This window comes from Emticicia aquatilis (assembly GCF_014644295.1).
Classification (GTDB): domain Bacteria; phylum Bacteroidota; class Bacteroidia; order Cytophagales; family Spirosomataceae; genus Emticicia; species Emticicia aquatilis.
In genome coordinates, this window is the sequence record NZ_BMKK01000003.1 from 173014 (window position 1) to 288356 (window position 115343).

118 protein-coding genes (2 of these 118 only partly in view) are annotated in these 115343 nt (G+C 37.5%); 58 read left to right on the forward strand and 60 right to left on the reverse strand.

The window, feature by feature from the left end; translation table 11 throughout:
* The 12 genes from IEX65_RS08045 to IEX65_RS08100 form a co-directional block, all read left to right on the forward strand.
* Nucleotides 1-915, forward strand: partial view of a RagB/SusD family nutrient uptake outer membrane protein gene (locus IEX65_RS08045; RefSeq protein WP_188765530.1) — the 3' portion only. Its footprint begins 633 nt before the window's first position; 915 of the gene's 1548 nt are visible here — the last part of the coding sequence; its start codon lies beyond the left edge, outside the window; its stop codon occupies nt 913-915.
* Nucleotides 916-1137: 222 nt separating this feature from the next.
* Nucleotides 1138-1974, forward strand: a complete 837-nt coding sequence (locus IEX65_RS08050) for a sialate O-acetylesterase (protein WP_188765531.1) — start codon at nt 1138-1140, stop codon at nt 1972-1974.
* Between the two features lie 74 nt (nt 1975-2048).
* Nucleotides 2049-2930, forward strand: a complete 882-nt coding sequence (locus IEX65_RS08055; RefSeq protein ID WP_188765532.1) for an alpha/beta hydrolase — start codon at nt 2049-2051, stop codon at nt 2928-2930.
* An 11-nt stretch (nt 2931-2941) separates the two neighbouring features.
* The gene (locus IEX65_RS08060) at nt 2942-4504 is read left to right on the forward strand and encodes a carboxylesterase/lipase family protein (protein ID WP_188765533.1); all 1563 of its coding nucleotides are present in this window, start codon (nt 2942-2944) and stop codon (nt 4502-4504) included.
* A 12-nt stretch (nt 4505-4516) separates the two neighbouring features.
* On the forward strand, nt 4517-6598 hold the full coding sequence (locus IEX65_RS08065) for an alpha-L-fucosidase (RefSeq protein WP_374757855.1): 2082 nt from the start codon (nt 4517-4519) through the stop codon (nt 6596-6598).
* Between the two features lie 13 nt (nt 6599-6611).
* Nucleotides 6612-7730 (forward strand): esterase, encoded by a 1119-nt coding sequence (locus IEX65_RS08070; protein WP_188765534.1) that lies wholly within the window; start codon nt 6612-6614, stop codon nt 7728-7730.
* Nucleotides 7731-7757: 27 nt separating this feature from the next.
* Complete coding sequence (locus tag IEX65_RS08075; protein WP_188765535.1) at nt 7758-8921, forward strand: esterase; 1164 nt, start codon at nt 7758-7760, stop codon at nt 8919-8921.
* 6 nt (nt 8922-8927) lie between these two features.
* Nucleotides 8928-10004 (forward strand): esterase, encoded by a 1077-nt coding sequence (locus IEX65_RS08080; protein ID WP_188765536.1) that lies wholly within the window; start codon nt 8928-8930, stop codon nt 10002-10004.
* A 22-nt stretch (nt 10005-10026) separates the two neighbouring features.
* Nucleotides 10027-11151, forward strand: a complete 1125-nt coding sequence (locus IEX65_RS08085) for an alpha/beta hydrolase-fold protein (RefSeq protein ID WP_188765537.1) — start codon at nt 10027-10029, stop codon at nt 11149-11151.
* 146 nt (nt 11152-11297) lie between these two features.
* Nucleotides 11298-12458 carry an aldose epimerase family protein gene (locus IEX65_RS08090; RefSeq protein WP_188765538.1) on the forward strand — a complete coding sequence of 387 codons (1161 nt, stop codon included), beginning with the start codon at nt 11298-11300 and terminating at the stop codon, nt 12456-12458.
* A gap of 58 nt (nt 12459-12516) precedes the next feature.
* On the forward strand, nt 12517-13251 hold the full coding sequence (locus tag IEX65_RS08095) for an acetylxylan esterase (RefSeq protein WP_188765539.1): 735 nt from the start codon (nt 12517-12519) through the stop codon (nt 13249-13251).
* A gap of 51 nt (nt 13252-13302) precedes the next feature.
* Nucleotides 13303-14754: a family 43 glycosylhydrolase gene (locus IEX65_RS08100; RefSeq protein ID WP_188765540.1), complete on the forward strand. Its 1452-nt coding sequence runs from the start codon at nt 13303-13305 to the stop codon at nt 14752-14754.
* 204 nt (nt 14755-14958) lie between these two features.
* Here the strand turns inward: IEX65_RS08100 and IEX65_RS08105 are convergent, their stop codons facing one another.
* From IEX65_RS08105 to IEX65_RS08145, 9 genes are all read right to left on the reverse strand, one after another.
* Complete coding sequence (locus IEX65_RS08105) at nt 14959-15300, reverse strand: hypothetical protein (protein WP_188765541.1); 342 nt, start codon at nt 15298-15300, stop codon at nt 14959-14961.
* A 52-nt stretch (nt 15301-15352) separates the two neighbouring features.
* The gene (locus IEX65_RS08110; RefSeq protein ID WP_188765542.1) at nt 15353-16450 is read right to left on the reverse strand and encodes an endo-1,4-beta-xylanase; all 1098 of its coding nucleotides are present in this window, start codon (nt 16448-16450) and stop codon (nt 15353-15355) included.
* A gap of 576 nt (nt 16451-17026) precedes the next feature.
* Complete coding sequence (locus IEX65_RS08115; protein WP_188765543.1) at nt 17027-21133, reverse strand: hybrid sensor histidine kinase/response regulator transcription factor; 4107 nt, start codon at nt 21131-21133, stop codon at nt 17027-17029.
* Nucleotides 21134-21365: 232 nt separating this feature from the next.
* Nucleotides 21366-23048, reverse strand: a complete 1683-nt coding sequence (locus IEX65_RS08120) for an endo-1,4-beta-xylanase (RefSeq protein WP_188765544.1) — start codon at nt 23046-23048, stop codon at nt 21366-21368.
* Nucleotides 23049-23078: 30 nt separating this feature from the next.
* Nucleotides 23079-24041 (reverse strand): DUF5627 domain-containing protein, encoded by a 963-nt coding sequence (locus tag IEX65_RS08125; RefSeq protein WP_188765545.1) that lies wholly within the window; start codon nt 24039-24041, stop codon nt 23079-23081.
* A 30-nt stretch (nt 24042-24071) separates the two neighbouring features.
* Entirely contained in the window at nt 24072-25859 is a 1788-nt protein-coding gene (locus tag IEX65_RS08130) for a RagB/SusD family nutrient uptake outer membrane protein (RefSeq protein WP_188765546.1), read from the reverse strand.
* A gap of 38 nt (nt 25860-25897) precedes the next feature.
* Nucleotides 25898-28924 carry a SusC/RagA family TonB-linked outer membrane protein gene (locus tag IEX65_RS08135; RefSeq protein WP_188765547.1) on the reverse strand — a complete coding sequence of 1009 codons (3027 nt, stop codon included), beginning with the start codon at nt 28922-28924 and terminating at the stop codon, nt 25898-25900.
* 49 nt (nt 28925-28973) lie between these two features.
* A complete protein-coding gene (locus IEX65_RS08140; RefSeq protein ID WP_188765548.1) occupies nt 28974-30857 on the reverse strand; it encodes a RagB/SusD family nutrient uptake outer membrane protein in 1884 nt (627 codons plus the stop codon).
* 11 nt (nt 30858-30868) lie between these two features.
* Nucleotides 30869-33997 carry a SusC/RagA family TonB-linked outer membrane protein gene (locus IEX65_RS08145; RefSeq protein ID WP_188765549.1) on the reverse strand — a complete coding sequence of 1043 codons (3129 nt, stop codon included), beginning with the start codon at nt 33995-33997 and terminating at the stop codon, nt 30869-30871.
* Nucleotides 33998-34644: 647 nt separating this feature from the next.
* Here IEX65_RS08145 and IEX65_RS08150 point away from each other — a divergent pair.
* Both IEX65_RS08150 and IEX65_RS08155 read left to right on the forward strand, forming a co-directional pair.
* Nucleotides 34645-35019 (forward strand): VOC family protein, encoded by a 375-nt coding sequence (locus IEX65_RS08150; protein ID WP_229250575.1) that lies wholly within the window; start codon nt 34645-34647, stop codon nt 35017-35019.
* Between the two features lie 12 nt (nt 35020-35031).
* Complete coding sequence (locus tag IEX65_RS08155) at nt 35032-35487, forward strand: DUF1569 domain-containing protein (RefSeq protein ID WP_188765550.1); 456 nt, start codon at nt 35032-35034, stop codon at nt 35485-35487.
* Nucleotides 35488-35534: 47 nt separating this feature from the next.
* Here the strand turns inward: IEX65_RS08155 and IEX65_RS08160 are convergent, their stop codons facing one another.
* The 18 genes from IEX65_RS08160 to IEX65_RS08245 form a co-directional block, all read right to left on the reverse strand.
* Nucleotides 35535-36446, reverse strand: a complete 912-nt coding sequence (locus tag IEX65_RS08160) for a helix-turn-helix domain-containing protein (protein WP_188765551.1) — start codon at nt 36444-36446, stop codon at nt 35535-35537.
* A gap of 5 nt (nt 36447-36451) precedes the next feature.
* Entirely contained in the window at nt 36452-36805 is a 354-nt protein-coding gene (locus IEX65_RS08165; RefSeq protein ID WP_188765552.1) for a hypothetical protein, read from the reverse strand.
* A gap of 61 nt (nt 36806-36866) precedes the next feature.
* On the reverse strand, nt 36867-37646 hold the full coding sequence (locus tag IEX65_RS08170; RefSeq protein ID WP_188765553.1) for an SDR family oxidoreductase: 780 nt from the start codon (nt 37644-37646) through the stop codon (nt 36867-36869).
* 187 nt (nt 37647-37833) lie between these two features.
* Nucleotides 37834-38274: a carboxymuconolactone decarboxylase family protein gene (locus tag IEX65_RS08175; RefSeq protein ID WP_188765554.1), complete on the reverse strand. Its 441-nt coding sequence runs from the start codon at nt 38272-38274 to the stop codon at nt 37834-37836.
* A gap of 65 nt (nt 38275-38339) precedes the next feature.
* Entirely contained in the window at nt 38340-38915 is a 576-nt protein-coding gene (locus tag IEX65_RS08180; RefSeq protein WP_188765555.1) for a Crp/Fnr family transcriptional regulator, read from the reverse strand.
* A 74-nt stretch (nt 38916-38989) separates the two neighbouring features.
* On the reverse strand, nt 38990-39367 hold the full coding sequence (locus IEX65_RS08185) for a DoxX family membrane protein (RefSeq protein WP_188765556.1): 378 nt from the start codon (nt 39365-39367) through the stop codon (nt 38990-38992).
* A 4-nt stretch (nt 39368-39371) separates the two neighbouring features.
* Nucleotides 39372-40337 carry an SRPBCC domain-containing protein gene (locus IEX65_RS08190; protein ID WP_188765557.1) on the reverse strand — a complete coding sequence of 322 codons (966 nt, stop codon included), beginning with the start codon at nt 40335-40337 and terminating at the stop codon, nt 39372-39374.
* 253 nt (nt 40338-40590) lie between these two features.
* On the reverse strand, nt 40591-41148 hold the full coding sequence (locus tag IEX65_RS08195) for a YdeI/OmpD-associated family protein (RefSeq protein WP_188765558.1): 558 nt from the start codon (nt 41146-41148) through the stop codon (nt 40591-40593).
* Between the two features lie 135 nt (nt 41149-41283).
* Nucleotides 41284-41586: a putative quinol monooxygenase gene (locus IEX65_RS08200; RefSeq protein ID WP_188765559.1), complete on the reverse strand. Its 303-nt coding sequence runs from the start codon at nt 41584-41586 to the stop codon at nt 41284-41286.
* Nucleotides 41587-41680: 94 nt separating this feature from the next.
* Nucleotides 41681-42352 carry a type 1 glutamine amidotransferase domain-containing protein gene (locus IEX65_RS08205; RefSeq protein WP_188765560.1) on the reverse strand — a complete coding sequence of 224 codons (672 nt, stop codon included), beginning with the start codon at nt 42350-42352 and terminating at the stop codon, nt 41681-41683.
* Between the two features lie 163 nt (nt 42353-42515).
* A complete protein-coding gene (locus IEX65_RS08210) occupies nt 42516-43310 on the reverse strand; it encodes an SDR family NAD(P)-dependent oxidoreductase (RefSeq protein WP_188765561.1) in 795 nt (264 codons plus the stop codon).
* Nucleotides 43311-43469: 159 nt separating this feature from the next.
* Nucleotides 43470-44282 (reverse strand): alpha/beta fold hydrolase, encoded by an 813-nt coding sequence (locus tag IEX65_RS08215; protein WP_188765562.1) that lies wholly within the window; start codon nt 44280-44282, stop codon nt 43470-43472.
* Nucleotides 44283-44354: 72 nt separating this feature from the next.
* Entirely contained in the window at nt 44355-44942 is a 588-nt protein-coding gene (locus tag IEX65_RS08220; protein ID WP_188765563.1) for an NAD(P)H-dependent oxidoreductase, read from the reverse strand.
* Nucleotides 44943-45022: 80 nt separating this feature from the next.
* The gene (locus IEX65_RS08225) at nt 45023-45610 is read right to left on the reverse strand and encodes a Crp/Fnr family transcriptional regulator (protein ID WP_188765564.1); all 588 of its coding nucleotides are present in this window, start codon (nt 45608-45610) and stop codon (nt 45023-45025) included.
* Between the two features lie 19 nt (nt 45611-45629).
* Nucleotides 45630-46190: a Crp/Fnr family transcriptional regulator gene (locus IEX65_RS08230; RefSeq protein ID WP_188765565.1), complete on the reverse strand. Its 561-nt coding sequence runs from the start codon at nt 46188-46190 to the stop codon at nt 45630-45632.
* Between the two features lie 70 nt (nt 46191-46260).
* A complete protein-coding gene (locus IEX65_RS08235) occupies nt 46261-46881 on the reverse strand; it encodes a pyridoxamine 5'-phosphate oxidase family protein (RefSeq protein ID WP_188765566.1) in 621 nt (206 codons plus the stop codon).
* Nucleotides 46882-46889: 8 nt separating this feature from the next.
* Nucleotides 46890-47063 carry a hypothetical protein gene (locus IEX65_RS08240; RefSeq protein ID WP_188765567.1) on the reverse strand — a complete coding sequence of 58 codons (174 nt, stop codon included), beginning with the start codon at nt 47061-47063 and terminating at the stop codon, nt 46890-46892.
* Between the two features lie 74 nt (nt 47064-47137).
* On the reverse strand, nt 47138-47668 hold the full coding sequence (locus tag IEX65_RS08245) for a TetR/AcrR family transcriptional regulator (protein WP_188765568.1): 531 nt from the start codon (nt 47666-47668) through the stop codon (nt 47138-47140).
* 200 nt (nt 47669-47868) lie between these two features.
* On the opposite strand from IEX65_RS08245, the gene IEX65_RS08250 reads away from it, so the two are divergent.
* The 7 genes from IEX65_RS08250 to IEX65_RS08280 all read left to right on the forward strand — a co-directional run bounded on the left by IEX65_RS08250 (nt 47869) and on the right by IEX65_RS08280 (nt 54376).
* Nucleotides 47869-50019, forward strand: coding sequence for a beta-N-acetylhexosaminidase family protein (locus IEX65_RS08250; RefSeq protein WP_188765569.1), 2151 nt, complete (start codon nt 47869-47871; stop codon nt 50017-50019).
* A 109-nt stretch (nt 50020-50128) separates the two neighbouring features.
* The gene (locus IEX65_RS08255; RefSeq protein WP_188765570.1) at nt 50129-50512 is read left to right on the forward strand and encodes a hypothetical protein; all 384 of its coding nucleotides are present in this window, start codon (nt 50129-50131) and stop codon (nt 50510-50512) included.
* Nucleotides 50509-50715 carry a helix-turn-helix transcriptional regulator gene (locus IEX65_RS08260; RefSeq protein ID WP_188765571.1) on the forward strand — a complete coding sequence of 69 codons (207 nt, stop codon included), beginning with the start codon at nt 50509-50511 and terminating at the stop codon, nt 50713-50715. The genes IEX65_RS08255 and IEX65_RS08260 overlap by 4 nt, the downstream gene beginning before the upstream one ends.
* A gap of 141 nt (nt 50716-50856) precedes the next feature.
* Nucleotides 50857-51930, forward strand: coding sequence for a helix-turn-helix domain-containing protein (locus IEX65_RS08265; RefSeq protein ID WP_188765572.1), 1074 nt, complete (start codon nt 50857-50859; stop codon nt 51928-51930).
* 107 nt (nt 51931-52037) lie between these two features.
* On the forward strand, nt 52038-52952 hold the full coding sequence (locus tag IEX65_RS08270) for an ABC transporter ATP-binding protein (protein ID WP_188765573.1): 915 nt from the start codon (nt 52038-52040) through the stop codon (nt 52950-52952).
* 1 nt (nt 52953) lies between these two features.
* Nucleotides 52954-53697 (forward strand): DUF2705 family protein, encoded by a 744-nt coding sequence (locus tag IEX65_RS08275; protein WP_188765574.1) that lies wholly within the window; start codon nt 52954-52956, stop codon nt 53695-53697.
* Between the two features lie 40 nt (nt 53698-53737).
* Nucleotides 53738-54376 (forward strand): rhomboid family intramembrane serine protease, encoded by a 639-nt coding sequence (locus IEX65_RS08280; RefSeq protein ID WP_188765575.1) that lies wholly within the window; start codon nt 53738-53740, stop codon nt 54374-54376.
* A gap of 161 nt (nt 54377-54537) precedes the next feature.
* Here IEX65_RS08280 and IEX65_RS08285 read toward each other — a convergent pair whose 3' ends face one another.
* Nucleotides 54538-55341: an enoyl-CoA hydratase/isomerase family protein gene (locus tag IEX65_RS08285; protein WP_188765576.1), complete on the reverse strand. Its 804-nt coding sequence runs from the start codon at nt 55339-55341 to the stop codon at nt 54538-54540.
* 122 nt (nt 55342-55463) lie between these two features.
* Between IEX65_RS08285 and IEX65_RS08290 the strand changes: the two genes are divergently transcribed.
* Nucleotides 55464-55796, forward strand: a complete 333-nt coding sequence (locus IEX65_RS08290) for a winged helix-turn-helix transcriptional regulator (protein ID WP_188765577.1) — start codon at nt 55464-55466, stop codon at nt 55794-55796.
* Between the two features lie 84 nt (nt 55797-55880).
* Here IEX65_RS08290 and IEX65_RS08295 read toward each other — a convergent pair whose 3' ends face one another.
* Together IEX65_RS08295 and IEX65_RS28025 are read right to left on the reverse strand one after the other, a co-directional pair.
* On the reverse strand, nt 55881-58040 hold the full coding sequence (locus IEX65_RS08295; protein ID WP_229250577.1) for a VPS10 domain-containing protein: 2160 nt from the start codon (nt 58038-58040) through the stop codon (nt 55881-55883).
* An 81-nt stretch (nt 58041-58121) separates the two neighbouring features.
* Complete coding sequence (locus tag IEX65_RS28025) at nt 58122-59027, reverse strand: WD40/YVTN/BNR-like repeat-containing protein (RefSeq protein WP_229250579.1); 906 nt, start codon at nt 59025-59027, stop codon at nt 58122-58124.
* Between the two features lie 174 nt (nt 59028-59201).
* Between IEX65_RS28025 and IEX65_RS08300 the strand changes: the two genes are divergently transcribed.
* Entirely contained in the window at nt 59202-59606 is a 405-nt protein-coding gene (locus IEX65_RS08300; RefSeq protein WP_188765578.1) for a hypothetical protein, read from the forward strand.
* Between the two features lie 17 nt (nt 59607-59623).
* Here the strand turns inward: IEX65_RS08300 and IEX65_RS08305 are convergent, their stop codons facing one another.
* Nucleotides 59624-60583 carry an OmpA family protein gene (locus IEX65_RS08305; protein WP_188765579.1) on the reverse strand — a complete coding sequence of 320 codons (960 nt, stop codon included), beginning with the start codon at nt 60581-60583 and terminating at the stop codon, nt 59624-59626.
* 48 nt (nt 60584-60631) lie between these two features.
* Nucleotides 60632-61951 carry an ethanolamine permease gene (gene eat, locus IEX65_RS08310; protein WP_188765580.1) on the reverse strand — a complete coding sequence of 440 codons (1320 nt, stop codon included), beginning with the start codon at nt 61949-61951 and terminating at the stop codon, nt 60632-60634.
* A gap of 179 nt (nt 61952-62130) precedes the next feature.
* Here eat and IEX65_RS08315 point away from each other — a divergent pair, with 179 nt between their 5' ends.
* A complete protein-coding gene (locus IEX65_RS08315; RefSeq protein WP_188765581.1) occupies nt 62131-63489 on the forward strand; it encodes a 3-deoxy-D-manno-octulosonic acid transferase in 1359 nt (452 codons plus the stop codon).
* Here the strand turns inward: IEX65_RS08315 and IEX65_RS08320 are convergent.
* From IEX65_RS08320 to argB, 3 genes are all read right to left on the reverse strand, one after another.
* A complete protein-coding gene (locus IEX65_RS08320; protein ID WP_188765582.1) occupies nt 63472-63915 on the reverse strand; it encodes a DMT family transporter in 444 nt (147 codons plus the stop codon). The two genes, IEX65_RS08315 and IEX65_RS08320, sit on opposite strands and share 18 nt — an antisense overlap.
* An 84-nt stretch (nt 63916-63999) precedes the next feature.
* A complete protein-coding gene (locus IEX65_RS08325; protein WP_188765583.1) occupies nt 64000-65079 on the reverse strand; it encodes a M20 family metallo-hydrolase in 1080 nt (359 codons plus the stop codon).
* 117 nt (nt 65080-65196) lie between these two features.
* Nucleotides 65197-65979, reverse strand: a complete 783-nt coding sequence (gene argB / locus IEX65_RS08330) for an acetylglutamate kinase (protein ID WP_188765584.1) — start codon at nt 65977-65979, stop codon at nt 65197-65199.
* A gap of 113 nt (nt 65980-66092) precedes the next feature.
* Between argB and IEX65_RS08335 the strand changes: the two genes are divergently transcribed.
* Both IEX65_RS08335 and IEX65_RS08340 read left to right on the forward strand, forming a co-directional pair.
* Nucleotides 66093-67226, forward strand: coding sequence for a trans-sulfuration enzyme family protein (locus tag IEX65_RS08335; RefSeq protein ID WP_188765585.1), 1134 nt, complete (start codon nt 66093-66095; stop codon nt 67224-67226).
* 116 nt (nt 67227-67342) lie between these two features.
* Nucleotides 67343-68926 (forward strand): S8 family peptidase, encoded by a 1584-nt coding sequence (locus IEX65_RS08340; protein WP_188765586.1) that lies wholly within the window; start codon nt 67343-67345, stop codon nt 68924-68926.
* Nucleotides 68927-68996: 70 nt separating this feature from the next.
* Here the strand turns inward: IEX65_RS08340 and IEX65_RS08345 are convergent, their stop codons facing one another.
* The 4 genes from IEX65_RS08345 to IEX65_RS08360 all read right to left on the reverse strand — a co-directional run bounded on the left by IEX65_RS08345 (nt 68997) and on the right by IEX65_RS08360 (nt 74168).
* Nucleotides 68997-70550 carry a serine hydrolase domain-containing protein gene (locus IEX65_RS08345; protein ID WP_188765587.1) on the reverse strand — a complete coding sequence of 518 codons (1554 nt, stop codon included), beginning with the start codon at nt 70548-70550 and terminating at the stop codon, nt 68997-68999.
* A 172-nt stretch (nt 70551-70722) separates the two neighbouring features.
* Entirely contained in the window at nt 70723-71574 is an 852-nt protein-coding gene (gene nadC, locus IEX65_RS08350) for a carboxylating nicotinate-nucleotide diphosphorylase (RefSeq protein WP_188765588.1), read from the reverse strand.
* Nucleotides 71575-71635: 61 nt separating this feature from the next.
* Nucleotides 71636-72445 carry a type III pantothenate kinase gene (locus tag IEX65_RS08355; RefSeq protein WP_188765589.1) on the reverse strand — a complete coding sequence of 270 codons (810 nt, stop codon included), beginning with the start codon at nt 72443-72445 and terminating at the stop codon, nt 71636-71638.
* 52 nt (nt 72446-72497) lie between these two features.
* Nucleotides 72498-74168: an ArnT family glycosyltransferase gene (locus IEX65_RS08360; protein WP_188765590.1), complete on the reverse strand. Its 1671-nt coding sequence runs from the start codon at nt 74166-74168 to the stop codon at nt 72498-72500.
* Nucleotides 74169-74411: 243 nt separating this feature from the next.
* Between IEX65_RS08360 and IEX65_RS08365 the strand changes: the two genes are divergently transcribed.
* Nucleotides 74412-75197, forward strand: a complete 786-nt coding sequence (locus IEX65_RS08365; RefSeq protein WP_188765591.1) for a response regulator transcription factor — start codon at nt 74412-74414, stop codon at nt 75195-75197.
* Between the two features lie 517 nt (nt 75198-75714).
* Here the strand turns inward: IEX65_RS08365 and IEX65_RS08370 are convergent.
* Complete coding sequence (locus IEX65_RS08370; RefSeq protein ID WP_188765592.1) at nt 75715-76356, reverse strand: Crp/Fnr family transcriptional regulator; 642 nt, start codon at nt 76354-76356, stop codon at nt 75715-75717.
* 68 nt (nt 76357-76424) lie between these two features.
* Nucleotides 76425-78839, reverse strand: a complete 2415-nt coding sequence (locus IEX65_RS08375; RefSeq protein WP_188765593.1) for an alpha-ketoacid dehydrogenase subunit alpha/beta — start codon at nt 78837-78839, stop codon at nt 76425-76427.
* A 355-nt stretch (nt 78840-79194) separates the two neighbouring features.
* On the opposite strand from IEX65_RS08375, the gene IEX65_RS08380 reads away from it, so the two are divergent.
* Entirely contained in the window at nt 79195-80280 is a 1086-nt protein-coding gene (locus tag IEX65_RS08380) for a phage integrase SAM-like domain-containing protein (protein WP_188765594.1), read from the forward strand.
* Between the two features lie 170 nt (nt 80281-80450).
* On the opposite strand, the gene IEX65_RS08385 is transcribed toward IEX65_RS08380, so the two are convergent.
* A complete protein-coding gene (locus IEX65_RS08385) occupies nt 80451-81473 on the reverse strand; it encodes a hypothetical protein (RefSeq protein WP_188765595.1) in 1023 nt (340 codons plus the stop codon).
* A gap of 231 nt (nt 81474-81704) precedes the next feature.
* On the opposite strand from IEX65_RS08385, the gene IEX65_RS08390 reads away from it, so the two are divergent.
* From IEX65_RS08390 to IEX65_RS08410, 5 genes are all read left to right on the forward strand, one after another.
* Complete coding sequence (locus IEX65_RS08390) at nt 81705-81908, forward strand: hypothetical protein (protein WP_188765596.1); 204 nt, start codon at nt 81705-81707, stop codon at nt 81906-81908.
* 88 nt (nt 81909-81996) lie between these two features.
* Nucleotides 81997-83016, forward strand: a complete 1020-nt coding sequence (locus IEX65_RS08395) for a nucleoid-associated protein (RefSeq protein WP_188765597.1) — start codon at nt 81997-81999, stop codon at nt 83014-83016.
* Nucleotides 83009-84211 carry a hypothetical protein gene (locus IEX65_RS08400; RefSeq protein ID WP_188765598.1) on the forward strand — a complete coding sequence of 401 codons (1203 nt, stop codon included), beginning with the start codon at nt 83009-83011 and terminating at the stop codon, nt 84209-84211. The genes IEX65_RS08395 and IEX65_RS08400 overlap by 8 nt, the downstream gene beginning before the upstream one ends.
* Nucleotides 84208-85254 carry a nucleoid-associated protein gene (locus IEX65_RS08405; protein WP_188765599.1) on the forward strand — a complete coding sequence of 349 codons (1047 nt, stop codon included), beginning with the start codon at nt 84208-84210 and terminating at the stop codon, nt 85252-85254. Before IEX65_RS08400 ends, IEX65_RS08405 begins: the two co-directional genes overlap by 4 nt.
* Nucleotides 85255-85404: 150 nt before the next feature.
* Nucleotides 85405-86349 (forward strand): competence protein CoiA family protein, encoded by a 945-nt coding sequence (locus IEX65_RS08410; RefSeq protein ID WP_188765600.1) that lies wholly within the window; start codon nt 85405-85407, stop codon nt 86347-86349.
* Between the two features lie 83 nt (nt 86350-86432).
* Here the strand turns inward: IEX65_RS08410 and IEX65_RS08415 are convergent, their stop codons facing one another.
* Genes IEX65_RS08415 through IEX65_RS08435 form a run of 5 tightly spaced genes read right to left on the reverse strand, consistent with a single transcriptional unit; the run spans nt 86433 to nt 89035 of the window.
* Nucleotides 86433-86687 (reverse strand): hypothetical protein, encoded by a 255-nt coding sequence (locus IEX65_RS08415; protein ID WP_188765601.1) that lies wholly within the window; start codon nt 86685-86687, stop codon nt 86433-86435.
* Between the two features lie 11 nt (nt 86688-86698).
* Nucleotides 86699-87346, reverse strand: coding sequence for an ATP-binding protein (locus IEX65_RS08420; RefSeq protein WP_188765602.1), 648 nt, complete (start codon nt 87344-87346; stop codon nt 86699-86701).
* A complete protein-coding gene (locus IEX65_RS08425; RefSeq protein ID WP_188765603.1) occupies nt 87321-88097 on the reverse strand; it encodes a hypothetical protein in 777 nt (258 codons plus the stop codon). Before IEX65_RS08425 ends, IEX65_RS08420 begins: the two co-directional genes overlap by 26 nt.
* Nucleotides 88098-88116: 19 nt before the next feature.
* Nucleotides 88117-88599: a hypothetical protein gene (locus tag IEX65_RS08430; RefSeq protein WP_188765604.1), complete on the reverse strand. Its 483-nt coding sequence runs from the start codon at nt 88597-88599 to the stop codon at nt 88117-88119.
* On the reverse strand, nt 88577-89035 hold the full coding sequence (locus IEX65_RS08435) for a hypothetical protein (protein ID WP_188765605.1): 459 nt from the start codon (nt 89033-89035) through the stop codon (nt 88577-88579). The genes IEX65_RS08430 and IEX65_RS08435 overlap by 23 nt, the downstream gene beginning before the upstream one ends.
* A 281-nt stretch (nt 89036-89316) precedes the next feature.
* Here IEX65_RS08435 and IEX65_RS08440 point away from each other — a divergent pair, with 281 nt between their 5' ends.
* The 21 genes from IEX65_RS08440 (at nt 89317) to IEX65_RS08540 (ending at nt 102110) form a co-directional block, all read left to right on the forward strand.
* Nucleotides 89317-89742, forward strand: a complete 426-nt coding sequence (locus tag IEX65_RS08440; RefSeq protein ID WP_188765606.1) for a hypothetical protein — start codon at nt 89317-89319, stop codon at nt 89740-89742.
* Nucleotides 89723-89914 (forward strand): hypothetical protein, encoded by a 192-nt coding sequence (locus IEX65_RS08445; protein WP_188765607.1) that lies wholly within the window; start codon nt 89723-89725, stop codon nt 89912-89914. Before IEX65_RS08440 ends, IEX65_RS08445 begins: the two co-directional genes overlap by 20 nt.
* Before the next feature lie 23 nt (nt 89915-89937).
* Nucleotides 89938-90099, forward strand: coding sequence for a hypothetical protein (locus IEX65_RS08450; RefSeq protein WP_188765608.1), 162 nt, complete (start codon nt 89938-89940; stop codon nt 90097-90099).
* Entirely contained in the window at nt 90096-90749 is a 654-nt protein-coding gene (locus IEX65_RS08455) for a hypothetical protein (RefSeq protein ID WP_188765609.1), read from the forward strand. Before IEX65_RS08450 ends, IEX65_RS08455 begins: the two co-directional genes overlap by 4 nt.
* Nucleotides 90750-90827: 78 nt before the next feature.
* A complete protein-coding gene (locus IEX65_RS08460) occupies nt 90828-91265 on the forward strand; it encodes a hypothetical protein (protein ID WP_188765610.1) in 438 nt (145 codons plus the stop codon).
* A complete protein-coding gene (locus tag IEX65_RS08465) occupies nt 91265-91705 on the forward strand; it encodes a hypothetical protein (protein WP_188765611.1) in 441 nt (146 codons plus the stop codon). Before IEX65_RS08460 ends, IEX65_RS08465 begins: the two co-directional genes overlap by 1 nt.
* 1 nt (nt 91706) lies before the next feature.
* Nucleotides 91707-91907, forward strand: a complete 201-nt coding sequence (locus IEX65_RS08470; protein ID WP_188765612.1) for a hypothetical protein — start codon at nt 91707-91709, stop codon at nt 91905-91907.
* 102 nt (nt 91908-92009) lie between these two features.
* The gene (locus IEX65_RS08475; RefSeq protein WP_188765613.1) at nt 92010-92414 is read left to right on the forward strand and encodes a hypothetical protein; all 405 of its coding nucleotides are present in this window, start codon (nt 92010-92012) and stop codon (nt 92412-92414) included.
* Between the two features lies 1 nt (nt 92415).
* Nucleotides 92416-92874 (forward strand): M23 family metallopeptidase, encoded by a 459-nt coding sequence (locus tag IEX65_RS08480; protein WP_188765614.1) that lies wholly within the window; start codon nt 92416-92418, stop codon nt 92872-92874.
* Nucleotides 92871-93029 carry a hypothetical protein gene (locus IEX65_RS08485; protein WP_188765615.1) on the forward strand — a complete coding sequence of 53 codons (159 nt, stop codon included), beginning with the start codon at nt 92871-92873 and terminating at the stop codon, nt 93027-93029. Before IEX65_RS08480 ends, IEX65_RS08485 begins: the two co-directional genes overlap by 4 nt.
* 6 nt (nt 93030-93035) lie before the next feature.
* Nucleotides 93036-93701: a lytic transglycosylase domain-containing protein gene (locus tag IEX65_RS08490; RefSeq protein WP_188765616.1), complete on the forward strand. Its 666-nt coding sequence runs from the start codon at nt 93036-93038 to the stop codon at nt 93699-93701.
* 1 nt (nt 93702) lies between these two features.
* Nucleotides 93703-94413, forward strand: a complete 711-nt coding sequence (locus tag IEX65_RS08495) for a hypothetical protein (RefSeq protein ID WP_188765617.1) — start codon at nt 93703-93705, stop codon at nt 94411-94413.
* Nucleotides 94362-94919: a CHAP domain-containing protein gene (locus tag IEX65_RS08500; RefSeq protein WP_188765618.1), complete on the forward strand. Its 558-nt coding sequence runs from the start codon at nt 94362-94364 to the stop codon at nt 94917-94919. The genes IEX65_RS08495 and IEX65_RS08500 overlap by 52 nt, the downstream gene beginning before the upstream one ends.
* The gene (locus IEX65_RS08505) at nt 94919-95287 is read left to right on the forward strand and encodes a hypothetical protein (protein ID WP_188765619.1); all 369 of its coding nucleotides are present in this window, start codon (nt 94919-94921) and stop codon (nt 95285-95287) included. Before IEX65_RS08500 ends, IEX65_RS08505 begins: the two co-directional genes overlap by 1 nt.
* A gap of 85 nt (nt 95288-95372) precedes the next feature.
* The gene (locus IEX65_RS08510) at nt 95373-95612 is read left to right on the forward strand and encodes a hypothetical protein (protein WP_188765620.1); all 240 of its coding nucleotides are present in this window, start codon (nt 95373-95375) and stop codon (nt 95610-95612) included.
* A 27-nt stretch (nt 95613-95639) separates the two neighbouring features.
* Nucleotides 95640-96008, forward strand: a complete 369-nt coding sequence (locus tag IEX65_RS08515) for a hypothetical protein (RefSeq protein WP_188765621.1) — start codon at nt 95640-95642, stop codon at nt 96006-96008.
* Nucleotide 96009: 1 nt separating this feature from the next.
* Nucleotides 96010-97038 (forward strand): hypothetical protein, encoded by a 1029-nt coding sequence (locus IEX65_RS08520; RefSeq protein ID WP_188765622.1) that lies wholly within the window; start codon nt 96010-96012, stop codon nt 97036-97038.
* Entirely contained in the window at nt 97038-97766 is a 729-nt protein-coding gene (locus IEX65_RS08525) for a M12 family metallopeptidase (RefSeq protein ID WP_188765623.1), read from the forward strand. Before IEX65_RS08520 ends, IEX65_RS08525 begins: the two co-directional genes overlap by 1 nt.
* Entirely contained in the window at nt 97763-98551 is a 789-nt protein-coding gene (locus IEX65_RS08530) for a hypothetical protein (RefSeq protein WP_188765624.1), read from the forward strand. The genes IEX65_RS08525 and IEX65_RS08530 overlap by 4 nt, the downstream gene beginning before the upstream one ends.
* Before the next feature lie 12 nt (nt 98552-98563).
* Nucleotides 98564-100069 carry a sialate O-acetylesterase gene (locus IEX65_RS08535; protein WP_188765625.1) on the forward strand — a complete coding sequence of 502 codons (1506 nt, stop codon included), beginning with the start codon at nt 98564-98566 and terminating at the stop codon, nt 100067-100069.
* Between the two features lie 22 nt (nt 100070-100091).
* On the forward strand, nt 100092-102110 hold the full coding sequence (locus tag IEX65_RS08540) for a hypothetical protein (RefSeq protein ID WP_188765626.1): 2019 nt from the start codon (nt 100092-100094) through the stop codon (nt 102108-102110).
* 192 nt (nt 102111-102302) lie between these two features.
* Here IEX65_RS08540 and IEX65_RS08545 read toward each other — a convergent pair whose 3' ends face one another.
* The 13 genes from IEX65_RS08545 to IEX65_RS08605 all read right to left on the reverse strand — a co-directional run bounded on the left by IEX65_RS08545 (nt 102303) and on the right by IEX65_RS08605 (nt 112273).
* On the reverse strand, nt 102303-106343 hold the full coding sequence (locus IEX65_RS08545; RefSeq protein ID WP_188765627.1) for a hypothetical protein: 4041 nt from the start codon (nt 106341-106343) through the stop codon (nt 102303-102305).
* A gap of 229 nt (nt 106344-106572) precedes the next feature.
* Nucleotides 106573-107481, reverse strand: coding sequence for an LPD1 domain-containing protein (locus IEX65_RS08550; protein ID WP_188765628.1), 909 nt, complete (start codon nt 107479-107481; stop codon nt 106573-106575).
* A complete protein-coding gene (locus tag IEX65_RS08555; protein ID WP_188765629.1) occupies nt 107468-107617 on the reverse strand; it encodes a hypothetical protein in 150 nt (49 codons plus the stop codon). The genes IEX65_RS08550 and IEX65_RS08555 overlap by 14 nt, the downstream gene beginning before the upstream one ends.
* Nucleotides 107618-107865: 248 nt before the next feature.
* Nucleotides 107866-108669: a DNA cytosine methyltransferase gene (locus IEX65_RS08560; RefSeq protein WP_188765630.1), complete on the reverse strand. Its 804-nt coding sequence runs from the start codon at nt 108667-108669 to the stop codon at nt 107866-107868.
* Between the two features lie 157 nt (nt 108670-108826).
* Nucleotides 108827-109090, reverse strand: a complete 264-nt coding sequence (locus tag IEX65_RS08565) for a hypothetical protein (RefSeq protein ID WP_188765631.1) — start codon at nt 109088-109090, stop codon at nt 108827-108829.
* The gene (locus IEX65_RS08570; protein WP_188765632.1) at nt 109087-109377 is read right to left on the reverse strand and encodes a hypothetical protein; all 291 of its coding nucleotides are present in this window, start codon (nt 109375-109377) and stop codon (nt 109087-109089) included. Before IEX65_RS08570 ends, IEX65_RS08565 begins: the two co-directional genes overlap by 4 nt.
* Entirely contained in the window at nt 109361-109618 is a 258-nt protein-coding gene (locus tag IEX65_RS08575) for a hypothetical protein (protein ID WP_188765633.1), read from the reverse strand. Before IEX65_RS08575 ends, IEX65_RS08570 begins: the two co-directional genes overlap by 17 nt.
* Nucleotides 109605-109820 carry a hypothetical protein gene (locus IEX65_RS08580; protein ID WP_188765634.1) on the reverse strand — a complete coding sequence of 72 codons (216 nt, stop codon included), beginning with the start codon at nt 109818-109820 and terminating at the stop codon, nt 109605-109607. The genes IEX65_RS08575 and IEX65_RS08580 overlap by 14 nt, the downstream gene beginning before the upstream one ends.
* Nucleotides 109792-110154, reverse strand: coding sequence for a hypothetical protein (locus IEX65_RS08585; protein WP_188765635.1), 363 nt, complete (start codon nt 110152-110154; stop codon nt 109792-109794). Before IEX65_RS08585 ends, IEX65_RS08580 begins: the two co-directional genes overlap by 29 nt.
* Complete coding sequence (locus tag IEX65_RS08590; RefSeq protein WP_188765636.1) at nt 110151-110396, reverse strand: hypothetical protein; 246 nt, start codon at nt 110394-110396, stop codon at nt 110151-110153. The genes IEX65_RS08585 and IEX65_RS08590 overlap by 4 nt, the downstream gene beginning before the upstream one ends.
* Nucleotide 110397: 1 nt before the next feature.
* Nucleotides 110398-111018 (reverse strand): hypothetical protein, encoded by a 621-nt coding sequence (locus IEX65_RS08595; RefSeq protein WP_188765637.1) that lies wholly within the window; start codon nt 111016-111018, stop codon nt 110398-110400.
* A gap of 659 nt (nt 111019-111677) precedes the next feature.
* The gene (locus tag IEX65_RS08600; protein ID WP_188765638.1) at nt 111678-111842 is read right to left on the reverse strand and encodes a hypothetical protein; all 165 of its coding nucleotides are present in this window, start codon (nt 111840-111842) and stop codon (nt 111678-111680) included.
* 98 nt (nt 111843-111940) lie between these two features.
* Nucleotides 111941-112273: a hypothetical protein gene (locus IEX65_RS08605; protein ID WP_188765639.1), complete on the reverse strand. Its 333-nt coding sequence runs from the start codon at nt 112271-112273 to the stop codon at nt 111941-111943.
* A 139-nt stretch (nt 112274-112412) separates the two neighbouring features.
* Between IEX65_RS08605 and IEX65_RS08610 the strand changes: the two genes are divergently transcribed.
* From IEX65_RS08610 to IEX65_RS08625, 4 genes are all read left to right on the forward strand, one after another.
* Complete coding sequence (locus tag IEX65_RS08610; protein WP_188765640.1) at nt 112413-112808, forward strand: hypothetical protein; 396 nt, start codon at nt 112413-112415, stop codon at nt 112806-112808.
* A 159-nt stretch (nt 112809-112967) separates the two neighbouring features.
* On the forward strand, nt 112968-113393 hold the full coding sequence (locus IEX65_RS08615; RefSeq protein ID WP_188765641.1) for a DUF1573 domain-containing protein: 426 nt from the start codon (nt 112968-112970) through the stop codon (nt 113391-113393).
* A 167-nt stretch (nt 113394-113560) separates the two neighbouring features.
* Nucleotides 113561-114004, forward strand: a complete 444-nt coding sequence (locus IEX65_RS08620; protein ID WP_188765642.1) for a hypothetical protein — start codon at nt 113561-113563, stop codon at nt 114002-114004.
* Between the two features lie 181 nt (nt 114005-114185).
* Nucleotides 114186-115343: the 5' portion of an ATP-grasp domain-containing protein gene (locus tag IEX65_RS08625; RefSeq protein ID WP_188765643.1), read on the forward strand. It continues 48 nt past the right edge of the window; 1158 of the gene's 1206 nt are visible here — the first part of the coding sequence; the start codon lies at nt 114186-114188; its stop codon lies off the right edge, out of view.

Sequence of the window (115343 nt, forward strand, 5' to 3'; positions counted from 1 at the left end):
GCTGCTGCTCAAATGTTAATGGCTCGCACGTACTTACAACAAGGCGACTACGCCAGTGCAAAAACTGAACTGGAAAAAATTGTAAGTTCGGGTCGATACAAAATTGTAGATAACTACCTTGATTTGACTAACGAAGAAGGCGAATTTAATGCAGAGTCAATCTTTGAAATCGTATTCTCTCCTTCAAACGGTGCATTCAACTGGAGTGGACCAGATGGTGATGGTAATAGTGCCCAAGAGGAATGTATCAGAACGCAAGAGTACTCGCCGATTGGTTGGAGAAACCTAATTCCATCTAATAAAATGTTGGATAACTACGAAAGAACTACCAAAGGAGATACAAAAAATGACCCTCGTTTTGATATGTCTTTCTGGAAAACTGGTGATACTTTCAATAACGGAAAAGATGTATTGAAAGATGATGCGGTTCAAGGAAATTTATCTAAACTTGATGGCAAAGACTTGAAAATTAGCTGGAGAAAATACTCAATTCTTTACAAATCGAATGCAGGTTTTGCATCAAGCGGAATCAATATGCGTGTGATGCGTTATGCCGATGTACTTTTATTGCTTGCTGAATGTGAAAACGAGCTGGGCAATTCGGCAAGAGCGATTACTTTGATGAATCAAGTTAGAGCCAGAAAATCGGTAGATATGCCTCCGTATCCTACCAAAAACTACCCATGTGATTCAAAAGCAAAAGTATTTGAAGCTCTCCAACATGAGCGTTTTGTAGAGTTAGCTGCCGAACAAGTGCGTAATTTTGACCTTCTCAGATGGAGAAAGAACAAAAAGCAAACTACTGAACCAATTTCGTATTTTACGGCGAATAAGCACGAATTATTGCCACTTCCTCAAGCAGAAATTGACAATAATCCGAAAATTGACCAAAAAGACCAAAACCCTGGTTATTAATCGCTATTCATAAGATAAAGTTGTCGCAAAAGTTAATTCATAAAACCTTTTGCGGCAGCTTTAATCTAATCGAAAATATTCTTGAAGAAGCTATTATCAACAACATTATGACTATATTCACCTTGCAAAACTTTTCAATAAAAGCCTTTATCCATAACGACTAAAAATATTTCTGAAAGTATTAATCAACAGTAAATTATATCAACTAAAAAAAGCTCATCAATGAAAAGAGTTCTAATGCTCATCAGCTTTATAATGATTAGGTTTAATGCACATGCCCAAGACCCTAATTTTCACATCTATCTCTGCATTGGCCAGTCAAATATGGAAGGTGCAGCACGTATCGAAGCACAAGATACTGTCAATCTCGACAGTCGTTTCAAAGTCTTGGAAGCATTAGATTGCTCAAAACTCAACCGCCAAAAAGGGCAATGGTACACCGCCAAACCACCACTCTGCCGTTGTGATACTCGCCTTTCTCCAGCCGATTATTTTGGTAGAACAATGATTCAAAGTATGCCACAAAATCAAACATTAGGCTTGGTTCATGTAGCAGTTGCAGGAAGTAAAATAGAAATTTTTGATAAAGTAAAATATAAAGCTTATCTCGATTCTTCGGCGAAAGAAAGACCGTGGATGATAAATATGGCGAATTCTTACGGTGGAAACCCTTATGAAAGATTGATTGAAATGGCAAAAGTTGCCCAAAAATCGGGTGTAATCAAAGGAATTTTGCTTCATCAAGGAGAATCGAACACAGGAGATAAAACTTGGCCAACCCAAGTGAAAAAGATATATGATGATATTTTGGCTGATTTGGGCATGGCTCCAAACTCAATTCCATTGCTGGCAGGTGAATTAGTAGCTGCCGAGCAAGGCGGTAAATGTGCCAGCCACAATGCTATTATTGCTACGCTTCCACAAGCTATTCCAAAAGCTGTGGTGGTTTCATCAGCTGGTCTGACTGCTGCCAAAGATGGTTTGCATTTCGACTCGGCAGGGGTTCGTGAGTTTGGCAAACGCTATGCTGAAGCATTGATGCAATATTCAAAAAAATAAAAATGCCGTGCTATTGTCTGTGTCTCCACAGACAATTCACACTGCAAACAAAATATATTTAATTCAACCCTACAATGAAAAGTAAATTCCTCTTAATAACCGCCCTTTTGTGTGGATTTTCCGCCTTTTCACAAGATAAAATCACATTGTATCCCAATGGTGTACCAAATTCCAAGCCAACAACCATTACTGAAACGGGGGCTGAGCGTGGCTTATATAAAGGAATCACCAATCCAACACTCGAATACATCAAGCCCGAAAAACCGAATGGAACGGCCGTAGTCGTAATTGCGGGTGGAGGCTACGGTGTAATCGTGTACAATGGAGAAGGACTGGGAACTGCCAAAAGTTTGGCTGAAAAAGGAATTTCTGCATTTGTGTTGAAATACCGCTTGCCAAGCGACGAAATCATGCCAGATAAGAAAATCGGGCCATTACAAGATGTGCAGCAATCAATTAAATATTTGAGAGAAAATGCTGAAAAATATGGTATTGATAAAAATAAAATTGGTGTAATGGGTTTTAGTGCTGGTGGACATTTAGCCAGTACGGCAGCCACGCATTTTGAAAAACCATATATCGAAAACCCACAAAATACCAATCTCCGTCCTGACTTTCAGATTCTTGTTTATCCTGTAATTTCGATGCAAGATGCACTTACACACGGCGGCTCTCGTGATGCCTTGATTGGCAAAAATCCTTCTCAAGAAGATAAAGATTTATTTTCTAATGATTTACAAGTAAAGGCCAATACACCAATCACTTGGCTTACTCACGCTGCCGATGATAAAGTAGTTGATGTTGATAACAGCATTCAATATTTTGAAAAATTGCGTAAAAACAAAGTCGAAGTTGAAATGCACGTTTTCCCGAAAGGTGACCACGGATTTATTTTCCGCCAAAAGGGTTGGATAGACCCACTTTTCGATTGGATGAAGCGAAATAACTTATTGTAAATCAGATAATTATGAAAAAGATTTTAAGCATAAAATACTTGGTGTTTTTTCTTATACCTTGCTTGAATTTTGCCCAGATAAGCGGTACAGTTAAGGTAAAAGAAGGATTGATTCAAGGGACGGTCGAAAATGGACTTGCAGTTTTCAAAGGCATTCCGTTTGTGGCTCCACCTGTTGGTGAATTACGTTGGAAGGCACCGCAGCCTGCTCAAAGCTGGTCGGGAGTGAAAGAAACTACCAAATTTGCACCTGCACCATATCAAGGTGGGAATCCACCAGCGGGCAAAAGCGAAGATTGTTTGTACTTAAATGTTTGGTCGCCAGCCAAAACAGCCAATGAAAATCTTCCAGTGTTGGTATGGATTTATGGCGGAGGATTTGCCTTTGGTTCTGCCTCTGAGCCAGTCTATAATGGCGAAAAATTAGCAAAAAAAGGTGTGATTTTAGTAAGTATCGCCTACCGAGTTGGGCAATTGGGCTTTTGGGCTCACCCCGAACTCAGTGCCGAAACCGCCCAAAAAACTTCGGGTAATTATGGACTTCTGGACATGATAGCTGGCTTGAAATGGGTAAAAGAAAACATCAAGCAATTTGGAGGAAACCCAAATAAAGTAACCATTTTTGGTGAATCAGCAGGTGGAATTGCCGTAAGTATGCTTTGTGCTTCACCTTTGGCTAAAGGACTCTTTCACGGAGCTATTTCGCAAAGTGGTGGTTCTTTCGGACCAAACAGAACTACTACTTACCCAGGTGAAAATATGAAATTATTATCTTTAGCAGAAAGCCAAGGTGTAGAATTCATGAAAAAGGCAGGAGCAAATTCTTTGGCTGAAATGAGAGCAATTCCAGCCGAAAAACTGCCAGGCGGATTCGGAATGCCAGGTGGCTGGCCGATTGTGGATGGTTATGTGATTCCTGATGACCAATACATTTTGTATGAAAAAGGGAAATACAACCATACCCCAGTTCTAATCGGGTATAATTCTGACGAAGGAGCAAGTTTTCAACCTCCTAAAACACCCAAAGATTATATCGAAGGCACTCAAAAACGCTATGGCAAATTTGCTGAAAGTTTGATAAAAGCCTATCCCGTTGGCGAAAACAGTGTGCCGAAAACTGCCCGTGACCTCGCTCGTGATGCGGCTTTTGGCTGGCAAACATGGGCTTGGGCAAATCTGCAAGCTAAAACATCGAAAGAAAAAGTATTCTATTATTATCTCGACCAACACCCAGAGCATCCAGCAGGTTCGCCAAAATATGGCTACGGCTCACCTCATGGACAAGATGTGGCCTTTGTGTTTGGCAATCTCAATCCTGCCGACCAAAATCGTACTCCGACCGACGAAGCCGTTTCTGAAACCATCATGACATATTGGACAAACTTTGCAAAATATGGTCATCCAAATGGCGGTGCTGTGCCTAAATGGGCGGCATTTACACCCAGTAAACCTGCGGTGATGTATTTCAACCAAAAAGCCTACATGGGGCCAGTTCCGAGCGAAGATGCCATGAAAGTTTTAGATAAATATTTTGAATGGCGAAGAACACCCGAAGGGAAAGAATGGGCTAAGTAATTAATAATCAATATGAAAAAAACGCTTATTATCTTATTGCTGTCATCAATCACCTGCTCATTTGCACAAAATGTAGCACCAAAACCTTTTGGCCCAGTTCCTACAGCCAACCAATTAGGGTGGCAAAAAATGGAGTATTATGCCTTTATTCATTTTTCGATAAATACCTATACAGACATGGCTTGGGGTTATGGTAATGAAGACCCTAAGCTGTTTAATCCAACTAAATTAGATTGTCGGCAATGGGCCAAAATCTGTAAAGAAGCTGGAATGAAGGGCATTATTTTCACTGCAAAACATCATAGTGGTTTTTGTCTGTGGCCATCAAAATATACTGATTATTCAGTCAAAAATGCACCTTGGAAAAATGGCAAGGGAGATGTTGTAAAAGAAATGTCTGAAGCATGTAAAGAATATGGATTAAAATTTGGAGTTTATCTTTCTCCATGGGATAGAAATCATCCTGATTATGGCAAACCAGAATACATTACTTATTTCAGAAATCAACTAACAGAATTACTTACAAACTATGGTGACATTTTTGAAGTTTGGTTCGACGGTGCTAATGGTGGAAATGGCTATTATGGCGGTGCGAATGAAACCCGAAAAATTGATGCAAAAACCTATTATGATTGGCTGAATACCTACAAATTGGTTCGTAAACTTCAACCTAATATTGTGATTTGGAATGATGGCGGCGACCGAGCCGATTTACGTTGGGTAGGGACAGAGGCTGGTTATGTGGGCGAAACCAACTGGAGCTTATTAAATGCAACTGGTGATGTGCCAGAAGATATGCTTAGACATGGCGTTGAAGACGGAAATGCTTGGGTTCCTGGAGAAGTGAATACCTCTATTCGTCCAGAATGGTTTTATCATGAACGAGAAGATAGAAAGGTAAAAACTTTACCGCAATTATTGGATGTATATTATCATTCGGTCGGAAGAAATGCTACTATGTTGCTCAACTTTCCGATTATGCCAAACGGACTAATTCATGAAAAAGATGAAAAGGCTATACAAGAATTGACCAAAACCCTAAAAGAAACATTTAAGCAAAATCTTGCAAAAAATGCCATCGCCTCCGCCAATCAAACCAGAGGAACAAAAGAGCTATTCTCTGCAAATAGAGTTTTAGACAATAGTGGTGATACTTATTGGGCCACTAACGATGATGTAAAAGCAGCATCGCTCACTTTAGACTTTGGAAAAACAACCTCATTCAACCGATTTTTAGTTCAAGAACCTATTCAACTTGGGCAGCGTGTAAAATCATTCACTTTGGAAGCATTCGTAAAAGAAAAATGGATTGAAATAGCTAAAGAAACTACCATTGGCTATAAAAGAATTTTACGTTTTCCCACTGTAGAGGCTACAAAAATACGACTCAATATTTTAGATGCTAAAAGTTGCCCACTCATCTCAAATATTGAAGTTTATAAAGCTCCGATTATTCTTACACCACCCACAATTATTCGAGATAAAGAAGGTTTAGTAAGTTTTGTTTCGGGAGATAAAGAATCTGAAATTTACTATACACTAAATGGTAGTCAACCTACTGCCAAGTCAGAAAAATACACTTCACCCTTCAAAACCAGTGATGGGAAAGTAGATGTTAAGGTTATTTCTTATAATCCATTCACAAAGCAATCAAGTATTGTAAATGAGGAATCCTTCGATGTTTCACGTAAGTCTTGGAAAGTAATAAGCACCGATGACCAAAATGCCAATAAATTATTAGATGGCAATGCTGGTACATCATGGCATCAAAAAAGAGTCCAATCAATATCTCCCGAACTTGTGATTGATTTGGGTAAAACAGAAACCCTACAAGGTTTTCGCTATTTACCAGCACAAAACTGGTGGGAAGAGGGGAGTATTATTACAAATTTTCAATTTTGGGTGTCAAAGGATGGGGCGAAGTGGAAGCTTGTAAGCGAAGGAGAATTTTCAAATATCAAGAACAATCCTTTCTGGCAAGTGAAAAGCTTTGAGCCGGTAGTTGCCAAATATATAAAATTTACTGCATTAAAAACCGCACAGGAAAGTTCTGCTCCAGGTTATGCGGAGTTAGATATAATCACCTCTAAATAAACTATTAATAACGATGAATTCACTAAAAAATATTACTATTCTGATAATAATGTCTGTGGGTGGAGGATGTATAGCCCAACCAACTCCACGCCCAAATGTGGTTTCGCCAGAAGTACATGCCGATAATAGCGTAACCTTCCGATTTTATGCCCCAAAGGCTAACGATGTAAAGTTGAACGGCCAGTTTGAGAAAGCTGCTTTGACAATGACCAAAGACCAACAAGGTGTTTGGTCGGTGAAAACTTCGCCCATCAAGCCAGATATGTACCCGTATTCATTTTCGGTAGATGGCGTTTCGGTAGCTGACCCAAATAATACAGCTATTTTCCCTAACGAGGGTTTTCAAAATAGTGTAGTTGAAGTCACGGGCAGCACGCCTCTGGTGCATACTTTACAAAATGTTCCGCACGGAACGGTTTCTTATCGCTACTATCAGTCGCCCGAACTCGGAACTCGTCCAGTAGTTATTTACACACCACAGGGCTACGAAACTAATCCAAAAGCCTCATATCCAGTGCTTTATTTGCTTCATGGCACAACCGATACGGAAGAAACTTGGACAAAAGTAGGTCGTGCGAATATCATTCTTGATAACCTCATTGCACAGGGTAAAGCCAAGCCCATGATTATCGTGATGCCTTACGGAAGAGCCTATCCAGTTATTTCAAAATCGTCGGGTAGCTTGCGAAACTGGGATAATCTTCAAGAATTCAAAAAAGACTTTTTCGGAAATCTGATGCCTTTCGTTGAGAAAAATTACCGCACTATCAATAACAAAGACAACCGAGCCATTGCTGGTTTTTCGGGTGGTGGTGGTACTACCATGTACTTTGGTTTCAATAATTCCGACAAATTCGCCTACGTATGCGGATTTGCCCCAGGAATGCTCAAAAACGAATTTGACCGCAACAACGAGGCTGCCTTCAAAGACCCCGCAAAAACTGATAAAAATCTCAAATTACTTTGGATTGGTGTAGGTAAAGAAGACCCACTTTACACTGTTAATCAAGAGTTTATGCAAGTGCTTGACCAAAAGAAAATTAAATACGAAAGCCTCTTTACCGAAGGTGGTCACACTTGGATGAATGTGAAGCATTATTTGAGTGTGGTTGCTCCCAAACTTTTTAAATAACTATCAATTTCTATTAATCTTAAAATTATGAAAACAAAATCGACTTTTTTAGTGTGCTGCATAATTGCCCTACTGGGAATTCCCAGTTTTGTACATGGGCAACCTCCACGTGGCCCATTTGTGATTTCGCCCAAAGTTAATCCCGATAAAACCGTTACTTTTTCATATTTAGCACCCAATGCAACTACTGTTTTGCTCGATGGAAATCAGTTTGGTTCGGCAAATGTACCCATGACCAAAAATGCCGAAGGCGTTTGGTCGGTAACTGTTGGGCCAGTGAAACCCGATATTTATCCCTATGGTTTCAAAGTTGATGGTACAACTGTCATGGACCCTGCCAATGTAGCGTTTTTTCCTAACGAGCGTTTTAAAGCAAGTTTAGTAGAAATTCCTTCTGATTCGCCAGCCATTTATGCTTTACAAAACGTACCTCATGGCTCAATCACTTATGATTATTACCCATCGGTAGAAAATTCTACCGGTACGATTGTGGTTTATACACCACCGGGTTATAACAAAGAAACTGCTAAAAAATACCCAGTTTATTACCTAATCAGTGGTACAACCGATACCGAAGAGACTTTCTGGAAAGTAGGAAAAGTAAACTTAATGCTCGATAATATGATTGCCCAAGGCAAAGCAAAATCAATGATTGTGGTAATGCCTTATGGAAATCCACTGGCAAAAATTGCTGAACAAACGGGTAAAGATAAACCTTCGGATGTAATGAATCGTGATGGAGATGATGCCCTCAAACGTATGAAATTGTTTGAAACAGACCTCATTACGAAAGTTATTCCTTACGTTGAGAAAAACTACCGCACTATCAACAATCGTGATAATCGTGCTATCGGTGGTTTCTCTCGTGGTGGTGGTCAAACGCTCCGTGCGGCCTTCAATAATGTCGATAAATTTGCTTACGTATGTAGCTATGCGTCATACATTTCACCTGCTGAGATGAATAAGAGTTTCACGAATATTACAGCTGACCCAGCCAAAACAAACAAAGACTTCAAACTTTTATGGTCGGGTATTGGTACAGAAGATTTCTTGTATAAAGGCACAACTGAGTGGGAGGCATATTTGAAAGATAAGAAAATTAACGTGAAGACTTACGCCATTCCAGGTGGACATACTTGGATGAATGTAAAAAGTTATCTCAATGAAACTTTACCAATTTTGTTTAAATAACGCAAGATGAAAAACTCAAAATTAATCGTTTTCATTCTTCTTTTGTTAGGAGGATTTGCGAAGGCACAGCGACCGCCTGTCATCGTTTCGCCGCAGGTACATGCCGATAAGAGTGTCACGTTTAAGTATTTCTCTAAAACGGCCAAAGAAGTGAAACTTTCGGGAGAATTTTTGAAAGACCCTGTTTCATTGAGCAAAGACACTTCGGGTGTTTGGAGTATTACCGTACCTTCAATTTCGCCAGATATTTATCCCTATAATTTTGTAGTAGATGGTACGGGGGTAGCCGACCCAAACAATACTCGAATCTTTGCCAATGAGCGTTTTAAGCGTAGTATAGTAGATATTCCGGGAGATAAACCATTGATACATTCCTTGCAGAATGTACCACATGGTAAGATTACTTATCAGCTTTACAACTCGAAATCACTGAATACGACACGTCAGCTATTGGTCTATACGCCACCAAATTTTGATGCAAGTGGCAAAACCAAATACCCTGTTTTGTATCTGATTCATGGTGGCTCTGATACCGAAGAAACATGGACAAAAGTAGGAAATGCCAATTTTATAGCCGATAACCTCATTGCTCAAGGTAAAGCCAAACCAATGATTATCGTGATGCCTTACGGCAATGTTCGCCCTGCACCAATGCCTGATTTTACAAAAGATGTGGTCAATGATGTTATACCATTTATTGAGGCCAATTATCCAGTAAAAGCTGGTTCGGAAAACCGTGCCGTGGCTGGATTTTCGGTGGGTGGTGGTCAAACGCTCAATATTGGGTTTACAAACACCGATAAATTTGGCTATATCTGCTCTTATGCACCTTTTACGGCAACCGAAGAATTCAAGAAAAACTTCGATAACTGGACTCCAAATGCTGATGTGATAAATAAGCAAGTCAAATTATTTACCATCAGCGTAGGTACAGACGATTTTCTTTATGAAAGTGTGAAGAAAAACATTGCCATGTTTGAAGAAAAGAAAATCAAGATTAAACCATTAATCGTATCGGGTGGACACACATGGATGAACTGTAAGTTGTTCTTGGCCACATCTTTACAAGAAATTTTCAAATAATTAAATTCAATCCTCAATAAAAATGAAAAATACACTCTATCGAAATTCCTTAGTTGCAGCTTTTTCTATTTGTTTCAGCTTTGCCCAAGCCCAACAACCTGCCATTATCGAAGACTTTAAGCCTTCGGAACTCAATCAACCGCAACAAGAGTATCCAATGGTAAATTCGCAAGGCTACGCACGTTTCAAAATTATCGCCCCTGCTGCCGATAGCGTTCGAGTAAGTCTGGGTCTTGGTGGCCGTGGTGGTACTAAACTCGCCAAAGCCGAAGACGGCTCATGGATGGGAACTACCGAAGGGCCAATGGACGAAGGTTTTCACTACTACAATGTAAGAATTGACGGTGGTAAATTTAATGACCCAGGTACGTTAAACTATTATGGTTCAGTACGTTGGGAAAGTGGCATCGAAATTCCAGCCAAAGACCAAGGTTTTTATGCTCTTAAAAATGTTCCACACGGAAATGTGCAACAAATCTTGTTTCCTTCGCCAAGTACAAATACTTCTCGCCGAGCGTTTGTTTACACGCCTCCAGGCTACGAAAAAGGCAAAGACAAATACCCAGTTTTATACCTACAACATGGTTGGGGCGAAGACGAAACTGCTTGGATGAACCAAGGTCATGCTAATTTGATAATGGATAATTTGATTGCCGACGGGAAAATAAAGCCATTCATTATTGTATGCACCTACGGCATGACCAATGATATTAAGCCGGGTCAAGGGGGAGGATTACGTAGTTTCAAAATAGAACCTTTCCAAACTGTCTTGGTTGATGAATTGATACCTTACGTAGATGCCAATTTCAGAACAATCGCCAAAAAAGAGCAACGTGCTATGGCTGGACTTTCGATGGGGGGATTTGAGACAAAAACTATCTCAATGAATAAAACGGATGTTTTCGATTACTATGGTTTACTGAGTGGTGGAGTATATGCCCCTGCTGATTTTAAAGATAAACCACAACCTAAATTAATTTTCATCAGCTGTGGAAGTAAAGAACGTCCAGATGGTGTAAAAAAAGCGGGTGAGGAATTAAAAGCTGCTGGCTTCAATGCCGTAAGTTATGTTTCGGAAGGTACTGCACACGAATTCCAAACTTGGAGACGTAGCTTGTATCAAATGGCTCCATTATTATTCAAGTAAATCTTCTTTTACACTGGTCGAAACTATATTTTGGCCAGTGTAAAATTCATAGACATTCACTTTACAAATTGCCCTAAAAACGATTTTTTAATACTTGCTTCTGCTGGTTTTTACAATCAGCATTGGTCGAAAACACTCCAAAAACGATGAAATTAAGAATATTTTGTGTAATCTTTCTCTGTATCGGGTATTCTCAACTTGGCTATTCACAGTCAACTAAGATGAAAAAAAATGGTACAGAGAAAGTGATAAAGATAGAAAAAAAAGAATTTGGTACTTTGCCCGATGGCACTAAGGCTGAGCTTTTTACGCTTCGGAATACCAATGGAATGGAAGCTCAGATTACTAATTACGGTGGCATTATTACAAGCTTGACCGCACCTGATAAAAATGGGAAATACGAAAATGTAACACTTGGCTGCGAAACCCTTGATGGTTACCTAAAAGGTGTTCCGTTTTTTGGGGCATTGATTGGAAGATACGGCAACCGAATTGGCAAAGGTAAATTTACACTCGATGGTCAAGAATATACTTTGGCCAAAAACAATGGCCCGAATGCCCTACATGGAGGAAAAAAAGGCTTCGATAAAGTACTTTGGAAAGCTACGGCAATAGATGGCCAAGAGCCACAACTGCAACTGAATTATACCTCAGTTGATGGAGAAGAAGGGTATCCAGGAAACTTGGATGTGGAGGTTATTTACACCCTCAAAAAAGACAATTCATTAAAAATTGAATATAAAGCCAAAACCGATAAGACCACAGTTATAAACCTTACAAATCATACGTATTTCAATCTTACGGGTAATGTAAATAAAGAAATCCTTGACCATGAAGTTACTATCTTGGCCAATAAATTAGTACCTGTTGACAGAACCCTAATTCCAACGGGTGAACTCACGGCGGTTGCAGGTACTCCATTCGATTTCTTGACTGCTCACAAAATTGGCGAGCGAATCAACGATGCCAACGACCCACAAATAAAGTTTGGAAAAGGCTACGACCATTGTTGGGTATTTACTGATTCAAGCAATAAGTTGAAAAATGTCGCCTCGGTTTATGAGGCAACAACTGGCCGAAAAATGGAAGTTTTCACAACCGAACCCGCAATTCAATTTTATTCAGGCAATTTCTTAGATGGCTCAGCCATTACAAAGGGTGGGATTCCTGCGAAATTCCGTACAGGATTTTGCTTAGAAACACAGCATTATCCTGATTCACCGAATAAACCAAGTTTTCCAAGTACAGTTTTAAAACCAGGCGAAACCTATCAGACTACCACAATCTACAAGTTCTCAGTAAAATAATTTTGCTGAAAACTTAGCATCAATTTTTCTCATTTTCCAACTTCTTAAATTTTCATCTATGAGTTTCAGCTTTAAACCCCTGCCGTTGGCAGTGGGCATTGTTATCCTTGTGGGTCTTGGATTACAAGGTTGTTCAGTTCAGTCAGCCAATAAGTCGGGCAATACCGCTAAAAGCGATACTTCACGAACACTTACACCTTACTTTACGGCAGCCACTGCCAAAATTAAAACACCCGATGCCGATGGGTTCTTGCAACGCTGGCTACTTTTAGAGCCAATCGTTAAGCCTAATCGAAGCAATACCGTCTTTACTGATAGCTATTTGCGAAGTGCTTTTGCTACCGAATATTTCCCAAATCAGTTTTCGATACTTCCCAAAAATGGGGATAAAGTAAAGGTTGGAGAGCAACAGTTAACTTGGCATGCTCTCGAAAGTACCACATTCAATACCAAACTCTTTCGCTTCGCCTACGGCTTATATAAACCAGTTTATGGCGTGCTTTTCTGGGCGGTGACAGTGGTAAACTGTCCCGAAGAAATCAAAAATGTAAGAATGGCGGTGGGGTCAAACTCAGCATCAATGTGGTGGCTGAATGGAAAAGAAGCTATTTTACTTTCGGGTGATAGACGTATGGTAATGGATGATTGCGTATCGAACCGCCTAACCCTCAATAAAGGTAAAAATATCATTCGTGGGGCAGTAATTAACGGCCCAGGAATGAGTGATTTTTGTGTTAGATTCCTCGATGAAAAAGGCGAACCAATTAAGAATATCACGATAAGTTATGAATGACTTTAAAGATTCATATTAGAAAAACATTCACAATTTTTTACTTACTGAAAAATGAAATCAAGAATAAAAATATTGGCCGGAATTGTCCTTTTTTCAATAATTTCCACAGAAAAGACTTCGGCTCAGATTGGTAAACCTTTCATTCATGACCCATCTACAATTCTGGAAAGTGATGGCAAATATTATACTTTTGGCACTCGTGGAGGCGGATTAATTTCAGAAGACGGCTGGACTTGGAACCCAGGAGGCGAACGACCAGGAGGAGGTGCAGCACCAGATATGCTCAAAATCGGAGATAGGTATTTGGTTGCTTATGGTGCTACGGGTGGCGGACTCGGAGGTGGCCATAACGGGAGGATTCTGACAATGTGGAATAAAACACTTGACCCAAAATCCCCAGATTTTAAATACACTGAGGCAATCGTAGTGGCATCATCTGATGGCACCGAAGATTGTGATGCCATTGACCCAGGTTTATTGCTTGACCCAACCGATGGCAGATTGTGGTTGTCTTACGGTACTTACTTTGGCTTTATTCGTTTGGTAGAACTCGACCCAAAAACTGGTAAGCGAGTAGAAGGAAACAAGGCTATCAATATTGCAATTGACTGTGAAGCAACGGCTTTGATGTATCGAGATGGTTGGTATTATCTACTCGGCACGCACGGTACCTGCTGCGATGGTGCAAACTCAACTTATAATATAGTGGTGGGGCGTTCGAAGAAAGTAACTGGGCCGTACCTTGACAACATGGGTAGAGATATGCTTAAAGGTGGTGGAAAAATGGTGATGGGTTCAGGTGGTGGTAGAGTAAACGGAGCTGGCCACTTCGGGCATTGGAAACTTGATGATGGTGTAGAAAAAATGTCGTTTCACTACGAGGCAGATTTAGACCAAAGTGGGCGTAGCGTTTTAGCAATTCGTCCGCTGCTTTGGAAAAACGGCTGGCCAGTGGGTGGTGAACTGTTTAGAGAAGGAACTTATCAAATAGAATCAGAACGCCGTGGTTATGGCTTGGAACTGATAGTAGATTTTGTACGTATGGCTGGAGGTTTCCGTGGCCCACGTGACCCTAACGAACCTATCAAGCCTGTTGCTTCGCAAGAACTAAAGGATGTGATTGATACTTGGCCAAAGGGTGATATTGGTGTAAGAGCAGGCGATTATATTGCCAGACCTCACCAAAAATGGACGATTACTGCCGTGCCAGATGGTGGTGGTTACCCTGGTGGAGTTTATTATAAAATTGTGATTGCTGGAACTGATAGAGCATTGGCTGCCACTGCTGACGCTGAAGTAAAAACTGTGCCAGCATTTACTGGGGCTCCCGAGCAACTTTGGAGAATAGACCAACTAATTGATGGTACTTACCGCATAATGCCAAAGGCTGTGCCAGGTACCAACGAAAAATTAGCCTTGATTTCTTCGGGTGATAGCACTCCAACTCTTGGAAAATTTGATATGAACAGCGATAATTCTAAATGGAATTTCAAGGCACATTAATAATATTTTTAATAAGTGAAACGACGTTGGCGATTTCGCCAACGTCGTTTCACTTGTAGATTTAGTAGCTATTTTAATCAAAAGATGATGCTAAGTTTATTAAGATTGTTTATATGGAAGTTGTTGAATTATAAAAAAAACGCTCAAACTTGGCCAATGTCATGTTTGAGCGTTTTTCGTTTGAAGAGGTTGGTAAACCAACTATTATTGTTTTACACGAGTTAGTTTCATTTCACCTCTTTCGTTTTTCGTAACGATTTCGTTTTCATTGATAAGCTCACCTGTGTTATTGATGGTCATCTCATTGAACGAAATAGTATATGAAAATTTCTTTCCCTCAACTTTTCCGTTTTCGATTTTGGTTTCACCAAACTGAGTCTTCCAAGTACCCGTGAGTTTATCTCCTTCTACTTTGAAAGTGTAGTTTATCTCAAATGTACCATTAGGCGTTTCTCTTGTACCTTTCCAGTTTCCATCAATTGGATTTGTTTGGGCAAAAACCGCCGTGCTGCAAATGAAGAATAAGAAAACAAATAGTTTTTTCATAGTTTTTTTTGAATTTTGGTTAAAAAGATAGTGAAAAGAATTAAATAAAATTTTAGTTTTTCAAACCCACAACTTTATAAAAAGCTGGCTTAGGCTGATTATTTCTGTCGAATAATAATGGGTAATTAGTGCGACCTCTCACTGGCCAGTTGTTCAGCCAACTATCGCCATCATTCACACCCCAAAACGTTACTCTCGAAATTTTATCTTTGTGCTTCAAAAACAATTTGAACAACGCTTCGTAGTCATCCGCTAATTGTTTCTGAACTTCTTCGGGCAATCCATTGGTATATGGATTCATTTCTGGACTATTTGCCATTCTTTGACTTACATCAGCTCCTTGAAAATTTCTCTGCAAAACTTCAATATCTAACTCCGTAAACATCACTTTCATCCCCAATGCCGAATATTCGATGATACTCTCTTCAATATCTTTCAAAGGCACTTTCCCAAGATGCCAATGTCCTTGAATCCCCACACCGTCGATTCTGGCACCTGATTCCTTAATCTTCTTGATTATTTTTATGCAACCTGCTCTTTTGGCTGGCTGCTCATTGTTGTAGTCGTTGTAGTAAAGTTCGGTATTGGGAGAAGCCTCTTGCGTTAGTTTAAATGCTTCGGCAATGTAGCCTTCACCCAAGTTTTTCAAGAAAACAGAATTTCTGAGAGTTCCATCTTCATTGAGTGCTTCATTTACAACATCCCATGAGAATACCTTTCCTTTGTAACGTCCAGCCACAGTTTTGATGTGTTCAGTAAAAAATGTGCGGATTGAGTCGCTGCTCTTAATGCCTCTAATAAAGTTTGGTAATTGGCTATGCCATACCAACGTGTGTCCATTGATTTTGATGTTATTCTTCTGTCCATATTCAACCATTTTGTCGGCCAGTTTGAAATCATAAGTATCCCATTTTGGATGAATCAATGCCGATTTCATGATATTTTCGGGAGTTGCTGCATTAAACTGTTGCTTGATTAGGCTGTTTACAGTCGGGTCTTTTTCTTCAATTTGTAAATTATTAAGAGCCGTACCAATCAAAAAGTCTTTCTTAAAAGCATCTTTAAGCGAATTGCTTGCCTTATTTCGTGTAATGAAATTTGAGCAAATAAAAACTACAAAAACCAGGGCAATAACTAAATTTTTTTTCATTTTTTAATGAGATTTAATATACAGTGAAATGGGTGATAATCATAATAAAATCTAACGTTCATGAAGCATAAACGTTAGACTGAAGTGAATCAAAACATATATATGAAACAAAACAAATATTCATTTTATATGATTTTTAACGGTAGTTTTCAAGTAAAATCTTAGAATAGTACTATTAAATGCGATATAGTTTCTAAAAATATCCCGTTAAATACGCTTTTTAATAATCAAAGCTATACTTAAAATTTAGAAATCCAAACAAAAAGTGTCAATTTGACACTAATATTTTTATTTAACATATCGGAAACGTTTTCGACAGATATTTTAACCTCATTTATTTAAGATATTTAAGCATAATTATAGAGTAGTGGAAGGTTTTATTTATGTGAATAATAACTCTTGATTACGTTTTCAATCTTAGTAGAATACAATTATGTAATCTTAGGAATCTGTATTTTCTGATTGTATAACTTCATCAAAAATTAGTATTTAAAGACGCATGAAATCACGATAAATTGCTTCTCAGTTGTAAAAAACGTAAAATTATAGTTAAAAACTCTCTCAGATGAAACAAAATTACTCAACAGGTTCTGTATCTACTACATTACGATTAATCGAAATGTATTCAGATGGTGACAAATTATACTTGGCTTTAAATGCTCGGGCAAAATAATTTGGGTTTGAAAAACCAACCGAATATGCAATTTGCGAAATCTTCATATCGTGCTTTTGCAAAAGAGCAAGTGCTTTTTGTAGCTTCAATGACCTTACGTATTCGACTGGCGTTTCACCAGTTATATTCAATATTTTCATATACAAAGTTCCTCGACTTACATACATTGCTTTACTCAATTGTTCAATCGAAAGATTTGGATTTTCAATATGTTCTTCAACATAACGGGTAAATTTTAATAAGAACTTTTCATCCTCAGATACAACCTCTTTTTCTGGCATTTCGACTTGAATATGCTTGCTGTATGTGTTTTTAAGCATATTATTCAAACTGAGTAAGTTTTCAATCTTGATATTCAGTAAGTGAAAACTAAATGGCTTAGTTAGGTAATCGCTCGCACCAGCCCCCAAACCTTTGAGTTGTTCGGTTTCTTCTGACAGAACCGTCAGCATAATGATTGGAATATGCTTTGTTCGGTTATCATTTTTGATTTTTCTGACCATCTCGACACCATCAATTACTGGCATATTGACATCGCTGATGATTAGTTGCGGGTGATTGGCCAGAGCTTTTTGCCAACCCTGACGGCCATCGGCTGCTTCAATAACTTTATATTTATTTTTTAAACTCTGTACCAAATAAGCCCGTAAGTCGTCGTCGTCATCGACAATTAAAACGATTGGCTTTTCTAATTTTTTTGGTTCTTTCTTAGTTTGAACCTGTGGTTCGTCTAAAACTTCATTTTTCAGTATAATAGGCTGGGTTTCTTGGAAGGCAATAGGAGATAGGGGCAGGGTAACAATAAATGCACTTCCTACGCCTTTTTCGCTTTCTACTTTTATTGTTCCTCCGTGTAATTTAACAAATTCTTGTGCTATTGATAGGCCAATACCGCTGCCTTGATTCAGAATGTCTGAGTTGTCGTTTGCTTGAAAGAAACGCTCAAAAATCTTATCTGTTAGTTCGGCAGGAAGCCCAATGCCAGTATCACGCAGAATCATTTTTATACCTGATGCTCCATCTGCAGTAATCTGAAGGCTTATGTTTCCGCCATCATTCGTGAATTTGATGGCATTTGAGAGCAGATTTATAAGTATTCGTTCAATTTTATCTTTATCAAAACTTGTGTTATAACTACTAAATCCACTCACAAAATGCAGAGAAATATTTTTACGAACGGCTATGTATTTGAAAGAATCTACGATTTCTTGAATGAAAGTGACTAAATCGCCCTCAGTCTTGTGTAGTGTCAATTCATTATCTTCTATTTTTCTAAAATCAAGTAGCTGATTAACCAAATTCAGGAGCCTTTTGGCGTTTCTGCTTACAAGGTTGAGTAACTCTAATCTTTCGGGACTACTCTCTTGAGACATTAAATTTTCGATTGGATTTAAAACAAGCGTGAGTGGGGTTTTTAACTCATGACTTAGATTTGTCAAGAATTTAATTTTCACTTTCTCAAGTTCCATCTTTTGCTCTGCATCGTGTCGTTCTTTTTCGATTATGTGCTTCATCTCTAATCGTTCCTGAGTACGCATAAATTCTCTCTTTAATTTTTGAATAGAACTTCTACGAATGGCCCATATAGCCAAAAGAATTAGAATGAAATAAAAGAAATAGGCATAGTAAGTACGCCAAAAGGGAGGTTTAACGGTTATATTGATAATTTTTTCGGGAGTTTCCCAAGAGCCATCTTCGCTGTATGCTTTTAGTCTGAATACATAATTACCAGGGTCAAGATTTGTGTAAACGGCCGTGTTTATTATACCAACTTTGTTCCATTCTTTATCAAAACCATCAAGTTTGTAAGCATAGCGATTCTCGTGGGGAACAGTGTAATTGAGTGCGATAAAGTCGATAGAAAAATTTTGTTTGTAACTCAAAATCATCTCTTTGGCGGTTGATATATGCTCAGTTATTTCGGCATTTTCGGCAGGATTTACTTGTTTATTATTGATTTTTAGACTTGTGGTTACTAAAGTCGGAATATTTTTCTTCTGAAAGATATTCGATGATTTAAAGTAATTGAACCCATCGAGTCCTCCAAAAAATATTGTTTTATCAGTAGTAATAATTCCCGAACCAATATTAAAAGTACTTTGCTGAACGCCATTGTAATGTGTAAAATTTCGGAAAACCTTTTTATTGTAATCAAACGAACTTATACCCTTATTGGTACTTACCCAAAGCTTGCCGCTTTCGTCTTCTAAAATTTTATACAATACATCATTCGATAAAGCATAGTTTTCATCAAATTGCTCAAAAGATTTGGTATTGGGTTTATATAAGCATAGCCCACCGCCTAACGAACCAACCCAAACTTTGCCAGTATAGTCACAAAATATTGTCTGAACTCTATCCATCGGCAAACCACTATTTCCATGGTTTAGTACCTGAAAACGATTTTCATTCGGAAAATAGATGGCTATACCTGTACCGTTTGAGCCAAACCACAAATTACCTGACTTATCTTGTTCGATGGTAGTAATGAAGTTATTTAAGGGGATTTTTTGAACAGAATTTATGCCAAAAAGAACCTCACTTCCTTCTATTTGATTAGTGGCGGGATTATAGCAATAAATCCCATTGCCATTGGTACCAATCCATACTTTGCCATTTCTATCGGCTTTTAAACAGTTGATAGTAAAGTCTTTGGATTCACTCTTGTTTTTTGAGAGTTGGAAATACGTTGAAACACCAGTACTCAGATTTAAGTTATATAGGCCTGCTTGATAAGTACCAATCCAAAGCGTATTTTTAGTGGTTTCGAGAGCGATGATGGATGGATTATTTGGCAGTTTTTGGTTTAGCTTAAAAGGTTTGATTTGCCCGGTTTTTCTATTAAAAATATTCAACCCTGTTCCTTCAGTTCCAATAAATATATCGCCCGAAGGGCTTTCTGCGAAGGCCATTATTGAGCTTCCTGTGAGGCCATTAGGGTCGAATTGTTTGAATTGTCTGTGATTGAAAAAAGCTAAATTCGTATCGTATTTATTGACACCTCCTTGATGAATTGCCACCCAGTAAATTCCAGCATCATCAATATAAATATCTCTGACCGAACGCCCAATAATACTTGGAGTAAACCCTGTTTGCTCAACCAATGAGCTTTTGACTCTGGTAACTTTTGCAGTATTCGGATTAAAAATATCGAGATTGCTCTCAGTTCCGACCCAAAGTTGGCCGTCTTTATCAAATGCTAATTTATAAATTTGATTGTTCGAAAGAGTACTAATATCATTGACATCGGATTTATATGAAGTAAAGCTATTGCTCGTGCCATTCATCACATTTATTCCACATTTACTTGTTCCAATCCAAATCTTGCCACTTTTATCTTCGGTTATGCAAGAAATTTGATTGCAAGAAACAGCATCTTTACGAGTAGCATCACTCAAAAATCTTATGAATTTTTCATTTTTTTTGTCAAAAAGGTGAAGACCATTGTCGGTGCCTATCCAAATATTTTTCCGACTATCTTCAAAAATGTATCTTATGATATTAGAATTTAGCGTTGCTGGGTTGTGTATATCAGTCTTAAAAGATTTTACATTTTTAGTGAGTGGGTCAAAAACGAATAGACCGGCATAGGTACCAACCCAGATTTTTCCTGAGTGGTCGGCACAAAGACTTATAATCCAGCCGAGATTTGAGAAATCGTAATTGATGAAAGAATCTAAGTTGAGGTTATAAACCGACAGCGTGAGATTAGTAGCCAGCCAAATTTTACCCGACTTATCTTGTGTCATTGCAATAACTGGGCCTCTTCCTATACTTGTGCTATCGCTGTCTTTGTGATGATAAGTTGTGAAATTTTGGCCGTCAAATTTATTGAGTCCATCTTCAGTACCAAACCACATAAATCCATTTTTATCTTTGAGTATAGCATTGACGGAGTTTGAAGAAAGCCCATTTTTACTACTAAAGTTTATGAATTTAAATTCTTTTTGCTGCCCATAAATCAATTGAGCAGTACCAAAAAAAATAATTATGAAGTATAGTTTTCTCATTTTATGGATTTTAGCCGACTGATTATTTCTCTAAAGAATCAAAATTATCATTACGATAATGGTGTCACAAATAAATTATACCATTGTTCAATATTAGTATATGAAATCTCACTTTTATAGCTTCTTGTTTATGATTAGAGCAAATGTTGTTAAGGGTTCATGGAAAGAATCCCCCATCATTCGTTGAATGTGGGGGATTTGGTGTTTTTAGTGGCGATGATTTTCCGAAATATTACTTCAAGTTTGCCTTAATAGATTCAGCAACGTATGAATAAGCTAATTTTCTAACATATTGTTGATTCCAAAGGCCAACTGGCTCGTCAGCTCTCCAACTTGAATTGGCAGGACTATCCAACGGACTCCAAATAGTGATGCCGTATCGTTGAGCGGCAGGAACAATCTCAAAGTATTTATCAATCACATATTTATACATTTCGGCTTGTGCCTTGTACTGGTCTTGAGTAGCTGCTGCTGTTTTTACGCTTCCCAAACCAATATCCATTTCCGAAATCTTAATCAGTTTGCCAGTTGCTGCCAATAATTTAAACATTTCGGCAATTTTGGTTTTATCAGATTTGATATCAATGTGCATTTGAGTGCCAATACCATCTACTTTTGCACCTTTACTTTCGATGTATTTTACGTATTCGATGAGTCCTTTGCATTTATCCAGACTATACTCTAAGTTATAATCATTGATAAAAAGGATATCGTTGGCATTTCCGTATTTTCTGGCCATTTGGAAAGCCATTACACCATAATCTTTACCCAAATAATCTTGCCAGTAAAACTCATCAGCTTTGAGAGTTCGGCCTACGCCCGTTTTGAGTTCGTAAGGTTTTCCATCGTCCATTGGTTCGTTTACTACGTCCCATGCTGTTACATAAGGCTTACTTACCGACAACATTCCAGACATCCATTTATCCAAGGAATTAGTAATGAGTGTCTTTTTTACTTCAGGAGATTTTTCTTTTGTTTGAATACTTCCCGTAGCATTATATTTTGTAAGCGTGATGTTATCGAAGTAGTAACTTGTGGCTGTTTTGCCAAGATTAAAAGCAATTGCACCACAAGTAGCCATATCGGCCGTAACAGTAATTTCTTTGGTATAAGTTGTCCAAGTTGGAGTTGCTGCAATAGTTCCGAAGAAATCCCAGTGTTTGTATGCACCTGGTGTTACGTGTGCCTGAGTTGGATACGATGCGTCAACATCAGCCTTCACGTCCATTTTAAGTGTATATTTTTCGCCTAAAACAGCCGCTGGAGCAAATTTTATAAAGAGTTGGGCTTCCCAATCGTTGGCACGAACACTTGCATTCGTTATTTTCAAGGCTCTGCCAACTCCATTGGCACCACCACCAATTGCGGTATATGATGTTACGGCATTGGCATTGGCTTCAAAGTTAGTGGTAGTATTGCCTTCAAAATCATTCGAAGTGATTACATCCCAGCCTGGGCCAGTTGATGACAAAACATCGGGTGCAATGACACTTCTTAGATAGGTGGCATTTTGGTTGGCGTGCCAACAAAGCGTATGTCCATAAACTGATACACCTGAGGTTTTGGCATTTTCAAGTAATTTTGAGACATTATCAAGTGCCAGATTTCCGTTCGATTGTACTACGCCACCGTGCTTCATTTCATAGCCGAGTACGATTTCATCGAAATTTTTATTGGCCAGTCGGTACATTACGCCCTTGTTGTTATAGTCGGCCAACGAAAGTGCCGCTCCCAACTTAAAGTTCGGGTGTGCCGCACGATTAATGTAAGATTTTAGTGCAGGATAGCTATCAATCTCTTCTTGCATTGCTACACTGTTGGGTTTCGGAACAGTGTATTGCAATGGCTCCATTTTGGCACACGAAGCCGCTAAAATGACGGTTAGTCCGAGTGTTAATTTATATAATTTGTTCATAAAATAATAATTCTTTTAGTAAATGAAACATTACTTTGCAACTGGAGAGAAAGTCTCGAAAGCCACCGTGCGGTCACGCATCACGAGCGTGTCGGTGGTGGCTACTTTCATTCCGGCAACATTTACTTCATACTTCAAATAAAGGGCATCACGGTCTTTGTTTCCCCAACTGTTTTTCTCTCCTTTTTTCACGAAAGCACCGCTTCCAGAGGCTGTTACTCCACTTGTCAGAGAGGAAACTGTACATTTTCCATCGTTATCAAACTTCATTAATAAGTTCACATTAACATTTTTGTTGTCTTTGTCTTTAAGTACAACAGGAAATTCGAGTTCAGACAACGACTTAGTTGTAAGCTTATTCACTTCATCATTTTCTACGAATTGAGCATGACGAACCACCGTTTTGCTTACAGCTCCCGTTACAACATCATTTCCACGACGGAGGTAATTACCATGCCAAGGATTGATGTATTTGATGGCATACAAAACAAAGTTTTTGCCAGCAAGTGCAGGTATTGCATTTACATCGCTTTGAGTAATTGCCATCGGAATTACGTAAGTATTTTTGATTGATTTAGGGTCGGCAAAAAACGCATCGGTTAATTGCACATCCACTCCACCTGCTAAAGCTCCTTTGGGGATAATAATTTTATTTGATGCCAACGAGTAGTAATTATCGGGCATAGCAAGTACTTCATCTCTACCAGCACCAAACAACATTCCATTTTTAAGTAGGGTTTTATCAACCGAAACTTGAATGGCTAAATCGCTTCTACTTTCATAGACACCACCCAAAGTGGCATAAATTTGGCATTTTTTTGCATTATCTAAGTCAGTATTTACAAAAGCATCATCTCCCAGTGTAATTGTTCTTACTGGATACTGGTAAGCAAAATATACATTTTGAGTTTTGAAGTCTGGAAATACTTTCTCCGTATTACAAGAGGCAAGTCCAATCAGGAACAATACCGATACATAAACTAATCTCTTCATATTGATATAAAATTTTGTCGATAATAAAGTTTAATTCCAACCTTCGTTTTGTACGAGTGCTGAATATTTTAAGATTTCGGAATATGGAATTGGCCCATATTTCATGTGACTCTTAAATATTCTATCTTGAACAGCTGGTATAACTGTATAAACACCATTCTGAATACTCATGCCCTTGGCAGGTTCGGTAAGGTCGGCGTTCCAACGACGTAAATCCCAGAATCTGAAACCTTCAAAGCAAAGTTCTAAGCGGCGTTCGTTACGGATTAACTGACGCATGGTTTCTTTGCTTCCTTTAGCACTTTCTAAATACGCATCGTTGTTTGTTAGGCCGATACCCGCTCTTCTACGAATCGCTCTGATGATGTCATAAGCAGAATAGGTATTTGAACCTGTACCCGTTGGCCCATAAGCCTCGTTGGCAGCTTCGGCATAAGCCAATGCGATTTCGGTATAACGGATATGTGGCTTATAGCGACGTTGGTTACTGGCAGATGTTGGGTTTAAGTTCACATCTTGACGCAATAACTTTCTTAGGTAATACCCTGTACGAGTCGATGTTTCAACTTTGTTGAGAGCATCGTTGGTTGGGCCATTTGCTGTGGTATTGATAGCCGTATTGTTTACGCCAGCAGTTGCTCCATTCACCAAAATAAACATTCTGAGGCGTGGGTCACGGTTGGTGTACGGGTCGTTTGGATTATAACCACTCTGTGGACTATTAATTGGATAACCGTTTAGCATTGGGAAAGCATCAACCAAATTTTGTGTTGGATTGATTCGGCCATTTCCGAAAAGAGTAGGAGGGAAGTTTGCTTGCTCTAACTCTCGGTTTTCTAACCAGTTATTACGCCATAGAATTTCTGGTGGGTTAGCTCCATCTCTCAAACCTGCAATTTCGGTAGCATTTGAATACCAAGTTAAGCCACTTGCCGCATTGCTCGGAATAGCGTTTAGACCACCATTCAAGTTTAAAACTGCGGCCGCCGCATTGGCTGCATCGGCCCATTTATCGGTGCCATTATTGAATGCTGGACTTGCAGCCAATAATGCTGTTTGAGCCTTGATTGCTTTCGCAATACGCCCCGTAAACAAACCACTGAACGTAACACCAAACGCACGATTATATTGCTCAACCGTTACTTTTCCGTATTTGGCTGGTATCTGCGATGCTTGCCCAGATGCAATATCACGGTAATCTAAAGGCAGTTTTACATCGGCACTATCTAAGTCTTGATTTATTTGTTTAACACATTCATCAAAAGTAGCTCTTGGCAAGTTGTAGTTGTCAGAAGTGGTTTGCGGTTTAAGCAAAATCGGCACACCTAACATTTGTCCATTTGCTCCTTTGCCAGCATGAGCCTGCAAAAGATGGAACATCAACAATGCACGAAGTCCGTAGGCTTCTCCTTTAATACGGGTTGCAAATAGTTTATTAGTTGCGGGGTCTGCTACCCACTGAACTTTATCAATTTCACCCAAAGCAATATTCATGTATTGGATTCCTGCAAAACAGTTTGTCCATTGGTTAGCTGGGTTATTATTGGCCGTCCATTGTCCTGTTGCCATTTTCAGATAACCGTTGTTTTGGTCATTGCTTACGGCATCATCAGTAGCCACATCGTTAAATGACCAAGAGTTTGTCGGAATTCTATTATATCCATTCAGCAAAATTCCGTATGGGAATCTCGAATCGCTCGGGATATAGGCACTGGCGTCTAATTGTCGGTTATTTTCAATGGCAGGCTCGATTAGGTCTTGACACCCTGCCAATAAAACCGTCGCACAGACCATTATTTTTAATATTCTTTTGTTCATATATAACATGATAGTCAAAATTTAATGTTTTCAGACGCTTAGAATAAAGCTTTTACCCCTAAATTAAACATACGTGTTTGTGGAGCCGAGCCAACATTCAATTCCAAGAGTTCACGGTTTTCTGCAATCGTAAGTAGGTTAAAGCCACTTACATACACGCCTAATTCACGTACAAATGATTTCATCTTTAATAGATTGCTCAAATCATAAGAAACTTGAACTTTAGTCAAATCGAAACGATTGGTTTTATACATCCAAAAATCTGATGAACGGAAATTGTTATCGCTAACCAATGTGGTCAATCTTGGAAACTTAGCAGTTGCTTTTGTTTCTTCAGTCCATCTATCTCTTACTACTTCTGAGTATTTATCTTCGGCATCTATCCAAAAATATGAATTGCTACGCATGGCATTTCCACCAAATCGGCCAACACCCAAAGCAAAAAATGTGAGTTTTTTCCATTCTGCAGTAAAGTTGAGTCCTAATGTAAGCGGAGAACCAAACCAACCACCTCGACCCAAGTAAACTTCATCACGAGTATCAATGATTCCATCACCATTTTGGTCTTTATACTTAATGTCACCAGGTTTTACTTGCCCAAAAGTTTGTGTTGGTGATGATACGATTTCTTCTTTGGTTTGGAATAGTCCTAAACTTTGTAAACCCCACATCGCATCAAGGGGTTTTCCTTGGCGGTTTTGGTAGGGATTTTCAAATAATTCGGCACGTTTCGATGCCGTAGCTTCATAATAAGTAGCATTTAATCCCATTGTCCAGTTTACGCTACCAGATTTTCTGTTCATGCTTGCACCAAAATCAAAACCTACACGCTTGTCGTCGTTGTAGTTGACAAAAGGTATAAATGAAGAAACAGGGAAACCAGTTGTAAAATAACTCGGAAATAAAACCGCAGCTTGAATGATATTTCCTGAGATTTTATTGATAAAGAAATTACCATTTAGTGTCAAGAATTTCTTGAAAAATGAGCCTTCAAAACCAACCGTAATTTCTTCACGTTTCGGGAACGTCATATTTGGATTATCGCCTCTTCTTGATTCTGTTGCTTGAATACCTGTACCATCTTTCCAACCATACCACTGGCCAGCACCTGTGTAAATGCCTTGATATAAGAAGTAATTATTGATGTCGAGGTCAGTATTGAGAATACTTGCCGATGCAGTGAGTTTTAGGTCATCAATTTTATTAGCATTTTTGAGAAATGCTTCTTCGCTGATTCTCCAACCTACAGAAACCGATGGCGAAAGTGCTTGACGATTGCTCTGTGGAAGTTTGGCCGAATGAATGTAAGCTGCACTTAAATCTGCGTAGTATTTTTGTTTATAATTATAACTTGCCAAGAAACCTAAGTTTGCGTTGCTGGTTCTGTGATAAATGGCTGACTCGGACTGTTGAAAGCCATTTAACAATAAAATAGCCGATAAATTATGATTGGAATTGAATGTTCTGTCGTAATTGAACTGACCTGATAATGCAATCGTTTGGCGGTATCTGTTGCCCGAAACGTTTTGAGTCCCAGAGCGTGAATCTTGATTATAGACAGTCAATGAGCTAATGAGGTCAGTGCCGCTGTAACGATTCCAAGTTGGAGCATAGGTAGCATACGTGTAATTATACGATAAGCTATACTCGGTAGCATAGTCAACCGCAAAAGCCGATTTGAAAGTTAGGCCTTTCAATACATTTCTTAAATCAGCTTTTATACCTGTATTGAACTGAAACTGTCGATTGGCGTATTGGTTATTTCCACCCGAATAAATCGTAGCGAGTGGGTTAGTTTGGTCTAACTGTGTTCCACCCAGTAAATACTTTCCATCAATGATATTATTGCTGTTTTTAATGAAAACCTGAGAAGCTTCATCTTCTTTTTCGACTAAATCAATCGGAATCAGCGGAGAAAAACGATTCGGACGAATGGTTGTTGCACTATTCCAGAAGTTAGCATTTACGCCACGACCTGTAAAAAAGATAGCTGTTGCATCAGCATTGAATGTGATGTACTCGTTGAGGTTTACATCAATATTTCCTCTGAAGTTAAGTCGGTCGGAGCTATTGTTGTTTTTTGCTTCACCAAAATTTAGGAGGGAACTTGTTTTTGCGTAGCCTAAATTGGTGTAGTATTTTACTCTTTCATTTCCTCCCGATATTTCGGCCGTTGCATCGTAGCTTCCGTAGGCACTTTTGAGATATTCTGGCGAATAAAAATCAATATTCGGATAGCGATATTTGTTTGTACCCGAAGCATAATTATAAATATCTAAATCTGAATAAAGATTTGTCAAACCATCGTTTCTACGAGCTTCGTTGTAGAGTGACATATATTCTGCCGAACCTAAATAACGAGGCGTCGCTTTAGGTGTATTTATCCCATTATTGATTCGTAGGTCGAATCTATTTTTGCCAGATACGCCTCTTTTAGTGATTATATTAACCACGCCTTTAGCTGCTCTGCTACCATACAAAGCCACAGCATTAGCTCCTTTTAAAAATACAATCTGCTCAATTTCGGTTGGGGCAACATTTCCTATTTCACGAGGTACACCATCAATCATGAATAGATAATTTCCCATTCCCCAATTACTATTACCATTAAAGCCCGGTATAAGAGCCTCCATATCAGCTAAGGGATAGGTAAAGTAATTTTTAGGGAGCAGTTCGGTTACATTCACCGATGAAACGCCACCAAGAATATCCTGTTTATCGACGTCACGAAAGGCAACACGTACTTTTTCTCTATTGATTGCTGGGGTCAAGGCTATTTCACTTACTTGCTCAGTAGCCGTAATGTATTTAATTACAAAACCTTTAGCAACAATCGAAATCACATCATTTTTCGGCACATCAATCGAAAACTTACCTACTGCATCGGTAGTGACCACCTTTGCGTTTTCGTCAGAGCCTTTTACCTCAGCTCCAACGATTGGCTGCTTATCAGCACCAATCACGGTAGCTCTAATTTTAATTATCGGAGTGCTTTGCCCCATGATGTTGGCTTTCGGAAAAGCCAACATCAGACACAAGCATATCATTATTTTTATAAACTTCATTGCTTAATCGTTTATCAATTTTTATCTCATTTTGTGATTTGACTCGCTCTTACCAGCCAGGGTTTTGCCCAAACTCTACGTATAAATTCACGTCATTTACTTTCAGAGGCAACCAGTTGTGTTTTTCGGTAAACTTACGCTCTAAGATTGTTGTCTCACGCAAATTTAAAACTCGGTTATCTTTTGGGTCTTTGGCTGGGTCAATAGGAGCGGCTCTGTCAAATTCTATAGATTTTTTGAGCGTGTAAGGGCTTTTTGAAATTAACAACCAACGGCGAAGGTCATTGAAGCGGTGTCCCTCAAACGAAAGTTCTACGGCACGCTCACGTCTTACTTCTTCCATATATGTATCTAACGAACCCAAGAATTTAGCATTTACAGGGCTTACACCTGCTCTTTCTCTGATTACGTTAATGGCATCGACCGATGTTTTCGAATAATTACTCGATTTGCCTAAAGCCGAACCATAAGCTTGTGCAGCGGCTTCGGCATACATTAAGTAAATATCTGCCAAACGCATGTAAGGAACTTTGATGTTCAAACTTTTATCGTAGCTATAACCTTGGTCATATTTATTGGCTGTTCTTGGCACAAATTTGAATAATAAATACCCTGTGCGGCTACCCGTAGCAATATCACGGTAAGAACCACCAGTATGTAAATTGGCGTAGCGGTTATTTGTCTCAGCGGCGTTAGGAATACTACCTGCTACCATTCTAACACCATCGAAAACGATGTCATTATAGAAGCGTGGGTCACGGCCTTTCCACGGGAATTCTGGATTATAACCTGACTCTGGGTCGGCTTTGGTGATGTCCTTAATTGGCATGCCGTTGGCCATGCCGTAGTTATTTACATAGTTAGAAGTTGGTAAAAACTTCACATCGCCTTCGCTAATAATCAATGGGCTGTATTGTTTACTTGTTCCCCAGTTTGAGTTATTTGCTCCATAATAAGGTCCACGGAAAATGGCTTCTGTACCACCTGGAATTTGCCAGTTTTGGCCAGTAGTATAGAAATTAGTGTAGTATTGTGCAAACGGAACCAGTTTATGAGGTGCTGCTCCACTTTCGGTCAAACTGAGCAATTCTCCAAATGCTTCTGCTGCTTTTTTGCAATATTCTACATTATATGAAGTACTTCCACCCGAAACTTGGTTCATCAACGGGCTGCCCGCCCATAGATAGTTTTTGCCTAAATAGCCCAATGCCATAATCTTATTGATACGCAATTGGTTTTTGCCCAGTGTTCTTTTTCCAGCCGTTGTGTTGTCCCAGTCTGTTGGTAGTAAATTAGCCGCTGCCCTAAAATCTGCGGCAGCTTTGTCGGCACACTCGCTGTATTTTAGGCGTGGTAATGTCAGTTTCTCATCTCCAGGCAAAACCGTATCAATGTAGGGTAAACCTCCAAAATATTGCATAAACATGAAGTGATACCAACCTCTGAAAAACAAAAGTTGTCCTTTGATTAGGTCTTTTTCTTCTTGTGTAGCATCGGTTAGTTTATCAAGATTGGCTAAACCTAAGTTTGCTTTTCGGATACCATACCAGCCCAAACCCCAAAGAGATTTTGCAAAACGGTCATCGTTCGTTACGTTGTTATTGCGGTCCATCCAACCTGCTTGCCAGCCATCAAAGTTACGTTGCCAGCCCCAAAAATCTCCATTATCAATCTTTACACCAAAGTGGAAATTCTGAGCTGTTGACTGAATTTCATCTTCCCCCCAGTTGAAGGAGTTTGTCCAATATCCATTCGTAAAGTCAGGAATTGTATGGTAGAGTTCTTCGGTAAAACCCTGAAAATTGACAAAGTTTTTAAAGGCATCTTTATCCGATACCAATGATTGTGGGTCACGGTCTAAAAAGTCTGAACATGAAGTAACCCCAAAAGATAGTGAACAAACCAATACTAAAAGCTTTATTCTATTTTTCATGATTGTGTTAATTAGAAAGTAATGTTTAAACCCAAATTATATCTTTTCACTGTTGGATAAGCCCCTTGCGATGCCCAACCTGTTCCCGCAAAATTCGACTCTCTATCATCAGGCATTTTACTCCAAGCATAGAGGTTATTGCCATTCAGATATACTCTAAGGCTATTGAAACCTAATTTTCGACTAAGTTCTGAAGTAAATGTATAGGCGATTTCGGCATTCTTTAATCTCACATACGAGCCATCGTACATATACTGCGTGCCTCGGTAGTCGCCAAAAGGAGTAGTTAACCAGCGTGGAATTGGCGTTCCGTTTGGATTCTGTGGCGTCCAGTATTCACCTTCCTTATACACTGTGTTGCTCTGAGCATTCAAACTCGTGAAAACAACTTGACGAGTTACGTTATTAACGGCGTATAACTGAACAAACGCAGAAAGCCCTTTCCAGTCTAAACCTAAAGTAGCATTATAGGTGTTTTGTGGCCATCCTGTATGCCCATACGGGATTCTATCTTGCGAATCTATCACCCCATCAGCATTGTAATCCACTAAGTAGTAGTTACCAACTAATTTCTGATTATCATTTACGTTGTGCATTGTACTACCATACAATTGGTCCCAAGTATTATAAATTCCGTTGTTTACGAAAGAATAAACTTGGTCAATTTGCATTCCTTCTGGTTTCTGATAATCTGGTAGCAATTCAGGTGTAGCACGTTCCAAGATTTTGTTTTCCGTATGAGTCATGTTAAGGTCAGACCACAAACGGAATTTTCCGATATTTTTATTGAAATGTAATTCAATTTCGTAACCTTTCGATTTTACTGCACCTAAGTTGGCCACAGGTGGAGCCGCTCCAAAATAACTCGGAACATCAGACCTTCCAGTCAACAAAATTTTACTTCTATTATCTTGAAAAACATCTGCTTTACCTTTTACCAAACCTTTGAGAATCTCAAAATCTAATCCTAAATTGAACTTCTCAGATTCTTCCCACTGAACAGTTGGATTTCCAACCGTTGCCTGCGAATACCAAGTATATGGACTTTGCTCGGCTGCCTCGTTAGTAACTCCTAATCTTGACCTTCCGCCGTAAGCCCATTGCTCTAAATATGGCCATCTGACACCCAAATTATCAAAACCTGTTTGACCATACGACATACGGAGTTTCAAGGAATTAATGAATTTTATTGGTTTCATGAAGCTTTCATTAGAGATAACCCAGTTTGCTCCACCCGAAGAGAAAAATGCAAAGCGGTAATCTTTTGCAAATTGCTCCGAGCCATTATACGCTCCGTTATATTCAATAGTATATCGGTTATTGAAGTTATAGGTAGTTCTAAAAACCCAGTCTTCACGATATGATGGAATGGTATTTCCGCTGGCAAAAATATTTCTATTAGTCAAGCCCATTGCTGTAATATTGTGCTTACCCGCAATTGTTTTGTTATAATTCAGTTGTAATTGATAAAACAAACGTCTTTGACTCGCTCCAATATTTCCAGCCGCTGGCGACCATTTGATACCCTCTTGAAAATCAAAACCTGTAATACCATCAACGGCTTGTTGGAAAGACTCAACTCCATTGTCGGGGTTTATCCATTTGCGTTGTGTTCCATTGAAAAGGTCATTTACACCACGGTCAGACTCCACAAAAGTATTATCCAGCGAAACTGTTCCAGATGCTCTCAGACCTTTAACGAGTCGGTCTAAATCTTGTTCCAAAGTAAAGTCAGTTGTGATTCTGGCAGTTGTTTGGTATTGAATCCCGCCAATTGCAAGGCTTAAAGCTGAGTTTTCGGCCCTTGCTTGGTTAGGTGCGTAGAAGCCCCACGAACCGTCAGAATATTTTGGTAAGAATAAATCTGGTGCAGCACTGTACGCATCAATCCAAGGGCCATATTGGTTTCCTGTGAAACCCCACGGACTCTTTCTGATACCATACGAACCTGAGAGATTTGTTTTGAATAAAGTACTTTTTGATAACTGAAAGTCTAAATTACTGCGAACATTCAGACGATTGAAGCCAAAACCTTGTTGGTATCCACGTTTGTTATCGTAGGTCTTAAATAAGTCAGCTTCTTGCAAGAAATCAGCACTGGTAAAGTATTTTACCAGACTTGTTCCACCACTTATGTTCAAGTTTGCATTGTTTGAAATGGCGTAAGGCTTGAATAATGCTTCTTCCCAATCGACGTTTGGATAACGCTCGGCTTCTGCCAAGTTTGCAGGAAAACGATATTTATTGATTATCGCTTGTGGAGTATAATTTCTCCAACCTTCTGGTCTTGCAGCAAGTTCGTATTCAATCGCATCATTTCTTATTCTTAGAGCGTCATACGAATCATACTTTTGTGGCAATTTCGATGGTGCTTTCACAATCGTATTCACGGTGGCACGTATCGAAGCTTTACCTGTTTGACCTCGCTTAGTAGTAATCAAGATTACACCATTTGCACCTCTTGACCCAAAAACTGCCGTAGCTGAAGCATCTTTTAGAACCGTAATTGTTTCTACCGAACTGATATCAACACTATTCATCGGACGCTCAACTCCATCAACAAGTATTAATGGCTCTGAGTTATTCCATGAACTACGACCACGAATGAGAATCTGTGGGTCTTCTGAGCCAGGAAGTCCAGTACTTGCATTTGTAATTAACCCCGGAACATTACCTGTCAATGCCGCTCCTATACTCGAAACTCCACCAGCTCTTTCAAGCTCTTTGTTGGTAGTTTGAGTAACAGACGCAACAACACCTTCTTTCTTTTGTCTTCCATAACCAACCACTACCACCTCGGATAACTCCGATAGAATTTCTTCTAATACTACATTAATAATTTTCTCATTCCCAACAACAACCTCTTTCGCCTTGTATCCAACAGAGCTAAAAACCAAAACCTGTTTTGGAATACAAGTAATTGAGTACTCTCCAGTCGCCCCCGAATTTACTCCTCGGGTTGTTCCCTTAATAGTAACCGTTGCTCCAGGAATAGTCTCACCTGTGTTAGATTTAACCGTTCCCTTTACAGTTTGAGCTTTTACCGAAAAGCTCGAAAAACCAATCAGAAGCAAAACGCCCCATACAATTAAGTACCGCTTTTTCCAAGTGATTGAAATGTACAAGTCAATTTGTTTCATAAGTCGAAAAAATATGAATCATTTAATAAATAATATGAATTTACTTTTGCAAAGTAAGGTGATGAACAAAAAATACAGTAGCACTATTCACTAAATAAGCAATACAAATGTTCAGTAATATTAAAAAGTGTCATGTTTACACAATTGTTCTTACTTTTTGAGACCTTGCTCATAAGAATATTAGAGAAATTAAGGGCGAAGAGGTGAGAATTTAATGAGTGAGCAAATGCTCAACAGCATATAGAAAAGTCCTTAACATTTAAAATTCGCCAGTAGATTTATGCGAATGAATCTGATAATTAAGGTATAAACTTTGAGTTTACCAATACTATAGTAGCACTTATATAAATCGAAGAGGAGGAAAAAACTGTTAAATCTACACAGCATTAATTTAATCGATTAATGTTAAGCATAAAAAAGAGGTTGCTTTTGTGGGTTAAATTCTCATTTAACTCTACATGAAATCCTCGGAACATTATCAAGAACTTACTTTCGATAATGACTTCCGAAATATTCGCCTTTTTTGAGTTGGTTTATTTTTTGTATTGAAAAAAGGAGGTTTTTAGAAACAAATTTATGATAGTAATTTTTGAAGAAGCTAAATGAAACTGCCTATTTTTGTTAGATTTTAAATCTTAAAGAATCTGATGACTACCATAAAACCCTTTCTTACTGTAAATAACGGCCAAAAAGCCGTAGAATTTTATCAAGCTGCTTTTGCTGCCATCGAAACCAAAAGATGGGAAATGGCAGATGGCAAGATTTCATCAGTTTTGGAGATAGAAAAGGCCGAATTTTATGTAGCCGACGAAGAACCAGAAAATGGAAATTTCAGTACAAGTTCACAATCAAACTGCTCAATTAGGGTAATACTCAACACCAAAAACGCCGATAGTTTTTTTGAAAAAGCTATAAATTTAGGAGCAACTGAAATTTGCCCAATGACTACCGAAGAAAATTGGAGAATCGGTAAATTGAAAGACCCTTTTGGACATATTTGGGAAATTGGATATGAGTTATAAAACGATTAGGCAATGATAAAGACTATTTTAGACCCAAAACTTAGAGACGAAACTATACAAAGAGTTCAGCAACTAAAATCTAATTTAATACCCATTTGGGGCACAATGAATGCCTATCAAATGCTAAAACATTGCCGACTTTTTGAGGCTTGGATTCATGGTATTGGTGAATGGGACTATAGCTCTTCACGAAGTACACCTCTCCAAGCCGCCGAAGCTTTGGCTAATATCACCTCTGATGATACTCCCTTGATGTTATTTGCTCCAAGTAGCGAAATTCTGATAGTAACCGATACAGAAGGAGATTTCGAAACGGAGAAAAATACATGGATTGATTACTTAAAACGTTATAAATCATACAGTAACCCCGCATTTGTACATGATTTCTTTGGCAAAATGACCAAAGAGCAAATTGGTATTCTTGCATATAAACACACCGACCATCATTTACGACAGTTTGGTGTGTGAGAAGTAAGATTCTCCGAATTTAGATTTTACTAAACAAGTAGTTGGTTTTAGTTGAAACTCGCCCGAAATTCCAGCGGACTTTTCTTAGTTTTTGTCTTAAATAATTTACTAAATGACTGGGAATGTTCAAAGCCCAAATCATAGGCAATTTCAGAAACCGTCAGACTCGTCGTAGATAACCTTTCTTTAGCTTTTTCGATAAGTTTTTCGTGGATGTGTTGCTGCGTACTTTGCCCTGTCAAGTTTTTTAGAAGTCCTCTCAGATAACTGGGCGAAACGTTTAATTCTCCCGAAATATACTGAACCGTTGGCAATCCTTTTGTTATCAAATCTTCTTCGTTAAAATAATGAGTTAGTAGTTTTTCTAACCGGTCAAGAATCTGGTGATTAGAAATTTTTCGAGTTATAAATTGTCGTTGGTAAAAACGTTCGGCGTAGTTGAATAGCGTTTCAAGGTGCGAAATAATGATATTTTGACTGAAATTATCAATGTTTGAATGGTATTCGTTTTCAATATTTTGTATGATGCCGTTAATAGTAGATTCTTCTTTATCCGATATAAACAAGGCTTCACTGACCGCATAATCAAAAAAATCATATTTCTTGATTTTATTCGCCAGTGGTGTACCCCACAAAAGGTCGGGATGAACCAATAACACCCAACCCGAAAGGTCATCTTCGGGACTTGCCCCCGCTCCTCGCATGATTTGATTAGGTGCTACAAACATCAACATTCCTTCGTCGAAATCATACGTTTGTTGCCCGTAATGCAATTTATTACAAAAGCCTTTTTTGAGCGAAATAAAATAAAAATCGAACAAAAAAGCCGCCGTAGATGCATCAATATCGGGAGCTTGAATATCGGCGTATCGAACCACCGAAACCAGCGGATGCACTGGTTTGGGCAAACCCATGATTCGATGCCCCTCGGTGATAGTTTTTATTTTTATGTGTTGCATTTCAATTAGCTTTTAAACGGATATTTCAACCAAATCATAACCAAAGGCATTATCAAAAACGGAATTTCCATCAAAACCATTTTGAAATTACCCGCACGAGTTGCCAAAGCCATAATCAACAAGATTGACATCGCATTGAGTACATTTCCAACAAAAAATGTTCTCGGAATCATTAAAAGTACGCCAACCAAAATCGTCAAAATACCAAATATTGGTACGAATGCCTCCGAGATACCTAATTCATTCAACATTTTAAGCGATTGCGGATTATTTTTATAGTTAAACGTGTCCCAACCGTGTTTGAAACTCAAGCCTACCGAAACCACGAGTAAGCACAAAGAAATTATATTTTTTACCATTTTATTAGCTGTTTTGATTTTAATACTACACAAAATTTGAAAAAATCGCAAATATGAGACCCTACAATTTGTTTTCTTTTTTAGCTTTTTTAAACTCACCATGTCCAAAACTTAATAGCATTTTCGGAGCGATTCTACTCGCTACTTTTATGATATTTATCAAAAATGGCTTTAATTCTGGTTTATCTTTTTGCAGCCCTTCTATTACTACTTTTACCATTTTATCAACTTCCATCATCATACTTGGATTCGGCTGTACCGCCCAATCATTTTGAAGGTTTGTTTTTACGCCAGGCGGAATCATTTCAAAAACTTTCACGTTGGTTTCTTCCAATTGCAAACGCAAAGCCTGAGTATATGCACGTACACCTGCTTTGGTGGCACTATAAATTGGGGCAATCGAATAAGGCATGAAAGCAATTCCTGAAGATACATTGACGATGGCGGCCGATTTCTGCTTCACTAAATGGGGCAAAAATTGATGCACCATTTGGATGGTTCCAGAAAGGTTAGTTGAAACCTCACGATTGATATTTTCCAAATCGAAACTGGCATCTTGTAAGTCAATTAGCCTCATTTGCCCTGCGTTATTGATGATAATATTCAAGTCAGGAAAATGACGTGTAACGTCGTTGTAAAGTTTTTCAATGTCTGATGCTTTACTTATATCGCTCTGGAAAGTATTAACTTTGGGAAAAGCTTTTTTTGTTTCGGCCAGTGCATGAAGGTTTCGCCCTGTAACAATAATGTTTGAGCCTTGTTCGGTCAGTTGTTTGACAAGCTCAAGACCTATTCCGCTTGTTCCTCCTGTAATGAGTATGGTGCTATTTTTTAAATCCATTGTTTTGTTATTTTGTTGATGCAAAGTTGCAGCAACTTTAACCAACAGATTTAACCAAAACGACTTTCGTTGTAGCCGAAAGTGTATTTCATGATGGAATCATTTAAAAAATCAATTCTCTGTAAATGAAAAATCCCTTACTGACTAAAATGTTTGCCAGTAAGGGATTTTTAAATACTTTCTTTAATTACTTCGACACAGGAAGTTGCGTACTGATGGCAATTCTATTCCAAGCATTGATAGCAACCGTAATCATTATCAACTGAGCAATGCTAGTTTCGTCGTAGAATTTTTTGGCGTTTTCATAAGTAGCTTTAGAAAGCCCACCATGACTGATGAACGTAACTTCTTCGGCAACCGCCAAAGCAGCTTTTTCTTCTTCTGTGAAAATATCCGTTTCTTTCCAAGCATCTAATAAAAACAACCTTTTAGCAGTTTCACCATTTTTCATAGCACTGGCCGTGTGCATATCAATACAGAAAGCACATTGATTCAATTGAGACGCTCTGACTTTGATTAACTCCTTGGTGATGAGAGGGATATTGATATTTGAAAGTGTGTTTTCTACACCGTACATAGCCTTCCAAGCTTCTGGGAAAGCTGTCTGAATTTTTACTCTGTTGCTCATTTTTCCTTTGTTTTAAATTATATTACAAAGGTGGCAGATGAGAATCTTAATAAACTTAAACTGGTTTAAGAAATGCTTTTTCTTCTGATTTCGCTCAAATATTCTGGTGTAAAACCAAGATATGAAGCGACGAGATATTGCGGAACTCGTTGGAGAAATTCGGGTTGGACTTTTCGAAAAAAATGGTAAAGCTCTTCTCGTGAATGTTCGTACCGAAACTTGTTTCGTCTCTGGGCAGCGGCATAAGTTCGTTGATACACGCACCTAAAGTACTTTTCCATGAGTGGGTGGGCATCTAACATTTTATCGTGAGCATCTCGATGAAGTACTAAAACTTCAGTATTTTCTACTGCCTGAATAAAAAATTCTGACGGAGTTTGATTGATAAAAGAGAAGGTTTCTGTCATCCACCAGTTTTCGATGGCGAATTCGGTGGTTTGTTCTACACCTTTTCCGTTGATAAAAAATTTCCGTAGAATGCCTTTTGTTACAAAATAGCTCGCCTTGCAGACCTGTCCTTCGTTTAGTAGGTTTTCTTTTTTCTTAAAGTGCTGCACTTTAAAATAACTGATGATTTTGGCAAACTCATCATCACTCATTTTTACGAATTTATTAATATGGGTTTTGAAAGAATCATCCATCAATGAAAAGTTAATAGTATAATGACTCCTAATTTACGGGGTAATTTAGTAAATTCAAATTACCCCGTTTTTTCTTATTTTATTAGAGCCAAATACTTTTCTCTATTTTCAAAAATTACCCAAAGTTCTACGGCCACAAATACCAATGCGATGGGCATTCCAGAAGTATCTGTAACGGTGTTGATTAACAATATGCCCACTATTATCGGAAATAACATGAGTGCCGCTAAGGCTCTTGTTTTGGGAATAATGAATAAAATTCCGCCAATTATTTCAACAACTGCCACTAAGGGCATCAACCAACCAATTTCGGTGAAGGCATTGAATGCTTTTTGCAGATTTTCGGACAAATTTGCTGGTGCTGGCATATAATTAAAAAGCTTGTTTAGCCCAGCGTTCACCATCATCAACCCAAACAATAACGATGCAACAAATAATATTTTATTTTTCATTCTTTTATCTATTTTGAAAATTTATCATCCAATTTATTCCGTATTTGTCAGCGAACTCTCCAAAATAAGCTCCAAAAAACATATCAGCCATTGGCATTGTCACGTTGCCATCAACCGAAAGCTCGTTGAATAATCGGTCGGCTTCTTCCCTTGTTTCGGGTTCGATACACAAGTGTATATTATTGCCTTTGGTTAGCGTAAAACCCATTTCTTTCGGAGCATCCGTACCCATCAATACATGGCCGCCAGTGATAGGTAGTTCCACATGCAAAATCATATTTTTTATACTCTCGTCCACTGGTGGCTGACTATCAGCTGGTATATCGCCAAAGCGTTGGATGCCCTTACCAATGAATTCCGTTTTGAAAACCTTTTTGTAGAATAAAAACGCTTCTTCTGTATTACCATCAAAATTCAAATAACTTGTTACTCTGGCCTTATTAGAAGTTTTATTTTGCTCACGAAGCATAAATTTAGCCTCAATGTACTGGTCAAGATTTTCGAGTGCCATGCTAAATCCTTCCTTAAAGCCCATTTCAATTACTTTTTCGAGGTCGGTGAGGCTTTGATATTGAGCTACTATTGTCACTAATGTTTTATCATTAGATACTGTTGTAAACGAATTTGTCCATTGCGTTCGGGGCATATCCATATTTACTACACCGTTTTCATCGCAAAAGGCATCTAAACCCGTGTAACTTTTCTGCTTATCAATTTTTAAGTAATCGTTTTTGCACCAATGCACCTCGCCTGCCGGACTAATCATACAATACAACCACATACCACCCTCTCTAAAATCCATCGACTTGGTTTTGTTTTGGTAAGGCTTTGGTGCCCACCATTGGTCAAGAATTTCGGGATTTGTCCAAGCCTCCCACACCAATGCAAGGTCGGCGTTAAATTCTCGCTGTACATTTACAGTATTGTTAGCTTTGTTTACGGTAAAGTCAAAAAGTAATGCTGTTTTCATTTTTTCTTTTTTTTGATTGTTGTTAATACTTCGTCTAATTGATTAAAACGGCTCGCCCAAATCTTCTTGAATTGTTTTAACCATTGGTCTATTTTTTTCATTTTATCCATTTTAATAAATAACGAAACCATTTGGTTGCAAATATATGTGCAACTATTCGGTTTCGCAAAATTATTTTTAAATTTTTCTCAAGTTTTTAAAATAGAATAGAAATTTTCGGTTGGAAAATTTTAATAAATAATTATAAATGAGGCTAATTCAACAAAGCTTCAAGGATTTCTCCAATCCGCTTTTCTTTGGTAGGTATAGTTTTGGCGGCTTTCAATCCATAGAGCATGAGTTTTTGTTTTGATTTGCTTAGGGCTTGAAATTTTTGTTTTGAGCCATTTGTTTGACTAAATGCCAACTCCAAAATCTCAGGAATTTCCAGTGCTTCAATGCTATCGAGGATAGTCCAAGAGCCATTTTGTTTGGCTATTTCTACACTTTTTAGGCCTGTATGTGTCATTAGGCCGGCAGCGGTGAGTTGTTCAATTTTATCTTTATTGACTCTCGACCACGTACTTTTAGCTTTACGTTTGGTAAAATATTGGTGCGAAGTTTCGGAATCTATTTTCACTCTTTTGCTATCTATCCAGCCAAAGCATAGAGCCACATCAACGGCCTCCGACCAAGAAATTGTGGGTTTTCCAGAGCTTTTACTATAATATACCAGCCAAACAGCTTGTGTAGAAAGACAGTTTTGTTCTAACCATTCTCGCCAAGCCGAAACACTGGTTGGATAGAAAATTTCGATTTCTTTATTTTGCATAAAAAGTAATGTTACATTGATTTTAATCGAATATAAAATTAATTATTTCATGGCTATTTCAGAGAATTGTTCTCGAAAACTCTTTATGAATACATAAAAAGGGTAGCTTGAATTTTCCAAACTACCCTACAAATATTAATTCAGAATTTGATTGGTCAAATAAACCTCTCGATTTGCCAATAGTGGCACAATCTGATTGACGACTATGCCTTGAAAATGTTCTGAGTTTCTGTGTTTATTCAATGCATTTTCATCTTGGTAGGCTTCAGATAATATCAAGGTATTTTCATCGGTTTGACTTTGGTGAATTTTATAAAACAAATTCCCGCTTTCTGCTCTACTTTTTTCAGCAACGTCATTCAGTAGATTTAATACATTCGGTAATTGATTTTCGGCAACTTGCCATTTGGCAAATACAAAAATTACGTTCGAGTTCATGTCTTTATGATTTAGCTTTTATCAAAAAATTGAATAAAATAGTCCTTACTCCGCTTATTTTATCAGAAGAAGAGCAAGGACTTACAATTACAAATTATGCTTCTAAAATAGCAATCATTTTTTCGGCAACACCTTTGGCAGAAGCTGGATTTTGACCAGTTACTACTCGTCCATCGGCAATACTATTGGCCGACCACAGTTCAGCAGCGTGAAAAATTGCACCTTGAGCAGTAAGAGCCGATTGAAGGTCAAAAGACACATCAGGTCGTGCATAATTATCTTCTTCGGCAGTGGTAAAAGAAGCAATATTTTTGCCATTTACTAAATAGCTACCGTCACTCAATTTTACATTCAATAAAGACACAGGTCCATGACAAACAGCACCTACAACGGCCCCTCTTTCGTAAGTATCAGCGATTACTTTTTTCAATTCGGGAGCTTCTACCATATCTACCATTGGAGCCAAGCCTCCTGGAATAAAGATGGCATCATACTGGTTTACATCCACATTTGATAATTTGGCTGCTTTTTGCATATTTGCCCAGCCTTCACCAGTCAAGAACGCCAAGTTATCTGGGTCATTGGCTAAGAAAAGAGCGTCTAAATAAGGGGTGTCGCCCGATTGTGTTGCAAAATCAATTTGGTAACCTGCACGGTTGAATTCGGCATAAGGGTGAGCCACTTCGGGCAAAAATGTACCAGTTCTTCTATTGTTTGGGCCAATTGAATTAGCGTTTGATGCGATGATTAATACTTTCGGTTTCATATCTATAAATGTTTAAAATTGTTATTTTGATTATTTATTTCGAACTTCACCGTGAGCTGCTCCATGTCGGTATTGTTCTGATTTTTGATGTAAAATTACTACTTGGTAGGCTCTGACTCGAAGGAGGGAAATCACTTTGTTGGTGTGATTTAAATCACTTCTGTCAGTGAATTCCTTTCAATATTCCACCATCAACTCTGATAGCTGCACCATTGGTTGCGGCTGCCCATTGGCTCGAAACATACAGCACTGCACTGGCAACTTCGTCAGGCGTAATGAATCGTTGTAACAAACTCAACGGACGGGTTTCGGCAAAAAACTGATGCTCAACTTCTTTCGGTGTTAGATTTTTTTGTACGGCAAGTTCGCCAATGAAGCGTTCTACTCCATCTGAGAATGTTGGCCCAGGTAAAATAGAATTTACAGTTACGCCCGTGCCTTTTGTTAGTTGAGCCAAACCATTAGCAATAGATAGCTGAGCCGTTTTCGACATACCATAATGAATCATTTCGGTTGGAATTTGTATCGCTGATTCGCTTGAAATAAATAGCACTCTTCCCCAATTATTTGTCAACATTTTTGGCATATATAAACGTGTCAGGCGGATTCCGCTCAAAACATTGATATTAAACATCTTGAGCCAATCTTCATCCTTCGATTCAAAAAAATTAACAGGTTCGTAAATACCGAGGTTATTGACCAAAATATCTACTTCTGGTACTTCTTTTACCATACTATTAAAACCTTCTTCAGTTGTAAGGTCTGCCGCAATTCCGAAAACCTTAGCTTCTGAGATTTCTCTTTTAATGCGACTTACGGCATCATTTACATTTTTTTCGCTTCGGCCGTTTAAATAAACCAATGCACCTTCTTTTGCAAAACCTTTTGCTATGGCATATCCGATACCAGTTGTTGAGCCTGATACCAAAACTTTTTTGTTATTGAGTAATAAATCCATGATTGATAATTGTTAGATTGATGATACAAAATTAGATTCCGCTCGGTCAATGTCGAAGGAGCGAAGTCACTAATAATGTGTGATTTGAATCACTTCTGAAAAGTTGAAGGTACGGTCATCAAAATATGCAATTGACCGTACCTTCTATGTTTTAAAGAATTATTGACCGATTTTAGCGAGTAAATTAGTTATTTCGGTAGGTTGAGATAAAAACTGAGAGTGGCTTGTATTGACCGTATATATTGTCTTAATACCTGCTCCAGCAATCATGCGGTCTTGTAAGCCAGGCGAAACTACTACATCTTGAAGTGTCTTGATGTAAACCTTTTCTACACTGCCAAAGTTTTGAGGAGTCAATGTAACCTTATTTGTCAACGGAATCGAAGGTTCGCCTCTATAATTTGTTAATACACTCTCTTTTACATTTTGGCTACCATCATTGATAAACAAACTAATCAGGTTCTCTTTTTTTACATCAAGTGTCAATTTGTCTGCCGATTCGACAAGATTTGGGCCGAGTTTTGAATCTGGGTCTGAGAAGGCCAAATCAACTAAAGCTTGTCCATTTGTTGGAAGAAACGCTCCGATATAGACTACTTTATTGATTTTTGAGGGTATTTTTTCAGCAACCGCTGAAACGACCATACCACCCATATTATGCCCAACGAGTATTACTTTTTCGTTTAATTGAGTGATTGCTGCCACTACTTTATCACGGTATAAATCTAATGTGAGGGTATGTAACGGAGTTTTATCTGTGCCATGCCCAGGTAGTTCAATGACAATTACTTGATTACCAGCTTTTGTTAAATCAGCACGAACGGCTTCCCATACATAAGGAGCTTGCCACGCACCATGAACAAGAACATAAGTTTGAGATTTAGCACTTGGAGTTGTATCATCTTTAGTACAAGAAGCAAATGCGAATACTGAACTTGCCGCACTAAGCAGCATTAAAACTAACTTTTTCATTGTATTTTATATTTAATATTTAATTGTTTTGCCTACTTTGTATCACGGTGTTCGGCACGTCCGTTCTATTATTTATTTAAATTGCTTGCCTAATTGCTCTACTTCATTGAGCCATTTCCTCCGAATTTCATCAGTTGATTTTCTGATAAATCCGAACGTTGAAAACCGAATAGGGTCGAACCCGACGTATCCGAAAATGATGTCTTTGAGAATTTGATATTGTGATGCACGATAGATGAGATAAAACCACCATTTGGGGGTATCCATTGTTACCATAATCCTGATACTTTTTCCTGCAAGAAGTTTTTCAGGGAAAATTTTTCCCGAATGGTTTTTGAAGGCAAAACCAGGTAGAAATATCCTATCGAAAAAGCCTTTGGTGATAGCAGGCATAAAACCCCACCAATTTGGATATGCTAACACAAGATGGTCGGCCCACGTGATAAGCTGTTGAGCATCACGCAAATCTGCTTCGAGTTGCATAGCTTCGCCAGTTTTATATCCATCGGCCAGATTTACGTCGAATTTTAGCCTTGATATATAAATGGTTTTACAAGTAGCTCCTGAGTTTTCAGCACCTTTTTGATAGGCACTAATAAGGGCGTTGCAGAATGATTTTTCTGAAGGATGTCCTAATATGAGTAATATGTTCTTTGCCATTGCAGTATTTGTTTATTTTGATACTGCAAAGTTCTACTCTAAATGGAAGGCGTACCTGACACTTAAGAGTCAAAAAACTATTAATGTGCTATTCTTTGTCGAATACGGGTAAGTGACTGCCTCTCGATGCCGAGAAAACTACAAAGATGTGAAAGAGAAATTCTGTTGAAGAGAGCAGAATTTGATTGCATAAAATTTAGGTATCGTTCCTCTGGCGTTTCAAAAATAAAACTCTCGATTCTGTTTTGTTGAGCTTTTAGCACTTCTTCGGCTACGATTCGCCCATATCTTTCAAAAAATGGAGAATATTTATATAAAAGTTGCTGATTTTCAAACGAAAGACAAATCAAGGAGGTAGGCTCTAAACATTGGATAAAGTACCTACTCGGTTTTTGTGCAATAAATGCTGGATAATGCGTGGCATAATCTCCTTCGGCATAAAAACCGACAGTTTTTTCATCACCATCAGGGTCGATAAAATAGGCTCTAACCAAGCCTTTGGTTATAAATCCAATGCTTTTTTGAACCTTATCTGCGTGTACAAAGTATTCTTTTTTGTTTAATTCCTGTACTGAAACTTTTGAAGCAAAATATAGCAAGTATTCGTCCGAAATATCAGGGCAAATTTCTTTCACGGAATCTAAAAATATTTCTATTGCAGACTGCATTTAAGTTTATTGAAATTTATCATTGATACAAACGACTGAGTGTTTCTCGACTAACACCCAAAAATTCAGCAATCAACTTTTTGGGAATCTGTTGCATCAGATTTGGGTATAATCTCGCAAATTCTTCGTAGCGTTGCTGTGGAGTTCCAGAAAGCAAAAGCTTTATTCTTAATTGCAAAGCCACATAGCCATTGGTCAGTTTTACTCTGAAGAAATGCTCCATTTTATGAAAGTCGGCCGAGAGTTTTTCTCTACTGTCGAGCGTCAGACACAAAACTTCACCCTCAACCAAACATTCAATATACATAGTTGCGGGTTTTCTTTTAAAGAAAGCTGGATAATCTGACATCCACCAGTTTTCTTGGGCAAATTGTAAAATATATTCTTTTCCTTGTTCATCTACATAAAACACCTTATAGATACCCGATAACACAAAGTATTCGTGCTTTGCCTCATCACCTTCACTGACGAGGTATTGCCCTTTTCTAACTCTTCTTGGCGTAAAATGAGTTTTTATACTTTCAAACTCAATTTCATCTATCGGCGTGATATGTTCAATGTGTCTCTGTAGCTTTTCCATTCGCAAAAATTCTTTTGCTACAAATATATTAAAAGATTTTTGCTCAGTTGAAAACCTTTATGAACTGATTTTAAGCTAAAGTCAGCTTCGCTTTCAAATCAGCAATCTCGGCTTTTAAATTTTTGATGTGTTCGTATTGAGGCTTCAAAGCTTCTTCAATTTCCTCAACCGTAAATCGTGGTGTTATATGTTGTGGACAATTCCAATCGTAGGCTTCAATGTTGAGTACCATCATACGTTCGGGACGAAATGTATATCCTTCTAAATCAAGCAAATGGTGCAATTCAGGATTATCTTTTAGCTCCACAACTTCGGCCGTAGCATATATTTTCAAACGTTTTTTGTTGGGATAATCTACTAAAAATAATGACACTTTGTTGTTAGTTTCCAAATTGCCCACCGTGATATATTGCATATTACCTTTGAAATCAATAAATCCAAGTCGATTAGTATCTAAAACCTTTAAAAAGCCTTTTGGTCCGCCACGGTGCTGGATATATGGAAATCCATTTTCGCCAGAAGTTGCCATGTAGAAACTATCTCGTTGAGCAATAAAATTTTGTTCGTATTTAGTCAACCCATCCAAGGTGGTTTGGCTTTCCATACGAGCATAAGTAGCACGGCTACCCATTTTTTCTTGTAATTTTTTGGCAGCTGAGCTAAAACCGATTTCTGCAAAATTTTTTGCCATGATTTCTATTATTTTTGAGGTTCTTTGTTTTCGTACTGTGCTAAAACTTTATCCCATAGTGTGTCGCCACATTCGTCTGGCATTACCACTTCGTCTTGTTCACTCAGCTGCACTTGTTTGGGCTGAGTTGCCAATAATGTAGCTAAATCCAGCTTTTTGAAGGTTGTTTCGTTCGTTTCCATTGTTTTGTTTTATTTAAGTTGAGAGTCAAATTTTCAAAAACAGACCAGTCTGTTTTTATACTAAACAGAAAAAATTAGATTATTTTCTCTACAATTCTAAGAGTAGTTTCAATAGTCCATTTGTCTTTGAAGACTTTGCTACTTGCCAAAGCTCCTTCAAAAAGAATGTATAGTTCATCCGCCAAGTTTTCTTTATTAATGGGTTCAAGAATTTCGACGAATAATTGACGAATTCTATTTTTATGACCTTGAATTATAGAGAGTACGTCTTCGTTGGATTGTGGAATCTCGGTCGCAATATTTAAAAATTGACAACCATTAAAGTTAGTTTCATTTGAAAAACCGAGTAAAAAATCAAAAACACTAAGCACTTTGTCTTTTGGTGTTTGTTTTTGTTCAATCACATTTCTCAAGGCCTCGATTGAACTTTCAGACGTATTCTGTAAGTATTTTTTCAGAATATCTACTTTCGATGGAAAATGAGCATACAAACTGGCTTTTGCAATACCTGCTTCGGCAATTATTTGGTTAATTCCCGTTGAATTATAGCCTTGTTCGTAAAATAATCTGGCGGCTGTGCTTTCAATATTTTTCTTGGTGTCCATGATTTCTATTCGTTTGCACAACAAAGGTAATATAATTTTTTATAAAACATACAGACTTGTCTGTTTTTTTAGGAATAATTTTTAATTTATGGTTTCCATTTCAAATAGAAATTATTAATTGTAAACTTTGAATATTAACTTTGGATAAAGTTGTTTTGCTTTTTTGATACTCAACCCCAAACAAATTAACATAAAATTTCATGAAAAAACTTTGCTTAATACTCCTACTCTTTGCATCTCATAGCATAGGTTTTTCGCAATCTGTTCAACTTATTTCTTCATTAGATGCTTCAAAAACTGCCTACGCCAAGCGTATGCTCGAAAAAACGCTGAGTATTAAAGGATATGCTGTAAAAAATTCAACATCAAAATTTAAGATTGATTTTAAAATAGATGCCAATAAATATGAACCTGAAGCTTTTGGTATTTTAACCGATAAAACCACCATTAGCATTGTTGGAGGCGATACACGTGGCTTGATTTACGGCTCACTTGCTGTATGTGAGAATATAAAAAATGGTGTTGGTTTAGATAAAATCAAGGCTTTTGAGGAAAAAGCAAAATATCCTTATCGCACTATAAAGTTCGATTTACCTTACGATACCTATCGCCATAGCTATGCATTAGATTTACATCAGGAGACCTGCAAAGATATAAAATATTGGGAGGCATTTTTAGATATGATGGCAGAAAATCGCTTCAATATCTTGAGCCTTTGGAATTTACACCCGTATGTGTATATGATTCGTTCAAAAAACTTCCCCGAGGCTTCTCCTTTTTCTGATGCTGAAATGAAAGAATGGCAAACGCTTTTTCACGGTATTTTGCGAATGGCTAAGGAGCGTGAAATAGAAACTTATTTAGTGCCTTTTAATATTTTCGTGAGTCCAGAATTTTCTAAAGCCCATAATGTAGCTATGGATAATCTGGAACACCACTTTTTTGTGAAAGGTGATACTTCGAGCATTATTAAAAAATATACCCGTGAAAGCGTAGCCCAAGTATTGCAAGAATACCCCGAACTGACTGGGTTTGGTCTGACTTTGGGCGAAGGTATGGGCGGAATGACTCCACAGCAACGTGAAGACTGGATGAAAGAAACCATTATTGAAGGCATGAAAATGTCGGGTAGAAAGTCTAAGTTGATTCATCGAATACCATTTTCGAGTAATGTGGGTTCACTTGGTCCCACCAGTATCGAAACCGAGCGATTGACAAGAAGGGCCATCGACGAAGAAGGTACGATGGATTTTATTGAAAAACCAATTTGGGCTGATTTTAAATACAATTGGTCGCATGCACACTCAACACCTACCCTTGTAAAAGTTCATGGCGGAAAGCTTTTTGATACCTATTTTGTACCTAAACCCCAGACCTATAAAGTTACTTGGACAGCTCGGAACGAAGACTTTTTCTGCCTCAGATGGGGTGTGCCAGATTTTATCAGAAGCCATATCAAAGAAAATAGTCAAGAATACGTCGGAGGTTATACCATTGGTTCAGAAACCTATATTCCTGCCAAAGATTATTTTACAAAATCTGATATAAAAGTTGATTGGAAATACGCTTTCGAGCGTCAATGGTTATTTTACAAATTATGGGGGAGATTGCTCTACAATCCAGAAACGCCCGATGCGGTATTCCAAGCCGAGTTTACCCGCAGATATGGAAAAGACGGACAAAACTTACTTACTGCCAGTTCGTTGGCAGGAAAAACGCCCCTCAGATTAGCTTCGTCTTTTGATTTTACTTGGGATTTCAGTTTGTATAGCGAAGGCTTTTTATCCTTAAAAGATAAAACAGTTAGTTACATTGATATTATCCGACAAATCGAACAGCCTGTTACCGAGCCGTCGTACGTTTCTATTGCCGATTTCGTGAAGATAAAAACCAGCGGTGAAAGTTTTGAAACTGGAAAAGTTACACCTCCGATGTTGGCCGAAATGCTTGAAAATGATTGCAAAAAAGCATTGGAGTTGGTAAAAGATATTAATACCAAAAACAATAATACATTGATGTTTGAGGTGGCAGATGTACGCACATGGGCGAACTTGGGCTTGTATTATGCAGCAAAAATTAAAGGCGGAATTGAGCTACAAACCTACCGAACCATTGGCGATTTGCAGTACCAACAACAGGCCATAAAGCATTTGGAAGTGGCCTTAAAATATTGGGATGAAGTAATAGCCATCACTAAACCCATCTACAACGATATGCCTTTGGTGCATTTTACCGAACAAGCGGGCAATACCAAAGAACAAAACGAAGCTCTGCGTTTTCATTGGCACATTCTACGCCCTGCCGTGGCCAATGACATTGAAATTGCTAAGAAAGCGGTATTTGGAAAATGAGCGGAGTAATGTAAATACTTACACATTATTTATTGGAAATTATTTTGTCAATTTTACTTGACATTTAGATATACATATTTATCTTTGTGTCGCAATAAAAAGACATAACATGAAAAATCAAGTAAATTTAAGTAGTGTGGTTTGGGCATTAGTTTTTGCCATCATCTTCCCAATTTCGGTATTTATTCTTTCCAAATATTCCATTTCTGCACCATTGGCTTTGCTAATCATAGGTATTAATGCACTACTTTTTGGCATTTACACTCTTAAACTCATACGCAGCATTAGTATATTGGATGAAGTGCAAATACGGATACAATTAGAAGCAGTTTCTATTGCTTTTGTGTTGTCGTTGCTTTTGATAATGACATTGGGTTTAGTAGAAACCACCAAAGTTTTTGCATTTGATGGCCTCAGCTTTTTATACATTTTTCCTATTTTCTTCTTGTTTTATATTATCGGTTTAATCTTCTCAAATAGCAAATACAAATGAAAAACACAATAAAAGTTGAACGTGCTAAGAAAGATTGGACACAGGCAGATTTAGCAGAAAAAATTGGTATTTCGAGACAAGCCATGAATTCAATCGAAACAGGAAAGTTTGTCCCATCAACTCTATTGGCACTAAGAATGGCACATGTATTTGGAACTCCAGTGGAAGAAATTTTTAAGTTAGAAGATACAGATTTTGAATAATTCAAACACAATATTATGAAAGTAAATTCGATTGAAAAAAACGTTTCAGCTAACCGATAATAATCAGTTGTTAGGTGAAATAAACAGAGTGTGATGAGTGGTATTTATGAAGTAGTATTTTTTTATTTAATTTGCTCATAAATGTATCTAATTGCCTCTATATCAATCTGTTTGTTTTTGGCTGTTGTTTTACTTACGAACAATACCGACTCACTACCCAAAAAAATACTGGGCATTTGGCTGCTTTTTAGTGCGTATTACAACTGGGGTATTTATTTGTGGGCGGAGCATTTAGAAAATCAATATCCAAGTATAATCGTTTCGGGTTTTTCTATGCCCTTACTGTTTGGACCTTTTTTGTTTTGGTATGTAAAATTCCAAACTTCTGATATCGGATTTACCAAGAAGGAGTTTTGGCATTTGACTCCGTATTTGTTAATTAGCCTTTCCTATATTTCGTATTTTTTTCAGCCATTTGAACATCGAGCCAATAGCCTCATAGCGAGTAATGAGGGTTTATTGTTTAGAAATTTGGTTAGAGCAACTTGCATTTATTTCACCATCCCTTTGTATTTTGGTTGGTGTGCATTAAAAATATTTCGTTTTCAACGAAGCCTAAAAAATAACTTCTCTAACGCTGATAAAATACATTTTAACTGGATATTGTTTTTGATGGCGGGTATCCTTGTCATTTGGGCTGTTGTGGTTATTACCCAAAACGAAGAACTCGTAACCAAAGCTATTGCTGTTTTTCTTATTTTATTGGGTTATTTTGGAATTACACAGGTTGATGTATTTTCAAAAAGAACTCCGCAAAGTACCTTAGTAGAAGAACCCAAAGTCAAATATGTAAACTCTGGCCTTGATGATACCGAATTAGTTAGATTACACAAATTACTAATTGAAATACTACAAACCGAAAAACCTTACCTCAATCCTGAGCTTACACTCCAAAATTTAGCATCTACGATTAATATTCCAGTGCATCATCTCTCGCAGGTAATCAACGAAAAGGAACAAAAGAATTTTTATGACCTTATAAACGAATGGCGAATTCAAGAGTTTTTAAGAGAAGTAAAAAACGAAAAAAATAAAAATTATACGCTAATTGCCATTGCCTACGACTGCGGATTCAATTCTAAGGCCTCCTTCAACCGAAACTTTAAAAAATACACTGGCAAAACGCCAACTGAGTATTTGACCGATGCTCAGTGATTTATTTAAGCAACACTAGTTTCTTCTAAAATACTGGTCTCAACCCAACGGATGCAACTTCATTCTCTTTTTTCATTGCTTTTTTTGCAGAAAAAAAATAAAAAGTAATGAGCAATAAAGCTGTTTTAGAGACATTTCAGATTTCCAAACAATATGGAAATAATAAGGCACTTCACGACGTAAATCTTAGAATTGAAGAAGGACAAATCTATGGACTCATTGGGCTGAATGGTTCTGGGAAGTCCACCTTCATGAGAATCGTGTGCGGACTTATTTCTGCCACCGAAGGCCATATTGAGCTATATGGCAAGTCGGGTAGTACTGACCTACAAAAGCAAAGAAGTAAGTTGGGGCAAACCATCGAAACCCCAGCCTTGTACCCAGAAATGACCGCCGACGAAAACTTAATGGTTCAAATGACTTTGGCAGGAATATCAGAAAAGAAAAAAATCAAAGAAGTACTCAGAAGGGTTGGTTTGGAAGATACTGGCAACAAAAAAGCTAAAAACTTCTCATTGGGCATGAAACAAAGGCTTGCTTTGGCGATTTCACTCATTACAGACCCTAAATTTCTGATATTAGATGAACCTACCAATGGATTAGACCCTGTGGGTATCGTCGAAACCAGAGATATTATCAAAAATTTAGCTCATGAATACGGACTGACAATTCTATTATCGAGCCATTTATTAGATGAATTATCGCAAATTGCTACCCATTATGGAATTCTACATCAAGGTCAATTGATTACCCAAATTTCTGCTGATGAGCTTCTTAAATCGACCAATCAATACATAAAGATAATTACCGACAATGCCAGTGCTTCGGCAGAAATACTAAATACTGCTTTTTCGGTCAAATGTGAGGTACTCTCCGATACAGAAATTAGGATAAATGAGCAATCTGAAAGAATTGCAGATTTTAATAAAGCCCTAATAATGAGCGGACAAAAAGTACAACACCTATCGTGCAATCAGCATAAACTCGAAGATTATTTTTTAAATATTACACAATCCAATTAAAATGAAAGATTTACTAAAAGTCGAATTATACAAATTATCCAAAAGCAAGACTTTGTTCTATCTGATGCTATTGCTATTTACTACGAATACCTTTGGCATCATCACCAATAAACTTTTGAAAAACTATGTTTTACTTGGGCAAAATGGCGTTTTTCAAGCTGGTACAAGCGTAAATGCCATGTGGTTTGGGGCCTTTGCTGGATTTTTTATAGCCTCAGAATTTCAAAACGGAGGTATAAGAAACGCATTGGCTTTAGGAAAAGATAGGGGAAACGTATTCATGGCTAAAATCTTTTCTATGATTATTTGTATTACTATTTTGTTATTCGTGATTGTGGTCGTGCAAACCATTGGCAATAGTATTGTCAATGGCTTTGGAGAGATGCCAGTTGGCGAATTCGCAGTATTTTTTCTCAAAAACTTTTTTCACACAATTGTTTTTCACTTGTCGTATGCGGGTTTCTTTACCATGTTTGCGTTTCTGACCCAAAAACCGGGGCTTACTATTCTATTTTCTTTTTGTTTCGAGGCTATTATTTTGGTATTCGGTGGCTTTTTTGAGAATTATAAAGGGCAAAATCTTAAACCTTTTTTGAAGCTATTTCCTCAATTTTATTATACCAAAATTGACCATAATTTAAGCAATCAGCAGTTTTTTATGAATGGTTATTTAGTATGTTTGCTGTATTTTTTGATTCCTGTCATTATTTCAGTATTTTTATTCAGAAAAATGGATATTAAATGACGAGTAAAAAATTGTTGTTTAATCAAACTATGTAAGTATTATGAATATGCTATTTCACCTTGCAAATGGATTGTTGCTGCCACCTGCAATGTTTTTTGCATGGAATTATTACCGATACCAAGGTAAAGATATTGCTTTCAAACGGCTTTGGATAAGTATAACTATATTGCTAATTACTACCGTCATTACAAGTCTTCAATTTGTTTTCCCTGAAATAATTAAATTGTTAGAACGTGATAGACGAGCAATCTTTGAAGGTGAATTATGGCGATTGATTACGCCGCTTTTTATTCAACCGATGGGGATATGGCAATGCCTTTTCAATGCCTTATTTTTTATCTCATTCGTACCGCTCGCTGAGCATTTATACGGCAATAGAATTCTGATAATTTACTTTATAGTAAGTATATTAGCTCAATTAATCATTCTCTATTGGCAAACCACCCTCGGTGGATTACCAACCAGTGGTGGTGGGTCCTCAACGGCCATATATAGCGTAATGGGGGCTTTATTTATGTATGTTTTTGTGAATTATAAGAATTTCCCGAAGGCATATATCCTCATACCAATTGCAGGATTCGTTGGGGCAACTATTCTCGTTTTCTTTGAAGATGGCCATGCTCCAGCAACGATTCTTGGCGGGATTGCTGGCTTTTTATTTAGAAATAAGATTAAATAGATAGATTTTTGATTGGCTTAGTCGAAAACTAATGTATTAATCAAAGGCTTCAAAATAGCCTTTGATTAATACAAGTCCAAGTAAAATGTGTTAGATGCGACTTCATCAAATAATCACTCAGCAGTTGGCCTTCATTATCAATGCTTACATTTTCTAAATTTTTACAGATACTTACCCAAGTTTAGTTCAACGTCAGCGTTTTGTTGGAGTCCCTTTGCAAATAGGTTTTTCATTCTGACGGCCGCCTCCGGTTGGGCTAAGGCTTCAAAGAAACGAGTTTGGGTATCCATAATATGCTCATTTTTGGGATTTACCGCTCTTTCGTTGATGATAGCTTTGATTTCTGCAATTACTCTCTTATCAAACGAAGCGATGCGTTGGGCAAGGTTTTCAACAAAAGCATCTAACTCGTCATCGGTGATTGCACGGTTTATCCAACCGTAAGCAGCGGCTGTTTCGGCATCAAAATCACTTCCACTCAAAATAATCTCCAATGCTTTTGCTTTTCCTGTGAGCAGATGCAAGCGTTCCATACCACCGCCACCTGGGAAAATACTGAATCCAATTTCGGGTTGACCAAAAATCGCTTTTTCTTTACTCGCAAATCTCATATCCATTGCTTGAGCAAATTCGCTTCCTAAGCCTCTGGCACGTCCTCGGATAGAAGCAATACTTACGAATGGAGCTTGCTCGAAGCGTTTGGCAATATCGGGCCATGATTTTGAAAGTCCAGTTTTTCCAGCACCTTTCGGAAAACCAGTTGCTTTCAATACATCTAAGTGAGCAATGAAAAAGTCAGGGTTTGCACTTTCAAATACCACTACTTTTAGGTTTTGGGCAGCTTCAAGTTCATCTATCAACACTATCAATTCTTCAGACATTTCTGGGCCAAATAGGTTGATTGGTGGGTTATTAATGATTACTTTCCAGTAAGATTCATTAATTTTTTCAGTAGTTAATATCATTTTAATTTTCGTTTTTTTTAGTAATTATTTGCAAACCTATTTTCATTACTTTATTTTTGCAAGTAGTTACTAAATTGTGAAGTAATAACAAAAAGTAAACTAATATTGATAGTCAAATCATTATGTCCGAAAAAAAATGCAATTATTTTGAATGTCCTATTACCAGAACCGCCGATGTTATTGGTGGTAAGTGGACTTTGCCTATTATTTTTGCTTTGATTTATGAAACCAAGCGTTTTAAAGAATTAGAAAGAAGTATAGAGGGTATCAATACCCGTATGCTTGTGAAAGAACTGAAGCAATTAGAAGATAATGGTCTGGTCATTAGAAAAGTATTTGCCGAAGTGCCACCACGTGTTGAATATTCGTTGACGGATAAAGGTAAAGCTTTAAAAAATGTGCTTGTTGAAATGAGAGAATGGGGCAATAAATATCTATTTGATACAATTTTATAAATTCAAAATTAGGCTGTTTAAAAATCTTAGCACAAATATTTTTAAACAGCCTAATTTGAGAAGTTCGATTTTTTAACCCAATTTTTAATCAGGCACAATCAGAGCTGGAATCGCTTTTTGTTTATACATTTCGTTGAATTTGGCTACTTCTACGTTGATAAGCTTATTTAAAGTTGCTTTGTGCGTTTCCCATTCTTTACTAAGGTCGTTTAAGCGAGTTGTTGCTCCTGTGGTTGGTCTTGGGTCGTGTACGTCCACACGATTTTTTAGGTCGAGCAATTCGGCATTTAGGCGATTATAAAAATTAATTACATCTTGGAAAGTCTCTTGCTTTGGTGTAATCAGGTTTTCTTCCCACGCCGATATTTTCTTCAAAACTGCCTTTCCTGTATCAACCAAAGCCACCATGTCTTTATTATCTTTTAGCAATGCTGTGATGTTTTCAATCTGAGTTTTCACTTTTCTCATTCTATTGACTGAGTTGTGAATGTCTTTGGTTTGAACCTCAATTTTAGCAAGCATGGCTTGTTGAGCATCAAAGTCGGCTTTGGTAGCTTTCAGACGTGGGTCGGCAATGATAGTGGCTTCTGTCATTGAAGTATCCTTCTCGGCAATGAGCCTTACTTTATAAGTGTTTGGAGCTACCAACGAACCACGATAATCGCCATTTACAAAGACCTTGCTGATACCCGCAATGCCTTCTCGACGCATATCCCACGCAAAGCGATTGATACCTTTTTTACTTGGCATAACTGCTTTTTCGGCTGGCCCACCCTCGTAGCGTTGATAATTCAAATCTTTCTTGTTATCGTAAGTTCTGATGATGTTTCCTTGATTATCAAGTATTTGTAAAACAACATTTGAGCTGTCCATATCTTTAGGTAAGAAATAATCTAAAATTACGCCATTCATAGGGTTTTGGCCAACCCCTGGAACTGGCTCGGGTGGCGTTTGCGAATCAAACTTTACGGTATTTTTCGGTTTATAAATTCTCGCTTTAGATTCGGCTTGAAGGTTTTCAGATTGTTGTAAAACTGCCAAATCGTCTAAAATCCAAAAGGCACGCCCTGCCGTAGAAGCTACTAAATCATTGTCATGCACAACTAAGTCTTTAATTGGTACAACTGGTAAATTAAGCTGTAATTTCTGCCAATTTTCGCCTTGATTATACGAAATATAAAAGCCCAATTCGGTGCCGCAATACAACAAACCTTTGCGTTTTGGGTCTTCTCTCACCACTTTGGCAAAGCTTTCGGCTTCAATGCCTTGCGTGATTTTCTTCCAAGTTTTACCATAATCTTTTGTTACGTAAATCAAAGGTGTAAAATCATTGAAACGGTATTTAGTAGCCACAATATAGGCCGTCGCTGGGTCATGCGGCGAAACTTCGATGCTGTGAATCAAACACTCATCTAAATCTTTTGGGGTAATGTTTTGCCAAGTTTTGCCATCATCTTGTGTCAGATGTACCAATCCACAATCGCTGCCTGTATATAAAACACCCTCTTTATGAGGCGAAACCGCAATGTAGGCCAACGTATTATAGACTTCGCCACCCGCACCTTCGTTGGTGTATGGGCCACCACCATCTTCTTGTTTGGCTTTATCGTTTCGGGTTAAATCTCCGCTAATTACTTGCCATGTTTGGCCATTATCGCTACTTTTCAAAACAACATTTCCGCCGTGATAAATAGTGCCATTTTTGAAAGGCGAAGCCATAATTGGGGCATTCCAGTTGAAACGGTATTTTTGAAGTTTAGGCGTTACGGCCAAACCAATGTGCGGATAGGCCATTACATCTTTCACAATGCCCGTTTTAGTATCAAAAACCTCAATATTCCCTTGATAGCAACCACCATAAATGACTTGTGGGTCGTTGGGATTATCGAAAGCAATGTAGGCCGACTCGCATCCTGGGCCAATGAACCAATCTTGGCGTTCGATGCCCGCTCCGTTGGTGCGAGAAGCCGTACCGAGCGAGGTATTATCTTGCTGCCCACCATAGACATAGTAAGGAAAACGATTATCGGTAATTACTCGATAAAATTGTGCCGTAGGTTGGTTGTTTTGGCTGCTCCAACTCGCTCCGCCATTGAACGAAATATTTGCTCCGCCATCATTGGCGTTTATCATCACTTGGTTATTGGTGGGGTTTATCCAAAGGTCGTGATTATCACCGTGTGGCACACGCATCGGAGCAAAACTACGTCCACCGTCGCTCGATTTCAAGAATGGAGCATTCATGATGTAAACTAAGTCGGCATTGAGTGGGTCGGCAAAGATTTCGATATAATACCACGCACGAGTAATCGTAATTCTTTGTTTCTATGATTGTGTCCAAGTTTTTCCTGCATCATCACTTCTATAAACGCCCGCTTTATCGCCTTCAGCTTCGATATTGGCATAAACTCGGTTTGGATTTGCTCTCGAAACCGAAACGGCCGCTTTTCCAATGTTTTTAGGTAAACCTTCGGTCATTTTTGTCCAAGTATCGCCACCATCAACCGATTTGTATAAAGCACAACCCGCTCCACCACTTTCAACTTTCCACGGATAGCGGCGGTGTTGCCACATAGCAGCGTACAAAATTCTTGGATTCGTCATGTCCATACTTAAATCGGCACAGCCAGTGTTGGCATCAACGTAAAATATTTTTTGCCAAGTTTTGCCGCCATCGGTAGTGCGATAAATGCCACGGTCTTCGTTAGGGCCATGCAAAGCACCTTGAGCCGCTACATAAACTACATCAGGATTGTTGGGGTGAATTCTGACTGCTGCAATATGCTTGGTTTTTTCGAGGCCAACGTTTTTCCACGTTTTTCCTGCATCCGTCGATTTATAGATACCATCACCATGCGAGGTCATCATGCCACGCACAGGGTGTTCGCCCATACCCACGTACAGCACATTCGGGTCAGATTCGGCAACCGTAATTGCTCCAACCGAACCAGTTTTTAGTTGACCATCCGAAATATTTTTCCATGAAATACCTGCATCTTCAGTTTTCCAGATTCCACCGCCTGTCGAACCGAAGTAATAGGTCATGGGGTTTTGTTTTACACCCGTGGCCGTCACGCTTCTGCCACCACGAAATGGACCAATATTTCGCCATTTCAAGCCTTTGTAAAGGTCGGGGCTGAAGGTGCTCGCTGGTGTTGAAGAACTTGCCTTTTGGGCGAATGTATTATTGAAAAGAAAAACGGAAAACAACAGAAGTAAAAGAGTTCTCATAGTTTGATGAATAGGTTTAGTTAAGATGGGTTAAAAATAGCTTTATTTTTAATTGCAATGTTTGAATTATAAATTTTTCTTATAAATCTGACCAAAATCATTCATTCCTCTAATTATTGTCATGTATAAACAATTGATATTCAATCACCTTTGTTAAAGATAAATTGTTTAGATATGAAAAAGATAGTTGGTTTATTGGTTTTGATTTTGCTTTGGGGATGTAAGAAAGATGATGTTCCCGCAAAATTAGACCTGAATGGTGTTTTTGTTGGGAAAGTAACGGGTTGGGCTCAGCCAATTGCCATTAATGGTACTGCCACTTGGACAGTTGTGCATACTGGCAACGAAATAACTGCCAGTATTGTCTATAATTCAGATGTAGTGGGGTTCAATATTCCAAAATATAAAGGAACAATCGTGAATGACACTACCTTAGTTGGAGGGTTTATTGAGATACCTGCTCCGAGTATTGTTAATGGTAAAATCAGCAAAGACGGGAATCATATTACTTGTGCTACTGCTTCCAATGACCCTTCTATCAATTATGTGCGGGTCGCTTTTGATTTGACGAGGAGATAAAAAATAAAAAGTGATATTTACTTCTCAACCACCAACTCCACTCGCCTATTTTTGCTACGGGTGAGTTCGTTGGCATTACTGGCAATGGGTAGTGTGCTTCCAAAGCCTTTGGTTTTGATTCTGTTTGGAGAAATACCTTTTTCTACTAAATACTTTTTGATAGTTTCGGCTCGGTCTTTTGATAATTTGAGGTTGAGGTCAAAATCGCCTTGATTATCGGTATGGCCTTGTAGTTCGATTTTTATTGCAGGGTTTTGAGTCAGAAAATCATAAACTTTTTCCAGTTCGGGTGTTGATTCGGGGAGCAAAATGGGTAAACTTTGTACGAAATACAGATTTTTCAAAACACCCAAAGGCGAGCTTGAATTTTCATTAGAATTATCGGTAAAAGCCTTAAACAGATTCTGAGCCGTTGGGGCATCAATAAAAAAATCATAAAGTTTTATCATAGCTACGGTTCCCGAAGTGGTGGTGCGTCCTGAGTCGGCAAAGAAAGTTACTTGGGCATTTTTATCCATCTCCATTTGGTTGTCGGAGTCCACAAAATCGAAGCGTATTTTTCCATCAATAAAGATATTTACTTTCTTGGTTTGCTGGTTGCGAGTCGTCACCAAATGCACGTATTTTCCTTGTTTATTGGCCAAGTCATCGCCCAAAATTTGGTTATAGAGCAGCATACTGCCATCGTCGTATTTGAAATACATTTCGATTCCGTACGAACCAGTAATGAAATTCTCGATTTTGGTATTATCAAAAACTAAGCCCGAATTGAGCGGAAATCGGTACACCAGCCGCTTCGTTTTACCAAATTTTTCCACAACTTCTTCTTCAAATTTACCTTTTGTTCCCATAACATTGAGCGGTGGAAATTTGCCCGTAAATTCCTTAAATTCTTTATCAAAATAATAAAGTGCTTGTTTTTGTGCAGATAGATGCAGAGAAATGAAGAAAAGAAACAGAACGCTTACAGATTTCATGTTGATGTAGAAAAGAATGTTGTCAATGGCTTTATTGAAACGGCACTATTATTTTACACTAACCTTAATAAATTTCTTGCCAAAAAATACAAAAATGCTCGTGCAGATAAATAAAACAATAAAGAAGATGCTGCTCAAAGCTTGGTTGTAGTAAATAATAGCTACTAAGCAAAGCACAGAAAGCATGAGAGCAATAAATGGGAAAACAGGATAAAAAGGAGCTTTGTAAGGCCGAATAAGATTTGGTTCTTTTTTACGAAGAATAAACAAACTAATCATACTCATGATATACATCACGATTGCACCCAGCACCGACATAATAATAATTTGGTCGGTTTTGCCCGAAAAAATGGCTAAAAACCCCACCAGTCCGCCAATGATTAAGGCCCAGTGTGGAGTTTGATAGCGGCGATTGACTTTCGCCAAAAAATCAGGCAGATAGCCACCCCGAGCCAAAGCGTAGATTTGTCGAGAATACCCGATGGTATTTCCATGAAAGGAAGCGATGAGTCCAAAAAGTCCTAAGCTTGTAAAAATCTTCGACCAAGCATTTCCTGCACCAAGTGCCATAGCCAGTGTTTCGGGTAGCGGGTGGTCGATTTCGCTTAGCAGACGCCAGTCACCAACGCCTCCGCTCAAAATCATGATTCCGATAGAAAGAATAACAAGCGTCAAAATGGCCGAAATATAGCCTTTAGGAATGGTTTTATGTGGATTTTCTACTTCTTCGGCAAGCATCGCCACGCCCTCGATAGCCACAAAGAACCAAATCGCAAATGGAATACCCGCAAAAACTCCATTGGCAGTAATGCTTGAGTTAGCCAAGAAGTTTTCGGTTTTAAACGCAGGGAAAATAAGCAACATAAACACCAAAATCTCTGCAACCGAAAGGGTAGTGACAAGCAGCGAAAAATTGGCTGATTCTTTCATGCCAAACAAATTGATTGCGATAAAAACTATGTAAGCAATAATTGCTGTTGTGAGTACAGGAATGGCAGGGTTCAGAAAGTTGGCGTAACTACCCAAGGCCATTGCAATGGCTGGTGGAGCCAAAACGAAGTCAACCAACGTAGCAAAGCCGGCTACAAAACCTCCAACTGGGCCTATCGCTCGAAAAGCATACGCAAATGGCCCACCTGCTTCTGGAATTGAAGTTGTAAGTTCGGTATAAGAGAAAATAAAGGTTAGATAAAGAACCGTAACTAAAAGCACAGATACCAAAAAGCCCGTAGTACCTGCCACGCCCCAACCGTAGTTCCAGCCAAAGTATTGTCCAGAAATCACCATTCCGACGGCAATTGCCCAAAGTTGGGTTGTTCCTAAAACTTTTTTGAGGCCAACTTTGCTGTCGTCAGGCGGTTCTATCATTGCTTAAAGTTTGATTTATAAGTAGCGAAATTAATAAAATTCTTAGGTTTTGAATGTTTTTTTATAGTTTTGTTTCGACAAAACAATCGCATCGGCAATGGCCTACCGATTTCTCTGTTGTATTTTTAAATACTTTCAAATCTATTATCGAAACAAGTAAGAATCTTGTTCTACTGGCGATGCTTCATCTACTTTATAATTTTTCAATACACGCTTATTCGTTTATAATCAGCATCGTAGCTCCGTTTAACTCCAAAGCAAAGTTTTGGATGGAGGGTAGGAAGAATATTTTTGAACGGCTTGGTTCGACTTCGCTCACCAACCATGATTCGGATTCAATCACTAACCTTGGTTCGGCTTCGCTCAGCAACCCGTTTACCGAGCGAAGTCGAGGTACGCTTGCTTGGTTTCATTGTGCTTCTTTAGGTGAATTTGAGCAAGGAAGACCAGTCATTGAAGCGTTTCGAGCGAAATATCCAGCCTATAAAATCTTGGTGACATTCTTTTCGCCATCGGGATATGAAATTAGAAAAAATTATGCGGGTGCTGACTACATATTTTATCTGCCAGCCGATACTCCTGCAAATGCTCGAAAGTTTATAGAAATCGTAAAGCCGTCGATTGTATTTTTTGTGAAGTATGAATTTTGGCGAAATTATCTGAACGAACTCGAAAGAAAGCAAATTCCAGTGATTTCATTTTCGGCCATTTTCCGCCCTAATCAGCTATTTTTTAAGCCTTATGGTGGGTTTTACAGAGAAGTACTGACAAAGTTTAGACATATTTTAGTTCAGAATCAAGAATCATTCGATTTGCTGAAAAGTATTAATATTCAGCCAATTACACTCGCTGGCGATACCCGTTTCGACCGTGTGAAACAAATTGTAGATGCCAAAAAAGATATTCCGATTGCTGCCCAATTCAAGGCAAATCGACAAGTATTTATGGTAGGTTCGGCTTGGCAAACCGATATGGAAGTTTTGATTCCGTTGATGAACTCATTTAACGTCGACAGGGTTTCGAACCCTGCCGACGTTAGAGTTACGGACGAAATAGCTTTCGTAATCGCCCCGCACGAAATCCATCGAGAGGAAATAAACGCTTGGCAAAAGCAAATTGAGTTGAAAAGTATTTGTTTTTCGGAAGTAAAACCCGATACGAAACTAACAGATTATCAAGTACTTATCATTGATAATATCGGAATGCTTTCATCGCTTTATCAATACGCCGACTTTGCGTTTATTGGCGGCTCATTTGGCAAAGGACTGCACAATATCTTGGAAGCTGCCACTTTCGGAATGCCTATTTTTTTTGGCAATAAAGCTTATCATAAATTCCAAGAAGCAGTCGATTTAGTCAAACAAGGGGGAGCTTTTGCCGTTTCTTCAACCAATGATTTGGGCGAAATATTGAAAAACTTACGCTCAAACGAAGCAAAAAAGAAGGAAACGGATAAAATTTCGCAGAATTATGTTTTACAGAATATCGGTGCTACCGAAAAAGTGATGTCGGTTGTAGCATCAATTCTTAACAATTAAATAAACCCCAGCGACAATTAGCAGTCCGCCCGCAATTCTCCAAGCGTTGATTTGGTGCAATTTGAAGCCTAAAAGCCCATAATGGTCAAGTAGCATGGCAGTTATGAGTTGCCCTGCCACAATCAAACAAATCATATTTGCCGAGCCAATTTTTTGTACGCTTAAAATAACAGTCGTTACAAAAAAAGCCCCTAAAACTCCACCCGTTAATTTCCACCACTCCAACGATTTTAAGGTTGCCATTGTCGGCACTGATTCTTTGAAAAAAGGCGTAATCAATATCAAAGCAACTAAACCCGATGCAAACGAAATGATGGCCGCATAAATTGGATTATTGATAGACCTCCGCAGCTCGGCATTTACGCCCGACTGCGTGCTGTTAGTAACGCCACATAAAAAAGCAAGAATGTAGTAGATGATGCTCATGGCTAATTAGTTTGTTTCATAGCGTAGGGTTCGCAGGCCCTACGCTATGAAAAGCGTTTGTATGAGGTTATGAAACGATTATTTTTATATAATAACCTTGCCAAGCATAGTGATATATAGCTTGATACCTTCTTCAATTTCATCAAGAAAAATAAATTCGTCGGCCGTGTGCGAGCGAGCCGAATCGCCAGGCCCCATTTTCAGAGATGGACAATCAAGCAAAGCTTGGTCAGAAGTCGTTGGCGAGCCATAAGTATTTCGTCCCATCGAAATTCCAGCTTGCACAATCGGATGTTCTTTCGGAATACTCGACGGACGCAAACGAATTGAGCGAGGAACAACTTCACTTTCGATGTTTTTCTTCACAACATCCGTAATTTCTTCCAAAGTATATTGCTCTGTTACTCGAATATCGACCGTAAACTTGCAAGTATCAGGCACAACATTGTGCTGCGAACCAGCATTTATCATCGTTACGCTCATCTTGATTGGTCCGAGGTTTTCAGAAACTTTAGGGAATCTATAATTCTGAAACCAAGCAATATCTTTCACGGCTTTGTAAAGTGCATTTTCGCCTTCATCACGGGCAGCATGCCCCGATTTTCCATGAGCAATACAATCCAAAACTAATAAGCCTTTTTCGGCAACTGCTAAATGCATTTGGGTTGGTTCGCCTACAATCGCAAATTCAATTTCGGGTAATTCTGGTACAACCATTTCAAGACCTTCTCGTCCCGAAATTTCCTCTTCGGCAGTCGCCGCCATAATGACGTTATATTTTAAGTCATTTCTATAATAAAAATAACAGAAAGTTGCAATCAACGAAACCAAACAGCCACCCGCATCATTGCTGCCGAGGCCGTAAAGTTTACCTTCTTTCACCAATGGATTCAACGGATTGAGTGTCCAAGAAGGGTTGGGCTTTACGGTATCGTGGTGAGAATTTAATAAAACCGTTGGCTTAGAAGCATCGAAAAACTTATTTCTCGCCCAAATATTATTCTTTTTTCTACGATACGGAATATTTCTTTCACGAAAAAACTCTTCGATAATCGCTGCCGTTTCGTCTTCTTGTTTGCTGAAAGATTCGGTTTGAATTAAATCTTTCAGAAGCTCGATGGCATCTTTAGTAAGTGTTTCAACTAATTCTGAATTTTGAAGCATAGAGTTCAATAATGAATGATTGATTGAGCGAATGAGTGAATAAAGAAAGTTTACTCTCTTCTAAATTGCTCAAATAATATGATTTTTATTGTTGACCGCCAACTGTTGACCGTGGACTTACAGAATTATCTGTGTTCCTCGTGTACCTTCGGCAACGGCTTGTTTTAGTTCATCGGCATGGCAAATCGTTACTTTCGCAACGCCTCTTTGCAATGCCGCAAAGGCATTATCAAGTTTCGGAATCATACCAGCATTGATTACCCCCGAAGCCTTATAATCGGCATAAATGCTTGGCGTGAGCTGCGGAATTACCGAGTCGTCGTCATCTGGGTTTGAAAGTACACCTTTTTTCTCGAAACAATAAATTAGATTTACTTCATACTGCTCAGCCATCGCTACTGCCACCGATGAAGCTTGTGTATCGGCATTCGTATTGAGCATATTCCCTTCTTTATCAAACGTCAGCGGAGCAAAGATTGGCGTTAGTTCATTCTTTAAAAAATTATCTATCAATGGTGCATTTACTTTTTCTACATCGCCCACGTAGCCATAGTCAATGTCTTTTACGGCACGTTTTTTTGCCAAAATTACGCCACCATCTGCTCCTGTAAGACCAAGAGCATTGCAACCGAGGGCTTGTAATTGTGCCACAATTTGCTTATTTACGAGTCCGCCATAAACCATCGTTACTACTTCGAGCATTGGCAAATCGGTAATTCTGCGGCCGTCAACCATTTTGGTTTCCACATCAAGTTTTACGGCAATTTTTGTGGCTACTTTTCCTCCACCGTGAATCAAAATTTTTGAGCCTTCGAGAGCGGCAAAATCTTCGAGGAATTGTTTACATGAGCGAGGATTATCAATTACATTTCCTCCGATTTTGATGATGTTTAATTTCATATATCCAGATTAAGGAAGTCTTCGCTCGAAGCGAATGTCGCCCAGCGAAGACTTCCTTGAAAATTATAGGCTTTTATCTATATTTGTAAACTTTAATAATACAAAATTACAAAATGAAAATCGAAACTCTTGCGATTCACGCAGGAAATCATGGCGACCCAACCACTGGAGCAGTTGTTCCTCCTTTGATTCTTTCTACGACCTTTGAGCGTGCCGCCGATGGAAGCATAGTTGAAGGTCGAGATATTTATACCCGTGCCTCGAATCCTAACCGACGAGCCTTAGAAGAAAAACTGGCTGCCCTCGAAGGTGGGAGCGAAGCCATTGCTTTTGCATCTGGGCAAGCCGCTACGATGAGTGTTTTTCATTCGTTGGGTGGGAATAGCCACGTCATTTTGCCCGATGATATTTATTATAATACAAAAGTTATCATTGATAATCTCTATGCCAATTTCGGACTTACTTGCACTGCCGTTGATATGACTGATTTAAGTGCAATCAAGCGAGCGATTAAGAAAAACACAAAACTGATTTGGGTAGAAACACCGTCGAATCCGAGTTTGAAAATCACCGATATTCAAGCGGTTGTGAAAATTGCTAAAGCAAAAAATATCATGGTAGCCTGCGATAATACTTGGGCAACGCCATTTTTTACTCGACCTTTTGAGTTGGGTGTTGACGTAGTGATGCACTCAACTACTAAATATTTTGGTGGGCATTCTGATATTTTGGGTGGATGTGTAATTTTACCGGCCGACTCATCGCAAAGCGATTTAGCGAATAAAATTCGTACTTTCCAAACCGTCGGTGGAGCTGTACCTTCGCCGTTTGATTGTTGGTTATTGAGCCGAAGTTTATCTACTTATGCCGTTAGAATGCCTGTTCATGCTCAAAATGCCATGAAATTGGCCACTTTTTTAGAAGCCCAACCGCAAATCGAAAAAGTAAATTATCCTGGGCTGAAATCGAACGAATACCATAAGGTGGCTAAAAAGCAAATGACTAATGGATATGGAGGCATGATGTCGATTTTAGTGAAAGGTGGGCAAAATGAATCAATGGCGTTAGCATCGAAACTCAAAATATTCAAACACGCTACGAGTTTAGGTGGAGTAGAAAGTTTAATCGAACACCGTTATTCTGTAGAAGGTATTCATTCAACGAGTCCCGAAAACTTATTGCGTATTTCGGTTGGTATCGAAAATATTGATGATTTGATAGCTGATTTCGAGCAAGCCTTTCAATAATTACCTAATCATAGGTTAAATAAATATCAAACTTATTCGTTTAATTCGCAGTTTATTCATCATCAAAGCATCGTTGTCCCAAAATATGCTTTTTCTCAAAAACAAAACTTATGCTAATGAAAAAAATCCTTTTTTCGATTTTAATTTCCTCGTTTCTTCTTCAAACAAACGCCCAAGAACTAAAAACTAAACTTAATTGGTTTAACCTTGATTTTGAGAAAGATGGTGTTCGTGGAATGAGTGTGGAGCGTGCCTATAATGAGCTGCTGAAAGATAAAAAATCTAAGCCAGTAGTTGTGGCAATTATTGATGGTGGAACTGATGTAAACCATGAAGATTTGAAAGATAAACTTTGGGTAAATACCAAAGAAATTGCTGGAAATGGCAAAGATGACGACAAAAATGGTTTCGTTGATGATATTAATGGCTGGGATTTTTTGGGTGGAAAAGATGGGACTGATGTGCATCATGAACAACTCGAAATGACCAGAATTTTGAAGCAATTGAAAGATAAATTTGGCGATAAGCCATCGAAGAAATTGATTCGTAAAAACAAAGCCGATTACGAATTATTACAAACTTTGCAAAAAGAGTATGACGAGAAAAAAGCCGAAAATGAGCAATATGCTCCATTTTATAAGCAGCTTTATACTAATTATGTAGAGTCGGAGAAGATTTTGAAAGATTATCTGAAAGTTGATAACCTTACTCAAGCAGCTATCAAAGGCATTGACGAAAGTCAAGCTGACCGCAAGGTAAGAGCAGCTAAGAAAACCCTCGAAAAATTTATTGAACTGGGGGCCACAGGAGCCGATATTAAAGAAGCAGCTGAGCATTTTGAAAGCGAATTGAAGTATAACTATAATCTCGATTTTGATGCTCGTAAAGTAGTAGGTGATAATCCGAAAAAACTCGAATACGGAGAATACGGCAATAACGAAGTTACTGGGCCAGATGCTATGCACGGCTCGCACGTAGCGGGTATTGTTGGAGCAAATCGCAACAATAATTTAGGTATCATGGGTGTGTGCAATGATGTGCAATTAATGGTTGTGCGTACGGTGCCTGATGGCGATGAGCGTGATAAAGACGTAGCCAATGCTATTCGTTATGCCGCCGATAACGGTGCTGAAATTATCAATATGAGTTTTGGTAAAAAATATTCTCCAGAGAAAAAATGGGTTGATGATGCCGTAAAATATGCACAATCTAAAGGAGTTTTGATGATTGCAGCGGCTGGAAATGACAATACAGATATGGATGCAGACCCTCAGTTTCCGAATGATACTTATGAAAATGGTAGTGTAGCCGAAAACTGGATTTCGGTAGGTGCTTTATCTTGGAAACCAGACGTTGATGCCGTGGCTACATTCAGTAATTATGGCAAGAAAAATGTGGATGTTTTTGCTCCAGGTGTTGATATTTACTCGACAGTTCCAGGCTCAAAATATGAAGAAAAAAGTGGAACAAGTATGGCTTCGCCAGCAACGGCGGGTGTAGCTGCTTTATTGAAATCTTACTTCCCTAACCTTACAGCAGCTCAAATCAAGAAAATCATTTTAGAATCATCGGTGAAAGTGCCAGATTTGAGAGTTAAAAAACCTGGTGGAGACGAAATCGTGAAGTTTGAAGATTTATCAGCTACGGGAGGAATCGTAAACGCTTACAATGCCGTGAAAATGGCGATGGAAATGAAATGATAGACTAAAGTTAGTAGTCGATAGCAAGAAAGCTCTTTTGACAATCAAAAGAGCTTTCTATTTTTTTAAACTATGCTATCAATGTTCCAACTAATTTTTCTCTTTTATCAGGATTATTCTTAGTGTTTTCAGCTACACTACTTAGAAGCGAAATAGAAACTTTATTATCATCAAAAATTACTGTCAATTTATCGCCGTGAATCTGGTCAACAAACTTAAAGTTTATCTGTAATGTATTGTCATTAAGCCAAGTGGCAGTGCTGGCAATTCGTGAAGGAATCACAATAGGATTTGCCGAGAAAGGATTTTTCTGTTTAGCAGGATTTACTTTCCACTTTTCCCAACCGAAACCAATTTTTTCTATTCCTTTACCAAAATTCAAGCGTAAAACCCCCGCATCAGCAAATAATCCAAAGCCCACTTGCGTGATACCGAAAGCATTTTTATCTACATTAAAAATCTTATCGCTGTATTTACTCATCAATGACGATTTTATAGAGCCTTTCGGAACACTCAAAGAAAGCTCGCTAAGTTCTTTTTTCAAAGCACTTAACTCAGCAGGATTTTCGGCTAAAGAGGTATTTTTAATAGCGGGTAAAATTGTTTGGTAGGCTGTATCCATTGACTTTTGTAGATTCCAACTTTCTGAAGTCATTACCAAAACTGCATCTTGTTCGGGCATTACCATGCAAAATTGGCCATAAGCACCATCGCCACGATAAAATCCTGGTTTGCAACGCCAAAACTGATAACCGTATCCCTGCGACCAATCGTTATCGCCAGCCTGCGAAGTTGTCTGTTTGCTTGTGGCTGTTTCTACCCAACTCTCGGGCAAGAGTTGCTTGCCTTTCCATTTACCTTTTAGCAGATAAAATTGACCAAACTTTGCAATATCTTCGGTACTTACACGTAAGCCATAGCCTGCCGTATTCAGACCCTGCGGAGATTTCTCCCAGTCGTAGCCTGTGATATTTAACGGAGCAAACAAACGTGGTTGTAAATATTCTTCAAGTGTTTGCCCAGTTACTTTATGTAAAACTGCACCGAGCATATAGGTTGCCCCTGTATTGTACATAAAAAATGTACTTGGTTCATGTTCGACAGGTTTTTCGAGGAATGATTTTACCCAACTTTGCTCAGGTTTTGCACGAATATCGGGCATCGAATCGGTGTGATGCCCTGTGTTCATCGTTAGTAAATGCTTGATTTTCATAGCCTTCAAATTTTCGCTGGGCGATGTTGGTGTTTCGTCAGGGAAAAATTTGATTACTTGGTCTTCGACCGAAACTTTACCTTCATTCACCAAAAAACCAATGGCTGTACTCGTAAAACTTTTGGAGAGCGAATAAAGCGTATGCTTATTTTGGGCGGCAAAAGGTTTCCACCAACCCTCGGCTACCACATTGCCGTGTCGGAGCAGCATGAAACTGTGCCATTCGAGGCCAGATTCTTTGATAGCCTTCAAGAAATTACGGATACCTTCAGAAGAGATTCCTTGAGATTCGGGGCTTTTTCGTGGTAGGCCTTGCGGTGTTTCGGCGAAAGAATAAAAAGGAGGTAAAATACTCAAACCAATAGAGCCAAGCCCCGTGGTTTTAATAAAATCTCGGCGAGTAGTTGTCATTTTTAGAGAAAGATTGAATAAATAGTATTTTAGTCGATAGACAATAGTCCACAGACAACAGATTTTTCATAAATCTAACTTTTTTTCTCTATAATAAAGAATAAGAAGCTAAATCTATCGACTTTTAAGAAAAAACTATCGTCCATCGACTATGGACAATCGACTGAAAAAACTATTTTACCGCCTTCAAGCTCAAATCTAAACTTTTGGCCGAGTGTGTCAGATAGCCCATCGAGACGTAATCTACGCCGCAGTCGGCATATTCTCTTACGTTTTTAGGTGAAATATTGCCCGAAGCTTCGAGCGGAAAACGACCATCAACAATTTTGATGGCTTCACGGATATTTTCGTAACTAAAATTATCGAGCATAATACGCACCACTCCGCCAATTTCGAGGGCTTCTTGGAGTTCGGTAAGGTTACGTACTTCGATTTCAATCGGTAAATCTTTTCCAGTAGATTTTAGGTATTGGTGGGCTGCATTAAGGGCATTTTTGATACCCCCAGAGTAATCAACGTGGTTATCTTTTATCAAAATCATATCAAAAAGTCCAAAACGATGATTGACACCTCCACCAATTTGCACGCCCCATTTTTCAATCATTCTGAAACACGGTGTTGTCTTACGAGTATCCAACACTTTCGTTTTTGTGCCTTCGAGCAGTTTTACCACTTGTTTGGTTGTGGTCGCAATTCCGCTCATGCGTTGCATACAATTCAGTACCAAACGTTCGGCGGTTAGAATTGAGCGGTCACGGCCTTCTACATAAAACGCAATATCACCGTATTTGATTGGCTTACCATCTTTAATAAGCACTTGCACTTTTAGGTCTTTATCTATAATCTTAAAAATCATTTTGGCCAACTCTACACCTGCCAAAATTCCTTCATCTTTTACCAAAAGTTTAGCTTTGCCAATGGCATCGACTGGTACAGTTGAAAGCGAAGTATGGTCGCCATCGCCAACGTCTTCGGCAAGGGCTGCTTTTATAAATTTCGTTATTGCTCTTTTATCTAATTTCATTTTTTTCAATCTGATAAATTTTGTGGAATATTATTGAGAAGAACGTCCAACTTGGACGTTCCTACGAATTTATTTGATTTTGGATTGCATATAATCTGCTTTCTCCAATTATTCTCAAACCTTCCAAAGTTAATTCTCGATTTACCTCAACAAATTCATCTTTCAATGTCGAAATAATCGAAGAAAGGCCGCCCGTAGCAATGGCAATGCAATCGCCACCGAGTTCGGCCCTTACTTTCTGAATCATATTTTTTACTAAGCCTTCGTATCCCCATAAAATACCCGACTGAATGGCATGAACAGAGTTTTTGCCAAGCACCGAAGTCGGCAATTCGAGCGGAACTTCGGGCAATTGTGCCGTATTTGAAAACAAGGCTTTTACTGCCGTGCGTAAACCTGGGGCAATCGAAACGCCAAGTACTTTTCCTTCGGCCGAAACGACTGTGAAAGTAAGTGCCGTTCCGAAATCAACCACTACGCAGTTTCTGCCATATTTAGTATAAGCCGCCACCGCATTTGCTACCAAATCGCTACCGATTTCATCGGGATTATCTATCGAAACCGTCAAAGTCGGGAAAATATACGCATTGACAACAATGGGGTCTAAGCCAAATAAGTTTTGAATCAACGATTTGAAAACAGGTGTGAGCGGAGGCACAACGCTACTCAAAACCACCTTTGTAATATCGGCAAAGCGAAGATTATTTTCAAGAAAATACTGACGAAAACGATATTCAAAATATACGTAGTTTTCATCTTTCAGTGATTTTATCCTAAAGTTATGAAGTAGGTTTTCTCCATCGAAAATCCCGAAAGTGGCATCAGTATTGCCAACGTCAATAACCAGTAAATGTGCTGAGTTTTTTGTCAATGTTAGTTTTTTTATGGTCAAAGTTTGCTAAATCTTCTTAATTTTTCAAATTTTATTTCAAAAACAAGTTTTTAGTGTCATTCCGACGCTTCAAGAAAACAAAGCCATTTTCTTCTTTAATCAGCTCCAAATTTGGGTGATTTCTGTACTCTTCATAGCGGTCAAATTTTGTTACAAAAAACACAGGTTTGTCAACTTTTCCGTTTAGAAGCCAATCTTCGTAAGCCTCACCTTTCTCGGCCGAAACCTTTGAAACTGGTTTCTGAAAATAAAACAAATGAGCATAACTTTTAAAGCCTAACACATGAATATACACATCTTGTCCACGTTTCGACTCGTAGAAGTCAATCGCCGCACCTTGTGTATAACGTTCGATTTTTGGCACTACAATCGCTCCGAACAAGAACAAACAAACCGCAGTTGCTAACGAAAGTGTATAAATGAAAGCCTTTTTGCTTTGTTTGCGTAGAAAAGCTACGGCAAAAACAATGACAGCAAAATAAACAATACCGATAAACATTTCGTAAATGTGCCAGTCAACCACCGCTTCGAGATTTTTTACAGCAAAAGGGTCTTTAATGAATGGAATAATCTCCTGCGTGTGCATTCCTACATAAGGCACGGCTGCTAAAACCAACGATAGGATAAAGCCAATCGAAAGAATCCCAAAACTCACCCACTTGTTCCAAGTAGCACGTTCATTGAGCCAATCGTAAAGAAATTTAGCTGCCAAAAACGACACAGGAAAATACGACATCGACGAATAATGCACAATCTTGGTCGTGACGATACTAAACAAAATCATAACCACCCAAAAAGTAGTTTTCATCCACGGGACAAAGGCTGTCAGTTCGGTAAATGCACTATCAATTTTTGCGTGACTATAAGTAAAAGCTCGAATCGCAAAGATTGAAATCGGAAAACAGCCAATCAACACAACCACAAAATGATAATAGAAAGGTTGTCCGTGGCCTGCGTCGGGCGTACTGAAAAGTCGGATTTGATAAGTAATGAATTCGTTGATAAACCAAAACCCGTTGTTGATTAGCTCATTGGCAAACCAAATAGAGGCCACAAGTAGGCAACTTATTCCAAAAATTAGTATTTCTTTCCATTTTACAGACTGCTTGAATTTGGTAGAAACAATGTAAAAAAATACTGTTAAGGCCCAAATAAGCCCTCCAACGGGCCCTTTTGTAAGAATTGCCAGCCCAATGAATACTCCAGCCAAAAGCGTATTTGGCATAGATTTCTTTGGCTCAATTTTTGCTCTGAAAAAGAAGTAAATGCCTAAGAAAATGCACAGATTAAAGGTAGGGTCAATGATACCAGATTTGAAATAAAGGTGCGGCGTAAAAGCTCCCAAGTACATCAAAGCCCAGATAAATCCGAATGTATTGTCTTTGAGTTTTTTACCAATTAAAAACAATATCAACAAAGTAAGAACCCCAACACAGGCATTCGGAAAGCGTGCTGCAAACTCATTAATACCAAAAATGTGCATTGCTGCGGTTTGCATCCAAAAGAATAGTGGAGGTTTTTCCCAGAAAGGTTTAAAATCAATTTGTACACGACTATAATTACCCGTAAGAATCATTTCTCGGGCCGATTCGGCAAAGTTTATTTCATCCCAATCAAAAAGATGGACCCCTCCCAGAAATGGAAAATAAAAACAGATACCTAAAAGAATAATGTAAAGTATTTTTGAAGATGTTTTGGTCATATAAGGTTTATTAATTGTCGATTAAAGCGTCTAAAGCAAAATACCACTCGATAAAAAAACATTATTTAGATAATAACTAAAGTCAATTTTGTGTATCTATGTTCCCTTATTCAGAACTCTGGTTTTAGCTTTTTACTCATTTAAAGTAATTTTTAAATTATTGATATAAAAGAACGATAAATTGAGAAAAAATATCGTAATTTGTGTTAAATAATAGTTTTATAAGAAATCAAACATTTAGTAGTGCATAGAGAAATAGAAAATATTTTAAGGAAACTCTACGAAACACTGGAGCGTTTTTATCCTGATGATGTAAAGATAGATGATAAAAAGTATCTTGAAAAATCAGGACTCATCAACTTACTAAATAATCAGCAAGGAAACCTAACATTTTTAATCGATGTTAAACAACTCAGAATAGTTCAAGTTAGTGGGAGTGTACTCAAATATACGGGTTATAGCCCAGCTGAGTTTGCGGATAATACACTATTAAAATTTATGACGATGTTTGCTCCCGAACATCGGTCATTTATGAATACCTTTGTTTCGTGGATTCTTAATATCGAAAAGGTTTTACCAGTTGAATATAAATCTCGACAGTTTATAAGTGCGTGGGGAATGAAGCTCTTCAATAAAGCTGGGCATGGTATGCGTTGGTATCTGAACATCATTCCGATTGAGTTTAACGACCAAAAGAATCCTACTTTAATCATGATGTCTATCCAAGAGGTAGCTCATCTTGTTAAGGGCGATACTTATTGTATTAGAGGGGCTTTTGGCAACGAAGACAAGAAAATTTTCGTATATTATTCTAATGAAGAAAAGACGATAGACAATGATATAATCTCTGACAGAGAAAGAGAGGTGCTTCAGCACATTTCGCAGGGTTTTGATACGAAGCGTATCGCTACCGAAATGAAGATTAGCCCTAATACAGTTGATAATCATCGCCGAAATATGCTGGCCAGAACTGGTATGCGAGATACGACCGCTCTTATCCAATTATGTCGGATGGTTGGGATTTTATGAGTTCAAATAATTAGTACTTAAATACGATAAAATTAGAATATTGGTATTAAAGATATTAAAAGTGAATAAATCTTATATTTTTTTTAAATCTATAAGTATTGTAAGTAGTTGATTATAAGTGCGTTGAAATAATTAATGGGTTGCTTAGTCAGACTGACTATTGTCATAACCGTAAATTTTGGAGAAATCGCACACTAAACTAAGAAATTCACTTTTTTAGTCACAGCAAAAGTTGTTTTGGGTTCATCGGGGGACATTTTATGCCCCCTTTGCCTTTTCTAACGACTATCAACATATATATATCTAAAAAGACGCATCATGCGTCTTTTTTATTTTCTTCTAAAAAAGATGACTAATAATGGCTTTAGGGCAAGAGAAGGGTATTAAATGAAAGCCACCAAACTCATTGAGTTTGATGGCAAAACAATCTTTGTGTGGATTTATAACGCCCACAAAATTGAGAATACTTTTCCGAAATAAAAATTGACCTAAGTCAATAAATGCAAGGCAATGCTATTTAGGCATCACGTTCGGCTCGTTTGGAGCGAACCCTGCTGAGGGTTTCGGGTCTGATATTGAGGTATGATGCTATGTATTTTTGAGGAACACGATTAACCAAAGTAGGGAAGGTTTCTTCGAACCAAGCTAGTTTTTCTTCCGAACTACGATACCTGATTAAGAGCAAAAATTTTTCGTATTCGGTTAAGGTTTGCTCAGTTACAAGCCTGCCTATACGCTCCATCTGAGGTACTTTTTCGTAAATAATTTGTAAGTCTTGCTTGGTTATATAAAGCAGTTTTACTTTTTCGATGGCTCTTATGCCCATTTCAGTAGGTACTTCGTTGATAAAACTGACCGTCGAATACACAAAACTGCCTTCGGGCATTAGCCAATGGGTATTGGTTTGGTCTTCTTCTTGGTACGAAAATTCTTGCAAAACACCTTCTTCTACAAAATATAATTTATCGTTTATTTCTCCCATATCCAGCAGAATAGTGTCTTTTTCGTAAGAAACGGGCTTGAAGTACTGACTTAGAATTTGTAAATCTTTTTCGGTGAATGTAGCAAATTGTTGTAATCCTAAGAGCATTGGGTGGTCTAAACTCAGCATAGTTGTTCTATCTTCTTCATAGGTTGTAAGAGGTGCAAAGAAACGCAATAGCCCAATAAGTTCAAAATAATTTTACATCGAACTTATTGGGCTACTATTGTCTTTCTGTGAAGATATTAATACAATTTCGGGTATAAAGTAGGCTTGGCTTCGTGCATTATTTCATAAACCGCATCAAAAATTGTTTCGGTATTTGGTTTCGAGAAATAATCACCGTCTGAGGCGTACGCAGGGCGGTGTGCTTGAGCCGAAATAGCTTTTGGTGCAGAATCTAACCAGCGATAAGCTTGTTGGTTGTCGAGCACTTCTTGCATCATAAACGCTGACGCTCCCCCCGGTACGTCTTCATCTGCAAAAATCACTCGGTTAGTTTTTTTGATTGATTCTACAATTAAATGATTCACATCAAATGGTAGTAAAGATTGTACGTCTATCACTTCAGCCTTGATACCTACCTCTTCTAATTGAGCTGCGGCTTCCATGACGATTCGGCACATTGAACCATAAGTTACGATGGTTATATCTGAGCCTTCTTTGATGGTTTCAGGTACGCCAAGCGGAACACAGATTTCATCTAAGTTGGTAGGCAGTTTTTCTTTGATTCGGTATCCGTTTAGGCATTCGATAACTAAAGCTGGGTCGTCGCCTTTCATGATAGTGTTGTAGAAGCCCGCAGCTTGTACGAAGTTGCGAGGAACCAAAACATGAATACCACGCAATGCTCCCAACATAGCCGACATTGGCGAACCAGAGTGCCAAATGCCCTCCAGACGATGCCCACGTGTACGAATAATCAGTGGGGCGAGTTGCTGGCCAACCGTACGATAACGTAGCGAAGCTAAATCGTCGGTAAGGGTTGCGAGAGCGTAATAAATATAATCGAAGTATTGAATCTCAACTATTGGGCGAAGTCCACGCATGGCAGCCCCAATTCCTTGCCCGATGATGGTAGTTTCTCGTATGCCTGTATCAGTTACTCTGATTTCTCCGTGTTTTTCTTGCAGACCCGCAAAACCTTGATTTACATCGCCGATTTTACCCACGTCTTCGCCAATCGCAAATACCCTTGGGTCACGTTCAAGTAATTTATCAAAATAAGTATTGATTATTTCCCGACCATCGACAGTTGGGCTATCATCTACGTAGTTGGCCGAAACTGGTTTCACATTCATTGGCGAGGTCGGAAACTCGCTCAGCAGATGAGAGTTGAATCTTTTATAATTTTCGGGAGCAACATCATCCAGCCATTTGACTAAATCTTTTTTTGCAGCTATATCTTCAAAGCGTAATGTCCTTATAGCTTTTTTAATGGCCGAAATAACATCACGTCTAACTGGGTTTTCTGTTTTTTCGAGCGATTCTCTGATGGCAGCAATCGCTTTCGTATTTTTACTCTCTATGGTCAGTTTTTTCAGAAGTGCAGTTGCCGAATCGTATTCAGGCTTTAGCGAGTCTCGGAAAGCTGCCCAAGCGGCATTGCGTGATTTTTTCGCAAGGTCTTTGGCTTGGCTTTCTATTTCGCTTAGTTCGTCTTGTGAAGCATAGCCATTTTCGAGAATCCATTTCTTAAAATGTACGTTACAATCAAACTCATGCTCAAATTGCAATCTTTCTTTTGATTTATAACGCTCGTGCGAACCCGAAGTAGAGTGGCCTTGTGGTTGTGTAACCTCAACGACGTGTACAAGCACAGGTACGTGTTGGTCACGGGCATAAAGGGCGGCACGTTGGTAAGCATCAATCAGTTCGACGTAATTCCAAGCACGAGCTACAATGATTTCGAGACCATTGGAGTCTTCTTTACGCTGAAAACCCGACAGTGCTTCCGAAATACTCGATTTGGTGGTTTGGTATTTGATTGGCACCGAAATTCCGTAGCCATCGTCCCACACCGAAAATATAATAGGAATCTGTAAAACACCTGCCGCATTTATTGCCTCAAAAAACATTCCTTGCGAAGTAGAGGCATCGCCAATGGTAGCAAAACAAACTTCATTTCCTTGATTAGAGAATTTTGTAAGTTGCTGTAAGTCTGGGTTTTCTCTGAATAATTTTGAAGCATAAGCCAAGCCGATTGCACGTGGCATTTGTCCAGCCGTAGATGATACATCACACACGGTGTTGTACATTTGGGTTTGGTCGAGCCATTCGCCTTTATCATCAACCCAACGATTTCCGTAGTGGGCATTCATTGAGCGACCGCCCGTAAATGGGTCGTGGGCAATATCAGTATGAGCGTATAATTGAGCAAAAAATTGTTGCCAAGTAAGCCCGCCAACGGCTGCCAAGAAGGTTTGGTCACGGTAATACCCCGAGCGGAAATCGCCTTTGCGAAAAACTTTCGACATGGCAATCTGAGCCAGTTCTTTTCCATCGCCAAAGACTCCGAATTTTGCTCTACCTCTAAAGACATCCTGTCGTCCGATGTAGCTTACTTCTCGGCTTTCGCAAGCCACTCTATAATCGTTCAGCACTTCTTCTTTGGTTAAAAGAACATCGGTCGAAGAAATTGAGGCAAGTAGGTCAGTCATAAGATGAAATGTAGAGCGAGCAACTCGCTACTGGCTAAAGTGACCAAATTTATGGGTCAGTTTTTAATAATATAGAAAATAGTTAGTATAACAACTAATTTCAACGTAAAGTTAGAAAAAAATATTTCATTTTTCAAAATAATGAGAAGTGGCACGATTTTGTTAATGACTTGCCAACACAAAAAAACTGCAAATACTCAGCTCGCACCATTACTACGTATTTTTACGCATATCAATAAGGGGTTTCACGGATTTTTACTGGAGTATTAATACTCAGGCATTAACATTGTTTAGGGTCTATTTTTCACTAACACAATTTTAATATGAACAGTAAAAAACAATTCACATCTACGAAATGGATTTACTCTTTTATCCACGTTTAAACGATGCAACCAACACAGCTGGCCGTTGCTCTCTCTACTGCAAAATCACAGTCAATAAGCTTTCATGCGTCCCCTTCTCGACTGACATCCGAATTTATGCAAAGAACTGGCAACCCAAAAAAAAAACCACCAACGACGAATTTTCCGACACAGTTAGGCAAGAAATTAACCGACTGGAGAACATTCTTAGAAGAATTAAAATTGACCTCGAAGAACGACACGAGCCAATTACAGCCGAAATTATTAAGTATAACTATCTAAAATTAAAGAAAGACCAACGTCAGACAAAACCATCAATAACTTCCAATTCAACAACGCTTGAAAGTTTGTACAGTGCTTTTACTGAAAAAAAAATGAAAGAGGGAGCAAAGAAAAGTACTAAACGACATGATTATTATTTAGCAAAATCATTTCTTGATTTTGCTACAAAGAAAGGGTTTAAAGACATAAAGCCCTCAAATGTTACCTTAGAACTCGTTGAGCAATTCTGTGATAATTTTAATAATTCAAAAAATTATTTACGTCAATCAGTTAAACTACTTATTCGTGTGCTTGATATAGCGGTAAAGAAGAAAATCATCATGCACAACCCAGCTAAAGAAGTAGAACTCCCGAAAGGAGGGTCAACAAAAAAAAATAATGAAATAGGGCTTGAGCCAGAAGAACTTGAAATTCTAAAAAATGCAAAAACATACACCGAACGGGAAGAAAAAGCCATTGATATTTTTCTGTTTATGTGCGGTACAAGCTTAGATTTTTGTGATTACAATATTCTAACAGAAAACGATATTGTTACAATCGGTACAACCAAAATTGTAAGAGCAGAACGCCAAAAGACCGACCGATATGATACTGAAAGAATATGCCAACACAATGCGATTATAAAAGAGGTAGCTTTGGAAGTTCTCGGTAAATATGGAAGTATCGAAAATTTACCACGCTTTAAGTATTCCCACGATTTAGATGCAATACTGAGAGAAATAGCCGAACGGAACGGAATAGAAAAAAATAGTAACCACCAAACGAGCAAGAAAAACATTTGCAAACTTATCAATTAACTATGAAAAGCACACTGACGAGCAAACTGCCTATCAAATGGGACACGTGGACACCAAGCAACTCAGAAACTACCGAAGATATAGTGATAAGATTTTAGGAAATTTGATAAAATAATAATTGGATAACCATAATCAGGTGTTTATCATGCAACACCTGATTATAATGAATATTATCGTAAACGTGTTTTGCTGGAAAGTATCAACTTCTTCAAACTCTCAGTTTCCTGCAAATTTTTTTTCATTTGACTCTCTAAATCATTAATTCTTCTATCTTTTTCAAGTAGCTGCCTTTTCAATGATTCAGTCTCGGATAATATTGCAGAAAGAGTAACAGGAATTGTACCTAAAATCAATTCCCCTTTGTCATTTACTGTAACAAATTTGGTTGTGACAACACTGGCAGGACTGGCAGAAGTCAGTTTTTTTAATCTTAACCCACTCACATTAGCTATTGGTGGATTCGTTGACATTGAGGGGCAATCACAAAGTGTGTTTGCTGTTGATGAATATACCTGCAAAGGTTTTATAGAAAAATTATCAAACGCAAGGTATGAGTTAATTCCATCACCAAAAATGGAAATGAAAAGCCCCAAAGGTGAATAAATTGGAAATATATTACCAAGTGTTACATTGTAAACAAGTCTTTGAGTATCTCCCCAAACTTCATATTTTTTTGGGTAAATTGCCTGTGGCTCTCCTAACGGATTCGTAATGATAATCGTATCAGATGTATTGTTGATTAATATCCTAATTCTTAATCCATTACTATAAAATCTAAAACCATTATATTCCAATATTCCGTTACTGACTTCAAAAGTTCCAAAACTGGCTTCTCCAATTTTTGGCTGTACTGTTTGTCTTCTTGGATTTGGTAAAACACCGCTTGAAAAATCTAAATCAAATTCCAGAGAAAAAAGGTTTAATCCCACTGGCAAGGAAATATCCTTTTCTATTGATGAGTTACTAATACCTGATTGATAGTCACTATTAGGCTTAAATACAAGTTTTCCATTTATAATATTTGCGAAGTTAGGACGGATATAAGTAAACTGTCCACTATCTGGGGAAGCACTTACATAACTATTAAGGTTAGTTGAACTTGAAAAATCTTGTGTTAAGTAACTACCTTGTCCGTGTAAAGTGTTAAGTAGAAGACTTAGCATTACAACTGAGATTAAAGTAAAAGTTCTCATAAGGCATAAATATTTTAGATGAAATATAGCTTAAACAAATATAAATAGGAAATGTATTCAACGTATGGAATAGCTTGTTGTTTTTTGTAAATCATTAAATATTAGGTATTTATGATTTTTCTTGTATTTATATATGCGTAAAAATACCTGACATAAACAGGTATTTTTACGCTATTTTGTACGTACAAAATAACTTACATTTGCTGCGAATAGTCAAACAGCACAACCACAATGAAAAACACCGTTAAGCCTATAACTACTATTTTCTTTTTCTTCCTTTTAATTTCTTGTGAAAATAAGCCAGCTTCTAAGGTTGAACAATTCTCTAATTCTGGTAACGTAGTTGATTATGTAGGATATGCAGATGAAATGATTATTGAAGGCTATATTCGAGATAGTGTAGAAGCCGCCGAGAGAGGACGTACAACACATTAATAATTATTACAGAATAGCTTTATTTAGATTTTGATTAATGCAACTATCTGAACACACTAATTTCAAAAACCTTATAAATAAAAAATATATGATTGAAATACACCACTACGTTATACATGAATTAGAAAAGCAAGCAACTTCAATGGATGTTAATGAGAAATTATCACAAGGTCTTGCTGAAATTAATGGTTTTGCATTTGCTTTAGTTGAGAAAATGCACGTTGCTTTTAAAGAAGATTCTTCTACCAAAAACACTAAGTTTACTGATACTAATGAAAGTCCATTTCAAAATACACTCAAAAGCTACTTGCAAAATGAATGTACTTCTGATGATTTTTTGAAATTTAGTAAAGATTCATTAATTGATTTAAAAAATCGAATCAAAGGTGAATCACTTTCTGTTGGGGGATTTTATGTATTCGCAGACTATAAATTTAATGAAAAAAAGTATATTTTAGTAGGATTACTAAGAAAAGAGGATGGTTTTGATACCGAATTCAAGAACGGCGTATTTGTTGTAAAAGGAATAAAGAATTTAAATATTAATAAACTTGCAATGGGATTTCGATTTAATGTCGATATATATGATAATCAAATTGATGATGATAGAAATTATATAGCTTTAATCACGACAGGGAAGACAATTTCTAAATATTTTAGAGATTGGGTCTCAGCAAAAGGTTTAATAAACAATGATGCGAATACTAAGGCATTTATTGAGATAATAACCTCTATAAAAAAAGAGGAGATTCCTAAGAGATTTAATTCCAAAATTGAATTCTGGACTTCCTTATATACTTTTATCGAAGAGAGCGACAAATATGTGAAACTTGAAATAGTTAGTGCTATGTATTTTGACGATAAATTCTTTTTAATCAGTTTTGCAAATGAAAAGGGCATTGTTATTGACAATGAGTTTAGTTGCGATATGAATAGATTGAAGTCTTTAATTGAGATTAGAGTTAAAGCAGATGGTATTGATTTAAAAATACCAAGAAATAAAATAAATAATGAGGATATTTCAATTGATAATGGCTCTGTCACAATTCATTCTCAAGAATTTGCCGAAGAAATACTACAAGAGTTAATTTTATTCCAAAATGGTTAAGAATTATGAAGCTTTAAAGCTACTTTCTGAGATTATAATTGAATCCAAGTCAGTAACAGAAATAAGAAGAGAGCAAAAAATAGTGCTTGAAGTTGAACAATCTATTAATCTTACATTGGTAGATGTTTGCAAGAATCTAAACCTAAATTTAACGCAAAAAGAAAATATTTTTGAAATAACCTTTCCTAAAAGTTATTTTTTGACTGAGATAGATTTTATGAGTCGTTATTCATTTTCTTCTGAAGATGAATTCGACAGTTCAGAAGTTGTAATTTTTAATTTTAATGGTAAACTCCAGGTTAAATCAGAGAATGACATTTTTAATACTGAGAATAGTTTAATTTATAATTTTAAGTCATACAAATTTTTATTAGACTATCTAAGTAAGAAAGAAGAGTTTTTGGAACATATCAATAGCCAAACAAGAGAAATGATACTTGTTGGTAAGAATAGTAAAAAAAATGCTGTTATTAAGATAAGATATAATCACAATGAAGCAAGAGTTGCATACTTAGAAAACCTTGCTCCAAGCATTGAATTAATTTTTAAAAGCTTCAAAGATAAGGAGTTTATTTACTTATTTAGAGACAGGGTAGTAGATTTTTTAAGTACAAATATTTCTGAAAAGGATAGCTTTTTTTTGGTTGTAAAAAACCTGCCTAATCTGCTTAAAGAAGCTGAAATAGACTTTCAATTTTATTTGAAGAAGTTTAATTTTGAAAACATCAAAAACCGTTTTAGAGATGATAGGATAAAGTATTTTGATAGTTTAGATAAGCATCTTGATAATATAGGAAAACAGATTGCAGCAGTTCCATTATCATTTTCAGCCGTTGCTTTTGCTGAATATCAAGTAAAAGATACTTTTCTCATTCTTTGGTTGATATTTTTTGGAATATTAATCTACACATACTTGAGTTGGAAAATGTTAAATTTATCTTTATTTGATGTAGAGAAATTAGAAGAGGACTTAGTTAATGAATATGAAAACATAAAAAAAGATTATCAAGATATGTTAGTATCACTTGATTCTGATTTTGCAAAAATATGGCAAAAAATAGATAACTTTAAGGATATTATTAAATATGTTAAATATTCCTTAATTGCTCTTTTATGTCTATTTATTCTTTTTTCAATATATTTAAATTTTTTCACAGAGACTGCGAAAGTTAAAGACTACATTTTAACACTATGATTAAACTACTTGCTTCAAAATTAGAGAGTTCGGCAGTTCACTTTATTGGAAATAAAAATAATGATGAGAGGTTGATTTTAACTAAGAAACCTATTGATATTCAAGATATTGAATTGAAAAATGTTTTGAATAGGTTTTTTACCAATCAATTTAATGGAAAAGAAGAATTATTCAGATTTAATCATAGTTCAGATTTAAGCTTAAATGAGATATATTCTTATGTTACAGATATATTTGACAATCCCAATTCATTACATTTTAACTCTGTTAAAATTGCAAAATTTCTCTATGAGAAAACTTTGCACCCTAAGATAAAATCAGGAGAACTCTATATTGGTTTTTTAAAGGATTGCGTAGTAGAAGGAGAGGTAGTTGATGGCGTTTGTATATTCAAATGTGAGTCCAAAACTACATTTTTGACTGTTAATCAAGAAGAAAATGAATTAAAGGTGTCATATAACTCATCAGGTGTTAATATTGAAAAAACAGATAAAGCCTGTATAATATTTAATGTAAAAAAGGAAGAAGGATATAAGATTTGTATCACAGACAATACTAATAAGTCAGTAGATGCCCAGTATTGGAAAGAGTCTTTTTTAAACGTAGAAAATATATCAAATAGTTACTTCCAAACAGATTCCATGATGGGTATTTATAGAAGCTTTATTAATGAAGAATTTTCAAATAAAGATAAATTTCCCAAAACAGAAAAGATTGAATTAATAAATAGGTCAGTTGAGTATTTTAAGAATGAAGAAAAATTTCAAATTGAAGATTTTGCTGAAAAAGTTTTGCAAAGCCGTGATTTAATCGAATCTTTTAGAACTTATAGAGAAGTACAGCCAACTAATGATAAAATAGTTGATGAGTTTAATATTTCTGGCTCTGCTTTCAAAAAACAGTCTCGAAAACTAAAAAGCGTTTTGAAGCTTGATAGTAATTTTCATATTTACATACATGGAAACAATGAGATGATAGAGCATGGCGTAGATGAGAAAACTGGAAGAAAGTTCTATAAAATTTATTATGATGTAGAAAGTTAAGGGGTAAATACATAAAACTATCTGATGATGTGCTTGAGGGTTCACTAAACACACTAAGCTCATAATTAACTTTTTATTTTTACCATTTTTGTCTGCCATTTTCTATAAATTAATGTAAAAGATTTATCATATATTTATTATTCAATCAATATGAAAAGTCGCCCGATGGTTCATGGATTGCTAAATGGGGATATTATTCAAATTGAAGATGTTGAAAGTGGTCTGAAATGCAATTGCATTTGCCCTGAATGTGGAAGTAGGTTAGTAGCCCATAAAGGAGAAAAAGTGATACAGCATTTTAAGCACTATGATAAAACGGAAATTGAGAGTTGTTATGAATCAGCCATTCACTTAGCATCTAAAGCCTTATTTGCAAAACATAAAGAAGTTAGATTACCAAATCTTAAAGTATTTATACCTGAGTTAGGTTATAATGCAAATATATTACAAGAAAAAAAGTATAAAATATCAAAGGTTAATGTCGAAAAGTATCTAATCGACTTTAAACCAGATATATTAGCCGAAATCATTGTAAAAAGTAAGGGAGAAACTAAAATAATTCCACTTATAATTGAAATTGCTGTAACTCACTTTGTTGATTACAATAAACTTCTAAAAATTGAAAAAAGTAAAATCTCTGCCATTGAAATCTCATTAAAAGATGTGGAGAGAATAATGGATGATGACGACTTATGGTTTGAAATACAGAATCCTGTAAATATCAAATGGCTTTACAATAATAAAACTCAAAATCTTATTGAAAAAAAAATAAATACGATTAGAGCGATTGAAGAAAATAGAGAGAAACAAAGAATAATGGCCGAAATAAGTAATGAAAATTATAAATTGAAGCTTAAAAAAGAAGGGTATTTACTTTTAAAAATATATAAGGGGAGAAAAGAATATATAGGGACTACGGTTGATGAATATATCTTCACTGGTAAAATTTACTGCCCCAAACAGAATAATACTGAAATTGATAGAAGTATTTGTGAAAAATGCCTGTTTAATCATGGTGACTTCAAAAATTCAAATGAAGATTTTTTTAGAATTATTTGTGGTTTTAAGAATAATAGGCTAAATCATAACGAATAATTGGCAAAATAGATGATTTTACAACAAAGCCGCTCCAAATGAAGCGGCTTTATTGCCATTTAATTGTTTCGACTTTTACCCCTTTATGCAGCCATTTCAACATAATTAGACGGTTTGCCCAAGTGCTTGACAAGCAAACCAACTTCTTTTGGAGATAGCCAATTACCAGTAAAAAGTTTTGGGTTTTGTTCTTCTTCTCGGATTCTTCTCAGCCAAGACCGCCAAATGTGAGTTTTGCCAGTGCTATAAAATCCGTAAGATTCGCAAACGTGCTTTTTAAAGGCAATCTTGCCAGCCACAATAGCAGTTGTGGCTTTTTTCTCCGCTTCAATCGTCATGGTTTTAGGAATTAGCGTTGAAAGTTTAAAGGTACGTAAAAATGTTTATTCGGGTGTGCTTCTACCGTATCAAATGCAGCCAGCACGGTTTCTGCATTGGGTATTTTATCAAGCGATTTCAGGTGTTTTCTACTGCTACCAGTTTTAAACAGAATCAAAAAATCTGCATACTGGAAAAGCTCACGTGGTACAGACTGCAAACTGTGGTAAGTCATAATCACATTGCATCGAAAGTGTTCACGTTGATTCACGAGCCTTTGAAAACGTTGTGATGCCTTAAACTGCACATAATTGGTGCAATCTTCTAAAATTACCGTACAATTCAAACCCCTGCCATCGGCCAGAGCAATGAGATTTTCCATGAAGTATTCGGGATTTGCTTCCGAATCATAGCCACGAATAACAGGCACAGAACCTTTGTTGCTTGCTTGCCTTAAAGCCAGTTCCCAATGCTTCAACTGTTCCGATTCTATACCTTTCAGATGCTCCATCCACTTTTGCGGTTTGGTTGCAAATATCAAAACAGGCAAAGTGCTTGGTTGAATAAACTGCGAAAGTAACAAGGTACTTTTACCCATGCCAGGGCCACCGACAATGATAACAAATTTATAGCGGTGTTCTTGGTTGAAAACATCACCCTTCGGTAGAACTTTCGTCAAGTAGTCCCCCGCCGTCGGGGTTTGGTTCAACTGTGGTTTTCTGCGTAGCTTCATAAGCGTTAGTAACTTGCTGTTTTATGGTCAGTTCATCGACTACAAGCGGGCGGAACTGTTTCGCTCCCGACAATTCGAGGTTTGCAAAACGACTTCCCACCGATGATGCCACCACGACCGCAATTGTTATCATCGGGTTTTGCACTTTGTCTCGGTTTTGGTAAAGCCACGTAGCAAGGGCTTTTTCAAGTAATTTGGTTTCACCTTCATCCAAACCCTTTTGTTCAACTGATTTTTTAATCAGTGGGTACATTTGCCAAACTCGGTCGGCTTCTTCGTACGCTCCTTTGGCCTTCGAGAAAAACACTTTTTGCACTTCGTCTTGTTGTTCTTCGGAGAGCGAAACAAAAGCTTCATAATCGGCCTTAAATTGCTCGTAGTTGACTTGGTGCAAATTATACTGATGCTCACATTCTTCTTCGGTCGGGATATTATAGACCTTTTTTAGAATGACAGGCAAACCCCACTTTAGGCCATTATCCAACAGGCCGACATAAACCTTTGCTTCGGGAAGAAAATCGTCGATTTTTACCTCTGGTTTAGGTTTAGGGAAATCAAAGCCATTTTGGATGTGATTAACTGGTTCAGGTTGGTCAAAAACCGATTGTCCCAAACTTGGGGGCGTTGGTTGGTTCATTTGGTTGGCAATTTCTTCGACATTCATTGTCGAAAATTGCGGATACTTATCAAACATCATAAGTGATTAGGGTTTAAGGCTATTTCTGACTAAGTTTTTGTTGGGGTAAATTATCGTAATACATACCCCAAAAACGGATAAATTCAAGCATGAATCCACGTTGGTCGGCTGTCATCGAAAAAATACCTTCCAAATTGAGTGGCATTTTAGCGGCTGCAAATTTCTGGTCGATGGTTCGTAGCATATTACCACCTTCATCATTGCTTTTCAAGAATGCAGGGGTAAGCTTATCTTGCATTAAAGTTTTGCCAATATCCATCACAACCCCCACAATCTCATTTTTATTGACGCTTTCAAAGTCAATCGAAAGAATTGGTTCAAGTTTGATTCTTACGTGGGTGGCAAATACCCTCGTAAATTCAACCCCTTGCATAATTTCGGCCAAAGCATCTTTCAATGTTACTTCGTTGAGATGCACGAGCGGATGCCCATCGGGGAATGTATGAAAATCTTTAAATCTTGCGGTGGTCAATAGGCCATTATTGGCCGTTTCTGCGTTCATATTCTGAAATGGTTTTGATATACGAAATTTGTTGTTTTACGTCACTTCGGCCAAAAATACACCCACCAAGCACCCCACAGCCAGTATTTCTATTGGCTACGTGCAAATCATAAAATTCTGCTTTCAAGCCCGTTGCTCCTGCTTTTTTCTTGAAGTTGGTTTCAGCATCGGCATACCCTTTTTTATAGGCAAGGTCGGGAAGTAAAGTTTTGGCTTTTTGTAGTTCATCGTTCAAGGCCGTAACCATTTCGGCTTGTTGGATAGCCTTTAATTGCAAAGCTGCATTGTCTTTGATGATGGCCAATTCACCTGATAAAACTTTCTGTACGAGAAAGTTTGCGAACTGAAAGGAATTTTCACAGCCGAACTGTTGGCGGCCTATCTGCAAAAATTTTTCGTGGTCAGTATGGCTCACTTTTGCCGTAATTGATACCATAAAACAGGCGGTTGAATCGTGGTTGACTAATGGTTGAATTTTGCCAAAAAAGTGGCCAAATCGTGGTTGAATCGTGATTGAACGCATTCAACTAACGATGCAAATTTGAGCCAAAAAATTGCCTAAAAACAAGCAAAAAAACGAAAATCAACTATTTGCGTACGTGGATGTAAGTAAATGTATGTAGGTGTAAGTTGAACGAAGTTGACTAAAATTTGCTATTTGTTTTTTCGATTCCAAGCCACCTAAATTTGAACCCGAATCAAAAAACAACTACTCGTATGACATCGGTACAGGTTAGAAAAGCTTGCTTACACATCGAACCATTAATTGAAGGCATTACACTTCCAATCGTGGACAACAAAACAGCCCATTCGGATTCTCCCATCTATTGCATCCCAAGCCATAGACGTATCTACATCAACAAAGACAAAATGAAGGATGTCAATATTTTGGAGAAACCCGAACTACTCATGTTTTTGGTACTTCACGAAGTTCAACACATCAACGATAATAGCCTAATGGCCGAACTCCGTTTCGACCGCCAAGCCTTAGAATTGATGCTTGAACACGAAATTGATATTACTAAGATTAATGTCGATGATTTTGCAAGCTTATTGAACCCTACCGATTCGTACCGAGTAGCACGCATCAATCAGTTACACAACTATCAAAACATCGTAACAAATGGCAGCATCAAAGGCTAAAATGAAACGTGTGATGAAACGTGCAGGTAAGTTGCGAAAAGAGGGAAAATCCGCCAGTGCGGCAATGAAAACCGCTTGGAAAGAAGAAAATGGCGGTTCTACCTCAAAAAGCAAAACCAAAAGCGGCAAATCACAGGAGAAACCAAGAAAGAAAATTTTTGGGATTTTCTAAACTAAATCCACACAACTAAATCAATGTTTAAGAAAATCATTGAGGTAGCCAATGACCTGTTTAACAACTCCAAAGGTATTCAAGCGGTAGAAACACCGAAAGAAGAAAAAAAGCAAACCCTTTGGATTGTCTTGGTTGTGGTTACAATCGCAGTTTTAACAATTATCTTCATCAACAAAAAATGAAAAAAAACACAACTTTTGCCTTAATGGCAGCCCTCGTGTCTAACCTTTCGTCAGCAGGTGGCAAATTGTATGGTTACGCTGACCAAGTAATGTTTTACCGTACTGGTGGCGGTTCTATTCTCGGTATTTTCTCATTCATCTACAACGGCAAATTACACGCAATCGCAGTGGCCAACGATGGTGCAGGTAACTTCTTCCAATTCATTCCGAAATCGGTCTTAATCAACAACTTTGGTGTGCCTTCGGCCTATGCCACTGGTTTCGTTGAAACGGCTGATGCTGGCTTGACCTTGCTCCCGCAAGATTCTAAATACACCACAGGCGTTCGTATTGTGAGCAATATCAGTCCTTCGGATGCGGCAAATGCAATCAATACTTTGAGTGCCTTAGAGAAAGGAACGAAAGTTTTTCCAACTACTGATGGATATTTTGTTTCGGTGAATGGTGCTGTACCTCCTTCATCTGCATTACCTATCACAACCGCTGATGGTACAGTTCCAGATAAGAAAATCACTACTCAATCCGATGGTGAAGGCGACAAAAACCCCGATGGTTCTAAAAAAACATGGATTCAGAAAAACTGGGGCTATGTAGTGGCAGGGGTTGCGGTCGTGGGTATCATCGTGGCCATCGTAGTTTCTAAGCGTTAATCAAGAATTTAGATGTATCAATGAATCACTCTATCTGAAAAAGCGGTAGAGTGATTCATTAAAAATCGACACAAAAACATGAATTTAGCAAGTTTAGCGGGCGGTGTAACCGTCGTAAAAAACAGGGCGTTTCAATGGTTTTTGGTGGTTTTTGCAATACTTCTAATCGGCTATTTGATTTACAGGCAAGGGCAGAAATCGGGCGGATTCCAAGCAGCGGCCAAACTACCCAACAACGGTAGTGGTATTCCGCAAGGTTGGACACCCACGAAATTGGTTGACGAACTTTGGGACAATCTCGGTACTATCTTTTGGTCATGGACTGAAAGAAACAGTAAGATTGAAACTTTACTGAATTTAACGCCCGACCAGTTGGCAGCAGTTTACAATGATTACAATTACAGGTATGGCAAGAAAGACGGCAATACATCATTGACAAAGAAAATCTCGAAAGAAATCTTCTTACTCCGTCAGTCTGAAATACTCGCAAAACTCCGTAGTTACGGTTTATACTAATGAAAAATTTTAATCCACTATGGCTTTTCTTGGTTGCGGTAATTGTAGCATTGGTATATCTACTCAAAAAGGCAAATGATGCTTTCAAAACCGACCCTAATGTGGGGTATTTTGGCGAAAACATTGTGAATCCTACCGCTGTCGAAGAAAAAGCCAAAACCGAATCACCCAAGCAAAACGCATCAGTTTATATCAAATCAAGTTTGCTAAGAATCCGAGATGCAAAGGGCAATCAGTACATTAATTCTGTCACGAAACAGCCTTTGTACTTCCAAAAAGAGGACGAGAAAGTGGGCGAATATATCGGCAATTCTTATTTCAATGGTAAAAAGTATGTAGCCGTGAAAAAGACCCCCGAAACTGCTCAAAAATGGTCAATTAAAGGACTGGCAAACTACAATACAGTATATCTGTGGCGTGATGCTGTAATAATCAAATAACATGGATGCAGGAAAAAAACTCCAAACAACCACCAACGATGGCACACGAACGGATTTAGGGACGGTCTTAGATGTATTGAGCGGCAAGGCAAAACCAACCGTCAATTTTGAAACATCCATTTCAAAAGATTCAATCATCTTTTTGGCAGTAACCACCACGCTCGTAGGCCTATTATTAATCTTTGTCAGCAAGAGAGCATGAACAAATTAAGTGCTGTTTTGGGCTTAGTTGCTGCGATTTGTATCATCGCTTACTATATCAGCGGCACGGCCTTAAACATTCGACAAAACAAGCTTTTGAAGAATGCAAAACTATAAAAACGGTAGTATCATTCAAGTAAGACCCGACGACTACCCCCTCATACTACACTATGGAATACTGGTCAATTATCTGGGCGAATGGTGGGTTTTACACAACAACGAAAGCAATGGTGTGCATCGTGAAAAGTTAGCTTCGGTATTGGATAGGAGTACATTGATACAAGTAATTGATACCAAACTAACTGGCAAGACCACGAACGAACTACTGGAGAGATTCAAGGCATACGAGGGCAAAAGCTACGATTTAGTAGCCTACAATTGTGAAAGCTTCGTGAATGACTTTATCAATCAAAAGAAGTATTCAAAGCAGACAATCATTTATACCTCCTTGATACTCATAACCATTGTTTTTTTAACCGCTTGGATAACAAAAAAACTCGTCAGATAACATGAAAGGTACGTACAAAATAATGCTCATAGTGTTGACGGTGGTAGTTATCATGGTAGCAGTTTTTAACAAAAAGGCAAGCGAAACAAAGATGCTTAATCCACTACCAAGCGGTAGAAAAACAAGCAAATTTGGGGACGATAGAGGCACTTACAAACACAATGGTTTAGACCTTGCCGCTCCAACAGGTACACCCATCATTGCACCATTGGACGGCATTGTAAGTGCGATATATACTAACTCATCGGGTGGTAATCAGTTGCTAATACTCCACACAAACGGCATTACAACTGGTTACGCCCATTTGAGTAAAACGCTCGTAAAAATCGGCGATTATGTGAAACGAGGGCAAGCCATCGCACAAGTGGGTAACACTGGCAAAAGCACAGGCCCACATTTACATTTCACCGTGACAATCTTGGGTGTCAAACAAGACCCCGAAAAATTCATAACAACATGAACAAAGCATTTTATTTCATCTTAGCCATATTGGCCATTGTGGCGGTGTATGTATATACCCAATATCCAAAATGGCAAAAAGGGCAGCGAATGAGCATCACGATTGACAAAACGAAGCTTACAACCGCACACCTCAAGCAACTCGGTTATATCTGAAATTCAATGGACAAAAGACGTATGAACGCAACTATTCCATCAACGAAACAAAGCTTTTACGGTGAAACCGATTTAGCAGGAAACCGTGCCATTATTGCCAATCTTGAAAGGAGTTACGGCAAAATGATTCGAGAAGCAGCCTATCAAAACGGTATCGAACCCGCACTGGTGGGAACTTATCTTTTTGTAGAATCAAGGGGAGATATTAACGCCCGCAATGGCAACACTTATGGTTTGGGGCAAGTATCGGTAGCTACTGTGGCCAATACGCTTTATAACGACTATAAGCAGAGCAGAATCAGCCCACGAGAAGAAGAATTGTTGATTGGTTTCTTAGGTCAGGCAGCCATTGATACCATCAAGAAGGCGAAAGCAGATACAGAAATCTTGTCATTATTCAGCCCACAATTGCTGTATAATCCAAATTTCAATATTCTGGTATCGGTGATGTACTTCCGTAGATGCCTTGACAAATCGCACACTTTGGGGTATGGTCTTAGACTCGATATAGCTATCTATTTATACAATGCTGGCTACTATAAAACTGTGCCATTTTCAACGGATGTAGATAGCTTTTTGGATGCTTCGATTCCAAACACAACAAAGAATTATATCAAAAAGGTATTAGGCACAAATACGCCTTATCCCGATGCAAAACAAATTTTTGGGTAAAATGGAAAAAATCAAGCTACAAGAAATCAAAGACAAATACACCTTTGAAAAGCAAGAAATTGAGCGAAAAGAAGGTGTAATCGTATCCATCAACGAAAAACTACAAGAAATCAATGGCACACAGACGCAGATTCAGAAATGGAATAAATCCATCGACAGTATTAAAAACCCTATCGACAAAGCAACCATGTTGCAGGCAAGAATTGATGCAGAAACCAAAATTGAACAACTCGAAACCGAGATTGACCAACTTTGGCAATCAATCAACGAGCCTATTTCAGCGAGTGCTGAAAAAGCTATTGATGATGTGGTACAAGTTGATGAACAAGGCATCCACCGAAAATGGCTGAATACAGGTTTATTCAAGTATTTGGGATTTGCTTTCGTATCTCTTTTTCTATTTGTTCTGATTCATGGTTCACAATTTTTATTCACAGAAGAATGGACACAAACATTAGAAAGTTTCAGATACACACATCAAATATTCCTAAAAATCTCAATGGGCTTTTTCGGTGTGCTAATGATGGCGGTATCGGTCAATTTATTACTGCCTTCGGTGCTTCGCTACTTCAATTCAGATTTAAGTGCTTACGATTTCTTTGCAGATTTCAAGGAATCCGACCCCAAAACACGCTTGCTTGTGTCCTGTTTTATCTTGTATTGTCTCATGCAGTATTGGGGCAAGATAATGGCTTGGGAGATAGTCTTATAAGGTCGAAAGTAGTCAATTTAGCCCTACTAAATACAGGGGTTTGCGAAGTTCCAGTAAATAGAGGTAAAGTCATTGACAAATACCGCTCGGTGGCTCTCGACCGCAAAATCAGTGGCTACACTGACCCGTGGTGTGCCTACTTCATCGGCTACATTTACAAGTCCTACGGCATCGACACCAAAAAGGTTTTGGGTAATGGCTACATCGCAAGGGCGGCCGATTGGTTCAAGAACAAAAATCGAATTGTGTACCAAAAGGGTATCGGCTACCAACGAAAGCGAAAACCCAAAGCGGGCGATGTGGTAGGGTATAAATTCACCAGTGGCCGAATTAGCCACGTCGGAATCCTAATCGAATGGAACGAACTCGACGGCTACGCTCTGGTAGTGGAAGGCAACACAACCCCACGCAACAGTGTAACACGAGACGAAAACAAAAACGATTGTGTACGGCTCAAAAAACGCCCAATTTCAATGATTTACGTAGTATCAAACATTATTGAATAATGAAACAAGAAACCATTCAATTTGCCGACCAAAGTATTTTGGCCAGTGAATTACAAACCGAAAAAATCGGGATTGACACATTAATAATCTTGGTCGGAATGTTAGTGGATGTCATCGAAACGCTGAAAGGGCTTCTCGGGAAAAAAGTAAAATTGCTTGCTGTAATGAAGGCATTAAAGGCAGTTTTTCCATTCATCAAGACCTTTTCCCAACACAGTAAAAAGGTATTGGCCGAGATTAAAGACCTTTCGACAGAAGAATTAACGGATTTAGCTTTGCTTGTGTCCGACAAGTCAACCAACACAACAATTACAGATATTTTATATTTTATTCAGTTCATTACAATCTTAAAAAAGGGTAAAGAATAAGTTTAGGTAAGTCAGAAAAGCGGTTGGCATTGCTGACCGCCTTTTTTCTTGTAAAGCAATTTCACTTCATCAACATATAAAAACAATGGCAACGAAAAGAACAAAATCAACATCAAGACCGAGTGGACAAATGAGCATTTCATTTGGTAGCAAAAAAAAGGTCAATTCACAAGCAAAGAAAATGGGTTCTGCGTTGAAAAAAGCCCACAGTATGACCAAAAAACAAATCAAGCCAGTGAAGAAAACCATCACGGTTCGAGTGGGCTACAAGAAACGATTCAAAGAGAATCTAAAAAAGACAATGAAGCTTTTCGGGGTTAAATAATTTTCACTTGAAAATACCGCAAACAACATGAATGAATATTGGAAATATTACTCAGAAGATTATCAAAAGGTTTTGGAGTCACAAATGACTACCACCAAACCGCCCACCACCGACCCTCCTAAAAAGACTTTTTGGGAAACAGGCTTCGGCACAGGGTTGTCAAACCTTTGGGGTTTCGTAACGAACAACCCACAACAGGTGGTGAATTTGGTTGCACCGAAACGAGCCATTGTAACCAACCCAACCGACCCCAATTATTTGCAAAATGGTGGTTTTGTTGGTGGAAATACGCAAAATCCACAACCAGAGCAACCTCAGAACAACAATAGTGCATTGCTTATCATCATGGGAGTTGTGATTGTGGTAATCCTATTTTTGATGTTTAAAAAGCAATAAGATGGCAACAAAGGCTGAAAAATACCAATGGAATCAATTACCCGAACCGTGGCGACATGGTGGTTTATTCCGAAATATCAACAATGATTTATCGGTTGCTCGGCAGGTTGGTTTTGTGTGGTCGGAGAGTGCCAATACTTGGTATATCGAAGTTGATGGAACAAAATATTGGGCTTATGATACCAGTATCAGCTATGAAGCTTGGGCAGACCCTTATCGGAATTTAGGCGATAAAAACCCTAATAACGATGCCATTTTTGTATGGAATAATACAGGAAAAGCGTACCAACCACAAGGCACTTATGTATTGAGACAGGACGAAAACGGCCTTTGGTTCTATTATGATGATTTGGGTAAAAAAATCTATGATGATGCGACCTACTCCAATGATGTAAAGGCACAAGACTTTATAGGTAATAGTATTTTGAATGCTCCTACTTACGACGCATGGGATGCAAACATCAAAGACATTTTAGGCAACCCAATTGTGCCGAAAAAGCCCGAAGTTGGCCTATACGATACCAAAAATTATTTGGATTCGGTCGATAAAAAGCGAACAGTTTACAAGCAGTTTTATTCTGCTAAAACACAGACTGAAAAACTCAATGCCATAAGCGTTCGAGCGGCTGACATTGTAGCCGAACAAAATCAGTTGATTAGCGACCTAAATAAAGCAGGGGCAGCAATTAAGCGTGAAAATATCATTATCAATACCGTAGTCGGTGGTTTTGGTAGTGCTTCTATAAAAGCAGCAAGTACAGTTACGAAACTTAATCCTATTGGTGTTGGATTAGTTGTTTTTGGATATGTAAAGAAATACGCAGCCTCGAAAACAACAGGCAGACGAGAACAACTAAGGTCAGAAGATTTATTGTATTTAGAAGAAGAATTGAACGCAATAAAAGCCTATATCGAAAAAAACAACCTTAGTTCTGATAGTGGTAATGCTGACAAAAAAACTATCTATTGGATTATCGGGAGCGTAGTTGTGCTGGGCATAGTGATTTATTTTTTAGTACGTAACAAATAATGGCAGTAGTAAGCAATAATAAAATATTTCGATGGGTGAATGGCATCGTTCCTTTCGAGATTTCAAAGGATTTTCCCGAAGGAAGCGAAGGACGAAAAGAGATTTTACAAGCCATCAACGAAATTAATGTACGTACAAATTGCAGCTTTATTGAGCGAACGACTGAGCCAAATTACGTGGTTTTTGTCTATGATGCAAAGTGGTGTCAATCATACGTCGGAATGCTCGGAGGTCGGCAAGAAATACGCTGTGCCATCGGCAAGAATTTCAAAGCAGGTTCGTTGATTCACGAAGTATTGCACGCTCTTGGATTCTACCATGAACACCAACGCCCCGACCGTGACGAGTACATTAGAGTAGTGAAAAGCAATATCAAACGTCTGGACGATTTTCAAATTTTGAACAGTGAAATTGTCGAAACGATTGGCGAATATGATTTTTCAAGCATCATGCACTACCCTCGAAGGATTGTAAACCCCAACTTGGTAAACAATATTTCGATAGATACCATTGAGCCGCTGAAAGCTTTACCGCTCGAAACCATCTTGGGGCAACGTGGAGCATTATCAAGCAAGGACGTAGCAGCCATCAATCAAATGTACCCAAAGAAGGCCATGAACACGAAGGAGTACAGTATGAGCGAACCGATAAAAGCATGGCAACTAATACTAATCATTACAGTTTCAGCCACATTACTTTATATTACAGTTAGAAAAATTACCACATGACAAAGAAACTATTGATTGGGATTGCTCTCGTTTTGGGGGCAATTCTTGCTATTTGGGCTTGTACCAAAATAGATGTTCGACCAACACAACAAACCAAGACTACACAAAACACACAAACGAATGATTCGGGTAGCAGTGGTGGGAGTGGTTCGGGTGGTGGCGGTGGTGGCACTGGCACTGGTGACGACGACAACCCTGTGGGTTCGGATAATTTTACTTATCTATACAACTATGGCAGTAATTATGTTAGATGTACGCCCATTCCGAACAAATTTGAAAAGGTTGACCACGCATCAAAGGATGCCGCAAGGTCAATGATTCCCATAGACTTGCATAGTTGGTCAATTGCGAATTTTGTCCGTACGAAATTAATTTTCAGTCACTTCAAATTGAAGGATTCGCAAGGTACGGTATTGTATGAGTACCACGACACCGAAGGAGCGGTTCATGTAAGTCTTTCGCAGAATGACCGAGAAAACAACCGAGGTAATAACCATCAAGCGGCACTTTCGAGATTCTTAATTGCCGAAGGGAATTACACGATTGAGTACCAAAATTTATCTAATAGTGTCGGTAAAGCTTATTTTGAAGCGTTTGAGCAGTACGAAGGCAATCAGTTTAGAATGTTAATTGGCTCGAATGTGACAGGTAATTTACAGCCTTCGATTGAGGTATCAGACCGAATGGAAGTAAGCCCAAATACAAGTATTACTTACGGTTTTACGGTCACTTACGGCAATTATTCGATGATTAAGTTTAATGCAAATGGTTTTGAACACAACTAAAATTACTACACAATGATAAACGGTAACACACAACCTAATAAGGGTTATCAAGAAATTTTAGACCCTCACATGACTGGAGCGGCAAGTAATGCGAATAGTAGCAACTATGATTTACAATCTATCAAGAATTTTATTCTTGCTGACGAAAGGTTTTCTAATCAATCTCCATCACCATCGACACCCGAAACTGAGCTTACAAAGGTAGCTTTGTTTATTATATCGGGAGAGAGCAATTCGGGTGGCTACGCTTTAAACTCGGAAGCACCCACCAATGAAATTGGGCTAAGAAGTGAAGTAAAGATACTTAACAACACAACTTTGGCTTTTGAAAACCTAAATATTGGAGTTAATAATTTATTGGCACATACAGGATTATCGAACGGTTTAACTCATGGTTTTGAACTGCCAATTGCCAATGCAGTAAGAGACAGTGCATTGAATTTTTCCGAAACATTCATTGTAAAAACTGGACAGGGCGGAAGTCGTATTTCGGAATGGGTTGAAGGTGGTCAATATTTCAATACCTATAAACAAAGGGTTCAAGCCGCTTTGAATTTACTGAAAGAACAAGGCAAAACACCTTACATCTTTTTGATTTATTCGCAAGGCATTAATGATGCCCTTGCGGCTTACTCAGCCGAGAGTTGGAAAGCAGATACATTGGCACATTTGCAAAAATTACGTTCAAAAGTTGGTTTTTGTCCAATCTTGTTAACCAAGTTTATGAATCCGTACAGTGGCTACAATGCAAAACTTGATGAAATAGAGCAGGTCAATAGCCTTAATATTGCCATCAGTGCTACGGATGCAGCCTTACGAGATGAAAACCATTGGAGTTATAACGGTTTTAGAACTCTTTTTTCAAGGATGATTCCGCATATTAACAGAATCGCAAAAGAATATGCCATTAATCAAAACCGTGCTTTATTTGAACATATAAATATGATTCCGAACACAAATAATTCAAGCAATTCAAGTAATTCGGGCAATCAAGGCAATTCAAGTGGAAGCAATTCGAGTGGACTATTAACTTGGGGTAATTTCGTAAACGCACGAGAGTTAAATGGATATATTGAATGTGTAGGCAACAATACACCATCGGGTGGACGTGCAACGCAGACCATCAATGCACAACAACCGTTTTCGATTATTGTAGATATACCTACCACAGTGAGCGATAGCAACGCAACAGTAGTTTACTTAGATGAAAATCAAGCGGATGATTTTGCATGGATAACAGGAAAAGTATTTTTGGCAGGGGTATATCAGTACGAAGGTTCGCTTTTTACACCAATTGGTGGTTACGCTGCTACTCCAGCAGGTTTGGCAGGTTCGGGCGATAAAATTAAGATTGAAAAATCGGGTAATGATTTGGTTTATAGTCGCTCAGTAAATGGCGGGCAAAGCTATAATGTTATCACAACAGCCACAGGGGTTTTAACTGGCAAAAACACGTTGTACGTGAAAACACTTTTTGCGGTAGCAGGAGCATATAAAGTCAAAGTTTCAATGAACTAAAATCTAAATACACACAACCAAAATGATAGGACTTACAAAAAAAGTGGCAGTAGTACCACTGCAAAGCGAAGCAAATGCCAATTATAATCCGTTCCCAAATGATACTACTACTAATCCAACGGATATTCAAGCTATCAAAGCGGCTTTTTTGGCTGACCAAGATGTTTTAACGGCACTAAAAGGAAGTGACGGCCAACAAGGCCCACAAGGGCCGCAAGGTAATCAAGGACAGGCAGGACCAGCAGGTGATTCCGTAATAGTGCGAGATACAGACCCGACTGATGCAATCAGCAGTAAGGTTGGAGATTTGTACTTGAATGCCACAAGCGGAACACTTTACCAACGTTCGGGTATTACTCAAGCCCAATTTTACGCAGCAGGTTTACAAGGTCTTGTATTGCCCAATTCCATTTGGATTAGAAAAGGCAACCTAAAGGGGGCAACTGGAGACAAAGGAGATAAAGGGGACGGAATTATTAGTGGCAATGGACACCCGTCAAACGTTGTTCAAACTTTGCCGCCTGTTGGTACTTTGTACATCAATAAAAATACATTTGGGATGTACGAAAGAAGTGCAACCGAATACATTCCTGGCAATGTACCTGGAGAACTCCCCGAAGATTATACATTAGGCTACTGGTACGCTTTAGGTTCTTTGAGAGGTACAAACGGAACTAACGGCACTAATGGTGTAAACGGTACTGATGGCATGGATGGCAATGATGGAGAAAGTGCTGTTAGAATCTTATCTAATTACCAAGTAATTGGCAATTATGATTTGTTACAAAATGATATGGGAAAAACCATTGTCATAATGGCACAATGTGGGCTTTCAACCATGCAAGAAATAGACAACTATGATGGTTCTATAATTGTAATAAATGACCAAAACACTAATGTCACAATTTTAAATGCAAATGGTACACAAAGTGTTATTTGTTCGCAAAAATCGGTTTCAGTGGTTAGTTTTAAAGTTGATGGTTCGGTCTCTGTGTATAGTTTGAAAGGCCAAAACGGCACAAAAATTTACACTGTATCTGCTTTACCATCGAACTCGGCAGATGTACAAATTTACCAAAATGGCGATTTGATGTTTAATACAACAACAGGTGTTTTGTATGAAAAATCAAATATGACAGCTGCACAATTTTTAATTCAAAATTCACAGCAAGGAACACAGGGAGTTGTTTTAGCCAATGTTGTTTTTCTAACGAAAGGCAATCTAAAGGGTACAAACGGCAAAGATGCAGTTGAGATTTTAACAGGTGCAGGCACAGTTTATTTGTCTAATGCTCAATTAGGTAAATATTTGGTCATTCCTGCTGATTCTGCAATAACACAGATTAGTTTTCGAGATACGACAATAGCATCTACAACTACATTTCTTTGTTTAAAAAAGTTGCAAGGTGGTATCAGTTATATTCCTACAAATATGGATTTGCCTTCGCAGTTGGCACAGGCAAAGTCGGGCGATTTTTTTGCTATTCAAAATTTTACTGCACCTGTGGATGGGTATTGGTTTACAAAAACAGACCTAAGAAGTGGAACGAGAATCAAAACAGGAACTGACCATTTGACTTTTACCGATGCCAAAACAGGAGATTTGTATATTAATACATCAACTGGTCACTACTGGAAATTTACTTCGGCACAGGATGCGTATTCTCAATCTGGGGTATGGGACGATTTAGGAGCATTAGGGGGAGCAACATCAATGACGCAAATTTTGCGTGACCAAGTTTTTACAGTTCCTCTCAACATAAAAAATGTTTTAGTTCATGTATCTATTGATGCTCAATACATCGCTGGCGGTATTCCTACAATTAACCTTTATTACGATACTTCGGTGTTAGAAATGATGGAAATTTTGAATCCTACCACAACGGCTGTCAATGTGAACATTATCAATGAAGGTTCACTTGTTAAAACTTATTCGCTTGATGGCTTTTCAATCACTAAAATTTTTAGAGTAGAAGATGTACAATTATTTGACTTTTTTATGCTTTCAACTGCAAACGGAACAAATTCAAACCGATTGTAATCATTTTGATACCAAAATTTTAGTGTTGCCGAGCTGATGGACGACGGAGCAGCTCTACTGAAGATTTTTTTTGATACCAAAATTTAACAAAATTTTTCTTCAGATTTTATTTTCTTTAAAATTTTGACACCCAAAAGCAAAGCCGCCTACCATATTGATTTGGTAGGCGGTCTTACTTTATCCGATGAAATGTTATGAGATTTTATTGGATTTAACTATATATTTACCATATAGTAGTAATATAAATATTCCCCAACTCTCTGTACATACTTTAAGTTGCTCTTTCCATTTAGTAATAATTTTAATATTAAAACTAAATTGATAATTTTCTTCATCGTCTTTAGATTGGGGGAAAATATTATTACTTACATTAAGCATCGCTTTGAAATACTCTTGCTCTTCCTCACTTTGAATATAGCTTTCTTCATCAAACGGAAACATTTTTAACCAATAGGATAATGACTCTACTACCGTTTGAAAGGACTGCTGCAATTCTAAACTTAATTTATTCAAATGTTGTTGTAACATATTTTTATCAACATCCGAAAGTTCAATCTCATCAAATAACCTCAAGTCATAGAAATGGTCAACCAAGAAAAGTAATTTTCCATAAGCCTCGGTTGCATTATGGATTTTATTAAAGTCAGGATATATTTTCGCCCAAGTATCTATATTGAATCTTTTACAAACTTCATCATCAATAGGCTGTGGAAGTGAATTGATGATAGATAATTCTTCAAAGATTTTATCGTTTATTTTATAAAGATTGAACTCATTCCAATTATTGTTTAATGTTTTATTTTGAACTGTTTGAATAAAGTAAAATTTTGGAAACCATATTTTTAACATTAAGTACTTTAAACTTGTGTATGCTGGATTATCAATAGCTTGATGCAAAATATTATAAGCTTCTTTAAGCCCCAAAAGTGAATAGATAGGGCTTTGGCCTTCAATTATAAATATTGGTTTGCCCTCTGTAATTTTATGATTAAAATATTTTATGGTAAAGTAATCAGACTTAGAAGCTTGTTTGAACTCTTTCAGTATTCTGTTTTCAAAATCAGACTTTAAATTCAATAATCTGTTCAATGAATGGTCTGCTTTTTTGTTGTTCAAGAAATCTTTCCAAATAATAGCTGTAGTATAGATGGATTTTGTCACAATTTTTGAATTATGAAAAGGGTCAATATTTCCCAAAACAATTTTATATTGAATATTATACTCGGTAAGACTATCAATTGCATCATATAGATTGATTTGTGATAATCTCTCTATGTTTTCATTGTGAATATGTTCTTTTTCTGTTTGTAATTTTATTCTTGAATACAGGGTTTGAGCTGATTGACTAATAAAAGTTTCAATTTTACTTTTAAAATTTGAATACTTATCAAAGAAGAGTTTATATTTAGATTTTAGTTTATTATTTATCACTTCCTCTCCACGCATTTGATTTTTAATAATATTATTGTCATTATATATTCCTAAAGAATCAGTAATGGATTTTGGCTGCATAACTTCTTCAGGAAACTTAAATAAAGCATTGTTCATAACGGGAATTACAGGCTTATAAGTTTTACTGTCTGCAAAAAGCTTTGCAAACGAATTGTTAAATTCATTTAGCTTTTCTTTTATTAGACTTTCCCAATGATTTAAGAGAGCTAAGTACTCTTTCCAATCTTCAGGTCTATTGGGGTAATTATAAAGTTTTATTATACAAGCATTAATATTAACCCATTCTTCTAATGGTAAATTGTCAATGGGTATCGTTTTATGTGTATCGTCATAATCCACTGCCAATGTTTGTAAGCGATGACCATAGCCTTGTGAGCAGTATTTTTTCTTATCTGGAAGAGCTGTTCTGATTATATCTAAAATATTTACTACAAAATCATTGCTTGCTCTTAATTCCTCATTCTTGATAATATCAATAATGTAGTAAACTGTGATTTCTTCTCCTTGAAAGTTAATATGTACTATGTCAAACTCTTCTTTTATTTTCTTTATAAATTGTTCAATATTTTTCTTTCTTATGTTATCCAATTGAGAAGAGTAATAGAACATTCCCAACATCAATTTAGATAGACTCAGACTATCCATAATTTGAAAGGCTTTTTCAAATTTTTCTTCAGCAAAAGTTTCAATATCGTTTTTTTCATTAGGTATATTTTTCAACCAAAATAACGCTTCACCAAATGATTTCCATTCAAATATTGTCAAGGGAGTTTTATTCGGAAAATGAAGTTTATTAATTACTATAGTTGCTAAATTGAAAACATTTTCCTTTGCAGAAACTTTCTTATTAATTTCATCTATTTTTTCTATAATAATATCATCAACCTGAAGAATATCTAATATTCTTTTTTTATCAAAATTACTTGAAAACATAAAATCAATAAAAAACATCCAAGCTGCACCACAAGTTTTTCTACATTCATCGAATAGCCCACGATTAGTTTCAACATATTTTTTTGTTCCAAGCCATATAAAAGCTTTTACTATTGATGAGTATGTCGCCCAATTTTCTACAGAAATATATTCATTTAATTTTTGAATAAATGTGTCTGATTTTAGAATTTCAATATTGAACAATTGTAGAAGGAACAAATACAAATCTTGTTCACTTAATAATGGGATGACTTTATAAGCGTAATCTTCTTTATGATTAATAAATTCATCAAACAAAATTTCGGTCAACTTTTGAGAGCGGACAATGTGTAACCCCTGAATGTACTTTTTGTCCAAAGACTTTTTAATCAGATATTCATTTTCTAATTTTTCAATTATATACTGATAATTTATATTAGAATTTAGTTTTGAAGCATCAATCTTTGCTCCAAATGAATCAGCAAGACTTACAACTCTTAAAAACTCAATTTGTTGGGCTACATTTGGGCTATTTTCTGACTGTATTTGCTGTATCTGTTGTTTTAATTTATTAACTAAGGAATCTCCTTGTGTAATTGAATAAACAAATTCTAACATAGGAGCATTATTACCTAATTGAATCCATGCTTGTTCAAAATCAGTAAAGTGGTTTACTTTATTTTTTTTATTTAGGTTTAAGTAAACAGTCTTTGCTTCATCTTTCGTAAGAGATAGTTCTATTTCATTATACTCAAATTCAATGCCCACTGCGGATGCTCTGTACCAATCCTCATTCCTAATTGCAATGAGAAACTTGATATGTTTTAAATGAGCTGATTCTTTTATTACTTTAAGCCATTCTGTAGTATTCGGTGTTACATTGATTACAAAAACTGTAGGAATCTCTAATTTCTTACTTATAGAGGCAATGGATTGGATAGACTGTTGAGTGACTATAGGGTCTTGTTGAATATTGAGTTCAAAAGAAAACCAATCATTTATGTACCTATGTACATAACTGTATAACAGTGCAGTTTTTCCTTGTCCAGATGCACCTTTTAGCATTAAAACATTATTCGTTCGTAACTCTTCATTAATTTTTTCTAAATACTTTTCTCTACTAATATCAAGACCTAACATAATGTGTTCATATCTCGTTAATGTTGCTTTGTAAAATTCTTTTTCTAATAATTGGAGATTTACATCGTTACTTGAAATTTTATGTAATGGTTTTAGAACTACACCAAATTGATTGTGTATGGCGATTCGCTCACTTAAATACCTTGCAAAGTCCTGAACTTTATTATAGAAATCTTTTTTCGTAATTGGTTGTTGTTTTTCAGCAATGAACTGTAACCAATACAATAGAAATCCGATGGTTGGTATCGGGTCAACTTCAGTGAAGCTGGCTTTCATCAGTTGTTCAACTTCGTTTGCGATTAGCTCTTCATTGATTTCGACAAACTGTATTTTATTCTTAATTAATTTCCAATCATCTTGGGTTATTCTGTGTTTTTCTAAAATAGGTTTTTCTGTTTCACTAATTATATTCTGATTTTTATTCCAGTTTTTAAGCTTTTCACTTATCTTCCCATACGACACAAGTATTGGTGTTGCCTCTCGGTAGTTATTCAAAAACCTTTTAATGAATGAGGTTTTTTTTGTTAAAAGAATATCCGATAATCTTATAGGGTCTTCTATGTTTTTTAACTGTATAGCATACAATAGTTGTCCATTGTTATCTAAAATATCCAAATCTTCCTCTCCCTCTAACCTATAAATGAAATCATTAGAAATGGTGGATAAGATATAGTGCAATGAATATAAGAATTGGGTTCTATACCCCTTAAGAGCTGATATAGCTGACATTGGATTAAATTTGTTTATTATAATTGCGGAATATATTCACGAATTAACTCTATTGTTATTCCAATTGCAACCATTATTGTTAAATTGTAGAGTTATCTTGAGTGTAGAAATAACCTCGAAAGGGTGTGTGCTTTAGTATGTTGCAGCAGGTATAGTTCCTAATCAGTGTAATTAACATTTATGGGGTAATAAGATTCTAAAAACTTATTGCCCCATAAATGTATATTGTTTATCCAATAAAATACCCCGACTTAAATTCTTTCATAAAGTCTTGAAATATTTTATCTACTTCACGCACTTCATTTTCTGTGGGATAAATCAATGGGCTGTATTTGGCTTGTGATAATAGTTTATTTTGAATGTTCATCGAACGAAGTTTAAGCGAAACCCAAGCTTCAAACCATCGTGCAAATAATTCATTCCTACGAATCAAATAATCGCTTTCAATTCCATTAGCCATCATAAATTTAGCCAATCGGGTATAATAGGCCGAAGGGGTTTTGTTGGGTACTTTCCAAATGATTTTTTCAAGTAAATCGTTGGTAATAACCCTTAGTCTTTGCCTGTCGTTGCAAGGCATTCTACTTCGAGATACTGAACGACCACCAGTTAGGGCAAATACTTGTGGATGTGGTGAGACGTATTCACCGCCTACATAATCAAGAAAGTGGCCGTATTCGTGAGCAAATGACCCCATTCCACCAGTAGCCACAAACCGAGCCAATTTACTTTCATCGCCACGATGGTATCGGGTAACGTTGATTATTTTAGTTTGTGATTCGTAGTGAGCCAAAGCAGAACCCGCCCCCCTTGCTCCAAATGAAACCGATAAAAGCCCAAGACCTAAGAAATAATCAATATTCATTAGTTTATTGAGGTCATAAAGGCTGATGATTAATCCATTCACATAATTGAATCTATCTTCGTTAGTTACCCAGTTACCGAAACCAATTTCAGCAATTCCAAATTTGGTACGTAACAAATCGGGGTTTGAGCCATAAGAAAGTGACTTTGGCAAGTCAAGATTCGGGCGAATGAATTTTGAATAATCGAGGAAACCGTTTTCGCTCCAATATTTGTCAGCACGGCTGCCAATGGCAATTTTAGGTGAATTTAGGATTACTTTACTTCTTTGCATTTTTGAGGAAATTTTGTGCTTGTTTTTCGATGGCTTTAAGATTGTTGTTAGCGGTTGTTTTGTTGTTTTCTCCGCCAATTAGCTTTTCATTATCGGGCAATTTGGCTTTCGTTGGTGTTAGTTTTCTAACTTTCATTTTGCTTTTTGGTTTTGGTGAAAAAATATTTAACTGTGAAAAAATGCTTATTAATGCTCCAGGTCAATGCACATTTTGAAAGTGTGATTTTTATTAATTATAGCTGCATCGAGTATTCACACTTAATGTGATTTTGGCTAAATTCAGATTAGCCGGCCATTCACACTTGGTGTGATTTTTTACCATTCAGCTATCGGCGACTGCTCACATTTGGTGTGAATAAAACCTATTTAATTGGAACAGTTGCTTCACACTTGGTGTGAATTTAGGCTTGTCAATTCGCTGAGCTTTCGCACACTTAGGCGTTTTCTACAAGTATTGTTAGCCGATTTCTGCTTACCTTGTAAAGCCCTACCACATCCACAGGGGCAAGTTTTAGTGTTAAAAATTGTACGACTCTGTGATTCGGTAGCGTTCTTGATAGCACGTGCAATCACATTTGAAACGCCTAAATGCACTCCGTTTCCAACTGCTTTGTACTTTGCGGCTTTATGGAATGATTCAAGCAACGGAGGACCTGAAAAGCCTTGAAGCTTACAAAAATCATCAAAGTTTCTGCGTTCGGCTTTTCTCCCTTCGCAAGCCAACGCACAATTTTGTTTTTGGCCGTTGTATTTTCGTACTGGTGGGAGTTCCAGAAGTAAGCCTTCTTTGCTACCGAATTGGAATGTTCGATTTCGATTTTGTGAAAAACCAATGTCAAAGGGGTTAAGGTTGAATCGTTGAACGTGGTAGCCATCCACGATAATATCGGGTACTTGTGGCACGTTTTCGAGTAAAAACCACTTTGGTTGGCATTCTATTACGATGCGAGCAAATTGTAAAAACAATTCGATTGATTCGGTATTTTGGTTTCTGCTACGGTTTACTATGCTAAATCCTTGACAGGGCGAACCACCTATGATGCCATCAAATTTGCCCAAAATACCATTAAAATCTTGTATCGGCTGATTAGTGATAATATCGCCAGCACTAACCACACAAAAACCGTTTTTCTTGAATCCATCATCAAGCATCCCGATACCTGTAAATGTTGAAAGAACTAATTGCATGGCTTTAAATTTAGATGAAACACATTTTATAATTTGTTACCAAAATTCACAAAGCTTTCAATAATCCAACCCTTGCAAATGCGATTTTTGGTAACAAATTTGATTTATATTTTTTTTGGCCGTCAATGCTCCGAGCGTCAGCGTTTTTATTTTGGTATCAAACAATGAATTGGCTAAACAAAGAATTGAAACCCGATAGCATTTGCGATTCTATCTTTTCGACTTCTTCAAGGTCTGAAATCACGCTATAAATGGAATCGAACTCGTGTTCTAAACATTTTACGTAGGTAAATTCAAAGTGAGGTATTGGCTTATTTTTACTTTGAACTTGTGTAATTTTCAAGCAACAATCCTCTGATATTTGCTTGAGTAAAACCGTATCAGTTTGGTTTTTATCGCTGGCAATCAAGATATAGTTCATAATTCGGATAGATTTTGTTGAAATTCTTTGAATGATTCAATCGTACGTTGGTACTTTAAAACTTTGTTCTCCAGTTGACGGATTTTGGTTTTTGCTTCATTAAGTTCAATTGCTTTTTGGTCTCGTTCGGCTTCATACTTCATCTTAAACCATTGGCGTTCTTTCAAGCCTTTAATCACAATCGAACTTCCAGTAAGTAGATTGTTTTCTCTACCGATTTCGTTCATTATGTCGTTGGTTTCTTGGTCAATTTCCCTAATCTTGACCGTCTCAAAGTTTTTGTTCATTTGATTCTTTTATTTTAGGTTTTACCGATACTCCAAATATTTTAATGAACCATCTATTTAATTGCTCCCACTCCTTTTCATCTAATGGATAGGCTTTTACAAAAACTACCTCTTGAATCAAGACCAAAGAAAAAGCAGATTTACGTCGAAATTCGGCAATGGCTTTTTCTAATGTTTGAGCATCAACAAAAACTCGAAATCGACCGCCATTGTGGCGATAAACTATTTTATATTGATTCATTTTTGCTTGTTTTAGGGTGAGTTTTGAATAAATAGTCATAGTACATATTAAGGCCAGCAATCAAAACGTCATGCTGTGTATGTGGCAATCCTTTGGCTCTACAAATCAACTGCGTATGTTCAAGTGTTTCTTTCTGAATCTGTGTAGCCTTAATCTCAATCCTGTGTTCGGATTTAGCAGAATACTTGGTTTTGCGTCCCATCTTGAATCTGAATATTACAATTGTGATTAACTAAACACTGGTCAAGCTTTGAAAGGATGCTTTGTAGCAAGGAGTTTATTTTTTTGCCCAATAAATCTTTTGCAATGATTCGAGCGGTTGAAAGTGGCATTTCAAGGCTGTGTAATTTTGCTTCATTTTTGAAATGCCAAACGTATGATTTTTGGTTTAAAATATGGAAATAGTCACCTAAAACCATTTGGCTATCACTCACATAATCCAAGTTTGTATCCTGTAAATAGATATGTATCATGTGGCAATAGTGATATAATTGCGAAAATTCAGCTACCGAAATTTTTATTGTTATCTTTTTCATTTTGAGTTCTGAGAAATGTAATAAAGAATAGTGTCATAAGCTTCTTTCAATTCAGTATTGGTTTTGTACTTACAAAACGTTATTTGAATGGTTTCGGAAATGTCCAAATCATCAAAGAAATTAGAATAAATAGCGATGTAAATTGCTTTAGTATTCATTTTCAAGGCTGCCCGATTTTTACCTTTCATGTCGTTGAGCATATAAATTTGCTCAAGCAATCGCATTAAAAGTTTCTGTTCCATATTATCGCCTAATCATGTGGCCGAGATTTGAATTAACCAAATTTTCAATGTTTTTAACCTCATTGGCTTCATTCACGGAGTTCAACGGATGAACTTTTAGGTAAGCATAATAAAAGCCTTGAACACGACCGTATGGCACACCTTTGGTTTTCAAGCCTTCGCAATAGTTATCAAGTTCGGCTTGGTTTTTAAACTGACCTTTGATTTTGAATAAATCAGGGCTAAATGATTTTGCAGTTATAGGCTTTACTTCGGTATAGTTTTGGCCTTTGTGAATTTTGGTATAGACTTGTTGTAGATAATTTTTTAAGTCGAACATTGTTTCTGCAATACCATGAAGTTTGTAACCTTGACAATGAAGCTCTACCAACATTTCATCGTTTTCTTTTCCTGCTTTTCCATGTTTATAGAAAACCATATACTGACTTTTTGACAGGTATCCGTTTGCAATAATTCGACTGATATAGCCAACTAAACACTTTTCTTTGTCCAGTGGCTCGTCATGGTTTTTATGTTTTGAATAACCATCCAAAACTTCGACTTTTCCATCATTTAGATAGATTTCGTGTCTATAAGTTGCGTTTTCACGGTCTCCTACGAATTTGAATTTGCGTTCTGACATTTTTGTTAAATTTTTTGAGTTCGTTAAAAATTTGGGTTCTCCTAACGTTACAGAAACGTTCTATGTACTATTGAGACAGGTACGTTAGTAACGATTCTACGAAGTAGAATTTTTGGTACTTCGACCCTAACCGAATAACATGGTAGGGGGGCGGAAAAAAAAGCCTAAAAATTAGGCAAAAAGAAATCCGCTCGCACTTCTTCGAGGGGTGCGACATTTGGGGTGTGGGTGCTGAGAATTGGCCATAGCTAAGCAACCACAGGGATAATATAAATACTTGATTCTAAGGGGCTTGCGAAGTAATACGCATAAGGAAAAATTAAAAAAAGGAGTAAAAAATACTAAAAAAACTTGCTTTTTTGCTAAGAATTTATTAGTTATTAAGGCGGAATACTAAGGAATTGGCACATAAAGAAAACAGTTAGGTATAGTCAATAATTAAATGCTCCAGTGTGGCCAAATAGGCTTGGTTAAGAATGTAACCGATACATAAATTCGTGCTTTCTAATTACAACCCAAAAAATTAACTAAATTAACAGTCAATATGATAATCGTCGTAGTGCCTGTTTTTCGACTTTGCACGTCCTAAGGCGTACATAAAGCCAGCAACAAAAAAACACGCTCCGACAATAAAAATCTTTTTCATGTTATTTAGGGTTTCAATCGCCAGTTTTTACAAAAACTTTCTCAATCTGATACCTTCCCAATGGTGCTTTCTGTAAAATATCCTGCTCTGCATCTTGGTAGGTGTCATACTTACGTTCATTCAAGAAAAATGCTCGTTTTTCTTCGTCCCATCTTGAAATAAAAAAAACAACTTTCATATACATTGAGGTAAAAGGGGATTTTTATATTTTTCTGAATTTAAAAGGATGGTGGGGGCAAAGCCCCCGAATCCATGTCTAATAAATCCACACAACTTTTATGAAAAATCTTGTTCGGTTAAAGTCCTTGATTTATAAGGCTCAAAACCTGCTGTAATATTGTCAATCTCTCTTTGTAAGTTATTTTCTCCGAAAACCTCACACCACATTTCTTGTATCCTTCGATTCAAAAAATTATACTCATATTTTTCGGCTGTAACCTTACCTTTCAGAATCGAATAAATTCTATCTCGTGTTTTTGGAAACTTGCCTGTTTCCAATTCCTTCATCTTTTTCCAGTCAAAAATGAATTTCGACTTTTTGACTTCAAACTTTCTCGAATCAACTGATTCGTAAAGTGCCAGTAAAATTGGAATTTCAAGCCGTAACATAAATTTTTTATCGGTTAGATGATGAAATTTCAACAATATACTTTAATTTCGTTTCGTTATCGTTTTGATTTCGATTCAAAGTAAAATAAATTTAAAGTAAATTACAAATAAAATTAGAAAAATTTTAATTTATTGTATTATGGTACATCACGGACAAAGCATTTTCAGTATTGCAAAGACAAAAGGTTTTAATAAATCAAGTCTTGCCAGAATGTTATCAAAAACTCCCCAAGCAGTTGATTATGACGTAAAAAGGGCAGTTTTAGATAAAGAAGTATTAGAATCTTACGCTAAGATTTTAGGAGTGCCATCAGAAGAATTTCAAAAGAATTTAAAAGAAATTTCAAGTAACGAAGATAAGTCTTTGCAAGAAAGATATTTAGATGTTCTTGAAGAAAATAGAAAATTATGGAGAGTTCTAATGAGTAATGGCTTAACAATTGATTTGGGAAAGCTTGATGTTATTAGATTGCCACGTGTTTCAAGCCTATATTTTTTTGGCTTTACTAACATTTCTAATAACATTTGTGAGTAATTTACTTACAAGTGGCTGATTATTAAGGTTTTGGGCATATTAATTGTTAATGACTTGTTAAAAATTTGGGATATAAATATATAATGATGTTTATTTGTATTAACAATATGCTTTGCTAATAACAAAATCTTATTTCAAAACTTAAAATCAATTAAATCAATGAAAAAATTAATTTCAACAATTGCAGTTGTTTTCGCTTTTGTAGCATCAATCCAAGCACAAGGAGTATTGAAATTCAATAAAGAAGTGCATGATTTCGGAAAAATTTCTGAAGGCCCATTGGCAACTTATAACTTTGAAGTAACAAATACAGGTACAGCTCCAGTTGTTATCTCAAATGCACAAGCATCTTGCGGTTGTACAACTCCTGAGTTCTCGAAAGACGCTATCATGCCAGGTGGAAAATCAGTAATCAAAGTAGGATATAACACTTCTGGCCGTCCAGGTGCTTTTACAAAAACTATCACTGTATCAAGCAACGCTGAAAACTCATCAGTTATCTTAACTATCAAAGGTGAAGTAACTTCTGCACCTGCTCCAGCAGCAGCACCAGCGGCATCGCCAAATGCTAAGAAAAAATCATAATCTGAAAAAGATTAGTTTTTATACAAGAGCCTCTCGCAAAACTGCGGGAGGCTCTTTTGTTGGTGATTAAAAAAGTTTTAGCTACGCAACCATTCCGAAAACATCAGCGTACTTGTTAAGTCTTTTAGACCTTCCCCTTTTTTAATTACTAAACAAAACCGTAAAAAATGAAGACTAAATTTTTAGCCCTTATCGTGGCAAATGTACTGTTCTTTTCATGCTCAAAAACTGAGCTTGAACCATCGTCGAGCGAGCAGCCATTAAAAAGCTATCAGTTGGCTGGTGGTGGTACATGTACGCCAATTTCGAGCTATACCGTGAAAGGTGATTATCGTGCAGGCGAAACAGGTGTTTCGACGATTGATGTTGCGTATGCCGTAAAACCTTGCGATAAAAATCAGACAGTAAATGTTAAGATTGAAATTATAAAATTTGATACTAAGGCTGTTTTGGCAGTTGGCGAAAATCTTGAATTGAGCGGAAAATACCATTTTGCAGGTGTAGGACTTTATGGAATATATACTGCAAAAATGACGGTAACTGATACCGCAACAGGAAGCGTTGTTGCTACAAATTCATTCTCGGTTGCACTTGTTCCGAAAAGAGTATAGTCAACCTTTTTTAACTTTTAAATATTATTATTGGTCGTAGAAAGATTAATAAATATGCTGAAGCCCCATTCTTTTTTGGAGATTGGGGCTTTTTATTTTTGACAAACATTGAATATAAATACCAAATTTTTATATTTGAGTATTAGAAGATATGTCAACCATCAACAATTCCCTTGAACCTATGAATTTTCTTTGTATCTGTACTTATTTCAAAGGCGTCGAATTCCTGAAATCTTGTAAGGCCGAAGGCAATAATGTGTATTTGCTGACCAACCAAAAACTGCAAGATAAAGCATGGCCTCGTGAGTCAATCGACGAGATTTTTTATTTAGATAATGTAGAAAATACTTTCGATACTTACCAAAAAATATTGGTAGGCTTAGCAGCTTTGATGCGAAGCAAAAAGATTGATAGAGTAGTGGCACTCGATGACTTTGATGTCGAGAAGGCTGCACTGGTGCGTGAGCATTTCCGTATTCCAGGAATGGGACAAACTACTGCTCGTTATTTCAGAGATAAACTTGCCATGCGTGTGCAAGCACAAGATGCTGGCATTGCTGTTCCGCCTTTCAGCACACTTTTTCATGATATTGATATTACTGAATATTTGCAACGTACTTCTCCACCGTGGGTGATAAAACCTCGTTCGGAAGCATCAGCTGCTGGAATCAAGAAGGTACACAGTTTCCAAGAAGCATGGGATACCGTACATTCGTTGGGCGGCGAACGCCATAATTTCTTGATTGAGCAATTTAAACCTGGCGATGTATATCACGTAGATTCGTTGACGCTCAATGGTAAAGTAATTTTTACGAGATGCAGCCAATACCTAAACACACCTTTTGAGGTGGCTCATGGCGGTGGAATCTTCCGTTCGGTTACCGTTGAGCATGGTTCAGAAGATGATGCTGCTCTCAAGAAAATGAATGAGGATGTGATGCGGGCTTTTGGTATGAAATCGAGTGCCTCGCATACCGAAATGATTAAGTGTTACGAAGACGGTAAATTTTATTTCCTCGAAACAGCGTCACGCGTAGGAGGGGCTAATTTGGCCGAAATGGTTGAGTATTCGTCTGGAATAAATTTATGGAGAGAATGGGCTAAAATAGAAACCTCAGTAGCCATTGGAGGAGCTTATGAATTGCCACCAGTTGAGGATTATTATTCAGGAATCGTGATTTCGCTTTCATCGCAGGAACATCCCGACTACGCACCTTTCAATGACCCCGAAATTGTTTGGAAAATGAACGAAGAATATCATATTGGGCTTATCGTACGTTCAAAAAGTAGAGCAAAAGTAATCGAACTCATGGAAAAATATGCCATGATGATTCGAGAT

What these genes read in the sequence shown, in the direction of transcription:
- IEX65_RS08515 (WP_188765621.1), top strand. Translation starts at nt 95,640, where the DNA reads ATGAATGAATATTGGAAATATTACTCAGAAGATTATCAAAAGGTTTTG.
- IEX65_RS08615 (WP_188765641.1), top strand. Translation starts at nt 112,968, where the DNA reads ATGAAAAAATTAATTTCAACAATTGCAGTTGTTTTCGCTTTTGTAGCA.
- IEX65_RS08530 (WP_188765624.1), top strand. Translation starts at nt 97,763, where the DNA reads ATGACAAAGAAACTATTGATTGGGATTGCTCTCGTTTTGGGGGCAATT.
- IEX65_RS28025 (WP_229250579.1), bottom strand. Translation starts at nt 59,027, where the DNA reads ATGAGAACTCTTTTACTTCTGTTGTTTTCCGTTTTTCTTTTCAATAAT.
- IEX65_RS08340 (WP_188765586.1), top strand. Translation starts at nt 67,343, where the DNA reads ATGAAAAAAATCCTTTTTTCGATTTTAATTTCCTCGTTTCTTCTTCAA.
- IEX65_RS08425 (WP_188765603.1), bottom strand. Translation starts at nt 88,097, where the DNA reads ATGATGTTTGATAAGTATCCGCAATTTTCGACAATGAATGTCGAAGAA.
- IEX65_RS08130 (WP_188765546.1), bottom strand. Translation starts at nt 25,859, where the DNA reads ATGAACAAAAGAATATTAAAAATAATGGTCTGTGCGACGGTTTTATTG.
- IEX65_RS08270 (WP_188765573.1), top strand. Translation starts at nt 52,038, where the DNA reads ATGAGCAATAAAGCTGTTTTAGAGACATTTCAGATTTCCAAACAATAT.
- IEX65_RS08105 (WP_188765541.1), bottom strand. Translation starts at nt 15,300, where the DNA reads ATGAAAAAACTATTTGTTTTCTTATTCTTCATTTGCAGCACGGCGGTT.
- IEX65_RS08305 (WP_188765579.1), bottom strand. Translation starts at nt 60,583, where the DNA reads ATGAAATCTGTAAGCGTTCTGTTTCTTTTCTTCATTTCTCTGCATCTA.
- IEX65_RS08110 (WP_188765542.1), bottom strand. Translation starts at nt 16,450, where the DNA reads ATGAAAAAAAATTTAGTTATTGCCCTGGTTTTTGTAGTTTTTATTTGC.
- IEX65_RS08250 (WP_188765569.1), top strand. Translation starts at nt 47,869, where the DNA reads ATGAAAAAACTTTGCTTAATACTCCTACTCTTTGCATCTCATAGCATA.
- IEX65_RS08485 (WP_188765615.1), top strand. Translation starts at nt 92,871, where the DNA reads ATGAACAAAGCATTTTATTTCATCTTAGCCATATTGGCCATTGTGGCG.
- IEX65_RS08260 (WP_188765571.1), top strand. Translation starts at nt 50,509, where the DNA reads ATGAAAAACACAATAAAAGTTGAACGTGCTAAGAAAGATTGGACACAG.
- IEX65_RS08175 (WP_188765554.1), bottom strand. Translation starts at nt 38,274, where the DNA reads ATGAGCAACAGAGTAAAAATTCAGACAGCTTTCCCAGAAGCTTGGAAG.
- IEX65_RS08385 (WP_188765595.1), bottom strand. Translation starts at nt 81,473, where the DNA reads ATGAGAACTTTTACTTTAATCTCAGTTGTAATGCTAAGTCTTCTACTT.
- IEX65_RS08445 (WP_188765607.1), top strand. Translation starts at nt 89,723, where the DNA reads ATGGCAGCATCAAAGGCTAAAATGAAACGTGTGATGAAACGTGCAGGT.
- IEX65_RS08200 (WP_188765559.1), bottom strand. Translation starts at nt 41,586, where the DNA reads ATGAACTCGAACGTAATTTTTGTATTTGCCAAATGGCAAGTTGCCGAA.
- IEX65_RS08575 (WP_188765633.1), bottom strand. Translation starts at nt 109,618, where the DNA reads ATGAATCAATATAAAATAGTTTATCGCCACAATGGCGGTCGATTTCGA.
- IEX65_RS08140 (WP_188765548.1), bottom strand. Translation starts at nt 30,857, where the DNA reads ATGAAAAATAGAATAAAGCTTTTAGTATTGGTTTGTTCACTATCTTTT.
- IEX65_RS08550 (WP_188765628.1), bottom strand. Translation starts at nt 107,481, where the DNA reads ATGCAAAGAAGTAAAGTAATCCTAAATTCACCTAAAATTGCCATTGGC.
- IEX65_RS08265 (WP_188765572.1), top strand. Translation starts at nt 50,857, where the DNA reads ATGTATCTAATTGCCTCTATATCAATCTGTTTGTTTTTGGCTGTTGTT.
- IEX65_RS08230 (WP_188765565.1), bottom strand. Translation starts at nt 46,190, where the DNA reads ATGGAAAAGCTACAGAGACACATTGAACATATCACGCCGATAGATGAA.
- IEX65_RS08590 (WP_188765636.1), bottom strand. Translation starts at nt 110,396, where the DNA reads ATGGAACAGAAACTTTTAATGCGATTGCTTGAGCAAATTTATATGCTC.
- IEX65_RS08375 (WP_188765593.1), bottom strand. Translation starts at nt 78,839, where the DNA reads ATGACTGACCTACTTGCCTCAATTTCTTCGACCGATGTTCTTTTAACC.
- IEX65_RS08205 (WP_188765560.1), bottom strand. Translation starts at nt 42,352, where the DNA reads ATGAAACCGAAAGTATTAATCATCGCATCAAACGCTAATTCAATTGGC.
- IEX65_RS08450 (WP_188765608.1), top strand. Translation starts at nt 89,938, where the DNA reads ATGTTTAAGAAAATCATTGAGGTAGCCAATGACCTGTTTAACAACTCC.
- nadC (WP_188765588.1), bottom strand. Translation starts at nt 71,574, where the DNA reads ATGAAATTAGATAAAAGAGCAATAACGAAATTTATAAAAGCAGCCCTT.
- IEX65_RS08085 (WP_188765537.1), top strand. Translation starts at nt 10,027, where the DNA reads ATGAAAAATACACTCTATCGAAATTCCTTAGTTGCAGCTTTTTCTATT.
- IEX65_RS08475 (WP_188765613.1), top strand. Translation starts at nt 92,010, where the DNA reads ATGCAAAACTATAAAAACGGTAGTATCATTCAAGTAAGACCCGACGAC.
- IEX65_RS08125 (WP_188765545.1), bottom strand. Translation starts at nt 24,041, where the DNA reads ATGAAGAGATTAGTTTATGTATCGGTATTGTTCCTGATTGGACTTGCC.
- IEX65_RS08280 (WP_188765575.1), top strand. Translation starts at nt 53,738, where the DNA reads ATGAATATGCTATTTCACCTTGCAAATGGATTGTTGCTGCCACCTGCA.
- IEX65_RS08415 (WP_188765601.1), bottom strand. Translation starts at nt 86,687, where the DNA reads ATGACGATTGAAGCGGAGAAAAAAGCCACAACTGCTATTGTGGCTGGC.
- IEX65_RS08100 (WP_188765540.1), top strand. Translation starts at nt 13,303, where the DNA reads ATGAAATCAAGAATAAAAATATTGGCCGGAATTGTCCTTTTTTCAATA.
- IEX65_RS08335 (WP_188765585.1), top strand. Translation starts at nt 66,093, where the DNA reads ATGAAAATCGAAACTCTTGCGATTCACGCAGGAAATCATGGCGACCCA.
- IEX65_RS08075 (WP_188765535.1), top strand. Translation starts at nt 7,758, where the DNA reads ATGAAAACAAAATCGACTTTTTTAGTGTGCTGCATAATTGCCCTACTG.
- IEX65_RS08275 (WP_188765574.1), top strand. Translation starts at nt 52,954, where the DNA reads ATGAAAGATTTACTAAAAGTCGAATTATACAAATTATCCAAAAGCAAG.
- IEX65_RS08405 (WP_188765599.1), top strand. Translation starts at nt 84,208, where the DNA reads ATGATTAAACTACTTGCTTCAAAATTAGAGAGTTCGGCAGTTCACTTT.
- IEX65_RS08400 (WP_188765598.1), top strand. Translation starts at nt 83,009, where the DNA reads ATGGTTAAGAATTATGAAGCTTTAAAGCTACTTTCTGAGATTATAATT.
- IEX65_RS08470 (WP_188765612.1), top strand. Translation starts at nt 91,707, where the DNA reads ATGGATGCAGGAAAAAAACTCCAAACAACCACCAACGATGGCACACGA.
- IEX65_RS08090 (WP_188765538.1), top strand. Translation starts at nt 11,298, where the DNA reads ATGAAATTAAGAATATTTTGTGTAATCTTTCTCTGTATCGGGTATTCT.
- IEX65_RS08185 (WP_188765556.1), bottom strand. Translation starts at nt 39,367, where the DNA reads ATGAAAAATAAAATATTATTTGTTGCATCGTTATTGTTTGGGTTGATG.
- IEX65_RS08210 (WP_188765561.1), bottom strand. Translation starts at nt 43,310, where the DNA reads ATGGATTTATTACTCAATAACAAAAAAGTTTTGGTATCAGGCTCAACA.
- IEX65_RS08300 (WP_188765578.1), top strand. Translation starts at nt 59,202, where the DNA reads ATGAAAAAGATAGTTGGTTTATTGGTTTTGATTTTGCTTTGGGGATGT.
- IEX65_RS08150 (WP_229250575.1), top strand. Translation starts at nt 34,645, where the DNA reads ATGACTACCATAAAACCCTTTCTTACTGTAAATAACGGCCAAAAAGCC.
- IEX65_RS08525 (WP_188765623.1), top strand. Translation starts at nt 97,038, where the DNA reads ATGGCAGTAGTAAGCAATAATAAAATATTTCGATGGGTGAATGGCATC.
- IEX65_RS08050 (WP_188765531.1), top strand. Translation starts at nt 1,138, where the DNA reads ATGAAAAGAGTTCTAATGCTCATCAGCTTTATAATGATTAGGTTTAAT.
- IEX65_RS08480 (WP_188765614.1), top strand. Translation starts at nt 92,416, where the DNA reads ATGAAAGGTACGTACAAAATAATGCTCATAGTGTTGACGGTGGTAGTT.
- IEX65_RS08290 (WP_188765577.1), top strand. Translation starts at nt 55,464, where the DNA reads ATGTCCGAAAAAAAATGCAATTATTTTGAATGTCCTATTACCAGAACC.
- IEX65_RS08220 (WP_188765563.1), bottom strand. Translation starts at nt 44,942, where the DNA reads ATGGCAAAGAACATATTACTCATATTAGGACATCCTTCAGAAAAATCA.
- argB (WP_188765584.1), bottom strand. Translation starts at nt 65,979, where the DNA reads ATGAAATTAAACATCATCAAAATCGGAGGAAATGTAATTGATAATCCT.
- IEX65_RS08095 (WP_188765539.1), top strand. Translation starts at nt 12,517, where the DNA reads ATGAGTTTCAGCTTTAAACCCCTGCCGTTGGCAGTGGGCATTGTTATC.
- IEX65_RS08410 (WP_188765600.1), top strand. Translation starts at nt 85,405, where the DNA reads ATGAAAAGTCGCCCGATGGTTCATGGATTGCTAAATGGGGATATTATT.
- IEX65_RS08510 (WP_188765620.1), top strand. Translation starts at nt 95,373, where the DNA reads ATGGCAACGAAAAGAACAAAATCAACATCAAGACCGAGTGGACAAATG.
- IEX65_RS08490 (WP_188765616.1), top strand. Translation starts at nt 93,036, where the DNA reads ATGGACAAAAGACGTATGAACGCAACTATTCCATCAACGAAACAAAGC.
- IEX65_RS08135 (WP_188765547.1), bottom strand. Translation starts at nt 28,924, where the DNA reads ATGAAGTTTATAAAAATAATGATATGCTTGTGTCTGATGTTGGCTTTT.
- IEX65_RS08555 (WP_188765629.1), bottom strand. Translation starts at nt 107,617, where the DNA reads ATGAAAGTTAGAAAACTAACACCAACGAAAGCCAAATTGCCCGATAAT.
- IEX65_RS08240 (WP_188765567.1), bottom strand. Translation starts at nt 47,063, where the DNA reads ATGGAAACGAACGAAACAACCTTCAAAAAGCTGGATTTAGCTACATTA.
- IEX65_RS08380 (WP_188765594.1), top strand. Translation starts at nt 79,195, where the DNA reads ATGGATTTACTCTTTTATCCACGTTTAAACGATGCAACCAACACAGCT.
- IEX65_RS08145 (WP_188765549.1), bottom strand. Translation starts at nt 33,997, where the DNA reads ATGAAACAAATTGACTTGTACATTTCAATCACTTGGAAAAAGCGGTAC.
- IEX65_RS08580 (WP_188765634.1), bottom strand. Translation starts at nt 109,820, where the DNA reads ATGGGACGCAAAACCAAGTATTCTGCTAAATCCGAACACAGGATTGAG.
- IEX65_RS08560 (WP_188765630.1), bottom strand. Translation starts at nt 108,669, where the DNA reads ATGCAATTAGTTCTTTCAACATTTACAGGTATCGGGATGCTTGATGAT.
- IEX65_RS08295 (WP_229250577.1), bottom strand. Translation starts at nt 58,040, where the DNA reads ATGAATGCTCCATTCTTGAAATCGAGCGACGGTGGACGTAGTTTTGCT.
- IEX65_RS08115 (WP_188765543.1), bottom strand. Translation starts at nt 21,133, where the DNA reads ATGAGAAAACTATACTTCATAATTATTTTTTTTGGTACTGCTCAATTG.
- IEX65_RS08585 (WP_188765635.1), bottom strand. Translation starts at nt 110,154, where the DNA reads ATGAAAAAGATAACAATAAAAATTTCGGTAGCTGAATTTTCGCAATTA.
- IEX65_RS08540 (WP_188765626.1), top strand. Translation starts at nt 100,092, where the DNA reads ATGATAGGACTTACAAAAAAAGTGGCAGTAGTACCACTGCAAAGCGAA.
- IEX65_RS08255 (WP_188765570.1), top strand. Translation starts at nt 50,129, where the DNA reads ATGAAAAATCAAGTAAATTTAAGTAGTGTGGTTTGGGCATTAGTTTTT.
- IEX65_RS08455 (WP_188765609.1), top strand. Translation starts at nt 90,096, where the DNA reads ATGAAAAAAAACACAACTTTTGCCTTAATGGCAGCCCTCGTGTCTAAC.
- IEX65_RS08225 (WP_188765564.1), bottom strand. Translation starts at nt 45,610, where the DNA reads ATGCAGTCTGCAATAGAAATATTTTTAGATTCCGTGAAAGAAATTTGC.
- IEX65_RS08180 (WP_188765555.1), bottom strand. Translation starts at nt 38,915, where the DNA reads ATGGATGATTCTTTCAAAACCCATATTAATAAATTCGTAAAAATGAGT.
- IEX65_RS08120 (WP_188765544.1), bottom strand. Translation starts at nt 23,048, where the DNA reads ATGAACAAATTATATAAATTAACACTCGGACTAACCGTCATTTTAGCG.
- IEX65_RS08195 (WP_188765558.1), bottom strand. Translation starts at nt 41,148, where the DNA reads ATGCAAAATAAAGAAATCGAAATTTTCTATCCAACCAGTGTTTCGGCT.
- IEX65_RS08395 (WP_188765597.1), top strand. Translation starts at nt 81,997, where the DNA reads ATGATTGAAATACACCACTACGTTATACATGAATTAGAAAAGCAAGCA.
- IEX65_RS08460 (WP_188765610.1), top strand. Translation starts at nt 90,828, where the DNA reads ATGAATTTAGCAAGTTTAGCGGGCGGTGTAACCGTCGTAAAAAACAGG.
- IEX65_RS08605 (WP_188765639.1), bottom strand. Translation starts at nt 112,273, where the DNA reads ATGTTACGGCTTGAAATTCCAATTTTACTGGCACTTTACGAATCAGTT.
- IEX65_RS08160 (WP_188765551.1), bottom strand. Translation starts at nt 36,446, where the DNA reads ATGCAACACATAAAAATAAAAACTATCACCGAGGGGCATCGAATCATG.
- IEX65_RS08325 (WP_188765583.1), bottom strand. Translation starts at nt 65,079, where the DNA reads ATGCTTCAAAATTCAGAATTAGTTGAAACACTTACTAAAGATGCCATC.
- IEX65_RS08545 (WP_188765627.1), bottom strand. Translation starts at nt 106,343, where the DNA reads ATGTCAGCTATATCAGCTCTTAAGGGGTATAGAACCCAATTCTTATAT.
- IEX65_RS08235 (WP_188765566.1), bottom strand. Translation starts at nt 46,881, where the DNA reads ATGGCAAAAAATTTTGCAGAAATCGGTTTTAGCTCAGCTGCCAAAAAA.
- eat (WP_188765580.1), bottom strand. Translation starts at nt 61,951, where the DNA reads ATGATAGAACCGCCTGACGACAGCAAAGTTGGCCTCAAAAAAGTTTTA.
- IEX65_RS08170 (WP_188765553.1), bottom strand. Translation starts at nt 37,646, where the DNA reads ATGGATTTAAAAAATAGCACCATACTCATTACAGGAGGAACAAGCGGA.
- IEX65_RS08320 (WP_188765582.1), bottom strand. Translation starts at nt 63,915, where the DNA reads ATGAGCATCATCTACTACATTCTTGCTTTTTTATGTGGCGTTACTAAC.
- IEX65_RS08155 (WP_188765550.1), top strand. Translation starts at nt 35,032, where the DNA reads ATGATAAAGACTATTTTAGACCCAAAACTTAGAGACGAAACTATACAA.
- IEX65_RS08065 (WP_374757855.1), top strand. Translation starts at nt 4,517, where the DNA reads ATGAAAAAAACGCTTATTATCTTATTGCTGTCATCAATCACCTGCTCA.
- IEX65_RS08495 (WP_188765617.1), top strand. Translation starts at nt 93,703, where the DNA reads ATGGAAAAAATCAAGCTACAAGAAATCAAAGACAAATACACCTTTGAA.
- IEX65_RS08465 (WP_188765611.1), top strand. Translation starts at nt 91,265, where the DNA reads ATGAAAAATTTTAATCCACTATGGCTTTTCTTGGTTGCGGTAATTGTA.
- IEX65_RS08435 (WP_188765605.1), bottom strand. Translation starts at nt 89,035, where the DNA reads ATGGTATCAATTACGGCAAAAGTGAGCCATACTGACCACGAAAAATTT.
- IEX65_RS08570 (WP_188765632.1), bottom strand. Translation starts at nt 109,377, where the DNA reads ATGAACAAAAACTTTGAGACGGTCAAGATTAGGGAAATTGACCAAGAA.
- IEX65_RS08190 (WP_188765557.1), bottom strand. Translation starts at nt 40,337, where the DNA reads ATGAAAACAGCATTACTTTTTGACTTTACCGTAAACAAAGCTAACAAT.
- IEX65_RS08535 (WP_188765625.1), top strand. Translation starts at nt 98,564, where the DNA reads ATGATAAACGGTAACACACAACCTAATAAGGGTTATCAAGAAATTTTA.
- IEX65_RS08620 (WP_188765642.1), top strand. Translation starts at nt 113,561, where the DNA reads ATGAAGACTAAATTTTTAGCCCTTATCGTGGCAAATGTACTGTTCTTT.
- IEX65_RS08430 (WP_188765604.1), bottom strand. Translation starts at nt 88,599, where the DNA reads ATGAACGCAGAAACGGCCAATAATGGCCTATTGACCACCGCAAGATTT.
- IEX65_RS08600 (WP_188765638.1), bottom strand. Translation starts at nt 111,842, where the DNA reads ATGAAAGTTGTTTTTTTTATTTCAAGATGGGACGAAGAAAAACGAGCA.
- IEX65_RS08315 (WP_188765581.1), top strand. Translation starts at nt 62,131, where the DNA reads ATGCTTCATCTACTTTATAATTTTTCAATACACGCTTATTCGTTTATA.
- IEX65_RS08345 (WP_188765587.1), bottom strand. Translation starts at nt 70,550, where the DNA reads ATGACAACTACTCGCCGAGATTTTATTAAAACCACGGGGCTTGGCTCT.
- IEX65_RS08060 (WP_188765533.1), top strand. Translation starts at nt 2,942, where the DNA reads ATGAAAAAGATTTTAAGCATAAAATACTTGGTGTTTTTTCTTATACCT.
- IEX65_RS08245 (WP_188765568.1), bottom strand. Translation starts at nt 47,668, where the DNA reads ATGGACACCAAGAAAAATATTGAAAGCACAGCCGCCAGATTATTTTAC.
- IEX65_RS08390 (WP_188765596.1), top strand. Translation starts at nt 81,705, where the DNA reads ATGAAAAACACCGTTAAGCCTATAACTACTATTTTCTTTTTCTTCCTT.
- IEX65_RS08595 (WP_188765637.1), bottom strand. Translation starts at nt 111,018, where the DNA reads ATGTCAGAACGCAAATTCAAATTCGTAGGAGACCGTGAAAACGCAACT.
- IEX65_RS08440 (WP_188765606.1), top strand. Translation starts at nt 89,317, where the DNA reads ATGACATCGGTACAGGTTAGAAAAGCTTGCTTACACATCGAACCATTA.
- IEX65_RS08505 (WP_188765619.1), top strand. Translation starts at nt 94,919, where the DNA reads ATGAAACAAGAAACCATTCAATTTGCCGACCAAAGTATTTTGGCCAGT.
- IEX65_RS08565 (WP_188765631.1), bottom strand. Translation starts at nt 109,090, where the DNA reads ATGAACTATATCTTGATTGCCAGCGATAAAAACCAAACTGATACGGTT.
- IEX65_RS08215 (WP_188765562.1), bottom strand. Translation starts at nt 44,282, where the DNA reads ATGAAAAAGTTAGTTTTAATGCTGCTTAGTGCGGCAAGTTCAGTATTC.
- IEX65_RS08610 (WP_188765640.1), top strand. Translation starts at nt 112,413, where the DNA reads ATGGTACATCACGGACAAAGCATTTTCAGTATTGCAAAGACAAAAGGT.
- IEX65_RS08070 (WP_188765534.1), top strand. Translation starts at nt 6,612, where the DNA reads ATGAATTCACTAAAAAATATTACTATTCTGATAATAATGTCTGTGGGT.
- IEX65_RS08080 (WP_188765536.1), top strand. Translation starts at nt 8,928, where the DNA reads ATGAAAAACTCAAAATTAATCGTTTTCATTCTTCTTTTGTTAGGAGGA.
- IEX65_RS08360 (WP_188765590.1), bottom strand. Translation starts at nt 74,168, where the DNA reads ATGACCAAAACATCTTCAAAAATACTTTACATTATTCTTTTAGGTATC.
- IEX65_RS08165 (WP_188765552.1), bottom strand. Translation starts at nt 36,805, where the DNA reads ATGGTAAAAAATATAATTTCTTTGTGCTTACTCGTGGTTTCGGTAGGC.
- IEX65_RS08055 (WP_188765532.1), top strand. Translation starts at nt 2,049, where the DNA reads ATGAAAAGTAAATTCCTCTTAATAACCGCCCTTTTGTGTGGATTTTCC.
- IEX65_RS08285 (WP_188765576.1), bottom strand. Translation starts at nt 55,341, where the DNA reads ATGATATTAACTACTGAAAAAATTAATGAATCTTACTGGAAAGTAATC.
- IEX65_RS08520 (WP_188765622.1), top strand. Translation starts at nt 96,010, where the DNA reads ATGGCAACAAAGGCTGAAAAATACCAATGGAATCAATTACCCGAACCG.